This window comes from Telluria sp. B2, from assembly GCF_051789535.1.
Lineage (GTDB): Bacteria > Pseudomonadota > Gammaproteobacteria > Burkholderiales > Burkholderiaceae_D > Telluria.
Genome location: NZ_CP196525.1, coordinates 737,131 through 848,790 on the forward strand (window position 1 = coordinate 737,131; position 111,660 = coordinate 848,790).

103 protein-coding genes, 1 tRNA gene and 1 pseudogene (1 of these 105 only partly in view) are annotated in these 111,660 nt (G+C 66.4%); 52 read left to right on the plus strand and 53 right to left on the minus strand.

Features of this window, described 5'->3' with window-relative positions; genetic code table 11:
* Positions 1–102 precede the first annotated feature (102 nt).
* Positions 103–606, minus strand: coding sequence for a cyclic pyranopterin monophosphate synthase MoaC (gene moaC / locus ACSUZJ_RS03345; RefSeq protein WP_499413314.1), 504 nt, complete (start codon positions 604–606; stop codon positions 103–105).
* 86 nt (positions 607–692) lie between these two features.
* Here moaC and ACSUZJ_RS03350 point away from each other — a divergent pair, with 86 nt between their 5' ends.
* From ACSUZJ_RS03350 to ACSUZJ_RS03360, 3 genes are all read left to right on the plus strand, one after another.
* Positions 693–2,276 (plus strand): M48 family metalloprotease, encoded by a 1,584-nt coding sequence (locus tag ACSUZJ_RS03350; protein ID WP_499413316.1) that lies wholly within the window; start codon positions 693–695, stop codon positions 2,274–2,276.
* Between the two features lie 25 nt (positions 2,277–2,301).
* Positions 2,302–3,066, plus strand: coding sequence for an alpha/beta fold hydrolase (locus ACSUZJ_RS03355; RefSeq protein WP_499413318.1), 765 nt, complete (start codon positions 2,302–2,304; stop codon positions 3,064–3,066).
* Between the two features lie 89 nt (positions 3,067–3,155).
* On the plus strand, positions 3,156–3,458 hold the full coding sequence (locus ACSUZJ_RS03360) for a hypothetical protein (RefSeq protein ID WP_499413320.1): 303 nt from the start codon (positions 3,156–3,158) through the stop codon (positions 3,456–3,458).
* 47 nt (positions 3,459–3,505) lie between these two features.
* On the opposite strand, the gene ACSUZJ_RS03365 is transcribed toward ACSUZJ_RS03360, so the two are convergent.
* The 3 genes from ACSUZJ_RS03365 to ACSUZJ_RS03375 are packed head-to-tail and all read right to left on the minus strand — an operon-like array spanning position 3,506 to position 5,331.
* Complete coding sequence (locus ACSUZJ_RS03365) at positions 3,506–4,105, minus strand: DUF2946 family protein (RefSeq protein WP_499413322.1); 600 nt, start codon at positions 4,103–4,105, stop codon at positions 3,506–3,508.
* On the minus strand, positions 4,098–5,102 hold the full coding sequence (locus ACSUZJ_RS03370) for a YheT family hydrolase (protein WP_499413324.1): 1,005 nt from the start codon (positions 5,100–5,102) through the stop codon (positions 4,098–4,100). Before ACSUZJ_RS03370 ends, ACSUZJ_RS03365 begins: the two co-directional genes overlap by 8 nt.
* Before the next feature lie 34 nt (positions 5,103–5,136).
* Positions 5,137–5,331: a zinc-finger domain-containing protein gene (locus ACSUZJ_RS03375; RefSeq protein ID WP_312548618.1), complete on the minus strand. Its 195-nt coding sequence runs from the start codon at positions 5,329–5,331 to the stop codon at positions 5,137–5,139.
* A 270-nt stretch (positions 5,332–5,601) separates the two neighbouring features.
* On the opposite strand from ACSUZJ_RS03375, the gene ACSUZJ_RS03380 reads away from it, so the two are divergent.
* The 11 genes from ACSUZJ_RS03380 (at position 5,602) to ACSUZJ_RS03430 (ending at position 16,966) form a co-directional block, all read left to right on the plus strand.
* Complete coding sequence (locus ACSUZJ_RS03380; protein WP_499413326.1) at positions 5,602–6,351, plus strand: AzlC family ABC transporter permease; 750 nt, start codon at positions 5,602–5,604, stop codon at positions 6,349–6,351.
* Positions 6,344–6,688 carry an AzlD domain-containing protein gene (locus tag ACSUZJ_RS03385; RefSeq protein ID WP_499413328.1) on the plus strand — a complete coding sequence of 115 codons (345 nt, stop codon included), beginning with the start codon at positions 6,344–6,346 and terminating at the stop codon, positions 6,686–6,688. Before ACSUZJ_RS03380 ends, ACSUZJ_RS03385 begins: the two co-directional genes overlap by 8 nt.
* 41 nt (positions 6,689–6,729) lie before the next feature.
* Positions 6,730–7,935, plus strand: coding sequence for a phosphoglycerate kinase (locus ACSUZJ_RS03390; RefSeq protein WP_499413330.1), 1,206 nt, complete (start codon positions 6,730–6,732; stop codon positions 7,933–7,935).
* Positions 7,936–8,012: 77 nt separating this feature from the next.
* Positions 8,013–9,467, plus strand: a complete 1,455-nt coding sequence (gene pyk / locus ACSUZJ_RS03395; protein ID WP_499416422.1) for a pyruvate kinase — start codon at positions 8,013–8,015, stop codon at positions 9,465–9,467.
* 60 nt (positions 9,468–9,527) lie between these two features.
* The gene (fba, locus tag ACSUZJ_RS03400; protein WP_499413332.1) at positions 9,528–10,592 is read left to right on the plus strand and encodes a class II fructose-bisphosphate aldolase; all 1,065 of its coding nucleotides are present in this window, start codon (positions 9,528–9,530) and stop codon (positions 10,590–10,592) included.
* 97 nt (positions 10,593–10,689) lie between these two features.
* A complete protein-coding gene (locus tag ACSUZJ_RS03405) occupies positions 10,690–11,586 on the plus strand; it encodes a phosphoribosylaminoimidazolesuccinocarboxamide synthase (protein ID WP_499413334.1) in 897 nt (298 codons plus the stop codon).
* A gap of 1 nt (position 11,587) precedes the next feature.
* Positions 11,588–12,091 carry a 5-(carboxyamino)imidazole ribonucleotide mutase gene (gene purE, locus ACSUZJ_RS03410; protein WP_499413336.1) on the plus strand — a complete coding sequence of 168 codons (504 nt, stop codon included), beginning with the start codon at positions 11,588–11,590 and terminating at the stop codon, positions 12,089–12,091.
* Positions 12,092–12,110: 19 nt separating this feature from the next.
* On the plus strand, positions 12,111–13,301 hold the full coding sequence (locus ACSUZJ_RS03415; protein ID WP_499413338.1) for a 5-(carboxyamino)imidazole ribonucleotide synthase: 1,191 nt from the start codon (positions 12,111–12,113) through the stop codon (positions 13,299–13,301).
* A gap of 2 nt (positions 13,302–13,303) precedes the next feature.
* Positions 13,304–14,335 carry an L-threonylcarbamoyladenylate synthase gene (locus ACSUZJ_RS03420; RefSeq protein ID WP_499413340.1) on the plus strand — a complete coding sequence of 344 codons (1,032 nt, stop codon included), beginning with the start codon at positions 13,304–13,306 and terminating at the stop codon, positions 14,333–14,335.
* 528 nt (positions 14,336–14,863) lie between these two features.
* Positions 14,864–16,201 (plus strand): SGNH/GDSL hydrolase family protein, encoded by a 1,338-nt coding sequence (locus ACSUZJ_RS03425; protein WP_499413342.1) that lies wholly within the window; start codon positions 14,864–14,866, stop codon positions 16,199–16,201.
* Positions 16,202–16,285: 84 nt separating this feature from the next.
* Entirely contained in the window at positions 16,286–16,966 is a 681-nt protein-coding gene (locus tag ACSUZJ_RS03430) for an OmpW/AlkL family protein (RefSeq protein ID WP_499413344.1), read from the plus strand.
* Between the two features lie 117 nt (positions 16,967–17,083).
* Here ACSUZJ_RS03430 and ACSUZJ_RS03435 read toward each other — a convergent pair whose 3' ends face one another.
* A complete protein-coding gene (locus tag ACSUZJ_RS03435; protein ID WP_499413346.1) occupies positions 17,084–19,123 on the minus strand; it encodes a putative bifunctional diguanylate cyclase/phosphodiesterase in 2,040 nt (679 codons plus the stop codon).
* 230 nt (positions 19,124–19,353) lie between these two features.
* Between ACSUZJ_RS03435 and ACSUZJ_RS03440 the strand changes: the two genes are divergently transcribed.
* Positions 19,354–19,599, plus strand: a complete 246-nt coding sequence (locus ACSUZJ_RS03440) for a hypothetical protein (protein WP_499413348.1) — start codon at positions 19,354–19,356, stop codon at positions 19,597–19,599.
* 263 nt (positions 19,600–19,862) lie between these two features.
* Here the strand turns inward: ACSUZJ_RS03440 and ACSUZJ_RS03445 are convergent, their stop codons facing one another.
* The 4 genes from ACSUZJ_RS03445 to ACSUZJ_RS03460 form a co-directional block, all read right to left on the minus strand.
* Positions 19,863–21,056 (minus strand): acyl-CoA dehydrogenase, encoded by a 1,194-nt coding sequence (locus tag ACSUZJ_RS03445; protein ID WP_499413350.1) that lies wholly within the window; start codon positions 21,054–21,056, stop codon positions 19,863–19,865.
* A 151-nt stretch (positions 21,057–21,207) separates the two neighbouring features.
* On the minus strand, positions 21,208–21,543 hold the full coding sequence (locus tag ACSUZJ_RS03450) for a helix-turn-helix domain-containing protein (RefSeq protein ID WP_499413351.1): 336 nt from the start codon (positions 21,541–21,543) through the stop codon (positions 21,208–21,210).
* The gene (locus tag ACSUZJ_RS03455; RefSeq protein WP_499413352.1) at positions 21,537–21,905 is read right to left on the minus strand and encodes an SDR family NAD(P)-dependent oxidoreductase; all 369 of its coding nucleotides are present in this window, start codon (positions 21,903–21,905) and stop codon (positions 21,537–21,539) included. The genes ACSUZJ_RS03450 and ACSUZJ_RS03455 overlap by 7 nt, the downstream gene beginning before the upstream one ends.
* 138 nt (positions 21,906–22,043) lie before the next feature.
* On the minus strand, positions 22,044–22,547 hold the full coding sequence (locus tag ACSUZJ_RS03460) for a flavin reductase family protein (RefSeq protein WP_499413353.1): 504 nt from the start codon (positions 22,545–22,547) through the stop codon (positions 22,044–22,046).
* Between the two features lie 132 nt (positions 22,548–22,679).
* Here ACSUZJ_RS03460 and msrA point away from each other — a divergent pair, with 132 nt between their 5' ends.
* Positions 22,680–23,219 (plus strand): peptide-methionine (S)-S-oxide reductase MsrA, encoded by a 540-nt coding sequence (gene msrA / locus ACSUZJ_RS03465; RefSeq protein WP_499413355.1) that lies wholly within the window; start codon positions 22,680–22,682, stop codon positions 23,217–23,219.
* 157 nt (positions 23,220–23,376) lie between these two features.
* On the opposite strand, the gene ACSUZJ_RS03470 is transcribed toward msrA, so the two are convergent.
* Positions 23,377–24,582, minus strand: coding sequence for a class I SAM-dependent methyltransferase (locus ACSUZJ_RS03470; RefSeq protein WP_499413356.1), 1,206 nt, complete (start codon positions 24,580–24,582; stop codon positions 23,377–23,379).
* Positions 24,583–24,717: 135 nt separating this feature from the next.
* The gene (gene pdxH, locus ACSUZJ_RS03475) at positions 24,718–25,905 is read right to left on the minus strand and encodes a pyridoxamine 5'-phosphate oxidase (protein ID WP_499413357.1); all 1,188 of its coding nucleotides are present in this window, start codon (positions 25,903–25,905) and stop codon (positions 24,718–24,720) included.
* 91 nt (positions 25,906–25,996) lie between these two features.
* On the opposite strand from pdxH, the gene tcdA reads away from it, so the two are divergent.
* From tcdA to cysK, 3 genes are all read left to right on the plus strand, one after another.
* Positions 25,997–26,875 (plus strand): tRNA cyclic N6-threonylcarbamoyladenosine(37) synthase TcdA, encoded by an 879-nt coding sequence (tcdA, locus tag ACSUZJ_RS03480; protein WP_499413358.1) that lies wholly within the window; start codon positions 25,997–25,999, stop codon positions 26,873–26,875.
* 86 nt (positions 26,876–26,961) lie between these two features.
* Positions 26,962–27,627, plus strand: a complete 666-nt coding sequence (locus ACSUZJ_RS03485) for an FKBP-type peptidyl-prolyl cis-trans isomerase (protein WP_499413360.1) — start codon at positions 26,962–26,964, stop codon at positions 27,625–27,627.
* Positions 27,628–27,661: 34 nt separating this feature from the next.
* Positions 27,662–28,600 carry a cysteine synthase A gene (cysK, locus tag ACSUZJ_RS03490; RefSeq protein WP_499413361.1) on the plus strand — a complete coding sequence of 313 codons (939 nt, stop codon included), beginning with the start codon at positions 27,662–27,664 and terminating at the stop codon, positions 28,598–28,600.
* 291 nt (positions 28,601–28,891) lie between these two features.
* Here the strand turns inward: cysK and ACSUZJ_RS03495 are convergent, their stop codons facing one another.
* From ACSUZJ_RS03495 to ACSUZJ_RS03530, 8 genes are all read right to left on the minus strand, one after another.
* Positions 28,892–29,857 (minus strand): cation diffusion facilitator family transporter, encoded by a 966-nt coding sequence (locus ACSUZJ_RS03495; protein ID WP_499413362.1) that lies wholly within the window; start codon positions 29,855–29,857, stop codon positions 28,892–28,894.
* The gene (locus ACSUZJ_RS03500) at positions 29,854–30,171 is read right to left on the minus strand and encodes an ArsR/SmtB family transcription factor (RefSeq protein WP_499416424.1); all 318 of its coding nucleotides are present in this window, start codon (positions 30,169–30,171) and stop codon (positions 29,854–29,856) included. The genes ACSUZJ_RS03495 and ACSUZJ_RS03500 overlap by 4 nt, the downstream gene beginning before the upstream one ends.
* 69 nt (positions 30,172–30,240) lie before the next feature.
* On the minus strand, positions 30,241–30,651 hold the full coding sequence (locus ACSUZJ_RS03505) for a winged helix DNA-binding protein (protein WP_499413364.1): 411 nt from the start codon (positions 30,649–30,651) through the stop codon (positions 30,241–30,243).
* The gene (locus tag ACSUZJ_RS03510) at positions 30,648–31,010 is read right to left on the minus strand and encodes a GIY-YIG nuclease family protein (protein ID WP_499413365.1); all 363 of its coding nucleotides are present in this window, start codon (positions 31,008–31,010) and stop codon (positions 30,648–30,650) included. The genes ACSUZJ_RS03505 and ACSUZJ_RS03510 overlap by 4 nt, the downstream gene beginning before the upstream one ends.
* Before the next feature lie 382 nt (positions 31,011–31,392).
* Positions 31,393–32,451 (minus strand): AI-2E family transporter, encoded by a 1,059-nt coding sequence (locus ACSUZJ_RS03515; RefSeq protein ID WP_499413366.1) that lies wholly within the window; start codon positions 32,449–32,451, stop codon positions 31,393–31,395.
* A gap of 89 nt (positions 32,452–32,540) precedes the next feature.
* The gene (locus tag ACSUZJ_RS03520) at positions 32,541–35,354 is read right to left on the minus strand and encodes a M16 family metallopeptidase (protein ID WP_499413368.1); all 2,814 of its coding nucleotides are present in this window, start codon (positions 35,352–35,354) and stop codon (positions 32,541–32,543) included.
* A 25-nt stretch (positions 35,355–35,379) separates the two neighbouring features.
* Positions 35,380–36,315: a metallophosphoesterase family protein gene (locus ACSUZJ_RS03525; protein WP_499413369.1), complete on the minus strand. Its 936-nt coding sequence runs from the start codon at positions 36,313–36,315 to the stop codon at positions 35,380–35,382.
* A gap of 10 nt (positions 36,316–36,325) precedes the next feature.
* Entirely contained in the window at positions 36,326–36,808 is a 483-nt protein-coding gene (locus ACSUZJ_RS03530) for a CinA family protein (protein ID WP_499413370.1), read from the minus strand.
* A gap of 425 nt (positions 36,809–37,233) precedes the next feature.
* Between ACSUZJ_RS03530 and ACSUZJ_RS03535 the strand changes: the two genes are divergently transcribed.
* Together ACSUZJ_RS03535 and ACSUZJ_RS03540 are read left to right on the plus strand one after the other, a co-directional pair.
* Positions 37,234–39,249, plus strand: a complete 2,016-nt coding sequence (locus ACSUZJ_RS03535) for a sensor histidine kinase, YfiR-like protein-associated (protein WP_499413371.1) — start codon at positions 37,234–37,236, stop codon at positions 39,247–39,249.
* Positions 39,246–41,810, plus strand: a complete 2,565-nt coding sequence (locus ACSUZJ_RS03540; RefSeq protein WP_499413372.1) for an EAL domain-containing protein — start codon at positions 39,246–39,248, stop codon at positions 41,808–41,810. The genes ACSUZJ_RS03535 and ACSUZJ_RS03540 overlap by 4 nt, the downstream gene beginning before the upstream one ends.
* Positions 41,811–42,013: 203 nt before the next feature.
* On the opposite strand, the gene thiL is transcribed toward ACSUZJ_RS03540, so the two are convergent.
* Entirely contained in the window at positions 42,014–42,982 is a 969-nt protein-coding gene (gene thiL / locus ACSUZJ_RS03545) for a thiamine-phosphate kinase (protein ID WP_499413374.1), read from the minus strand.
* Between the two features lie 232 nt (positions 42,983–43,214).
* Between thiL and ACSUZJ_RS03550 the strand changes: the two genes are divergently transcribed.
* The 4 genes from ACSUZJ_RS03550 (at position 43,215) to ACSUZJ_RS03565 (ending at position 49,091) form a co-directional block, all read left to right on the plus strand.
* Positions 43,215–45,524, plus strand: a complete 2,310-nt coding sequence (locus tag ACSUZJ_RS03550; protein WP_499413375.1) for an NADP-dependent malic enzyme — start codon at positions 43,215–43,217, stop codon at positions 45,522–45,524.
* Positions 45,525–45,820: 296 nt separating this feature from the next.
* Entirely contained in the window at positions 45,821–46,867 is a 1,047-nt protein-coding gene (gmd, locus tag ACSUZJ_RS03555; protein WP_499413376.1) for a GDP-mannose 4,6-dehydratase, read from the plus strand.
* A gap of 1 nt (position 46,868) precedes the next feature.
* Positions 46,869–47,804: a GDP-mannose 4,6-dehydratase gene (locus tag ACSUZJ_RS03560; protein ID WP_499413377.1), complete on the plus strand. Its 936-nt coding sequence runs from the start codon at positions 46,869–46,871 to the stop codon at positions 47,802–47,804.
* A gap of 105 nt (positions 47,805–47,909) precedes the next feature.
* A complete protein-coding gene (locus ACSUZJ_RS03565) occupies positions 47,910–49,091 on the plus strand; it encodes a glycosyltransferase family 4 protein (protein ID WP_499413378.1) in 1,182 nt (393 codons plus the stop codon).
* 65 nt (positions 49,092–49,156) lie between these two features.
* Here the strand turns inward: ACSUZJ_RS03565 and ACSUZJ_RS03570 are convergent, their stop codons facing one another.
* Together ACSUZJ_RS03570 and ACSUZJ_RS03575 are read right to left on the minus strand one after the other, a co-directional pair.
* Entirely contained in the window at positions 49,157–50,167 is a 1,011-nt protein-coding gene (locus ACSUZJ_RS03570; protein ID WP_499413380.1) for an HD-GYP domain-containing protein, read from the minus strand.
* Entirely contained in the window at positions 50,164–53,532 is a 3,369-nt protein-coding gene (locus tag ACSUZJ_RS03575) for an MHYT domain-containing protein (RefSeq protein ID WP_499413381.1), read from the minus strand. Before ACSUZJ_RS03575 ends, ACSUZJ_RS03570 begins: the two co-directional genes overlap by 4 nt.
* A gap of 224 nt (positions 53,533–53,756) precedes the next feature.
* Here ACSUZJ_RS03575 and ACSUZJ_RS03580 point away from each other — a divergent pair, with 224 nt between their 5' ends.
* Positions 53,757–54,551 (plus strand): substrate-binding periplasmic protein, encoded by a 795-nt coding sequence (locus tag ACSUZJ_RS03580; protein WP_499413382.1) that lies wholly within the window; start codon positions 53,757–53,759, stop codon positions 54,549–54,551.
* A gap of 58 nt (positions 54,552–54,609) precedes the next feature.
* Here ACSUZJ_RS03580 and ACSUZJ_RS03585 read toward each other — a convergent pair.
* Both ACSUZJ_RS03585 and ACSUZJ_RS03590 read right to left on the minus strand, forming a co-directional pair.
* Positions 54,610–54,694 (minus strand) — tRNA-Leu (locus tag ACSUZJ_RS03585).
* 115 nt (positions 54,695–54,809) lie between these two features.
* The gene (locus tag ACSUZJ_RS03590; RefSeq protein ID WP_499413383.1) at positions 54,810–55,271 is read right to left on the minus strand and encodes a hypothetical protein; all 462 of its coding nucleotides are present in this window, start codon (positions 55,269–55,271) and stop codon (positions 54,810–54,812) included.
* A gap of 268 nt (positions 55,272–55,539) precedes the next feature.
* On the opposite strand from ACSUZJ_RS03590, the gene ACSUZJ_RS03595 reads away from it, so the two are divergent.
* Complete coding sequence (locus tag ACSUZJ_RS03595; protein WP_499413384.1) at positions 55,540–56,139, plus strand: FxDxF family PEP-CTERM protein; 600 nt, start codon at positions 55,540–55,542, stop codon at positions 56,137–56,139.
* Positions 56,140–56,204: 65 nt separating this feature from the next.
* On the opposite strand, the gene ACSUZJ_RS03600 is transcribed toward ACSUZJ_RS03595, so the two are convergent.
* The 6 genes from ACSUZJ_RS03600 to hutC form a co-directional block, all read right to left on the minus strand.
* Positions 56,205–57,929 carry an ArnT family glycosyltransferase gene (locus ACSUZJ_RS03600; protein WP_499413385.1) on the minus strand — a complete coding sequence of 575 codons (1,725 nt, stop codon included), beginning with the start codon at positions 57,927–57,929 and terminating at the stop codon, positions 56,205–56,207.
* Between the two features lie 140 nt (positions 57,930–58,069).
* Entirely contained in the window at positions 58,070–58,339 is a 270-nt protein-coding gene (locus ACSUZJ_RS03605) for a type B 50S ribosomal protein L31 (protein ID WP_499413386.1), read from the minus strand.
* 370 nt (positions 58,340–58,709) lie between these two features.
* Entirely contained in the window at positions 58,710–59,972 is a 1,263-nt protein-coding gene (gene rho / locus ACSUZJ_RS03610; RefSeq protein WP_313705526.1) for a transcription termination factor Rho, read from the minus strand.
* 161 nt (positions 59,973–60,133) lie between these two features.
* Positions 60,134–60,460 (minus strand): thioredoxin TrxA, encoded by a 327-nt coding sequence (gene trxA / locus ACSUZJ_RS03615; protein WP_312548549.1) that lies wholly within the window; start codon positions 60,458–60,460, stop codon positions 60,134–60,136.
* Positions 60,461–60,675: 215 nt separating this feature from the next.
* Complete coding sequence (locus ACSUZJ_RS03620) at positions 60,676–61,074, minus strand: response regulator (RefSeq protein ID WP_499413387.1); 399 nt, start codon at positions 61,072–61,074, stop codon at positions 60,676–60,678.
* Between the two features lie 112 nt (positions 61,075–61,186).
* The gene (hutC, locus tag ACSUZJ_RS03625; RefSeq protein WP_499413389.1) at positions 61,187–61,906 is read right to left on the minus strand and encodes a histidine utilization transcriptional repressor HutC; all 720 of its coding nucleotides are present in this window, start codon (positions 61,904–61,906) and stop codon (positions 61,187–61,189) included.
* A gap of 136 nt (positions 61,907–62,042) precedes the next feature.
* Here hutC and ada point away from each other — a divergent pair, with 136 nt between their 5' ends.
* From ada to hutI, 8 genes are all read left to right on the plus strand, one after another.
* Positions 62,043–63,119, plus strand: a complete 1,077-nt coding sequence (gene ada / locus ACSUZJ_RS03630) for a bifunctional DNA-binding transcriptional regulator/O6-methylguanine-DNA methyltransferase Ada (RefSeq protein WP_499413390.1) — start codon at positions 62,043–62,045, stop codon at positions 63,117–63,119.
* 96 nt (positions 63,120–63,215) lie between these two features.
* Positions 63,216–64,886: an amidohydrolase gene (locus ACSUZJ_RS03635; RefSeq protein WP_499413392.1), complete on the plus strand. Its 1,671-nt coding sequence runs from the start codon at positions 63,216–63,218 to the stop codon at positions 64,884–64,886.
* Between the two features lie 360 nt (positions 64,887–65,246).
* Positions 65,247–66,959: a urocanate hydratase gene (hutU, locus tag ACSUZJ_RS03640; protein ID WP_499413393.1), complete on the plus strand. Its 1,713-nt coding sequence runs from the start codon at positions 65,247–65,249 to the stop codon at positions 66,957–66,959.
* A 20-nt stretch (positions 66,960–66,979) separates the two neighbouring features.
* Positions 66,980–68,542, plus strand: a complete 1,563-nt coding sequence (gene hutH / locus ACSUZJ_RS03645) for a histidine ammonia-lyase (RefSeq protein WP_499413394.1) — start codon at positions 66,980–66,982, stop codon at positions 68,540–68,542.
* 21 nt (positions 68,543–68,563) lie between these two features.
* The gene (gene hutG / locus ACSUZJ_RS03650; RefSeq protein ID WP_499413395.1) at positions 68,564–69,364 is read left to right on the plus strand and encodes an N-formylglutamate deformylase; all 801 of its coding nucleotides are present in this window, start codon (positions 68,564–68,566) and stop codon (positions 69,362–69,364) included.
* A complete protein-coding gene (locus tag ACSUZJ_RS03655; protein WP_499413397.1) occupies positions 69,361–70,728 on the plus strand; it encodes a formimidoylglutamate deiminase in 1,368 nt (455 codons plus the stop codon). The genes hutG and ACSUZJ_RS03655 overlap by 4 nt, the downstream gene beginning before the upstream one ends.
* Entirely contained in the window at positions 70,725–71,321 is a 597-nt protein-coding gene (locus tag ACSUZJ_RS03660) for a HutD/Ves family protein (protein WP_499413398.1), read from the plus strand. The genes ACSUZJ_RS03655 and ACSUZJ_RS03660 overlap by 4 nt, the downstream gene beginning before the upstream one ends.
* Positions 71,314–72,558 (plus strand): imidazolonepropionase, encoded by a 1,245-nt coding sequence (gene hutI, locus ACSUZJ_RS03665; RefSeq protein WP_499413399.1) that lies wholly within the window; start codon positions 71,314–71,316, stop codon positions 72,556–72,558. The genes ACSUZJ_RS03660 and hutI overlap by 8 nt, the downstream gene beginning before the upstream one ends.
* 116 nt (positions 72,559–72,674) lie before the next feature.
* Here the strand turns inward: hutI and ACSUZJ_RS03670 are convergent, their stop codons facing one another.
* The 7 genes from ACSUZJ_RS03670 to ACSUZJ_RS03700 all read right to left on the minus strand — a co-directional run bounded on the left by ACSUZJ_RS03670 (position 72,675) and on the right by ACSUZJ_RS03700 (position 78,069).
* On the minus strand, positions 72,675–72,854 hold the full coding sequence (locus tag ACSUZJ_RS03670; RefSeq protein ID WP_499413401.1) for a hypothetical protein: 180 nt from the start codon (positions 72,852–72,854) through the stop codon (positions 72,675–72,677).
* Positions 72,855–73,161: 307 nt separating this feature from the next.
* Complete coding sequence (locus tag ACSUZJ_RS03675) at positions 73,162–73,659, minus strand: GNAT family N-acetyltransferase (protein ID WP_499413402.1); 498 nt, start codon at positions 73,657–73,659, stop codon at positions 73,162–73,164.
* Positions 73,656–74,594, minus strand: coding sequence for a DMT family transporter (locus tag ACSUZJ_RS03680; protein WP_499413403.1), 939 nt, complete (start codon positions 74,592–74,594; stop codon positions 73,656–73,658). Before ACSUZJ_RS03680 ends, ACSUZJ_RS03675 begins: the two co-directional genes overlap by 4 nt.
* A 110-nt stretch (positions 74,595–74,704) precedes the next feature.
* Positions 74,705–75,802, minus strand: a complete 1,098-nt coding sequence (locus ACSUZJ_RS03685; RefSeq protein ID WP_499413405.1) for an MBL fold metallo-hydrolase — start codon at positions 75,800–75,802, stop codon at positions 74,705–74,707.
* Between the two features lie 285 nt (positions 75,803–76,087).
* On the minus strand, positions 76,088–76,543 hold the full coding sequence (locus ACSUZJ_RS03690) for an outer membrane lipoprotein (RefSeq protein ID WP_499413406.1): 456 nt from the start codon (positions 76,541–76,543) through the stop codon (positions 76,088–76,090).
* Positions 76,544–76,625: 82 nt separating this feature from the next.
* The gene (locus tag ACSUZJ_RS03695; protein ID WP_499413407.1) at positions 76,626–77,063 is read right to left on the minus strand and encodes an Mpo1 family 2-hydroxy fatty acid dioxygenase; all 438 of its coding nucleotides are present in this window, start codon (positions 77,061–77,063) and stop codon (positions 76,626–76,628) included.
* A gap of 58 nt (positions 77,064–77,121) precedes the next feature.
* A complete protein-coding gene (locus tag ACSUZJ_RS03700; RefSeq protein ID WP_499413408.1) occupies positions 77,122–78,069 on the minus strand; it encodes a LysR family transcriptional regulator in 948 nt (315 codons plus the stop codon).
* A gap of 152 nt (positions 78,070–78,221) precedes the next feature.
* Between ACSUZJ_RS03700 and ACSUZJ_RS03705 the strand changes: the two genes are divergently transcribed.
* From ACSUZJ_RS03705 to infA, 7 genes are all read left to right on the plus strand, one after another.
* A complete protein-coding gene (locus ACSUZJ_RS03705) occupies positions 78,222–78,443 on the plus strand; it encodes a hypothetical protein (RefSeq protein WP_499413410.1) in 222 nt (73 codons plus the stop codon).
* Positions 78,440–79,300 (plus strand): alpha/beta hydrolase, encoded by an 861-nt coding sequence (locus ACSUZJ_RS03710; protein WP_499413411.1) that lies wholly within the window; start codon positions 78,440–78,442, stop codon positions 79,298–79,300. The genes ACSUZJ_RS03705 and ACSUZJ_RS03710 overlap by 4 nt, the downstream gene beginning before the upstream one ends.
* Positions 79,301–79,460: 160 nt before the next feature.
* The gene (locus ACSUZJ_RS03715; protein WP_499413412.1) at positions 79,461–80,675 is read left to right on the plus strand and encodes an efflux RND transporter periplasmic adaptor subunit; all 1,215 of its coding nucleotides are present in this window, start codon (positions 79,461–79,463) and stop codon (positions 80,673–80,675) included.
* A 4-nt stretch (positions 80,676–80,679) separates the two neighbouring features.
* Positions 80,680–83,862 (plus strand): efflux RND transporter permease subunit, encoded by a 3,183-nt coding sequence (locus tag ACSUZJ_RS03720; RefSeq protein ID WP_499413413.1) that lies wholly within the window; start codon positions 80,680–80,682, stop codon positions 83,860–83,862.
* A complete protein-coding gene (locus ACSUZJ_RS03725) occupies positions 83,859–85,343 on the plus strand; it encodes an efflux transporter outer membrane subunit (RefSeq protein WP_499413414.1) in 1,485 nt (494 codons plus the stop codon). Before ACSUZJ_RS03720 ends, ACSUZJ_RS03725 begins: the two co-directional genes overlap by 4 nt.
* Positions 85,344–85,461: 118 nt before the next feature.
* A complete protein-coding gene (locus ACSUZJ_RS03730) occupies positions 85,462–86,010 on the plus strand; it encodes a DNA-deoxyinosine glycosylase (protein WP_499413416.1) in 549 nt (182 codons plus the stop codon).
* Between the two features lie 549 nt (positions 86,011–86,559).
* Positions 86,560–86,826, plus strand: a complete 267-nt coding sequence (gene infA, locus ACSUZJ_RS03735) for a translation initiation factor IF-1 (protein WP_499413417.1) — start codon at positions 86,560–86,562, stop codon at positions 86,824–86,826.
* A gap of 2 nt (positions 86,827–86,828) precedes the next feature.
* On the opposite strand, the gene ACSUZJ_RS03740 is transcribed toward infA, so the two are convergent.
* Both ACSUZJ_RS03740 and ACSUZJ_RS03745 read right to left on the minus strand, forming a co-directional pair.
* Entirely contained in the window at positions 86,829–88,004 is a 1,176-nt protein-coding gene (locus tag ACSUZJ_RS03740) for a tetratricopeptide repeat protein (protein WP_499413418.1), read from the minus strand.
* Positions 88,005–88,075: 71 nt separating this feature from the next.
* The gene (locus ACSUZJ_RS03745; protein WP_499413419.1) at positions 88,076–88,981 is read right to left on the minus strand and encodes an HDOD domain-containing protein; all 906 of its coding nucleotides are present in this window, start codon (positions 88,979–88,981) and stop codon (positions 88,076–88,078) included.
* Between the two features lie 143 nt (positions 88,982–89,124).
* Between ACSUZJ_RS03745 and ACSUZJ_RS03750 the strand changes: the two genes are divergently transcribed.
* On the plus strand, positions 89,125–89,694 hold the full coding sequence (locus ACSUZJ_RS03750; protein WP_499413421.1) for a DNA-3-methyladenine glycosylase: 570 nt from the start codon (positions 89,125–89,127) through the stop codon (positions 89,692–89,694).
* Here the strand turns inward: ACSUZJ_RS03750 and ACSUZJ_RS03755 are convergent.
* Both ACSUZJ_RS03755 and ACSUZJ_RS03760 read right to left on the minus strand, forming a co-directional pair.
* Positions 89,675–91,411 (minus strand): methyl-accepting chemotaxis protein, encoded by a 1,737-nt coding sequence (locus ACSUZJ_RS03755; RefSeq protein WP_499413422.1) that lies wholly within the window; start codon positions 91,409–91,411, stop codon positions 89,675–89,677. The two genes, ACSUZJ_RS03750 and ACSUZJ_RS03755, sit on opposite strands and share 20 nt — an antisense overlap.
* 57 nt (positions 91,412–91,468) lie before the next feature.
* Entirely contained in the window at positions 91,469–91,924 is a 456-nt protein-coding gene (locus ACSUZJ_RS03760) for a cache domain-containing protein (protein WP_499413424.1), read from the minus strand.
* A gap of 295 nt (positions 91,925–92,219) precedes the next feature.
* Here ACSUZJ_RS03760 and ACSUZJ_RS03765 point away from each other — a divergent pair, with 295 nt between their 5' ends.
* The 3 genes from ACSUZJ_RS03765 to ACSUZJ_RS03775 all read left to right on the plus strand — a co-directional run bounded on the left by ACSUZJ_RS03765 (position 92,220) and on the right by ACSUZJ_RS03775 (position 96,341).
* Positions 92,220–93,626, plus strand: a complete 1,407-nt coding sequence (locus tag ACSUZJ_RS03765; RefSeq protein WP_499413426.1) for a KamA family radical SAM protein — start codon at positions 92,220–92,222, stop codon at positions 93,624–93,626.
* 12 nt (positions 93,627–93,638) lie between these two features.
* Entirely contained in the window at positions 93,639–94,922 is a 1,284-nt protein-coding gene (locus ACSUZJ_RS03770; protein WP_499413428.1) for an MFS transporter, read from the plus strand.
* Positions 94,923–95,021: 99 nt separating this feature from the next.
* Positions 95,022–96,341, plus strand: a complete 1,320-nt coding sequence (locus ACSUZJ_RS03775; protein ID WP_499413430.1) for a PQQ-dependent sugar dehydrogenase — start codon at positions 95,022–95,024, stop codon at positions 96,339–96,341.
* A 198-nt stretch (positions 96,342–96,539) separates the two neighbouring features.
* Here the strand turns inward: ACSUZJ_RS03775 and ACSUZJ_RS03780 are convergent, their stop codons facing one another.
* From ACSUZJ_RS03780 to ACSUZJ_RS03795, 4 genes are read right to left on the minus strand one after another with little or no spacing between them, the layout of a single operon-like run.
* Entirely contained in the window at positions 96,540–96,872 is a 333-nt protein-coding gene (locus tag ACSUZJ_RS03780) for a hypothetical protein (RefSeq protein ID WP_499413432.1), read from the minus strand.
* Positions 96,873–96,874: 2 nt separating this feature from the next.
* Positions 96,875–99,397, minus strand: coding sequence for a cytochrome c oxidase subunit I (ctaD, locus tag ACSUZJ_RS03785; RefSeq protein WP_499413434.1), 2,523 nt, complete (start codon positions 99,395–99,397; stop codon positions 96,875–96,877).
* Positions 99,394–100,323 (minus strand): cytochrome c oxidase subunit II, encoded by a 930-nt coding sequence (gene coxB, locus ACSUZJ_RS03790; protein ID WP_499413436.1) that lies wholly within the window; start codon positions 100,321–100,323, stop codon positions 99,394–99,396. Before coxB ends, ctaD begins: the two co-directional genes overlap by 4 nt.
* Entirely contained in the window at positions 100,320–100,709 is a 390-nt protein-coding gene (locus ACSUZJ_RS03795; RefSeq protein ID WP_499413437.1) for a c-type cytochrome, read from the minus strand. Before ACSUZJ_RS03795 ends, coxB begins: the two co-directional genes overlap by 4 nt.
* 97 nt (positions 100,710–100,806) lie before the next feature.
* Here ACSUZJ_RS03795 and ACSUZJ_RS03800 point away from each other — a divergent pair, with 97 nt between their 5' ends.
* From ACSUZJ_RS03800 to ACSUZJ_RS03810, 3 genes are all read left to right on the plus strand, one after another.
* On the plus strand, positions 100,807–101,361 hold the full coding sequence (locus tag ACSUZJ_RS03800; protein WP_499413439.1) for a c-type cytochrome: 555 nt from the start codon (positions 100,807–100,809) through the stop codon (positions 101,359–101,361).
* Entirely contained in the window at positions 101,358–101,741 is a 384-nt protein-coding gene (locus ACSUZJ_RS03805; protein WP_499413441.1) for a c-type cytochrome, read from the plus strand. Before ACSUZJ_RS03800 ends, ACSUZJ_RS03805 begins: the two co-directional genes overlap by 4 nt.
* 65 nt (positions 101,742–101,806) lie before the next feature.
* Positions 101,807–102,655 (plus strand): fumarylacetoacetate hydrolase family protein, encoded by an 849-nt coding sequence (locus ACSUZJ_RS03810; protein WP_499413443.1) that lies wholly within the window; start codon positions 101,807–101,809, stop codon positions 102,653–102,655.
* Between the two features lie 194 nt (positions 102,656–102,849).
* Here ACSUZJ_RS03810 and ACSUZJ_RS03815 read toward each other — a convergent pair whose 3' ends face one another.
* Positions 102,850–104,175 (minus strand): aspartate aminotransferase family protein, encoded by a 1,326-nt coding sequence (locus tag ACSUZJ_RS03815; RefSeq protein ID WP_499413445.1) that lies wholly within the window; start codon positions 104,173–104,175, stop codon positions 102,850–102,852.
* A 120-nt stretch (positions 104,176–104,295) separates the two neighbouring features.
* On the opposite strand from ACSUZJ_RS03815, the gene ACSUZJ_RS03820 reads away from it, so the two are divergent.
* On the plus strand, positions 104,296–104,850 hold the full coding sequence (locus tag ACSUZJ_RS03820; RefSeq protein ID WP_499413447.1) for a carboxymuconolactone decarboxylase family protein: 555 nt from the start codon (positions 104,296–104,298) through the stop codon (positions 104,848–104,850).
* A gap of 7 nt (positions 104,851–104,857) precedes the next feature.
* Here ACSUZJ_RS03820 and ACSUZJ_RS03825 read toward each other — a convergent pair whose 3' ends face one another.
* From ACSUZJ_RS03825 to yjgA, 5 genes are all read right to left on the minus strand, one after another.
* Complete coding sequence (locus tag ACSUZJ_RS03825) at positions 104,858–105,466, minus strand: PEP-CTERM sorting domain-containing protein (RefSeq protein WP_499413449.1); 609 nt, start codon at positions 105,464–105,466, stop codon at positions 104,858–104,860.
* 182 nt (positions 105,467–105,648) lie between these two features.
* Positions 105,649–105,846, minus strand: coding sequence for a hypothetical protein (locus ACSUZJ_RS03830; protein WP_499413451.1), 198 nt, complete (start codon positions 105,844–105,846; stop codon positions 105,649–105,651).
* A 50-nt stretch (positions 105,847–105,896) separates the two neighbouring features.
* The gene (locus ACSUZJ_RS03835) at positions 105,897–106,565 is read right to left on the minus strand and encodes an alpha/beta hydrolase (RefSeq protein ID WP_499413453.1); all 669 of its coding nucleotides are present in this window, start codon (positions 106,563–106,565) and stop codon (positions 105,897–105,899) included.
* Positions 106,562–107,206 carry a molybdopterin adenylyltransferase gene (mog, locus tag ACSUZJ_RS03840; RefSeq protein WP_499413455.1) on the minus strand — a complete coding sequence of 215 codons (645 nt, stop codon included), beginning with the start codon at positions 107,204–107,206 and terminating at the stop codon, positions 106,562–106,564. Before mog ends, ACSUZJ_RS03835 begins: the two co-directional genes overlap by 4 nt.
* Positions 107,181–107,777, minus strand: coding sequence for a ribosome biogenesis factor YjgA (gene yjgA / locus ACSUZJ_RS03845; protein WP_499413457.1), 597 nt, complete (start codon positions 107,775–107,777; stop codon positions 107,181–107,183). Before yjgA ends, mog begins: the two co-directional genes overlap by 26 nt.
* 94 nt (positions 107,778–107,871) lie before the next feature.
* Here yjgA and pmbA point away from each other — a divergent pair, with 94 nt between their 5' ends.
* Positions 107,872–109,224 (plus strand): metalloprotease PmbA, encoded by a 1,353-nt coding sequence (pmbA, locus tag ACSUZJ_RS03850; RefSeq protein WP_499413459.1) that lies wholly within the window; start codon positions 107,872–107,874, stop codon positions 109,222–109,224.
* A 20-nt stretch (positions 109,225–109,244) separates the two neighbouring features.
* Positions 109,245–109,484, plus strand: coding sequence for a hypothetical protein (locus ACSUZJ_RS03855; RefSeq protein ID WP_499413461.1), 240 nt, complete (start codon positions 109,245–109,247; stop codon positions 109,482–109,484).
* 41 nt (positions 109,485–109,525) lie between these two features.
* On the opposite strand, the gene ACSUZJ_RS03860 is transcribed toward ACSUZJ_RS03855, so the two are convergent.
* Complete coding sequence (locus ACSUZJ_RS03860; protein WP_499413463.1) at positions 109,526–111,256, minus strand: response regulator; 1,731 nt, start codon at positions 111,254–111,256, stop codon at positions 109,526–109,528.
* Positions 111,243–111,660, minus strand: a pseudogene (locus ACSUZJ_RS03865) (ATPase domain-containing protein) (it continues 1,099 nt past the right edge of the window). The gene ACSUZJ_RS03860 and the pseudogene ACSUZJ_RS03865 overlap by 14 nt, the downstream one beginning before the upstream one ends.

Below are 111,660 nucleotides of genomic sequence, written 5' to 3' on the forward strand. Positions count from 1 at the left end.
GTATGGCTGTATAGTAACTTTTACTCAACAATTGTATTGTTACTAAATATGTGTACTTGTATGTAGCGAGTTGCCGCCCCGGAATCCGAAAGAATCAAGGGCTTATACCGCCGCCGTCCAGTCCCCGCTCTTGCCACCGTGCTTTTCCAGCACGCGCACATTGGTCATCACCATGCCGCGGTCGGCCGCCTTGCACATGTCATAAATGGTCAATAAACCCACCTGCACCGCGGTCAGCGCTTCCATCTCGACCCCGGTCTTGCCATGGGTTTCGACCTGGGCACGGCAGTGCACGCTGTTGGCTACTGCGTCGACTTCGAAATCGACCGCGACACGGGTAATGGCCAGCGGATGGCACAGGGGCACCAGGTCGCTCGTGCGCTTGGCGCCCATGATGGCGGCGATGCGGGCAATGCCGAGCACGTCGCCTTTTTTGGCGTTGCCCGATTGAATGAGCGCCAGGGTTTCCGGCTTCATGCGGATGGTGCCGGCGGCCACGGCGATGCGGTGGGTCTCGTTCTTGGCGCCGACGTCGACCATGTGGGCTTGCCCGCTGGCGTCGAAGTGGGTAAGCGGAGAGGCGGCGGTCGGGTTCTGGTCGGTCATTGTCGTGTCGGTATGCTTGGGTAATAAAGTGTTTCGGCCCGCGGCAAGGCGCGCGCGGATGGGGTTATCATAGCACCGTGAAACCGATGACCCATCCTGCGTTGCCGCCCGCATCCGCCCGCTGGCGCCGTTCGCTGGCCGCCCTGTTCGTGTCGGCCGCGACCGGTTTCGCCTGCGCCTCGGCGGCTGGACAATCCCTGAACGTCGCCTCCTCGTCACGCCTGCCCACCCTGGGCGATACCGCGCGCGAAGACTTGTCGCCGATCGTCGAGCGCAAGCTCGGCGAGGAGATCATGCGCCAGATCCGGCGCGACCGCGACTACCTCGACGACGACCAGATCCTCGATTACCTGAACCATTTCGGCGGCGCCCTGGTCGATGCCGTGCCCGGCGCGCGCGGCGAGACCGGCGCCGACTTCGGCTTTTTCGCCGTGCGCGATCCCGTGCTCAACGCCTTCGCGCTGCCCGGCGGCTTCATCGGCATCCACTCGGGACTGTTGATTGCGGCCCAGACCGAGTCGGAGCTGGCCTCGGTGATGTCGCACGAAATCGGTCACGTGTCGCAGCGCCACATCGCGCGCATGATCGGCCAGCAAAAGCAGGATGCGCTGCTGCCGATCGCCTCGATGATCCTGGCGGCGCTGGCCGCGAAAGCCAGTCCCGACGCGGCCATGGGCGTGCTGATGGGCGGGCAGGGCCTGATGGCGGACCGCCAGCTCAGCTTCAGCCGCGATGCCGAGCGCGAGGCCGACCGCATCGGCTTCCAGATCATGGGCGCGGGCGGCTACGACACCTCGGGCATGGTGGCCTTTTTCAAGCGCCTGCAAAGCGCGAACAAGGTGTATGGGGAAATGCCGGCCTTCCTCAGCAGCCACCCGCTGACGAGCGAGCGCATTGCCGACATCCAGTCGCGCATCCGCGAGACGCCTTACCGCCCGCGTGCCGACACGATCGAATTTCATCTTGCCAAGGCGCGTGCCCGCGTGCTGCAGGACGGCAGCACGACCGGCCTGCGCGACACCCGCACGATCTTCGAAACCCAGATGAAGCAGCCGCAACGCCAGCAGCAGGCGGCGGCCCAGTACGGCCTGTCCTTCCTGGCGCTCAAGCAGGGCGACCTGGCGGCCGCGCGCAGCTGGCTCGACAAGGCGCGCGCGTCGCTGCAGCCGAAGGAAGGCGTGTTCTCCGCCGCCCCGGCCAGCGATGGCGGCGCCATGTTCGCCGGGCTCGATCTCGAGATCAAGCTGGCGCCGGGCCAGCCCAGGGAGGTGGCGCAGCAGGCCTTGAAGGACGCCGAGCGCTACGTCAACCAGTATCCGCTGTCGCGCGCGCTGGCGCGCCAGTACGCGGATGCGATGATCGCGGCCGGCAAATATGACGACGCGACGCGCTACCTGCGCGACCAGGTGCGCCAGTACCGCGAGGATCCGAAACTCTACGACCTGATGGCGAAGGCCTATTCGCAGCAGGGCAAGATCGCGCTGCAGCACATGGCGCTGGCCGAATCCTATGTGCTGGCCGGCGCCCTGCCGGCGGCGGTGGACCAGCTCAACTTCGCGCGCAAGGCGGGCGACGCAAGCTTCTACGAGCAGTCCGTGATCGACGCGCGCGAACGCGAAATCAAGGAGCGCCAGCGCCAGGACAAGGAACTCGAAGAGAAGGTGAAGTAGCCTCGTGCGTCCGGTCGTTCTGCCCATGAAGATGAGAATCGACGTCTCCGGCGAGACCGTCGAGTACATCTTCGCCGGCAGCGGCGGCCCCGGCATCGTGCTGGTGAACGGCACGGGCGGCCCGGTCGAGGCCTGGTTCAAGATCTTCGCCGCGCTCGCCAGCGAACACGCTGCCTTCGGCTACAACCGCCCCGGCATCGGCGCCAGCAGCAAGCCCGTGCGCGCGCAGACGCTCGACGAGATGGTCGAGGCGCTGCGCGACGTGCTGGAGGCGCTCGACGTGCCGCGTCCCTACGTGCTGGTCGGCCATTCCTTCGGCGGGCTCATCGTCAACCTGTTCGCGCGCCTGTATCCGGAAGAAGTCGGCGCCGTCGTACTGCTGGAAGCGACCAGTCCAGAGGATGTGCGCGTGCTGCCGAAGTACGAGAATGCGCTGCAGCGCGGGGTCAGGTTCCTGGGCCAGCGCCTGGCGCCGCCACATCCCCTGGCCGAGACGCGCCACGTCGACGAGAGCCTGGCCCAGCTCGAGGCTGCGCCGCCATTTCCCCCGATTCCCCTGTACGTCGTCACCGGCGAACAGCATCCGCTACGCTGGGCCACGCCGGACGCGCAACGCGAGGCGCGGGCGCGCCACCAGCGCGATCTGGTCAAATTGTCTCCGCTGGGCAGGCAGGTGATGGCGAAGAAGAGCGGGCATTTTCCGCAGTTTTCCGAGCCGGAGCTGGTGCGGTCGGTGATCAGTGAGGCGGCGAAGATGGCTTGGCGGGATGATCGTACTGGGCAGGCATGACACTAAAGAAGCTGACCCTATCATCAACGGGCTGGGAACCGATGAAGCACTGGAACTGGGTGATGTCAGCCGACATGCGCGGATGATGGATGACGACAGGCGGTTATGCCGAGGTCGAACTCGACGACGCAGGCTTCCGGGCGACACTGCGCTATCACGCGGAAAGCGGCGGCATTTATCACTGGATCGAGGCGACCGTTAATGGCGATGATGACGTGGAAGCGGTAGTCCGTTCACCCAACCCTGAAACTGCCGCATTCCGGTTGGGTGGAACGATTTTCAAAGGCGCGCCGGACAACGGGGTCGACCCCATGATGATCCTGCTGACCGATGGCACGACAGTGCTCAGCCTGGCGCACGGGCCTTGTTCGCACGAGGGCAATTACACCTGAGTGGCCAGGCACGCGGTTTCGATCGAAAACGGGAAAATCGCGCCTGTCTAGACCTGCTGGGCCGGGACTGGCGTGCGCACGAAGCCGAAGCGCTGCGCCAGTTCCTCGCGCCGGATACGTTCGACCGGCACCTGCGCGCCGCGGTAGCGCAGCGTCATTGCTCCGCTTCCACCTTCGATCCAGGCCATCAAGGCCTCGTCCCCGGCCGGCTTGCCGTCCAGTTCCAGACCTTCAAACAACTGCGCCACATCGCGGTCGTCAACCTGCGCCACGATCTCGCCCGCCTGCACGATCGCCTCGCCGGCTTCGGTGAGATACAGGCGTTCGATGATTGACACCGCCGCACCGGTCTGCACCACCATGCCCTGCGCCGGATCGGTGCGCGCAATGAAAGGCGTCGCTTCGAGATTGACGTACACGCGCTGCGGCCCGTTCTGGAAATACCAGCGGCCCTGCTCGTCGTGCAGGTAGTTGCGGTTGATGAAGCCGACCAGCGCTGCATTGGTCAGCCGGTCGCCCGGAGCGTTCGCCTGTTGCGCCGCCTCGTCGCGCATGCGCCAGCCGCCGCGCGCGTCGAGGGCGAGCCAGCCGTAGCAGTGGGGCACGTTCGGCCACTTGGCCATTGCCTGAATTACGATGTCATCCATGATGGGCTCCAGCATTGCATAACTCGGGCTCTATCGGCGCGCGCGTCGTGTTTCCGTCGAAGAAGGACAGGATGCGCGCCGGCAACCAGTCGATGCGTCCGGGGAAGCGGCCGGCCGGGAAGCCGACATGGCCGCCTTCTTCCGGGTATTCCAGCGTCACCGCCTTCGATGCCCGGGATGGCAGGTGCACGCCCGGCAGGAAGGGATCGTTGCGGGCGTTCAGGACCAGGGTCGGCACGGTGATGTCGTGCAGGACATGGCGCGCGCTGGCGCGGTGCCAGTAGTCGTCGGTGTCGCGGTAGCCGTGCAGCGGCGCGGTGACGACGTTGTCGAAGGCGTAGAGGTCGCGCGCGGCGAGCAGGGCCTCGCGGTCGAACAGGCCGGGGAATTGTTCGAGTTTGGCCAGGCACTTCGGCTTCAGGGTCTGCAGGAACATGCGCGTGTAGAGCATGTTGAAGCCTGAGGACAGGGCTTCGCCGCCGCGCGCCAAATCGAGCGGGGCGGAAATGGCGGCAGTGGCGGTGACGAAGTCGGCGCCGTGGCCGGATTCGCCGAGCCAGCGCAGCAGGGCATTGCCGCCGAGCGAGACGCCGGCGGCGTACAGTGGACCCGGCGCGCGCTCGCGCAGGCGCGCCATGATCCAGGCGATCTCGGCGGCGTCGCCGGAGTGGTAGAAGCGGGCGGTGCGGTTCGGTTCGCCCGAGCAGCCGCGGAAATGCGGCACCGCGCCGGACCAGCCGCGGCTGGCCAGCGCCGCCATCAGGCCGCGTGCGTAATGGCTGTTCGACGAGCCTTCCAGCCCGTGGAACAGCACGACCAGCGGCTTGCCCGGCTCGCCGTCGACGAAATCGACGTCGACGAAATCGTCGCCCAGCAGGGGATCAGCTACCGTCCAGCGCTCGCGCCGGTACGCGACCGGCGGCTTGGCGATGCAGGTCGCCGGATAGATGGTCTGCAGGTGGCCGCCGGGCAGCCACCGGGGGGCGCGATAGTCCATGACAAGGGGCCGGGCAGCTCAGCCGGCTGGCGGCTTAGTGATGCTTGAACTCGACGCCAGGGGCCAGCCGGTAGTGGGTGCCGCAGTAGGGGCACTTGGCGGTGCCTTCATGGTCGAAATCCAGGAAGACGCGCGGGTGCGACGACCACAGCGGCATGGCCGGATTCGGGCAGTGCGCCGGCAGGTCCTTGGCCTCGAGTTCCACCACAGGCATCGTCTTTACGTTCATTGAAGTTCTCCGTCGAGCAAAGTTGGGCAAAGATGGGATTTTAACGGATTCGAGCGGGGTAACGGGATGATCGGTAGAATGGTGAATTGATCACATTGCCTGGGGCTGGCGGTTGCGTTGCGAGCGATATGCTTGCGCACGTAACCGGGGCTTGCGTGCGTACCGCGTGGGCACGAAGTGCCCACCCTACATTTCTCCGCTGGGTTTCATGCTTTTCATCTCCCGTTTTACCACCGTATTCCCTCGTTCAGGCTGTTGCAGGAAGGCGACATGAGCGCGCCGCCCGCCACGCACACGCCGCCGCAAGTCATCGAAGAGCACGATCCGGCACTCTGGCGCGAAGGCCTCAAGACCGGCATCCCGACCTTGTTCGGCATCGCCGCCTGGGGCATGGTGGTCGGCATCGCGATGGTCAAGACGGGGCTCACCGTCCTGCAGGCCAGCGGTATGACCTTGCTGGTGTTCGCAGGTTCCGCCCAGCTCGCGGCGCTGCCGCTGATCCTCGCGCATGCACCGATCTGGGTCATCTTCGCCACCGCCCTGGTGGTCAATCTGCGCTTCGTGATCTTCTCGGCCCTGCTGGCGCCGCACTTCTCGCATCTGCCCTGGAGGCAGCGCCTGTTCTACGGCTATATCTCCGGCGATTTGACGATTGCCCTGTTCCTGCAGCGCTTCCCGACCGCCGTGCCGGTCAAGGGCAAGCTGTCTTACCTGAAGGGCCTGATGTTCCCGAACTGGTGTGCCTGGCAGACCGGTTCGCTCATCGGCATCTTCCTCGGCAGCGCCATTCCTACCGAATGGGGCCTGGGCTTTGCCGGCACCCTGGCCATCCTCTGCATCACGGTGCCGCTCATCATCAACAGTGCCGCGCTGTGCGGCGTGCTGGTCGCGGGCGCCGTGGCGGTGCTGGCCAACGGCTTCCCCTACAAACTGGGCCTGCTGGTGGCGGTGCTCGCCGGCATGCTGACCGCGCTGGCGGCGGAAAACATTCTTCAAAAACGAAAGGGCCGTCATGGCTGAGTGGGAAATCTGGGCCGTGATCGTGGTGCTGGCGCTGGCGACTGCCATCACCCGCAGCGGCTTCTGGCTGGTCGGCCACAAGGTGAGCATCCCGCCGCGCATCCAGGACATGCTGCGCTATGCGCCGGCCTGCGCGCTGGCGGCGATCATCGGCCCCGACCTGCTGCTCGATGGCGGCGGCAAGGTGCACCTGGAGCTGGGCAATCCGAAGCTGCTGGCGGGCATCGCCGCGCTCGGCTTCTACCTCTGGCGCCGCAACATGCTGCAGACCATCGTGTTCGGCATGCTTGCCTTCACACTGTTGCGGGTCTTACACGTTTTCGGGGGCACCTCCTAGGGTAGAATAACGTTTTTTCACTATTTCACTGTTGAGTCGCCATGGACGCCGTTCTCAGTTTCACCCGCTTGCAAGACCTGATCGACCGCGATGCGCTGAAAAACAAGCGTGTCTTCATCCGCGCCGACCTGAACGTGCCGCAGGATGACGCCGGCAACATTACCGAAGACACGCGCATCCGCGCTTCGGTGCCGGCGATCCAGGCCGCGCTGAAGGCCGGCGCCGCCGTCATGGTGACCTCGCACCTGGGCCGTCCGACCGAAGGCGAGTTCAAGCAGGAAGACAGCCTGGCCCCGGTCGGCAAGCGCCTGTCCGAGCTGCTCGGCCAACCGGTCGAACTGAAGCAGGACTGGGTCGATGGCGTCGATGTCGCCCCGGGCCAGGTCGTGCTGCTGGAAAACTGCCGCGTCAACAAGGGCGAGAAGAAGAACTCGGACGAGCTGGCCCAGAAGATGGCCAAGCTGTGCGACGTCTACGTGAACGACGCCTTCGGCACCGCCCACCGCGCCGAAGCGACCACCCACGGCATCGCAAAGTTTGCCCCAGTCGTCGCGGCAGGTCCGCTGCTGGCCGCCGAACTCGACGCGCTGGGCAAGGCCCTTGGCCAGCCGCAGCGCCCGCTGCTGGCGATCGTCGCCGGCTCCAAGGTCTCGACCAAGCTGTCGATCCTGCAGAGCCTGGCCGGCAAGGTCGACAACCTGATCGTCGGCGGCGGCATCGCCAACACCTTCATGAAGGCCGTCGGCCTGAACATCGGCAAGTCGCTGGCCGAGAACGATCTCGTCAATGAGGCGAAGTCCATCATCGACATGATGAGCGCGCGCGGCGCCTCGGTGCCGATTCCGGTCGACGTGGTCTGTGCCAAGGAGTTCAGCCCGACCGCGGCTGCCACGGTGAAAGATGTGGCCGACGTGGCGGACGACGACATGATCCTCGACATCGGCCCGAAGACCGCCGCCATGCTGGCCGAGCAGGTGGCCAAGGCCGGCACCATCGTCTGGAACGGCCCGGTCGGCGTGTTCGAGTTCGACCAGTTTGCCGAAGGCACCAGGACGCTCGCCATGGCGATTGCCGACTCGAAGGGCTTCTCGATCGCCGGCGGTGGCGACACCCTGGCGGCGATTGCCAAGTACGACATCGGCGACAAGATCGGCTACATCTCCACCGGCGGCGGCGCCTTCCTCGAATTCCTCGAAGGGAAGACCCTGCCGGCAGTCGAGATCCTGCTCCAGCGTAACGTCAAGTAAGCAGTGCCAGCGCAGCCCCGGGGCTGCGCTTCTCTTTTCAGAACCAAGGATTCCAACTCATGCAAGCTGAGCGTCCCCTGCACAACGCCACCAAGATCGTTGCCACCATCGGCCCTGCCTCGACCGACTTCGACATCCTCGTCAGGATGATCCGCGCCGGCGTCGACGTCGTGCGCCTGAACTTCTCGCACGGTAAAGCCCAGGACCACATCGACCGCGCCGCGCTGGTGCGCCGCGCTGCCGCCGAATGCGGCGTCGAAGTGGCGATCATGGCCGACATGCAGGGGCCGAAGATCCGTGTCGGCAAGTTTGAAGAGGGTAAGATCTTCCTGAACAATGGCGACAAGTTCATCCTCGACGCCAAGTGGGGCGAGAACGGCGAGCTGGGCAACCAGGAACGCGTCGGCCTCGACTACAAGGCGCTGCCGCGCGACGTCAAGCCGGGCGACAAGCTGCTGCTCAACGACGGCCTGATCGTGCTGGTCGTCGACAAGGTCGTCGGCCACGAGATCTGCACCACGGTGAAGGTCGGCGGCGAACTGTCGAACAACAAGGGCATCAACCGCATGGGCGGCGGCCTGACCGCGCCGGCCCTGACCTCGAAGGACATGGAAGACATCAAGACCGCGATGAGCTTCCAGGCCGATTACCTGGCGATCTCCTTCCCGAAGAGCGCGACCGACATGGAAATGGCGCGCCAGCTGGCCAACATCGCCGGCGAGCCCTACCAGCACAAGCCGATGATGATCGCCAAGATCGAGCGCGCCGAAGCCATCCCGGTGCTGCAGGAAATCCTCGACGCTTCCGACGGCATCATGGTCGCGCGCGGCGACCTGGCGGTGGAAGTGGGCAACGCGGCCGTGCCGGCGCTGCAAAAACGCATGATCCGCATGGCGCGTGCCTCCAACAAGCTGGCCATCACCGCGACCCAGATGATGGAATCGATGATCGTCAACGCGGTCCCGACCCGCGCCGAAGTGTCGGACGTGGCCAACGCCGTGCTGGACGGCACCGACGCCGTCATGACCTCGGCCGAGACCGCATCGGGCAAGTACCCGGTCGAAACGGTCGAGATGATGGCCGCGATCTGCCTCGAGGCGGAACAATCCGAATACAACAAGCTCGACGCGGACTTCCTGAACGTGGAGTTCACCCGCATCGACCAGTCGATTGCCTACGGCACCCTGTTCACCGCCCACCACCTGGCTGTGAAGGCGATCGTGGCCCTGACCGAATCGGGCTCGACCGCGCTGTGGATGAGCCGACATAACATCGACACCCCGATCTTCGCCCTGACCCCGTCACAAACGACGCAGCGCAAGGCCTCGCTGTACCGGAACGTGCGAGCATTCCACCTGCTGCAGGAAGGCGGCAGCCACGCGGTGCTGCGCAAGGCGGAAGAGCTCCTGATCAAGGAGGGCATGGTCAGCCCCGGCGACACCATCGTCGTGACCTGGGGCTCGCCGATGGGCGAGGCCGGCGGCACCAACGCCCTCAAGATCGTGCGCGTGGGCGAGACCTATAAGGATTAAATGGCTGCTTCGCGTTGTCGAAGCCCTTGAACAGGTTTTTTTATTGTTTGGAGTACTACCATGGCACTCGTATCACTGCGTCAATTGCTGGACCACGCCGCCGAAAACGGCTACGGCCTGCCGGCGTTTAACGTCAACAACCTGGAGCAGGTGCAGGCCATCATGGCCGCGGCCGATGCCACCGGTTCCCCGGTGATCATGCAGGCCTCCGCAGGCGCGCGCAAGTACGCCGGCGAAGCCTTCCTGCGCCACCTGATCGACGCCGCCGTCGAAGCCTACCCGCACATCCCGGTCGTCATGCACCAGGACCACGGCCAGTCGCCGGCGGTCTGCATGGCCGCGATCCGTTCGGGCTTCTCGTCCGTGATGATGGACGGTTCGCTGGAAGCCGACGGCAAGTCGGTCGCTTCCTACGAATACAACGTCGAAGTGTCGAAAGAGGTCGTGAAGTTCGCGCACTCGATCGGCGTGACCGTCGAGGCTGAACTGGGCGTGCTCGGTTCGCTGGAAACGATGAAGGGCGACAAGGAAGACGGCCACGGCGCCGACGGCACCATGACCCGCGAGCAGCTGCTGACCGACGTCGACCAGGCTGCGGACTTTGTTGCGCGCACCCAGTGCGATGCGCTGGCCATCGCCATCGGCACCTCGCACGGCGCCTACAAGTTCACCCGCAAGCCGACCGGCGACATCCTGGCGATCGATCGCATCAAGGAAATCCACGCCCGCATCCCGAACACCCACCTGGTGATGCACGGCTCCTCGTCGGTGCCGCAGGAACTGCTGGCCATCATCCGCGAATTCGGCGGCGACATGAAGGAAACCTACGGCGTGCCGGTCGAAGAGATCCAGGAAGGCATCAAGCACGGTGTCCGCAAGATCAACATCGACACCGACATCCGCCTGGCCATGACCGCTGCGATCCGCAAGTACATGTTCCAGAACCCGTCGAAGTTCGACCCGCGCGACTACCTCAAGCCCGCGCGCGAAGCCGCCACCGAGATCTGCAAGGCGCGCTACCTGTCCTTCGGCTGCGAAGGCATGGCTGCGAAGATCAAGCCGATCCCGCTGGAAAAGATGGCCGAGCGTTATAAGGCCGGCGAACTGGCGCAAGTAGTCAAGTAATATAGCGTTTGGAACGGGCTGCTGCGGCAGCCCGCGTTTCTTTCCGGCGGGCCGGTTTTTCCCGGGCTGCCGGTTTCGTTTTCCTGATATCCCTTCTATGAACAGCCTCTACCAATCCACGATCCAGTCCCTGCCACTGCTCGGCCGCGGCAAAGTGCGCGACAACTACGCCGTCGGCGACGACAAGATCCTGATCGTCACCACCGACCGCCTGTCGGCCTTCGACGTCGTCATGAACGAACCGATTCCCGGCAAGGGCATGGTGCTGAACCAGATGAGCGACTTCTGGTTCGAAAAACTCGGCCACATCGTGCCGAACCACCTGACCGGCGTGGCGCCGGAAAGCGTCGTGGCCCCTGAGGAAGTCGAGCAGGTGCGCGGCCGCGCCGTCGTGGCCAAGCGCCTGAAACCCATCCTGGTCGAAGCCGTGGTGCGCGGCTACATCATCGGCTCCGGCTGGAAGGACTATCAGCAAAGCGGCAAGATCTGCGGCATCGAACTGCCCGCCGGCCTGCGCCAGGCGGACAAGCTGCCGGAACCGCTGTTCACCCCGGCCGCGAAAGCCGACATCGGCGAGCACGACGAGAACATCTCGTTCGCCGACATGGAGCAGCGCATCGGTTCGGAACTCGCGAATAAGATCCGCGACGTGTCGATTCAGCTCTACAAGACCGCCGCCGACTACGCGGCGACCCGGGGCATCATCATCGCCGACACCAAGTTCGAGTTCGGCCTGGACGACAACGGCGTGCTGCATCTGATGGACGAAGTCCTGACCGCCGACTCCTCGCGCTTCTGGCCGGCCGACTCGTACGCGCCGGGCATGTCGCCGCCGTCCTTCGACAAGCAGTTCGTGCGCGACTACCTGGAAACCCTGAGCGACTGGAACAAGACCGCACCCGCCCCGGCCCTGCCGCAGGACGTGATCGAGAAAACCCAGGCCAAGTATTTCGAAGCCATCGAACGCCTGACCGGCGAGAAGCTGAAGGCCTGAGATGACTGATCAAGCAGTGAACACGCCGCTGGTCGGCGTCATCATGGGTTCCTCGTCGGACTGGGACGTGATGAAGAACGCGGTCGACGTACTGAAGCAGTTCGGCGTACCGTTCGAGGCGCAGGTAATCTCGGCGCACCGCATGCCGGACGAGATGTTCGCGTATGCCGAAACGGCGCGCGCACGCGGCCTGCGCGCCATCATCGCCGGCGCCGGCGGCGCGGCCCACCTGCCGGGCATGGTGGCCGCGAAAACCATCGTGCCGGTGCTCGGCGTGCCGGTGCCGTCGAAGTACCTGCGCGGCGAGGATTCGCTGCTGTCGATCGTGCAGATGCCGAAAGGCGTGCCGGTCTCGACCTTCGCCATCGGCGAAGCCGGCGCTGCGAATGCCGCGCTGACGGCCGTCGCGATGATCGCCGCACAAGACGACGCCCTGGCCGCGAAGCTGGAACAGTTCCGCAAGGACCAGACCGCCGCCGCCCAGGCGATGACCCTGCCTGTCTGAAAGCTCAGTTCGAAATACTATGAGTAACACGCAGTACTCTCCCTTTCTCCCGCACGCCAATCCGCCGACCTGGCTGGGCGTGATGGGAGGCGGCCAGCTTGGCCGCATGTTCGCCCACGCCGCCCAGGCGATGGGCTACAAGGTCGCCGTGCTGGAGCCGGCCGCCGACTGTCCCGCGGGGCAGGTGGCCGAGCGCCTGATCGAGGCCGGCTACACCGACAACGTCGCACTCGGCCAGCTGGCCGCGCTGTGCAGCGCCGTCACCACCGAGTTCGAGAACGTGCCGGCCGACAGCATGAACCTGCTGGCCCAGGGCAGTTTCGTGGCGCCCGCCGGCGCCTGCGTCGCGATTGCCCAGGACCGCGTGCTGGAAAAGCGCTTCTTTGTCGACTGCGCCCCGCAGTCCGGCGTGATGCCGGCGCCGCACAAGGTGATCGCTTCGATGGAAGACATCGATGCCATCGGCGACGAGCTGCTGCCCGGTATCCTGAAGACCGTGCGCATGGGCTACGACGGCAAGGGCCAGGTGCGCGTGAAGAGCCGCGAGGATGTGCGCGCCGCCTTCGAGGCGATGGGCCAGGTGACCTGTCTGCTGGAAAAAATGCTGCCGCTGGCCTACGAGGTCTCGGTGCTGACCGCGCGCGGCGCGGATGGCGCATCGGTGGTCTATCCGATCGCCGAAAACGTGCACCGCGACGGCATCCTGTTCACCACGACCGTGCCGGGGCCGAACGTCTCCGAGGAATGCGCACGCCGCGCCCAGGATGCAGCGCGCGCCATCGTTGCCCAGCTCGGCTATGTGGGCGTCCTCTGCATCGAATTCTTCGTGCTGGAAGACGGCTCGCTGGTCGTCAACGAGATGGCGCCGCGTCCGCACAACAGCGGCCACTACACGATCGACGCCTGCGTCACCAGCCAGTTCGCCCAGCAGGTGCGGGCGATGGCGCGCCTGCCGCTGGGCGATGTGCGCCAGCATTCGCCGGCTGTCATGCTCAACATCCTGGGCGATGTCTGGTTCGACGGCGATACAGTGCGTGAACCGGCCTGGGACCGCGTGCTGGCGCTGCCGGGGGCCTTCCTGCACCTGTACGGCAAGGACGATCCGCGCCGCGGGCGCAAGATGGGCCACGTGACGTTTGTCGCGTCGACCCTGGCTGAAGCACAGCAGCAGTTGCAGGCGGCCTGCGCCATCCTGGGGATCGCGCCGTGAGCATGAACGAGCAAGCCATCGACCAGGCCGCCATTCTTGCCGCGGCGCGCGCGCTCGAAGCCGGCCAATTGGTCGGCTTCCCGACCGAGACCGTCTACGGCCTGGGAGCGGACGCCGAGAACCCGGCGGCGGTCGCCGCGATCTACGCCGCCAAGGGCCGTCCCCAGGATCACCCGGTGATCGTGCACCTGGCGCCGGAAGCGGACATCGCGCACTGGGCCTGCGAAATCCCGCCGCAGGCGCATGCGCTGGCCGAGGCCTTCTGGCCCGGTCCGCTGACCATGATCCTGAAACGCGCACCGAACATTCCCGATGCCGTCAGCGGCGGCCAGGACACCGTCGGCCTGCGCTGCCCCGCGCACCCGGTGGCCATTGCCCTGCTGCGCGCCTTCAGGGGCGGGCAGGGTGGGGTGGCTGCGCCTTCGGCCAACAAGTTCGGACACGTCAGCCCGACGCTGGCCCAGCACGTGCGCGATGAATTCGGCGCCGACGGCTCGGTGGCCATGGTGCTCGACGGCGGCGCCGCCCGGGTCGGGATCGAGTCGACCATCGTCGATTTGTCGCGCCTGGCCACCCACGGCCCGGTGCTGCTGCGTCCGGGCCATGTGAGCGCGGAAGCGATCGCGGCGGTCATCGATCAGCTCCCGAGCGCACCCGATGCCGCAGCGCCACGCGCCTCCGGCACGCTCGAATCGCACTATGCGCCGCACACACCGGTGGCGATGCAGGACACGGCCACGCTGGCGCAGACCCTGGCCCGCCTGCACGAGGCCGGGCGCAAGGTCGCGCTGATCCATTATTCGGACCTGCCGGCCAGCCACGCCAGCGAGCGCCTGCCGGGCACGCCCGAAGGCTTTGCCCATGCGCTGTACGCGGCGCTGCGCGCCATGGACGGCAAGGGCGCCGACCTCATCCTGGTCGAGGCCCCGCCGCAGGGTGGCGCCTGGCTGGGCGTGAACGACCGCCTGCGCCGCGCCGCACACGGCTCGACCGGGATCGTGCACGGCCTGCTCAACCGCGACGCGGGCGTCTGAGCATGGTGGGGTGGGTACGCGTACCCACCTGTGAAACCCCGGTATCGCCGTAGGGTGGGCACTCGTGCCCACGCGGTCTCACCATTCGCATTCCAGCACAGTCGTCAGGCCAGCGCCCGGATTTCCGTAGGGTGGACACCTGTGTCCACGCGGTCTCACCATTCGCGTTCCTGCGGCGGCTGTACGACTGTTCGAACGATGCACCGCGTGGGTGCAAGAACCCACCCTACGCACACCCATCCTCGGACCTGCTCACTCTTGCTCGAGAATAAATATTCTCGCCTCTCGACCGTCCTGGTCATTACCATCTACGCACCGTTACCTTTTGACATATAACAGGCATTAATGCTTGTTATAATCAGGAATGTTGCTAGTAGTTTATCGCTCGAGACTGTGGTCTGCGGCTGACGCCGCGACAATTCATTCATATACAAGCGTACGGAACACTGGCATATTAGTTAGGACACGAATAGCACGAGCGTTCGTTTCGTTTCAAAGAAAAAACATCCTTTCCCCTTAGGAGACACAATGCTTCAAAAGAATTTTGCGCTCGCGCTGCTGACCGCGGCTGCGCTCGCCGCATGCGGCGGCACCGGTAGCAGCGGTGGCGACCAGTCGCACCCGATCACTTTCAGCCAGCAAGTCACGTTCGGCGACAGCCTGTCGGACGTCGGTACCTACAACGTCGGCGCGGTCAAGGCTGCCGGCGGCGGCCGCTTCACCATCAATGGCTCCGAGACCGCGAAGGATCCGGCGCTGACCGGCCTGAACTGGACCGAGGTGCTGGCCGCCGAGCTCCGCCTGCCGGCCCCGTGCGCCGCGCAGACCGGCCTGGAGGGCACTGCCGAGGGCTTCAACGTCCCCATTACGAACAACGTCAACTGCTTCAACTACGCCCAGGGCGGCGCCCGCGTGACCAATCCTATCGGCCCGGGCAACAAGGCAGTCAAGCCGGACATGGGTGAAATGACCCTGCCGGTATCGGCCCAGGTCCAGAACCACCTGGCCAAGGTCGGCGGCAAGTTCAGCGGCACCGAACTGGTCACCATCATGGCTGGCGGCAACGATGTCCTGATGCAGCTGGGCGCGGTCAGCGCTGCGGGCACGGCCGCCGGCCAGCGCGCCTTCCCGAGCCTGCTCATCAGCGGCCTGGCGGCGACCACGCCGAATCCCGCAACCGCGGCGCCGATCATCACTGCGGCAGTCCAGAACAATGCCGCAGGTGGCCAGACCGCGATCACCAACGCCGCCGTGATGGCCGCCATCTCGCAAGGCGCCACCCAGGCCGCGGCAGTCGCGGCCGCGACCAAGGCCGGCGCCGATGCGCAAGCCGCCGGCGCCAAGGCAGCCGCCGAGTATGCTGCCGCCAATGCACAGACCCTGGTTGCGGAACTGGGCAAGGCCGGCGCCGAGAAAGCCGCCATCGTCAAGAACGAGATCGTCGCCAAGGGCGCCAAGTACGTCATCGTGAACAACCTGCCGGACGTGGCGAATACCCCGTCGGGCCGCGCACAGCCTGCGCTGCAGCCGCTGATCGACACCATGGTCAACGCCTTCAACAGCCAGCTGAAGGCCGGCCTGGGCAACGATCCGCGCATCCTGTACGTCGACCTGTACAGCGTCAGCAAGGACCAGATGACGAACCCGCGCACCACCGAGATCTATGGCCTGACCAACGTCACGACGCCGGCCTGCGACCTGCCGAAGGTCAAGGACACCTCGCTGCTGTGCACGACCCGCACCCTGGTCGCCGGCGGTGACACTGCCCGCTATATGTACGCCGACAGCATCCACCCGACTCCGTACGAGTACTGGCTGGTGGCGCGTTATATCTTGAAGGATATGGCCGTCAAGGGCTGGCTGTAATCCGGGAATAAAGACGAAAAAGCTTGCCTGCGCCCGCCTGTAGACAGGCGGGCCTTGCGGCTCTAATAAGAATCAGGAGAAATAATGAAAGTACGTTTCAATAGCGTCGTGAAAATGGCCGTGGCTGCCGTCGCGCTCGCATGCGCAGGCGGCGCCTCGGCCCAGTCGGCCGGCCAGTGGACCGCGAAGTTCGGCTTCAACCAGCTGACCCCGAAAGTCGAAAGTGGCGACCTCACCGGTCCGGCCCTGCCGTTCACCAAGGCATCGGTCGACCGCGACATCCAGCCCGTGCTGATCTTCGCCTACGGCTTCACCGACCATATCTCGGTCGAAGTCCCGCTGGGCACCCCGTACAAGCACAAGATCAGGGGCGCCGGCTCGATCCAGGGCACCGGCGAACTGGCGACCGTCGAGGCGCTGCCGGCGGCCACCTTCCTGCAGTACCGCTTCTTCGAACCGAGCGCGACCTTCCGTCCCTATGTGGGCCTGGGCGCGACCTACGCCTATTTCATGAAGGAACGCGGTTCGGGCAAGCTGACCGCGCTGACCAACCCGGGCGGCCCGGCAACGACCCTGAGCATCGACAACAAGTTCACCTACACCGCCCAGGTCGGGGTGGCGATGAACTTCAGCGAGCGCTGGTTCGTTGACGCGACCGTCAACAAGACCCGCCTGCGCACGGTCGCCAATTTCTCGACCGGCCAGACCCAGCGCATGAAGCTCGATCCGGTGGCGGTGGTGCTGGCTGTCGGCTACAAGTTCTAAGAGTATCGCGCGGCGTTCGCTGCGAACAGCCGGCACGGTTTTGGCCCTGCCGGCTTTTTTACATCTGTGCACCCAGGATCCGCGCACGCACCCTACGGTTGTGTGCCGGCTTCGGTGTCAATGCACGCCGGTCGCGTACTGCGCGAAGCGCTCGCCGCTCAGCGCGCGCTCGTAGAGGTAGCCCTGGAAGCCGTGGCAGCCGGCTTCGGACAGGAATTCGTGCTGGCCCGGGGTCTCGACGCCCTCTGCGATGACCTGCAGGCCGAGGCTGCCGCCCAGGGCGATGATCGAGCGCACGATCGAAGCGTCGTTGCCGTTGGTGAGGACGTCGCGCATGAAGGAGTAATCGATCTTCAGCTGGTCGAGCGGGAGCTTGCGCAGGTAGGCCAGCGAGGAGTAGCCGGTGCCGAAGTCGTCCAGCGAGAAAGTGATGCCGAGCCGGCGCAGGGTGTCCATGGTCTGCACCGTGTGCGCGAAATCGGTGACGACGAGGGTTTCGGTGAGCTCGAATTTGAGGCCGTGCGGATCGACGCCGGTCGCCGCCAGGATCTCCTGGGTCATCGCGACGAAGTCGGGTTCGACGAACTGGCGTGCGCTGACATTGACCGATAGCGACAGGTGTTTGGTGGCCGGGTTGCGCTGCCAGCTGGCCAGCTCGGCGCAGGCGGTGGCCAGCACCCAGCGCCCGATATCGACGATCAGGCTGGTTTCCTCGGCCGCCTTGATGAACTCGGTCGGATAGAGCATCTCGCCGCCGGGCAGGCGCCAGCGCAGCAGGGCCTCGGCGCCGATCACGCGGCTCTGGCCGTCGAGCTGGGGCTGGTAGTAGAGCATGAATTCATGGTTGCGCAGGGCGCGCCGCAGGCCGCTCTCGAGTTCCGAGCGCGCACTCCAGGCCGCCTGCATGTCGGGGTCGAAGAAGCGGAAGGTGTTGCGCCCGGCCGCCTTGGCCTGGTACATCGCGGTGTCGGCCTGCTTCAGCGCCGATTCGACCGTGTCGGTCATGCCGCTGATGATGGTCACGCCCACGCTGGTCGAGACCGAATACATGAAGTCGGCCAACTGGAAGGGCGTGCCCATGGCCGCGACGATCTTCGCCGCCACCGTCTCGGCCTGGTGCACGGCCGCTTCGACCGAGTCTTCCTCGGGCGGCACCAGGATCACGAATTCGTCGCCGCCCAGGCGCGCGACCATGTCGGCCTCGCGCACGCTGTGCTCGAGCCGGCGCGCCACCGCCTGCAGCAGCACGTCGCCGGCGGCGTGGCCGTGGGTGTCGTTCAGGGTCTTGAAGTTGTCGAGGTCGCAGAACATCAGCGCCCCGAACTTGCGCGTGCGCGCGCTGCCGATCAGGGCGCGGCGCAGGTGGTCGAGCAGGCTGGCGCGGTTCGGCAGTTCGGTCAGCGCGTCGTAATAGGCCAGCCGGTGGATGCGCGCCTCGTTGCTCTTGCGCTCGCTGATGTCGGTGCTGATGACCAGGATCTTCTGCGGCACGCCGGCGGCGGGATTGGCCGGCACCACGGTCCAGCGCGTGTCAGCCTGCATGAAGCAGCCGTCGCGCCGGTGCTGGGACAGTTCGCCCGACCATTCGCCTTCTTCCAGCGCGTGGCGCCAGGCCTCGCTGTAGGCGGCGTCGTCGTCGCACAGCAGGTCGGGCATGTGCTGGCCGCGCGCTTCCTCGGCGCTCCAGCCGTACAGCCGCTCGGCGCCCTTGTTCCAGTAGGTGATGCGGGCGCTCATGTCCATCACGAAGATGGCGTCGTGCGCCTTGTCCAGCAGCGACGCCTGTTCGAGGGCCAGCATGTCGGCGCGGCGCAGCACGGTGATGTCGGCAATAAAACCTTCGAGAGCCACTACGGCGCCGCGCTCATCGTAGACGGCAGCGCCTTGCTCCCAGGCCCAGCGTACCTGGCCGGCGGCGTTGGTGATGCGGTAGCTCAGCTGGTAGGAACGGCGGTCGCGGATCGCGGCATTGGTGTCGTCCGCCACCTGGCCGCGGTCGTCAGGATGGATCAGGCTCGCGAACGATACCGCATGCGCGCCGACGAAAGCCGCCGCCGGGTAGCCGGTCAGCTTCTCGACGCCGGCGCTGATGAACTCCATGGTCCACTCGGGATCGTTCAGGCAACGGTAGACCGCCCCGGGCAGGTTACTGAGCAAGAGATCCAGCGACAAGGCTGCCGCGCCGTGTGACCGAGAGTTTGTCGACGCCGAAGTGTCAGTGAGATGCATGTTCCGCGCGCTTGAGGTAGGTGGAACACTAGAAGAGGATTAATTGATTGTACACATGGTAACGCACAACCTTATGTGCTGCCTTATTGTGCGCAGATTTAGTTGACGCCGTTGTCAATACGATACGGAAAAAGTCGATCGGCAATGAAACTCGTACTATGCGTAAAGGCAGCGAAATGGCCAGCGCATTCCACGCTATTCCAGAATGCCGGTCTGAACCTGACGGCAAAGAAACGCCATTGCTGCGTCCCGTGACGAGGTGGTGTTCCATGCAGGGGGATCAGGCTGCAGGCCTCATCGGCGCTGGCTTCGCCGATATTGTGGGAAGCTCCAGTAAAAACTGGCATACGCTGCGGCGCACTTTTTATTCATCCCTATTCATTTATTTCAACATCGGGAAATAAATATTTTACGCCTGAGGTATTACGAGGAATAGGAGAATGGCGGCGTGCAGAGTTGGAGATGTCTTTCTCTTATTCGCCCGATCCCTGGTTCTCCGGGAATAATGCCGAAATACAGAAGGGGCGGCGATTATCGGGCGCATGCGCATACCTGGCGAATAAAGACCGCCATGGCAAGGCACTGATAAGTGCAGGGCGCATTCGCCCAGGGCGCGAAACGCGCGCGCGGCGAACCATGTCTGGAAAACCTGGTTGCCGCGTGCCGGTCAGAACGCGGCGATGCCGGTCTGTGCACGGCCCAGGATCAGGGCGTGGATGTCGTGCGTGCCCTCATAGGTGTTGACCACCTCGAGGTTGACCATGTGGCGGATGATGCCGAATTCGTCGGAGATGCCGTTCCCGCCCAGCATGTCGCGCGCGACGCGCGCCACGTCCAGCGCCTTGCCGCAGGAATTGCGCTTCATGATCGAGGTGATTTCCACGGCCGCCGTGCCTTCGTCCTTCATGCGGCCCAGGCGCAGGCAGCCCTGCAGGCCCAGTGTGATCTCGGTCTGCATGTCGGCCAGCTTCTTCTGCACCAGCTGGTTGGCCGCCAGCGGCTTGCCGAACTGGTTGCGGTCCATGGTGTACTGGCGCGCGGTATGCCAGCAGGCTTCGGCGGCGCCCAGTGCGCCCCAGGCGATGCCGTAGCGCGCCGAGTTCAGGCAGGTGAACGGACCCTTCAGGCCGCGCACTTCCGGGAAGGCGTTTTCTTCCGGGCAGAACACGTTGTCCATCACGATCTCGCCGGTGACCGACGAGCGCAGGCCGAACTTGCCGTGAATCGCCGGCGCGCTCAAGCCTTCCCAGCCCTTCTCCAGGACAAAACCGCGGATCGCGCCTTCGTCGTCCTTGGCCCAGACCACGAACACGTCCGCCACCGGGGAGTTCGTGATCCACATCTTCGAGCCGGTGAGCGCATAGCCGCCATCGACTTTACGGGCGCGGGTGACCATCGAGCCGGGGTCGGAACCGTGGTTCGGCTCGGTCAAACCGAAGCAGCCGATCCATTCGCCGGTGGCCAGCTTCGGCAGGTATTTCTGTTTGGTGGCTTCGTTGCCGAACTCGTAGATCGGGACCATGACCAGCGAGGACTGCACGCTCATCATCGAGCGGTAGCCCGAGTCGACGCGCTCGACTTCGCGCGCGATCAGGCCGTAGGCGACGTAGTTCATGCCCGGGCCGCCGTACTGCTCGGGAATGGTCGGGCCCAGCAGGCCGAGCTCTCCCATTTCGCGGAAGATCGAGGTGTCCATGGTCTCGTGGCGGAAGGCCTCGAGGATGCGCGGCTGCAGCTTGTCCTGGCAGTAGGCGGCGGCCGCGTCGCGCACCATGCGCTCTTCGTCGGTGAGCTGGCTGTTCAGCAACAGCGGATCATCCCAGTGGAAAGCGGTCTTGCGCGGCGAATCGGATGGCTTCATGGATCGGTCCTGGTCTCTTTAGGTCTTGTAGGCGAAAGGCGCGCTCGGCGCCTCCGGGGTCAAGGCATTATAGGAAGGGCGTACTGATGCATCTTTTCTAACTGCGACAGGCATTTTCATTTTCCCGCGTGTCGACTCGGAACGCGCGTCGCTACTGCAAGAACGAGACGTCGCCGGTCAGCCCGGCCTCGCGCAGGCGTGCCATGTCGCGCGTTGGAGCGCTGCCGAAGTGGCGTGCGTATTCGCGGCTGAACTGCGACGCGCTCACGTAACCGACGCGCTGGCAGGCCAGGCTTGCATCCATGCCGGTGGACAGCATCAGCCTGCGCGCCTCCTGTAGACGCAGGGTCTTCTGGAACTGTAGCGGGCTCATCGAGGTGAGCGACTTGAAATGCCCGTGCAGCGAGGAAGGACTCATGTGCGCAAGGTCCGCCATCTCATCGATGCGCATCGGCTGGTCGTAATTGGCGCGGATCCAGGCTACCACCTTGCCGACCCGGGTCGACTCGACGCATCCCAGTTGGGCCAGGCGCGCGCCGAACGGGCCGGCAGCAGGCGCAGTACGATTTCCAGGCGTCCCAACAGGCCATAGGCGGCGTTATTCACCAGCACGTCGATGCGGCCGAAGCGTTCGACGGCTGCGTCGATCGCCGGCGCCGCCTGCGCCTTACTTGCCACGTCGAGCTGGACCAGCGCCAGGCGTTGCGGATCGGCCGCGTGGAAGGTCTCCTGCAGTTGCGCCAGCTTGCGGCCCGTTGCGACCACCTTGTCGCCGGCGGCCAGGGCTGCGCGGGCAATGTCCGCGCCGATGCCGCGGCCGGTGCCCGTGATGAACCAGACTTTACTCATGATTTCTCTCCATGTTGTGCCACATGGCGTGGCGTTGAAGGTGGAGAGAATGGTAGGGCGCGGGTTCGGCTTCGACTTGCCTGAAACTCCAGGAAGCTGGCGCATTCCTGGCCAGGTGGCGGCAGCGGCCGCCCGGGCTCAGGGGGTGACGCCGAAGCGTCCGCCGTGGAACAGCAGCGCGGGCTGCGGATCGACTGCGCATTCCTCGACTTCGCCCACGAAGATCACGTGGTCGCCCTCGGGATAGCGGCTGCGGTTATGGCATTCGAACCAGGCGGCTGCGCCCTTGAGGATGGGCTGGCCGGTGCGCGACAGCATGTAGTCGACCCCGGCGAAAGGATCCTCGCTGCGGCGCGAAAAGCGCAGCGCCAGTTCTTCCTGGCCGGCCGCGAGCACGTTGATGACGTAGTGCGAGTTGCCGCTGAAGATGGGCAGGCTGTTGGCGCGCTCGCCCAGGCTCCACAGCACCAGCGGCGGATCGAGCGAGACGGAATTGAACGAACTGGCGGTCAGGCCGCGGAAGCTGCCGTCGGCCAGGCGCGTCGTGATGACGGTGACCCCGGTCGCGAACTGCGACAGCGCCTGGCGGAAATGCGCCGAGTCGAAACCGCGCTCGGTGGCGCGGGGAGAGCGTGTGTTCATCGGTACCTTGGAAAGTTGCATGCTCATTATGCCATTGGGAGGCCACCGACGCCGCCAAGCTCGGTGTTGCGGCTGCACGAAGCGCCGCTTTACGTTAGAGTTAGGTCATAACTAACAGTATCGAGGTATGCAATGAGCGAGCAAAGAGCGACCGAAGTGGCGATCCTCGGTGGCGGGTGCTTCTGGTGCGTCGAGGCCGTCTACCTGGAGGTGCGCGGCGTCACGCGCGTGGAATCGGGCTATATGGGCGGGCAGGTCGTCAACCCGAGCTATGAACAGGTGTGTGGCGGCGCCACCGGCCACGCCGAAGTGGTGTGGCTGGAGTTCGATCCCTCGGTCATCAGCTACCGCGACATCCTGCAGATCTTCTTCACGATCCACGATCCGACCACGCCTGACCGCCAGGGCAACGACGTCGGGCCGCAATACCGTTCGGTGATCTTTACCCAGGATGCGCAGCAGGAAGCGACCGCGCGCCAGGTGATGGCGGAAATGGCGGCCGTCTGGGACGCGCCGATCGTGACGCAGGTGCTGCCGGCCGAGACCTGGTACAAGGCCGAGGAATATCACCAGAACTATTACGCCCAGCATCCGATGCAGGGCTATTGCGCTTTCGTGGTGGCGCCGAAGGTGGCGAAGTTCAGGAAGACTTTCCAGCAGTTCATGAAGTAGCGGGGCCGTCCCGGTCTCTGTCGCCGTAGGGTGGGCGCCCCGTGCCCACCTGGACGCATGCATCGTGTTGCACCATCTGCGCCCGGGCATGATGCACGTGCCGCCAACGGTGTGCATGTTTTTGGTGGGCACGGGGCGCCCACCCTACATTCCCTCGTCACTCGTACATGTATTTCCTCGACCACGGGATCTGCGCCGGGTCTTCGCCCGCCTTGCCGCACACGATCTGGTACAGGCTGATCCAGTCCTGGGCAAACGCATAGGCGCAGCCGGCCAGGTAGACGTGCCAGATGCGAAAGCGCTTGCCGTCCGTGAGCTTGGCGATCTCGTCGGCCCGGTTCTCGAAATTCTCGGTCCAGGTGGCGCAGGTTTTGGCGTAATGGCGGCGCAGGTTTTCGACATCGCGCACTTCCAGCCCGCCTTGCTGCATGGTCTGGATAACGGTCGACAGATGGGCCAGCTCGCCGTGCGGGAACACGTACTGGTCGATGAATTCGCCGCCGCCATAGGGAGAGGAGCGGCCTTCGACGTCGGTGCTGGTAATGCCGTGGTTCATCACCACGCCGCCCGGGGCCAGCAGGGCGTTGATGCGCGTGAAGTACTCGGCCAGGTGCTGCACGCCAACGTGCTCGAACATGCCGACGCTGGTGATGCGGTCGAACTGGCCGCTGACGTCGCGGTAATCCTGCAGGCGGATCTCGACGCGTCCGTCGAGCCCGGCTGCCCGCACGCGTTCGCGCGCGAGCAGGGCCTGGTTTTCCGACAGCGTTACCCCGATCACGCGCGCGCCGAACTGCTGCGCCGCGCGGATCGCCAGCGCACCCCAGCCGCAGCCGATGTCGAGCAGGGTGTGCCCGGGGCGCACGCCGATCTTGGTGAGGATGTGGTCGATCTTGCGCACCTGGGCCGTGGCGAGGTCCTCGGTGCCGGTCTCGAAATAGGCGCAGGAATACACCATGTTCGGGTCGAGCCAGGCCTGGTAGAAGTCGTTGGAAACGTCGTAGTGGTAGCGGATCGCCTCGGCGTCCTTCTTGCGCGTGTGCGGTGAAAACAGGCGCAGCCGATGCATCAGGTGGCGCTCATGCTTGCCGGTCGAGGCGGCCAGTTCGCTGCCGATCCGGATCATGTCGGCGGCGCGGCCCTTGACGTCGATTGCGCCCTCGACATAGGCACGCCCGAGGTTGTACAGCGAGGGCGAGAGCAGGTAACGCAGCGACGAAGCCTGCGGGATGCGGATGGTCACGCGCGGCGTTTCGGACGACAGGTCGACATGTTCCCCGTTCCAGAGTTCCACCCGCAGGGGCAGGGACAGCTTGTTGCGCATGCCCGAGGTCCAGGCGGTCAGCTTCATTTCGTTGAACACGTATTCCTCCGGCTGTGAGCGAGCTGGCCAGTAACGCGCCGGCCTGAAGAACCTGGCCCGGCAGGGGACGCGCCCTGCTGGTCAGGTTTTAAGTAACCCTCGCCTGGCGCCGCAGGGCGCTATGTCGAGGCCTGTTTACGGTTGCAAACGCTGCCGAGTCCAGCTTCCGTCTTCCTGCCGCTCGTACACGATGCGGTCATGGAAACGCGAGCGGCGCCCCTGCCAGAACTCGATGCGCTCGGGCACCAGCCGGAAACCGCCCCAGTTGGCGGGGCGCGGCGGCGCGTCGCCGGCTTGCGCGGCGACCGCTTCGTAGTTCTGCTCCAGGGCCGCGCGGTTTGCGATCGGCGCGCTCTGCTGGGAGGCAATCGCCGACAGGCGGCTCTTTAACGGCCTGCTGTGGAAATACTTGTCGCTTTCTTCGGGTGAGGTCATCTCGACCTTACCTTCGATGCGAACCTGCCGTTCAAGTTCGCTCCAGAAGAATAGCAGGGCGCCATACGGGTTGGCGCACAGCTCCTGCGCCTTGCGGCTGTCGTAGTTGGTGTACCAGGTAAAGCCGCGTTCGTCGAACTGCTTGACCAGCACGATGCGCGAGCTCGGGCGCCCCCTGGCGTCGACCGTCGCCACGTTCATGGCGTTCGGCTCGTTGACCTCGGCTTTCAGGGCCTGCTCGAACCAGCGCGTGAACTGCCCGATCGGGTCGTCCAGCACATCGTCCTCGTTCAGGCTGGCCTGGCCGTAATCCTTGCGCAGGCCGGCCACGGCTTCGCCGATCGACGGCGCCGGCGCGTCGATGCCGCGGCGCTGCTGCATCGCCTTACCCAGGCGGGCCATCTGTTCGCCCGAGAACAGGCGCAGCGCCATCGGCGCCAGCGTGCTTTCTTCGCGCTCCATATGGGACAGGTAGCGCTGGCAGAAACGCTGCACGTTTGTCGTCGACAGCGTGCTGGCGCTGCCATCGGCAATGGCGCTGAGCTGCTCGTGCAGGTCTTGCCAAAGCGCATCCATGTCCTTGTGGTCCTGCAGGATCACCGGCGCCAGCGCCTGCAGGGTGGCGGCGTCTTCGCCTTGCGCCACGGCGCGCAGCATCGGGATCAGGTCTTGCTCCTCGTCGTCGTGGTGCAGGTGCGCCGCCTTCTCGAAATACTTCAGCATCGCGCCGGCCGCCTGGCGCGCCTGCTCGTCGGCGCCGTGTTCGGGCAGGTGCGAGAGCAGGCGTTCGAGGGTGCCGAGCTGCTTGCGGATGCGACCATGGCAGTGCTTGAGTACGGCGATCGGCTGGTCGAATCCGGGTGCAGTGTCGGGAAGGAAATCATTCATTTGCGTTTTTGCGACAAGGAAAATTTTTTTGATTGACTGACTTGCATTTTAGTGCAAGTTGAGGCAGCCGGGTCCGGTAAAATGCTGGGCTATGAATACGATCAACCACCCCATCCCGGCAGGAACTTTGGACGATGAAGTCGACTTCGCGCGCCGTTTCGGCGGCATTGCCCGCTTGTATGGCGAGCGTGCACTGGAACGCTTCCGTGCGGCGCACGTTTGCGTGATCGGCGTCGGCGGCGTTGGCTCCTGGGTGGTCGAGGCGCTGGCGCGCAGCGCGGTCGGCCACCTCACCCTGATCGACCTCGACAACGTGGCCGAGTCGAACATCAACCGCCAGATCCAGGCCTTGACCTCGACCGTCGGCATGCCGAAGATCGAGGCGCTGCGCGAGCGTATCGCGCAGATCAATCCCTTCTGCAAGGTCACCCTGGTCGAGGATTTCATCGAACCGGGCAACATCGAGCAGATGATCGCCGGCAAGGGTTTCGATTACGTGGTCGACGCCATCGACAGCGTCAAGGCCAAGGCCGCCCTGATCGCGTACTGCCGCGACCAGCAACTGCCGCTGGTCACCATTGGCGGCGCCGGCGGCCAGCTCGATCCGACGAAGATCGAGGTGCGCGACCTGGCCCGCACCGAGCAGGAGCCGCTCCTGAAAAAGGTGCGCAAGCTGCTGCGCGCCCAGTACGGTTTCTCGCGCGGCGAAAAGCAGAAGTACCACATCGACGCCGTGTTCTCGATGGAGCCGCTGCGCTATCCGGAAGAGGGCGATGCTTGCGAGCTTGGTTCGAGCGTCACCGGCCTGAACTGCGCGGGCTTCGGCTCGAGCATGGTGGTGACGGCCAGCTTCGGCATGATCGCCGCCGGCCACATCCTGCGCCGCATGGCGGAAGCGGCAAACGCCGCGCCTGCCGTGGCGCCGGCTGCAGCGGAGCCGGAAACGGCCGAGCTGCCCGAGGCCGCCTGAGGTTGCATAAGCGCGGCTGTCCATCCTCCGGAGGCCTTTGCTATCATAGGATTATCGAATGAAATCCTGTCATTGAAAGAGCCTCCATGATGCGTCGTACTTCCTTCCTCGCCCTGTTGCTCGCGGCCGCCGCCGCCCATGCCCAGCAGGGTACGCCGACCTCCACCCCGGCCACCCCGGCCAACGTGCCGCAGAATGCGCCGGCCGCCGACCAGGCAGCAAGCACCGTGCGCCAGCAGGGCGTGCAGAGCGCCGCCGAGCAGGCTGCCGTGGGTTCGCAGCAGGCTGCCGGCGCCGCCGGCCAGGCCGCGCAGAGCGGTGCCGAAGCCGCCAGCGGCGCAGCCCAGGATGCCGCCGCCGCGGCCCAGGCGCCGCAGCCGGTGGCGCCGGCACCGACCGGACCCCAGCTCGAGATCGTCGACCAGGTGGTCGGCAAGGGCAAGACGGCCGAGCTCGGCCACAAGGTCACCGTCAACTACACCGGCTGGTTCTACAAGCCGATGGCGCGCAACGGGCGCGGCCGCAAATTCGATTCCTCGCTCGATGCCGGCCGCACGCCGCTCGACTTCCAGCTTGGCGCGGGCCAGGTCATCAAGGGCTGGGAGCAGGGCGTGGCCGGCATGAAGGTGGGCGGCAAGCGCACCCTGATCATCCCGAGCCACCTGGCCTACGGCAAGCGCGGCGCGCCGGGCGGCAGCATTCCGCCCGATACGGACCTGATCTTCGATGTGGAACTGCTCGGCGTAAAATAACGTCAACGATTGTCAACTGATGCGGAGGGATGGAATGCGAGTCGCAAACGATGTCACTGAGCTGATCGGCAATACACCATTGGTCAGGATCCGCAGGCTGGGCAAGGGCCCCGGCCAGGGCGCCGAGATCCTCGCCAAGCTCGAGTTCCACAACCCCGCGCACAGCGTCAAGGACCGCATCGGCCTGGCGATGATCGAGGCGGCCGAGCAGGCCGGCAAGATCGGCCCGGACACTGTCATCGTCGAGCCGACCAGCGGCAACACCGGCATCGCGCTGGCCATGGTCTGCGCCGCGCGCGGCTACCGCTGCAAGCTGGTGATGCCCGAAACCATGAGCAACGAGCGGCGCATGCTGCTGCGCGCCTACGGCGCCGAGCTGGTGCTCACGCCGGGTGCCGAGGGCATGCTGGGCGCGATCCGCCGCGCCGAGGAAATCGTCGCCAGCGATCCGCGCGCCTTCATGCCCCAGCAGTTCAACAATCCGGCCAACCCGGAAGTGCACCGCCGCACCACGGCCGAGGAAATCTGGCGCGATACCGACGGCAAGGTCGATATCCTGGTCGCCGGCATCGGCACCGGCGGCACCATCACCGGCGTCGGCGAAGTGATCAAGGAACGCAAGCCCGGCTTCCAGGCCATCGCGGTCGAGCCGGAAGCCTCGCCCATGCTCTCGAAAGGCACCAAGGGGCCGCACCCGATCCAGGGCATCGGCGCCGGCTTCGTGCCGCAGGTTTTGAACACGCACATCTACGACGAAGTCATCGCAGTGCGCAACGAGGACGCCTTCGAGACCGCCCGCGCCGCCGCGCGCGAGGAGGGCCTGCTGGTTGGCATCTCGTCCGGCGCCGCGCTGTGGGCCGCGATCCAGGTCGCCCAGCGGCCGGAGAATGCGGGCAAGACGATCGTCGTCATCATCCCGTCGTTCGGCGAGCGTTACCTGAGTACGGCGCTGTTCGCCAATCTGGCTGGCTGACCGAGGTCGGCGGCCTTCGTCGTAGGGTGGGCACGCCGTGCCCACGCGTTACGCGCGTTGCCGCAGTCAGCGGCAGCCGGGTATTGCTCTTAAAACAAGCAACGCACGACAACGCATGATGGCATGACACTCCGCTCATTGTTGGCGGGCGGAGTTTCACGGCAAGCGCGAAAAGTGATGCACGCATCACGTTGGCGCAATCGGGCGCCGCGTCCGCTCAACGTTCACGCGTGGGCACGGGGCGCCCACCCTACTGTCAAAATTCACGGCAAGCGCATGGTGCGGCGGCCCTCACGCGCCGTGTACCCCGAGCGCGCAATTGTGCGCGGTCGTCCCTTCCTCCACCTGCAGCGTGCAATGGTGGATCCCGTGTTTCTCGCGCAGCTCGGCCACGATGGCGTCGATCGCACGGTCGCCCGGATAACCGCCGGGCATGACCAGGTGGGCGGTGAGCGCGGTCTCGGTCGTGCTCATGGCCCAGATGTGCAGGTCGTGCACTTCGGCCACGCCCGGACGCGCCGCCAGGAAGCGCTCGATCTCGCTGGCGTCGACGCTGTCCGGCACCGCCGCCATCACCATCTGCAGCGATTCGCGCAGCAGCGACCAGGTGCCCCACACGATCACCAGCACGATCACGAGACTCACCGCCGGGTCGAGCCAGGTCCAGCCGGTACCCATGATGACCAGGCCCGACACCACCACGCCCAGTGAGATCGCCGCGTCCGCCGCCATGTGCAGGTAGGCGCCGCGGATGTTCAGGTCGCCCTTGCTGCCGGCCATGAAGAGCCAGGCCGAGAAGCCGTTGATCGCCACCCCGATCGCCGCCACGATCGACACCGTCATGCCTGCCACCGGATGCGGGGCCGCGATCCGCTGCGCCGCTTCCAGGGCAATCGCCCCGCAGGCCAGCAGCAGCAGGATCGCATTGGCCAGCGCCGCCAGGATCGAGGAGCTGCGCAGTCCGTAGGTATAGCGCGCGCTCGGCGCCCGTTTGGCCAGCAGGGCCGCGCCCCAGGCGAGCACCAGGCCCAGCACATCGGACAGGTTGTGGCCGGCATCGGCCATCAGCGCCGTGGAGTTGGCCAGGAAGCCGTAGATGAATTCGATCGCCACAAAAGCCGTGTTCAGGCCGATCGCCAGCGCGAAGGCCCGGCCGTGCCCGGCCACCGGCGCATGATGGTGGTGATGACCATGCCCGTGCCCGTGCCCGTGATGATGGCCGTGGCGATGGTCGTGATCGTGGTGGTCGTGGCTCATGGGTCGGTTCCGTTGGCGGGTTCGGCGATGTGCTCGAACATGTTGGACAGCAGGGTGCTGATGTGGGCGTCGGCGGCGGCGTAGAACACCTGCTTGCCCTGGCGCTCGGCCTTGACGATGCGGGCCGCGCGCAGCAGGCGCAGGTGATGGCTGACCAGGGAACTGGACAGGTTCAGGGCCGTGGCGATGTCGCCCACCGCAGTCGGCTGCGCAAGGCAGGCCAGCACGATGCGCAGGCGGGTCGGGTCGCCGAGCAGGTGGAACAGGTCCGCCACCTGGTCGACGGCGTGGTCGAGTTCGTCGAGTGTAGTCATCATTAACATGTGAATAGGTGTTCACATGTTAGATGAAAACATTGGGCCCGGCAAGCGCGACGAGGTTGACTAGTCGCACACTCCGGGCTCGTGCAGGGCGGGGCCGAGCTTTTCCAGCCCCCCGCTGAGGGATGGCCTGGCGCAAACGCGCTCTATCGTGTCACGCGCCGTCTTGATCAGGGACAGGCCTGGCCTGCGCAGCGCGATACGGCGACCCCTGATGCCGCTGCTGTAGGCAAGCAGCCCGGTCTTCTCGAGTGGCCGCAAACGCCGCAAAAGGGCCGAGCATGACGTGCCGAGATCCGCGGCAATGCTTTCGAGCCCGGCCGTGTCGTCTTCCCTGCCTGCGAGCGAATGCAGCAACGCGAAATCGTCGAGATCGATGCCGTGGTAGGTCCCCAATTCTTCGTCGAGCTGGATGCGCAGCCTGGCATAGGCACGATAAAACGACAGGCACAGATGGGTGTGCGATTGGCTCACGACGGACTCCCGGAAAATTCGTAATTTCTTTCACCTTCACATGGCAGCTCCTGGCGCCACAAGGCAAGCAGCTCTTCCAGGTCGCGCGCCGTATCCGACGCGGTATCCGCGTGTGGCTCGACCATGCCGAGTACGTCGAAGGTGAAGCTCGATTCGCCGTGCAGGGACCAGTCCTGGCTCAGGAGCCGGTTGCGATGGGTGCCCTGGCGAAGTTCGAAGCGATGCCGGTTCAGCGCGCCCTGGACGTCGTTGCTGCTGGCCACAAGCACACGGCCTGTGACCAGATTGTTGATGGCGTAGACGCCAGCACGGGACGTCGTCGCAAGGTATTGCTGCTTCAGCATTCGTTTGTTGGTCATCTTTTATTCCCTTCCAATTCAGCCTCACCGTTTTACAAGGCAAGCATCCGGCAATCGCTGTGCTGAGCATCATTCAGGCGAGCGGCACATCGATGGCCCATGTACAGCCGTACACCGGCCGGTCGATGCAATTTACATCCGGGTAAAATCCAAATCAATAATACCCGGGTAAAAATATCGAGGGGCGGCAAAGATGAGACACCGGCGCACTAGGCTCCGTGCCGCGACAGTGGAATACTGGAAATGGAGTCGGCAAGTGCCGGGCGGGGAAGGCGGCACGCGGGGAGTGTGCCCGGAGGGGCGCCAGGCTGTGCAATGGATCGCCTGCGGCAGCGGCGGCGCGGTCTTTGGCGTCAGGTGATGCCGGCCAGGCTGGCGGCCCTCACTGCGGATGAAACTCCTCGGCCGAGGCGAACAAATCCCAGGCCGCGATGAACAAGGCTGCGATCACCGGGCCGATGACGAAGCCGTTCAGGCCGAACAGCGCCATGCCGCCCAGGGTCGACAGCAGCACCAGGTAGTCCGGCATCTTGGTGTCCTTGCCGACCAGGATCGGGCGCAGGATGTTGTCGACCAGGCCGATGACGAGCACGCCGAAGGCGATCAGGACCACGCCTTGCCAGATCGCGCCCGTCACCAGGAAGTAAATCGCGACCGGCGCCCAGACGATGGCCGCGCCGACCGCCGGCAGCAGCGACAGGAAGGCCATCACCACGCCCCACAGCAGGGCGGCCTGGACATCGAGGAACCAGAAGATCAGGCCGCCAAGCGTGCCCTGGACGATCGCCACCAGCACGTTGCCCTTGACGGTGGCGCGGATCACGGTGATGAAATTATCGAACAGGCGCTGCTTGTACATGCGGCTGAGCGGCACCGCGCGCTTGATCCGGTTGGCCAGGGACTGGCCGTCGCGCAGCAGGAAGAACAACAGGTACAGCATGATGGTCAGGCTGACCAGGAAATCGAAGGTATTGCGTCCGACGTTGATGGCATGGCGCGCGAAGAACTGGCTGACCTGGGCCGCGCCATCGGCCAGTTTCTGTTGGAGCGAATCCAGGTCGGTCAACTGGAAACGTTCCAGCAACCCGACCAGCCAGTCCGGCAGCACGTGGATGACCTGCTGGAAGTAGGCGCCGAAATTGATCTGGCCCGATCCGACGTTCGCGTAGATGCCCACCGCCTGCTGCACCAGCGAGGCGGTGATCAGCGACAGCGGCAGGATCACCATCACGACGATGGACAGCAGCGTCAGCAGGGCGGCGGCGGTGGGACGCTGCCCCGTTGCGCGCAGCAGGCGCCGGTACAGGGGCGCGAACAGGATGGCCAGCACCATGCCCCAGAACACCGCACCCGAATAGGGCAGCAGGATCCAGCCGAATCCGATGCTGACGACGGTGAGGAGGAGAAGGAAGAACTTCTGCTGAATCGTGAATTGGTTCATGGGCCGTTATGTGTACACAGTCGGTGAATACAGTCCGGCCCATGATAGACGATTCGACATCTTGTCGTCCGGGAAATGCGTGTACTCGTTCAGGGGCGCAATTGTCCCTCACTGTCGCGCACCTCGATCGGCCCCAGCTTGAGCTTTTCCAGTTGCGGCAGGATGCGCTTGCGGTCGCCCACCGCGACCACGATCAGGCGCTGCGGGTCGAGGTAGCGGCGCGCCGCTTCCTGTACCTGCTCGGCGCTGACCGTCGCCAGCTTGGCCGGCAGCTGGCGGTAGTAGTCGAGCGGGAGATCGAAGACGAAGGACTCGGCCAGGCTGGCGCCGATGTCGGCATTGGTGGCAAAGCCGTTCGGCAGCGACAGCAGTTCGGCGTTGCGCGCGTCCAGCAGTTCGGCCGGACGCAGCGGCTTGTCGAGCATCGCCTGGGCTTCGCGCAGCAGTTCGGCGACCGACGCGCCGGTGGCGTCGGCGCGCACGCTGCCGGCGATGCTGAAGGGGCCAGGCGTGCGGTTGTAGCGAAAGCCCGAGAACACGCCGTAACTGTAGCCCTTGTCCTCGCGCAGGTTCTGGTTGATGCGGCTGGTGAACAGGCCGCCGAAGGCGGCATTCATGACTTCCAGCGCCGGATACTGCGGGGTCTTGCGCTCGGCGCCGAGCGCGACCAGTCGCAGCGCCGTCTGCGGCGCGCCCGGCTTGTCGACCACCACGATGCGCGCGCGGGTCGGCGCCGGCGCGCCCAGCGCGAAGGGCGGCGCCTCGGCCTTCTGCCAGGCGCCGAAGCGCTCCTGCGCCAGCGTCGCCAGTTCGGCGCGCGAGATGTCGCCCGCAACCACCAGCGCCGCATTGCCCGGCACGTAGTGGCGGCGCCAGAAATCCTGCAGGTCCTCGCGCGTGACGGCGCGGATCGCCGGCTCGGTCCCCAGCTGGCCATAGCCGTAGGGGTGGCGCGGGCCGTACAGGGAAGCGACGGCCGCGACCGAGGCCACGGCCTCGGCTTCGTCGCGCTGCTGCATCAGTTCGCCCAGCCGGCTGGCGCGCTGGCGCTCGACTTCGGCGGTCGGGAAGGCGGGGTGCAAGGCCACGTCGGCCAGCACCTCGAAGGCCTGGGCGAAGGTCGAGCGCAGCGACAGCAGCGACACCGCCGAGGCGTTGGTGCCGCTGTCGGCTTCGAGGAAGGCGCCGAGCTGGGCGATCTCGTCGGCGATCTGCGGCGCGCTGCGTGTGCGCGTGCCTTCGGTCAGCATCTGCGCGGTGAAGCCGGCCAGGCCCGGCAGTTCGGGCGGGTTGCCGTCGGCGCCGCTCTTGATGACGAGTTCCGCCGAGACCAGCGGCAGCGCGGGATTATAGTGGTGGATTACCGTCAGGCCGTTGGGCAGCGTGAAGGCCTCGCCCTGCGGCAGTTTGAGTTCCGGCGTGGGGCCGGCTTTCGGCGCCCTGGCGCGCCAGGCTTCGGCTTCGTTGATGCCGGCCTTGTCCCCCTTGGCCGCTTTCGGCGGCTTGGGCGCCGGCGGGTCGTGCGGCAGCTTCGGTTCACCCGGCACGCCGGCCACGACGACCCGGTTCTTTGGCTGCAGCCAGGTGCGCACGGCGCGCTGCACGTCGGCCGGGGTGATGCGGCGCAGCTGGGCGATGTCCTTGGCCAGGTAGCCCGGGTCGCCGGTGAACTGGTTGTAGTGGTTCAGCTGGTCGGCCAGGCCGTCGCCGCCGAGCTGCTCGAGCGACGTGAGCATCGCGGTCTCGAGCTGGCGCCTGGCGCGTTCGACTTCCTGTTCCGAAGGACCATGCTCGCGCAGCGCGGCCAGTTCGGCGTCGATCGCCTTTTCCAGTTCCGCCGGGGTGTGGCCGGCGCGCGCCGTCACCTCGACCTGGAAGGTCGAGACCAGGGCGCGCGCGTCCTGGTCGGCGTCGACGTCCTGGGCGATCTGGCGTTCGTACACCAGCGATTTGTACAGCCGGCTCGACTTGCCGCCGGCGAGGATCTGGGCCGCCACCGCCAGCTCGGCGTCGCCGTCCTGGAAGGCCGGCGGCGTGAGCCAGCCCATGTAGACGCGCGCCAGCTCGACCCGGTCCGGCACCGTCAGGCGGCGCTCGGCCGTGATCGGCGGCGTCACCACTTTCGGCCGCGCGACCGCCGGGCCGCGCTTCAGGCTGCCGAAATACTTCGCCACCAGGGCGCGGGTTTTCACCTTGTCGATGTCGCCGGCGATCACGATGCTGGCGTTGTTCGGGCCGTAGTAGCGCGTGAAGAATTCGCGCACGTCGGCCAGCTTGGCGTTCTGGATGTCGGCGTGCGAGCCGATCACCGAGGCGTAGTAGGGATGCTCGGGCGGGAACAGCGCGTGGTTCAGCGCTTCCTCGACGATCCCGTAGGGTTCGTTCTCCACCGTTTCGCGGCGCTCGTTGCGCACCACGTCCTGCTGGTTGGTCAGGGCTTTCTGGTCCAGCACGTCGAGCAGGTAGCCCATGCGGTCGGCATGGACCCACAGGGCCAGTTCGAGCTGGTTCGAAGGCACGGTGTCGTAGTAGCTGGTGCTGTCGTAGCCGGTGCCGCCGTTGCTGTCGGTGGCGCCGGCGCCTTCGAGCAGGCGGTCGGCCAGGCCGCGCGGCAGGTGCTTGCTGCCGGCGAACATCATGTGTTCGAACAGGTGGGCGAAGCCCGCCAGCCCGGGCGCCTCGTTGGCCGGGCCGACGTGGTACCAGACGTTCACGGCCACCAGCGGCAGGCGCTTGTCTTCGACCAGGATCACCTGCAGGCCGTTCGGCAGCGTGTATTTGTCGAAGGCGATGTGCGGCACGTTGGCCGGAACGGCGGGAGACGCGGCGCCGCCGGTCTGCGCGCCAGCGCTATTCAAAGCGGCCAGCAGCAGCGATGCGGCGAACAGCGGTCGGGTTTTCATGCAGATACTCCAGGGGTGTGATGGTTCAGTGGCAGGCGGCGCTGCCATGGTCGGGCGGCGATGCGTTCGGCAGCGAAGGTGGGGTCGCTTCCAGGAATTCCCAGTCGTAGCCGTCCGCGCGCAGGCGCAGGCGCAGCACGCCGTTGCGGCTGGCGTCGCGCGCTTCGCTGTGTTTTACCGTGAGCAGGAAGGGCGTGGCGTAGGCGCCGCCGGTGCCGACCACGAACTGGCGCATGCCGTGCGCGCGGTCCAGGTTGCCGTCGGCGTCCTGCGGCGCGAAACGTTCGTAGTCGTGGTCATGCCCCGACAATACCAGCTCGGCGCCGGCCGCGTACAGCAGGGCCCAGGCATCCTTCATCTTCGCCACGCTGCCGTGCCCGCCCGAACTGTACAGCGGATGGTGCCAGAATGCGAGCGTGCAGCGGCTCGGATTGTCCTTCAGTTCCGCGCGCAGCCAGTCGAGCTGGGCCGCATGCGCGCTCGGGGCCAGGTTGCTGTCGAGGGAAATCAGGCGCCAGTGGCCAAGGGTGAGGCTGTAGTAGCCGCGTCCGGCGCGCGCGCCGAAGTAGGCGAAATACGGCACGGCGCCCCTGGTGTAGTACTCGTGGTTGCCCGGCGCGGGCCAGGTACGGTCCTTGAAGCGGCCCCAGGTCGGGCCGTAGCAGTCGGCGAACTCCCGCGCCGTGCCGCGCGGGTAGGTATGGTCGCCCAGGGTCAGCACCGCGGCGGCGGGATCGGCGGCCAGGCCGGCGGCCACCACGGCGGCGGTGTCGGCGGCGCCCGACCAGCGCGGGTCGGGATGGCGGCAGCGCGCGATGTCGCCGGCGGCATAGACGGTCTGCACCCCGGCCTGCGGCGGTGCCGGTGGAACCGGCTCGGAAGAAGCCAGCGTGCTGGCGAGCAGCAGCGCCACGCCAGCGAGAGCGCGGTAAGCGAGAAGACGCGCGGGGCGGGACCCCACTACACGCGCACTACTCAATGAAGCGCAGCAGTCCGCGCAGCGCGTGGATGACGGTCTGCTCGCGCACCGCGTGGCGGTCGCCCTGGAATACGAGACGCTCGGTAAGGGTGGTGCCGCCGCGCGACCAGCCGAAGCAGACCGTGCCGACCGGCTTGCCGGGCACCGCGCCGGTGGGGCCGGCGATGCCGGTGGTCGACAGGGCGACGTCGGCAACGCTGTTCGACAGCGCGCCTTCGGCCATGGCACCGGCAACTTCCTCGCTTACCGAGCCGAACTGCGCGATCAGCGCGGCCGGCACGTCGAGCAGTTCGGTCTTCGAGTTGTTCGAGTAGGTGACGAAGCCGCAGTCGAACCAGCCGGTGGAGCCGGCGATCTCGGTAACGGCTTGCGACACGCCGCCGCCGGTGCAGGATTCGGCGGTGGCCAGCACCAGGCCCTTGGCTTGCAGCGCTGCGCCGACTTTGCTTGCAAGTTCGATAATCTCGTTGCTCATGCGGCTCCTCCAGGTTAATAAGGATGCTGCCTTGCACGACGCACAGACGCCCCATGCACGGCAGCGCGACAGCGTTGGCCGCGCAGGAACCATTCTAGCGCGCGTCAGCCGCTATCGGTGTGGCAAACTTGCATGAAAATCACATCGCAGCTACCCAAACGCCGTGCAAGCGGTTAGAGTGGCAGCCGTCTAGGATTATGGAAATGTCCCGTGCGACACGTTGACATTCCCAACTGCTATCCTGCATCGCGGCGGTATCCGCCACGTTTCTCTTACTCAATAGAATTCCATGTTGCTTCATCAATACGCGTGCTGCCGGGCCAGGCCGGCGCGGTCGTGATGGTTTTCGCCATCCGGGCCGCGTGGTGCACGCGCGTCGGCGGCAGCTTCGCGTGTCCCGGCCGCCGGGCTGCACCGGAGGCGGCATGATTCGCCTGCCGTCGATCCGCAAGAAACTCGTCGCCGTGGTCATGGCCACCACGCTGGCGGCGCTCGTGGTGTCGGTCGGGCTGGTGATCGGCTACGACCTGCGCAGCTATCACCGCTCGCTGGTGAACGACCTGTCGACCCAGGCCGAGCTGGTCGGCCACATGAGCTCGGCCGCGCTGGCCTTCGACGACGCCCGTCTGGCCGGCGAGAACCTGGCCCTCCTGCGGACCCGCCCGATGGTCGCCGCCGCCGCCATTTTCGATGAACGCGGGCGCCTGTTCGCGTCCTACGCCGCCGCCGGCGCGCGGGCGGTGTTCCCGGCCAGGGCGGAAGCGGCCGCCACCCGCGTCGAGGGCGACTACCTGGTCGTGTTCCGGCCCATCGTCGAGAACGGCGAGAAGGTCGGCACGGTCTGGCTGCGCGCCGAGAACCGGCTGCTCGCGCGCACCCTCGACTACCTGGCGATCGCGCTGGCCGTGACCCTGCTGGCGATGGCGATCGCCTATCTCGTGATGCGGCGGCTGGGCCGCGTCATTACCGCGCCGATCGTGGCGATCACCGAGATCGCGCGCGACGTGGTCGCCAGGCGCGACTATTCGCGCCGCGCGCCGCGCATCAGCAACGACGAGGCGGCCGAGCTGGTCGATTCCTTCAACGCCATGCTGATCGAGATCGAGCAGCGCACGCGCGAGCTCGAGGATTCGAACGGGGAGATCGTGCGCGAGGCGCAGGAGCGTTCGCGCGCGCAGCAGGAAGTGATGCGCCTGAACGAGCAGCTCGAACACCGCGTCGATGAACGTACCCTGCAACTGGCGCTGGCCAACGCCGAACTGGCGAACGCGATCGACGAAGCGCGCAACGCCAACCAGGCGAAATCGGCCTTCCTGTCCTCGATGAGCCACGAGCTGCGCACCCCGCTCAACGCCATCCTCGGCTTCGCCCAGATCCTCACCTCGGAGGCCCTGCCGACGTCGGATGCGCAGAAGAAGGAATTCGCCAACCATATCCTGAAGTCGGGACGCCACCTGCTCACCCTGATCAACGAGATCCTCGACCTGGCCAAGGTGGAGTCGGGCACGATCGCGCTGTCGATGGAGCCGGTGCCGCTCGGCGAGGTGCTCGACGAGTGCCGCGCGATGGTCGCGCCGCTGGCGGCCGGACGCGGCATCCGCATGCTGTTTCCGCAGGCGGTCGATGCGGTGCTGCTGGCCGACCGCACGCGCCTGAAGCAGGTCCTGCTCAACCTGCTGTCGAACGCGATCAAGTACAACCGCGACGCCGGCGCCGTGGTGCTCGACTGCGTGCAGCTCACGCCCGAGCGCATGCGCATTGCCATCCAGGACACCGGCATGGGCCTGCGCGCCGACCAGCTCGAGAGCCTGTTCCAGCCCTTCAACCGCCTCGGCCAGGAGGCCGGCGCCCAGGAAGGCACCGGCATCGGCCTGGTGGTGACGCGCCGCCTCGTCGAGCTGATGGGGGGAGCGATCACCGTCAGCAGCAGTCCCGGCGTGGGCAGCGTGTTTGCGATCGAGCTCGGCACCACCACGCCGCTGGCGTCGATGGAGGACCGCGCGGCCCGCCCGCCGGAGGATCCCGCCGAATGGTCCGACAATGCGCCGCATCTCCTGCTCTACGTCGAAGACAACCCGGCCAACCTCAGGCTGGTCGAGGAAATCGTGCGCTTCCGGCCCGACCTGCGCCTGGTCGCCGCCGCTGACGGACCAGCCGGCCTGGCGCTGGCGCGCGAGCGGCGCCCCGACATCATCCTGGTGGACATCAACCTGCGCGGCATGAGCGGCTACGAGGTGCTTGCCGACCTGCGGCGCGATGCGCGCACGGCCGGCATCCCGGTGATCGCGCTCACGGCCAATGCGATGGCGAACGACATCGAGCGCGGCCTGGCTGCAGGATTTTTCCGCTACCTGACGAAACCGGTCGATATCGACAGGTTCAACGAAGCGATCGACGGCACGCTGGCTGAGCTGCGTGCCGGGAAAGGAATCGAAACATGATCACGCCCGCCGAAGTGCGGCGTGCACGCGTGCTGGTCGTCGACGACCAGCCGGTCAACGTGCAGCTGCTCGAATACCTGCTCAAGACGACAGGCTACGAGAACGTGCACAGCACCACAGACCCGCGCCAGGTGGTGGCGCTGCACCTGAAGTACCGGTTCGACCTGATCATCCTCGACCTGCACATGCCGGGCATGGATGGCTTCCAGGTGATGGAGGCCCTGAAGCCCCTGGAAAGCGAGTCCTGGCTGCCGGTGCTGGTGGTGACGGCCGAGCCGGACAAGAAGCTGGCCGCGCTGGAGGCGGGCGCGCGCGACTTCATCGGCAAGCCGCTCGACACGGTCGAGGTGATGACGCGCATCCGCAACCTGCTGGAAGTGCGCCTGATGCACAGTGCGTCGCGCGAGCATGGGACCAACCTGGAGCGCACCGTGCGCGAGCGCACCGCGGCGCTGGAGCGCTTCCGGCGCGCGATGGACGCCACCACCGACGGCATCTTCCTGATCGACGCCGCCAGCCTGGCCCTGGTCGACGTCAGCGACGGCGCCTGCCGCATGCTCGGCTTTTCGCGCGAGGCCCTGCTGCGCATCGACCCGGTGGCGCTCGGCCTGACCACCGCCGACCAGCTGCGGCGCCACCTCGCCACCAACGGCGCCGCGCACGAGTCCGACATCGCCGAGACCGAATTGCTGCGCGCCGGCGGGGAGGGCGCGGTGCCGGTCGAGATCAGCTGGCAGTGGCAGGAGGCCGGCAACAGCAAACTCCTGATCGCGGTCGCGCGCGACATCAGCGAGCGCCTCCAGGCGCAGCAGCGCCTGAAGCACCTGGCCAGCTACGACGGGCTCACCGGCCTGCCGAACCGCACGCTGTTCTTCCAGAACCTGCGCGAGGCGATCGAGCTGGCCCAGGACAAGGCCTGGCGCGTGGCGGTGCTGTTCATCACGCTCGACCGCTTCAAGATCGTCAACGATTCGCTCGGGCCGGCGCTGGGCGACGAACTGCTGCGCCAGTTCAGCAACCGCCTGGTGCGCGTGATCGGCCTGCGCGATTCGGTCGGGCGCCTGGGCGGCGACGAGTTCGCGCTGATCCTGAACATGACGCGCGAGCAGGAGCAGGAACCGGTGCGGGTGGCCAACGAGATCCGCGAGTCGCTGCGCACGCCGTTCGACCTGAACGGGCAGCAGGCGGTGCTCACGGCCAGCATCGGCATCGCCATGTACCCGAACGATGCGCTCGAGCCGAGCACCCTGGTCAAGTATGCCGACACCGCCATGGTGCGCGCGAAAGAGGCCGGACGCGACGGCTACCGCTTTTTCACGGCCGGCATGAACGTGCAGGTGCTGGCGCGCCTGGACCTGGAGCTGGCCCTGCGCGGCGCGCTCGAGGGCGGCCAGTTCGTGCTGCACTACCAGCCCAAGCTCGAGCTGAACACCGGGCGCGTGTCCGGCGTCGAGGCGCTGCTGCGCTGGAACCGTCCCGGCCACGGCCTGGTCTATCCGGCCGAATTCGTGCCGGTGCTGGAAGAGACCGGGATGGTGGTGCGCGTCGGCGACTGGATCGTCGACGAGGCCTGCCGCCAGATCGCCGAGTGGAACGAACAGGGCGTGCGCGAGCTGCGCGTGGCGGTGAACGTGTCGAGCCGCCAGTTCGTCGAGGGCGACCTGGAGGGCGTGGTGCGCGCCGCCATCGCGCGCCACGGCATCGAACCGGGCATGCTGGAGCTGGAGCTGACCGAAAGCGCCCTGATGAGCAACGCGGAGCGCACCATCGAGGTGCTGCAGCGGCTGAAGGCCCTGGGCATCCGCATCGCGATCGACGACTTCGGCACCGGCTACTCGAGCCTGGCCTACCTGAAGCGCTTTCCGATCGACAAGCTGAAGATCGACATCGCCTTTGTCCGGGACATCGTCAACAATCCGGACGACGCGGCGATCGCGCTGGCGATCATCAGCATGGCGCGCAGCCTGCACATGCAGGTGATCGCCGAGGGCGTGGAGACGCGCGCCCAGATGGCGTACTTGCGGCGCAATCACTGCGACGAGATCCAGGGCTTCCACTTCTCGCGCGCGCTCCCGGCGGCGCAACTGGCCCAGCTGGTGCGCAAGAACCACGCCGCGCCCGACCGTCCGGCGGCCGACGACAGCAGCGTGCAGACCATCCTGGTGGTGGACGACGACGTCGACACCCTCTCCGCGCTGCACCGCCTGTTCAGGCGCGACAACTACCGGGTGCTGACGGCGTCCTCGCCGATCGAAGCCTTCGAATTGCTGGCGCTGTACCGCGTGCAGGTGGTGATGTGCGACCAGCGCATGCCGGTGATGAGCGGCACCGAGTTCCTGAGCAAGGTGAAGGAAATGTATCCGGACACCATGCGGATCATTCTGTCCGGTTATACCGGCGTCAACATCGTGCTCGACTCGATCAACCGCGGCTCGATCTACAAGTTCTACACCAAGCCCTGGGACGACGCCGAACTGCGCGACAACGTGCGCCTGGCGTTCCGGCAGTACTGGATGGAGCACGGGCCATATGACGACCGCAAGGTGCCGCGCACGGGGTGAGTGTTTTGCGGTGCGGTGCGCACGGGTAGGACCGCGTGGACACAGGTGTCCACCCTACGGGAACGCGGGTGTCGTAGGGTGGACTCCCGAGTCCACGCGGTACGGCATTCGAGAACACGCGGCGTTTGGCAGTCACCCGCAGCTGTCATGATCCGGGTTTCGTAGGGTGGGTTCTTGAGCCCACGCCGTAGGGCATCAGATCATCAAGCGCCGCTGAAGTGATCCCACCCGCTGACCTGCAGGTCGAGCGGCGCACCCGAAGCATCTACAAAACGCAGCCCCGCCTGCGCATCGATGGTCCCGACCCGCGTGACCGGGGTAACGCTGGCCGCGCCGGCCGCCAGCACCGCTTCCCGGTCCGCGCGCCGCGCCGCGAAGCAAAGTTCGTAATCGTCGCCGCCGGCCGCCGTGAAGCGCCGCCGCAGGGACGCCGGCTGGCGCGCCAGCGCCGGCCCGGCCGGCAGCGTATCGACGTCCAGCGTGGCGCCGACCCGGGAGGCCGCCAGGATGTGCTTGATGTCGCCCACCAGCCCGTCCGAGATGTCGAGCGCGGCCGGCGGGGAGGCGAGCCGCGCCAGCGCCTGCCCGAGCGCGACGCGCGGCGTCGGCATGTGCATGCGGGTGGCCGCCAGCGCATGGGTTTCCTGGTCGAGCGTGACCTCGTTCCAGTAGCCGGCCAGCGCCAGGCGCGCGTCGCCCAGCGTGCCCGAGATCCAGATGTCGTCGCCGGCCCGCGCCGCGTCGCGCCGCAAGGCCTGGCCCGGAGCGATCTCGCCGAAGACCGTGATGCAGATGTTGAGCGGCCCGCGCGTGGTGTCGCCGCCGATCAGCTCGCAGTCATGCAGGTCGGCCAGCGCGAACAGGCCGCCGGAAAACCCCTCCAGCCAGGCCGGGTCGGCCTCGGGCAGCGACAGCGCCAGCGTGAAGCCGAGCGGCCGTGCGCCCATGGCCGCCAGGTCGGACAGATTCACGGCCAGGCACTTGTGGCCCAGCATGCGCGGGTCGGCGCCTGGGAAGAAGTGGCGGCCCTCGACCAGCATGTCGGACGAGATCGCCATCTGCATGCCCGGGGGCGGGGCCAGCAGGGCGCAGTCGTCGCCGATGCCGAGCACGGCGCGGCCCGGGCGCGTACGGCGGAAGTAGTGTTTGATGAGATCGAATTCGGAAAGCATGCGCGAATTCTACCGTTGCCGGCGGCGCAAGCGCAGCGCCACGCTGGCCGCGCATGCACTGGCGCTATCTAGAAGGCTGGGGCCGCGGCATTCCATAGGCTAGGCTTATGCAGCGAGGCCTTGCATAAGGTCGGCTTCTAAAAGAGTCCGGGCGTGGAAAATACGTAGCCGGTTGCAAGAGTCATTCTGATAAAATTGGAGGTTCCCCTCTAGTTCAGGAAGGCTGCATAGCATGGATTCATCGGATAAAAAAGAAGAATTGCGCCAACAACTGCGTGCTGCAGCGCTCGAATACCACCAGTTCCCTCGTCCGGGCAAGATCGCCGTCACCCCGACCAAGGGCCTGCTGAACCAGCGCGACCTGGCACTGGCCTATTCTCCCGGCGTGGCCGCGCCCTGCGAGGAAATCGTCAAGGATCCCGCAGCGTCGTACAAGTACACCGCACGCGGCAACCTGGTTGCCGTGATCTCGAACGGCACCGCCGTGCTCGGCCTGGGCAACATCGGTCCGCTGGCGTCCAAGCCTGTCATGGAAGGCAAGGGCGTGCTGTTCAAGAAGTTCGCCGCGATCGACGTCTTCGACATCGAGATCAACGAAAGCGATCCCGACAAGCTGGTCGACATCATCGCCTCGCTCGAACCGACCTTCGGCGGCGTGAACCTGGAAGACATCAAGGCGCCCGAGTGCTTCTACATCGAGCGCAAGCTGCGCGAGCGGATGAAGATCCCGGTCTTCCACGACGACCAGCACGGCACCGCCATCATCGTTGGCGCCGCCATCCTGAACGGCCTGAAGGTCGTGGGCAAGGACATCAAGCAGTGCAAGCTCGTCGTCTCCGGCGCGGGCGCGGCGGCGCTGGCCTGCCTCGACCTGATCGTCGACCTCGGCTTCCCTGTGGAGAACATCTATGTCACCGACCTGGCCGGCGTGGTCTACAAGGGCCGCACCGAACTGATGGACCCGGACAAGGAACGTTTCGCCCAGGACACGCCGCACCGCACCCTGTCCGACGTCATTCCCGACGCCGACATCTTCCTCGGCCTGTCGGCCGGCGGCGTACTGAAGCCGGAAATGGTCGCGAAGATGGCGCCGAACCCGCTGATCCTGGCGCTGGCCAACCCGAACCCGGAAATCCTGCCGGAAGACGCGAAGGCCGTGCGCAGCGACGCAATCATCGCGACCGGCCGTTCGGACTACCCGAACCAGGTCAACAACGTCCTGTGCTTCCCCTACATGTTCCGCGGCGCGCTCGACTGCGGAGCGACGACGATCACCCGCGACATGGAAATCGCAGTGGTGCACGCGATCGCCGACCTGGCCCACGCCGAGCAGTCGGACATCGTGGCCTCGGCCTACGGTATCGCCAACCTGTCCTTCGGCCCGGAATACCTGATCCCGATGCCGTTCGACCCGCGCCTGCTGACCCACATCGCCCCTGCCGTGGCCAAGGCCGCGCAGGATGGCGGCGTGGCCACGCGTCCGATCGAGGATCTCGCTGCCTACGCCGAGAGCCTGCAGCAGTTCGTCTACCGCAGCGGCACCTTCATGAAGCCGCTGTTCTCGGTGGCGAAAGCCGCCCAGGCCGACATCAAGCGCATCGTGTATGCCGAAGGCGAAGACGAGCGCGTGCTGCGCGCGGTGCAGGTGGTGGCCGACGAAGGGCTGGCGCGCCCGATCCTGGTCGGCCGCCCGGAGGTGCTGGAAAAACGCATCGAGAAATTCGGCCTGCGCCTGAAGCAGGGCGTGCATTTCGACGTGATCAACCCCGATTTCGACGAGCGCTACCGCGACTACTGGCAGACCTACCACCAGATGGTGATGCGCAAGGGCGTGACCGCGGACATGGCCAAGCTGGCGATGCGCCGCCGCCATACCCTGATCGGCGCCATGATGGTGCACAAGGGCGATGCCGACGGCATGATCTGCGGCACCTACGGCACCACCTGGACCCACCTGGAGTTCATCGACAAGGTGCTGGGCAAGCGCGAGGGCGCCAAGGTGTACGCGGCGATGAACATCATCATTACCCCCGAGCGCCAACTGGCGATGCTCGACACCCACGTCAACGACAACCCGAGCGCCGAGGAAGTCGCCGAAATGACGATCATGGCGGCCGAGGAGCTCGAGCGTTTCGGCATTACCCCGCGCGTGGCGCTGCTGTCGCATTCGAACTTCGGCTCGTCGAACAGCGAGTCGGCGCAAAAGATGCGCGCCGCGCTGGCGCTGGTGCAGCAGAAGGCGCCGAAACTGGAGATCGACGGCGAGATGCACGGCGACGCGGCGCTCGACGCCAAGCTGCGCGCCAAGATCATGCCGCAGTCGACGCTGAAGGGCGATGCCAACATGGTGGTGATGCCGAACATCGAGTCGGCCAACATCGCCTACAACCTGCTGAAGACGGCTGCCGGCAACGGCATCGCGGTCGGCCCGATCCTGCTCGGCTGCGCGCGTCCGGTGCACATCCTGACCCCGTCGGCGACGGTGCGCCGTATCGTCAACATGACGGCGCTGTGCGTGGTCGATGCGGTGGCAAATCGCTGATCGACCGGTATCGAGAGCGCCGGGTTTTGTGCCGGCTGAACCTTGAAAAGTTCGGTCCGCACAAACCAGGTTTGCGGTCACTCACAGGCGGGCGTGCCCGCCTGTTTTTTTTGGCTTGAACAAGTAACAATCCGTAAGCGGGGCCGTGCGGACTCCTGTTTCGGGCAATAATGCTTGCGGTTGTCGTCCTTGCCACAGTGTTACGGACCCAGCCGTGCCGGGATACAGCTCTGTTACAATATGGGGTTGTCATAAAAGTATTCGATTCACCGAGCACTCATCCGGAATTTCATGCCATGCAAAGAACAACCAAAAGGGCCGTCGTTACCGGCATCACCGGCCAGGACGGCGCCTACCTGGCGCAGCTGCTGCTGGAAAAGGGTTACCACGTCACCGGTACCTTCCGCCGCGCCAGCTCGACCAATTTCTGGCGCATCGAGGAACTGGGCATTTCCGCGCACCCGAACCTGTCGCTGGTCGAGTACGACCTGACCGACCTGGCATCGAGCCTGCGCCTGATCCAGAGTGCCGAACCGGATGAGGTGTACAACCTGGCGGCGCAGAGTTTCGTCGGCGTCTCCTTCGACCAGCCGCTGACCACCGCCTCGATCACCGGCTTGGGCGCGGTCAACCTGCTCGAAGCGATCCGCATGGTCAATCCGAAGATCCGCTTCTACCAGGCGTCGACCTCGGAAATGTTCGGCAAGGTGCAGGCCATCCCCCAGGTCGAGGACACCCCGTTCTATCCGCGCAGCCCCTATGGCGTGGCCAAGCTGTACGCGCACTGGATGACGATCAACTACCGCGAGAGCTACGACATCTTCGGCACCTCGGGCATCCTGTTCAACCACGAGTCGCCGCTGCGCGGCCGCGAATTCGTCACCCGCAAGATCACCGACTCGGTCGCCAAGATCGTCCTGGGCAAGCTCGACGTGCTCGAGCTGGGCAACCTCGACGCCAAGCGCGACTGGGGCTATGCCAAGGAATACGTCGAGGGCATGTGGCGCATGCTGCAGGCCGAGCGTCCGGACACCTATGTGCTGGCGACCAACCGCACCGAGACCGTGCGCGATTTCGTCACCATGGCCTTCAAGGGCGCCGGCGTGGCGCTCGAGTGGAGCGGCAGCGGCGAGACCGAAACCGGCCACTGCACCCGCAGCGGCAAGGCCCTGGTGCGCGTGTCGCCGGAGTTCTACCGTCCGGCCGAGGTCGATCTCCTGATCGGCAACCCGGAAAAGGCCAGGCGCGAGCTGGGTTGGGAACCGAAGACCACGCTCGAAGAGCTGTGCCAGATGATGGTCGACGCCGACCTGCGCCGCAACGAACAGGGCGCCTCGTTCTGACATGAGCACCTCAGGCACGCAGCAGCTGGCGACCGGCGCGCGCGAGGGCGAGGGCCGGCGCGCCCTCATCACCGGACTGCGCGGCTTCACCGGCCATTACATGGAACGCGAGCTGCTCGATGCCGGTTATCGCGTCTTCGGCACCGCCATGCCGGGCGAAGAAACCGCGCCAGACGTGTTCGCGGTCGACCTGTGCGACCGCGCGGCGGTGGCCTCGATGGTCGAGCAGGTCCAGCCCGACGTGGTCGTGCACCTGGCCGGCATCGCCTTCGTCGGCCACGGCGACGCCGAGCAGATCTACCGCGTCAACGTGGCCGGCACCCGCAACCTGCTCGAAGCGCTGGCGGCATCGCGCCACCAGCCCGGGGCCGTGCTGCTGGCCTCGTCGGCCAACATCTACGGCAATGCCAGCGTTCCCTTCATCGACGAGAACGTGGCGCCGGCGCCGGCCAACGACTACGCCGTCAGCAAGCTGGCGATGGAATACATGGCGCGCCTGTGGATGGACCGGCTACCGATCATCGTCGCGCGTCCGTTCAACTACACCGGCCGCGGCCAGAGCGAGAACTTCCTGCTGCCGAAGATCGTCTCGCATTTCCGCCGCCGGGCGCCGCAGATCGAACTGGGCAACCTGGCGATCGCGCGCGATTTTTCCGACGTGCGCATGGTCGCGCACAGCTACCGCCGCCTGCTGGCGGCCGCGCCGGCCGGCGAGGCCTTCAACATCTGCTCCGGCCGCAGCCATTCGCTCTCGGGCGTGATCGACATGATGTCCGAGATCGCCGGCTACCGCATCGAGGTCCGGGTCAATCCGGCCTTCGTGCGCGCCAACGACGTGCTGACGCTCACCGGCGACAATGCGAAGCTGGCACGTGTCATCGGCCCGGTCCAGACCCGGCCGCTGTCCGAGACGCTGCGCTGGATGTACGAGGATTGACCATGGAAAGGCGTAGCGCAGGGCCGGACATTGCCACCGCCGTGCGCTGCGTCGCCGTCCGCCCCAAGGGTTTCGCGCATTAAGTTTTTATTTTTCGTCACCATCATGCGCGTCCTTCATTTCTACAAGACTTATTACCCGGACAGCCTGGGCGGGATCGAACAGGTCATCCGCCAGATGTGCGTCGGGACCGGCCGCCTGGGCGTGACCAACACCGTGCTGTCGCTGTCGCGCGAAAAGAACCTGCAACCGATCGAGTTCCAGGGCCACACCGTGCACCGCGTGCCGCTCGACTTCGAGCTGGCCTCGAACGCCTGCTCGGTGGCTGCGCTCGGCGCGCTGGCGCGCCTGGCGCGCGAAGCCGACGTGGTGCACTACCACTTCCCCTGGCCCTTCATGGACATGGCGCACTTCATCTCGCGCGTGCGCAAGCCGACCGTCGTGAGCTACCACTCCGACATCGTCCGCCAGAAGAACCTGCTGCGCCTGTACCAGCCGCTGAAGCACCGCTTCCTGCGCAGCGTCGACGCCATCGTCGCGGCCTCGCCCAACTACCTGGCATCCTCGCCGGTGCTGGCGCGCTACCGCGACAAGACCCACGTCATTCCCTATGGCCTGGACCAGGGCAGCTATCCGCAGCCGGACCCGGCGCGGCTGGCCTACTGGCGCGAACGCGTCGGCCCGAAGTTCTTCCTGTTCGTGGGCGTGCTGCGCTACTACAAGGGCCTGCACGTGCTGCTCGACGCGGTGGCGGGGACCGATTATCCGGTGGTGATCGTCGGCGCCGGCCCGGAAGAGGCGGCGCTCAAGGCCCAGGCCGCGCGCCTGGGCCTGAAGCACGTGCAGTTCGTCGGCGCTGTCGACGACGAGGACAAGGTGGCGCTGCTGACGCTGGCCTATGCGCTGTCCTTCCCCTCGCATTTGCGCTCGGAAGCCTTCGGCGTATCGCTGCTGGAAGGGGCGATGTACGGCAAACCGATGATCTCCTGCGAGATCGGCACCGGCACCACCTTCATCAACATCGCCGGCGAGACCGGTCTCGTGGTGCCGCCGGAAGACGCTCCTGCGCTGCGCGCCGCGCTGCGCACGCTGTGGGACAACCCCGAACTGGCGCGCGCGATGGGCGCGCGAGCGGCGCGCCGTTTCGAGCAGGTGTTCACTTCGACGCAGATGGCGGCCGGCTATATGGCGCTGTACCGGGACGTACTGGCCCGGCGGGTGGGCGAACCGCAGGCAAGCGCCGCGGCGATCGTGCCGCCGGTGCGGTCCGGGACGCACGGCGAATAGCAAAAGGGGCGCAACAGCGCCCCTTTGGTTTTGCAGGGTGGGCTCGAGAGCCCACCCGACGAAGATCAGGCCGCCTTGGCCTCGGCCGCCTCGGCCCAGCGCAGGCCCACGGTGCGGATCGCCGGCAGCTGGGCGATGAACAGGTCGACCAGCGCCGGGTCGAAATGCCTGCCCTTCTGCTGCACCAGGTAATCCACCGCTTCCTCTTCGCTCCAGGCGCGCTTGTAGGGGCGTACCGAGGTCAGGGCGTCGAACACGTCGGCGATCGCGACGATGCGCCCGGTGAGCGGAATCTGCTCGCCGGAGAGTCCCTTCGGGTAGCCGCTGCCGTCGTATTTCTCGTGGTGGGTCAGGGCGATGTCGTGCGCCAGCCTGAGCATGCCGCCTTCGTGCTGGCCGATGATCTCGGCGCCGATGACGGCGTGGCTCTGCATGATCTTCCACTCGTCGGCGTCGAGCGGGCCGGCCTTCTGCAGGATGCGGTCGGGGATGCCGATCTTGCCGACGTCGTGCATCGGCGCCGCATGCAGCAGGTCTTCCGCTTCCTCTTCGGTCATGCCGGCCGCCAGGCCCAGGATGCGCGAGAAGTGGCTCATGCGGATCACGTGCAGGCCGGTCTCGTTGTCCTTGTACTCGGCCGCCAGGCCCAGGCGCTGGACGATCGCCAGGCGTGTCGCCTTCAGCTCTTCCGTGCGGACCAGGGACAGGTGGGTGCGCACGCGCGCGCGCACCAGCGGCGGGCTGACCGGCTTGGTGATGTAGTCGACCGCGCCGGCCTCGAAGCCTTCGAGTTCGTCGGCGGTGTCGGTCAGGGCGGTGACGAAGATGACGGGAATCGGCGCGGTCAGCGGGTTGGCCTTCAGCGCGGCGCAGACTTCGTAGCCGCTCATCCCCGGCATCATCACGTCGAGCAGCACCAGGTCGGGGCGTTCCCTGACCGCCAGTTCCAGCGCGCGCGCGCCGTCCTTGGCGAACAGCAGGCGGTAGTGGTCCTGCAGGATCTGGCGCAGCAACTGCAGGTTGCTCGCTTCGTCGTCGACCGCCAGGATCAGCGGGCGGTTGGTGGGGTTACTCATTGCATCGTTTCCTGTGGCGTTGGGTCGTCAAGCATGTCGAGCGCGGCCAGCACGGCGTCGAGCTGTTGCTGGGCGAGGTCGAAGTCGAAATCGGCAAGCGCGGCCTGGACCTGGGTGACGCGCGCGGCGGCCGGATGGTCCGCCAGGGCAGCCGCGAGGCCGGCCAGCGCCGCATCGTCGAGGGCGCCGCGGCCCAGGGCTTCGCGCAGCAGGCCGCCGGCACGGCGCGCGCGTTCCAGGTCGATGGCGTCGCCGGCGGCCCCCTGCGCTGCCGGCGCAGCGGCTCGCCGCTGGTCGCGGATCAGCGCCAGCGCGGTCTCGTGCGCCTCGGCCACGCCCACCAGGGCCTGCGGCAGCAGCGACACGCCCGCCAGGTGCTGGCCCTTGTCGCCATCGGCCAGCTGTTCCAGCTCGGCCAGCGCATCGGCCAGCAGTTCCAGGCCGAGGTTGGCGGCGATGCCGCGCGCCTTGTGCGCCAGCATGCGCAGCGAAGGATAGTCGGCGGCATCGGCGAAGCCGCGCAGGAACTGCGGCAGCATGGCGTGCTGGGTATGGAAGTGGGCCAGCGCTTCCAGGTAGGCGTCTTCCTTGCCGCCCCAGCGGTGCACGCCGCCGTGGCGGTTCCAGGCCTGGCGTTCGAGCGCCGGCGCATCGGGCGCCTGGCTCGAGCCGATGCCGAGCACGCGCGCGATCTCGTGCGACAGCGTGAACCAGTCGACCGGCTTGGAGGCGAAGCCGTCCATGCCGACCTCGAGGCTGGCGCGGCGGTGCTCGGCCAGCACGCTGGCCGTCATCGCGATCACCGGCACGCGCGGCCGGCCCTCGCTTGCCGCCTGTTCGCGGATCAGGCGGGTGGCGCGCAGGCCGTCGATGGTCGGCATCTGGAAGTCCATCAGGATCAGGTCGAAGTCCTGTCGCGCGGCCAGCTCGACCACCTGGGCGCCGTCCGCCACGCCGGTCATGGTGTGGCCGCGGCGCGCCATCAGCAGCTGCAGCAGCTCGAGGTTCTGCGGCACGTCGTCGGCAACCAGCACGCGCAGCGGCGGCAGCACGGCGGCAGTACGCACGCGCGCCTGCTGGGGCGCAAAGCGCGCCACCACCAGCGGCAGCAGCACGTGGAAGGTGGTGCCTTCGCCGACCGTGCTCTCGGCCCAGATCTTCCCGCCCATCAGCTCGACCAGCTGCTTGCTGATCGTGGTGCCGAGACCCGTGCCGCCGAAGCGCCGCGTCATCGAGGCGTCGGCCTGGGTGAACGGGTCGAAGATCGCCTGCAGGCGCTCGGGCGCGATGCCGATGCCGGTGTCTTTCACGGAGAAGTGCAACTGGTCGCCCCGTGGCTCGGCGCGCAGGGTGACGCTGCCGGCGGCGGTGAATTTGATCGCGTTGTCGAGCAGGTTAGTGAGGACTTGGCGGATGCGCAGCTCGTCGCCGCGCAAATTGGTAGGCAGCGCCGGGTCGTAGTGGATGTCGACGTGCAGGCCCTTGGCGCGCGCGTTGGCCGCCAGCGTCGAGGACAATTCGTCGATCAGCGAAAGCAGGTTGAAGTCGTTGATCTCCAGTTCGACCGCGCCCTTTTCCAGCTTGGCGGTGTCGAGGATCTCGTTGAGCAGGCGAAGGAGCGAGCGGCCGGCGCTGCGCACGGTGTCGAGGTGGCGGCGCTGGTCGGGCGCCAGTTCGCCGTCGAGCAGCACGTCGGTGAAGCCGAGGATGGAGTTCATCGGCGTGCGGATCTCGTGGCTCATGTTGGCGACAAAGGTGGCGCGCGCGGCGGCGGCCTGCTCGGCGTGTTCCTTGGCCTCGCGCAGCGCCTCTTCCATGCGGCGGCGCTCGCTGATGTCGAGGATCACGCCGTCGAGCCATACGAGCCTGCCTTCGTCGTCGCGCACGCCGGTGCCGTTCTCCCACAGCCAGCGGGTGCTGCCGTCGGCGTGCAGCAGGCGGTACTCGACCAGCCAGGGGCGGTCTTCGCGCAGCGCGGCCTCGATCGCCTGCGACACGCGCACGCGGTCGGCTGCGTGGATCAGGGCGCCGAAGCTGCGGCGCGGCGGGGTGTCCGGCAATGCGCCGGTGAAGTCGCGCGCCGGATAGCCGGCCACGCGCTCGACCGCGTCGCTGATGAACACCATCGGGTGCGCGCCCTCGATGCGGCTGCGGTAGGAGATGCCGGGGATGGTGCCGATCAGGCAGCGGAACTGCTGCTCGCTGGCGCGCAGCGCCTGCACCATCTCGCGCCGCTCGGTGATGTCGGTGACGAAGCAGACGAACAGTTCCTCGTCGCGCAGGCGCGCGTGGCCGACGGCGAAGCGGATCGGCACCAGGCTGCCGTCGCGGCGCAGCGCGTCGACCTCGGCATTGTTCGGCGCCGCATGGGCGCCGCTGTCGCGCAGGTAGCCAAGCAGGCCGGCTTCGTTGTTGCGGTCCTGTTCGGTCATCAGGAGGCGCACGTTGCCGCCGACGATTTCGTCGCGGCGCCAGCCGAAGATGTTCTCGGCCGAGGCATTGAATTCGAGGATGGTGCCGTCGCGGTCGACCGTGATGACGCCGTCGATGGTGGTGGTGAGCAGGGCGCGCATCCAGGCTTCGCTGCGCGACAGTTCGGCGTACAGGCGGCGGTAGCGCAGCAGGCCGTTGGCAGCCAGCACGACGACGGTGAACAGGACGGTGATCAGGGAGATCGCCAGCGCCAGGGTCGTGGTATCGGACGAAGCCGGGGCATTCGGATCGACCGTGCCTACGAAACGCGCCGCGGCCATGCCGGTGTAGTGCATGCCGGCGATCGCGCAGCCCATCACGACGGCCGCCAGCAGCAGGCGCTTGCCTTCGCTCATGCTGCGGAAGCGGGTCAGGCCGAAGCGCACCCACAGTGCCAGCGTCGCCAGCACCACGGCGACGACGATCGACAGCGCGAAGGTCAGTGGGTCGTAGCGCAGGTCCAGGCTCATGCGCATGCCGGCCATGCCGGCATAGTGCATCGCACCGATGCCGGCGCCGACCAGCAGGCCGCCCGCCAGCAGGCCAGCAGCGCCCAGGCGCTCGCGCGCGATCAAGCTCAGCGCGACGAAGGAAGCGCCGATGCTCGGCAGGCTCGAGCCGATGGTGGTCATCGGGTCGTAGCTGACGCGCGTGCAGAGGTTAAAGGCGAGCATGCCGACAAAATGCATGGCCCAGACGCCGGCGCCCAGCGCCAGGCTGCCGGTCAGCAGGAAGATCAGGCGCTGGCTGTCGCGCTGGCGTGCCTGGCCTGCGATCTGCAAGCCCATCCATGATGAGAAGATCGCCACGAGCAGCGACAGCAGCACGAGCCTGGAATCGTAGATGCCATAGCTGAGTAGCGATGGGTCATCTGGCAACATGAAAAGCGACATGGGGTTGTTCCGGAGTGGTCCATCGAGAGGACAAAAGCACCTGCGAGTATGACATTTTCCTATTGGAAAGTCTTGATTTTATTAGGGAAACGTAGCGACATGGCGTGGCAACTGTCGCGTTGCCGCTACCCTGCATTGCAATGTATTGACGACAATGGCAGGCCTTGGGGTATGCTGAATGGATAGATGCTGCGATCCATCTTTCTGGGAATGCGGGAGCCTCGATGTTGATAGACCGAATCACGATGGGCGCGGTATGCGCGGCCCTGGCCGTCCTGTCGAATGCGCTGTCCGTTTCTGCCCGGGCCGCCAGCCGGGACGCGGCAGCGGACACCGATGCGGCCTTGTACATCACGACCGAGACGGCGGCGCCGTCGAGCATGCTTGACGGGCGGGGCCGGGTGGTGGGGATCGCCACCGACAAGGTGCGCGCCGCCCTGGACCGCGCCAGGCTTGCGTACACGATCGAATTGCTGCCGTGGAAGCGCGCCTATGCCGCCGCACGCGGGCGCCCCGATGCCTGCGTCTACTCGACCACCCGCACGCCCGAGCGCGAGGCCCTGTTCAAGTGGGTCGGTCCGCTCGATACTGCGCACTGGGTGCTGATGGCGCGCGCCGACCGCCAGTTCGCGCTGCGCAACCTGGAAGACGCGCGGCCTTACCGGATCGGCACCTACAACGGCGATGCGCGCGACCATTACCTGCGCAGCCGCGGCTTCAAGGTCGACGCCGCGCCGCACGACCTGATCAATCCGCGCAAGTTGTTGCTCGGACGCATCGACCTGTGGGCAGCGGCGCTGCGTCCCGGCAGCCCCGTACTTGCACAGAATGGCTGGGCCGGCAAGATCGTCCCGGTGCTCGCGTTCAACCAGCGCGATGTCTTCCTTGCCTGCAACCGCGGTGTATCCGATGCCATCGTCAGCCGTCTCAACGACGCCTTTGCCGCGCTCGAACGCGACGGCTCGCTGCGGCGGATCGAGCGGGCGTATGATAACTGGGCGGAAGCGGAGGGCAGGTGACAAACAAAAAACCGCGTCCTTCAATGAAGAAACGCGGGTCTTGTCTGTATTCGTGTCGTGGTGCCGGGAACCGGAATCGAACCGGTACGCCTTGCGGCGCGGGATTTTGAGTCCCGTGCGTCTACCTATTCCGCCATCCCGGCAACGCGCTGTGCATTATCGCTGATTTGGATTGCACCGGCAACAGTTTACGAGCCCGGCCGCGGGCTGCGAACGCCGCCTGTGGCGGCCGCATGCCGGGTCGCAGCAACAGTGCAGCTAGCTCGCCAATGCCTTCTGCAGCGAGCGCAGGACCGGGATGGGGCCGACCACTTCCAGGGCATGCGCATGCACCCTGACGTTGACGGTCTGGGTCCGGGCGCGCCACGACGGGCGCGCGGTCCTGACGTAGCGCAGCAGGCCGGGGCCGGCCTCGCAGCGCGCATAGCCGAGCGAGGAGAGGGTGCTGTCCAGGGTCATGCTCATGTGGCTGGCGTCGAAGCGGGTGTTGACGTCGAGCCGGCCCGGTGTGCTGGCACACAGGGGCAGAGCCAGGCCGGCCAGCACCGGCAGGACGATCAGGGCCAGCGGGGCGGTGGGGTCGAACAGGTGCAGCGCCAGCACCAGCAAGGGCATGCCGATGGCCACCGTCAACCCGTAGGCGGCCAGCGGGGGCAGGCTGCGCAGCCAGCCGCCGCCCTGGTTCGAACGCACGACTTCCGAGAACATGACGCTTTTCATGTTGTTTCCTCCATGGGCAGACGTGGGACGGCGCTGTCTGCCATTGTGTTTCCTGTATATGCTCCCGGATTGAGCTGACTCAAGGAGGGAACGATCAGGAACAAACGTCTGCCAGCGCCGCCGGATCAAAGCATGAGGTGGCGGCGTGGCTGCGCGTATGGATATGCCGCGTGCGTAAAAGGCGCGCGGAGCTGGCACGTCCACTCTTGCCGATGCGGCGTCCATCCGGACAACGCCGGCATTGCCAACACCTTGCCATGGAGTTCACATGAAAAGCACATCCCTGGTCCTGGGCGCGCTGCTGGCGGGCGCTGTCTGCGCCGGCCCATATGCCAGCGCACAGGCAATCGAGCGCAGCGTACCGATTTCCACGATCGACGACGGGGTGGGCGGCTTCAATGCCCATTTCGGCGACGGCTTCAGCGCCCCCGAATCGGGCAGCACCTTCACCGATCTCTTCATCTTCGACGTCGGCGGCCTTCCTTTCGACGCGGCGGCCTCGGTCACCTCGTCCTACCTGAATTCGCCGCTGGAAAAAGACCTGAGTATCACCGCCCTGAGCCTGTACCGCTACGATCCCGCGACGATGAATGTCATCGGCCCCGTGATCGCCGGCATCGACCAAACCGGCTTTGGCAACAACCCGACCGACTCCTGGGCACTGACGGCCTTCGGCCTGCCGACCGGGGCGTATGCGGTGCGTGTCGATGGTGTGGTCACGGGTGCGGCCGGGGGCAGTTTCGGCGCCGACCTGACGGTGTCGCCAGTGCCGGAAGCGCCAGGATTTGCGCTGCTGCTGGGCGGGCTGGCCTTCGGCGCGCTCCTGCGGCGCAGCAGCCTGCCCGGCAAGCGCACGGCGCCGGCATAGAAAAACCGCCCTGCGGATGGTTCCGGCAGGGCGGTTCGGCAACGGGCGGCGGCGCGGGGCGGGCCTCAGGGCGCGCGGCGGTACAGGCGGAAGCGTTCGTCGCGGTCGGATGCGCGGCGGCCTTCCCACAGCAGCGTCGCGCCGCGCGTACTCCAGCGGCGCGCCAGGTTGCGGTCGTCGCGCGTCCTGACGCTGTCCTGAAGCAGAACATAATCGCACCGGCCTGCTCCCTGTACGCCGGCAAACGGCAGGCGGCCGAAGTAGGCGAACGAGGCGCGTTGCGCCGAGGTCACGTTCGTGTCGATGCAGTTCGCGTCCGGCGGCAGCTTGGCGGCGATCGCCTGGGCCACGCCGGCGTAGCTCTTGCTGTAGTTCAGGTCCGGCAGGAACAGCGTCATCAGGAGCACCCACAACAGGATCAGCCCGCTCGAGGACAGCACCACCGCGCGCCACAGCACCGCGGGCTGGCGCGACACGCGCCAGCGCACCAGCCAGATCCAGCCGATCGATACGCTCGCTGCCACGACGAAGGCGACGATGCCGAATTCCGGCTTGAAACCGGGCACCAGCTTGAGCGCATTGTGCGACAGCTTGGCGGGCCAGCCGGTCAGCTTGGCGATCCAGAACAGCCAGAGCAGGGCGGCCAGCGTGGTCAGCGCCATCACCGAGAACCAGTCGATGGCATTGATCGCGCCGCGCTTCATGGTCGGCAGGCCGAAGGCGGCCATCAGGGCCAGCAGCGGCAGGAGTTTCAGCAGATCGCCATTTTCCGGCGAGGGATCGCACAGGGTGAGCAGGGTCAAGGCGCCGAGGAAGGTCAGCGGCAGCACGATGTGCAGCATGTTCTGCTGGCGCCGCCAGGCCCAGATCGCCCAGCCGGCGAAAGGCCAGGCCGGCCAGAAGAACCAGACGCCGACGCGGAAGAAGGCCTTGATCGAGGTCCAGCTCGGCACGCTCAGCTGCTCGGCGTTCCAGGCCAGCCAGGCCGGCACCGGCGAGTCGCCATGCGGCTGGACGATGCTGGCGGGCAGGATCCAGATCAGGGTCAACAGCGCCGCCACAGCGCTGGCCAGCGCCAGGTGACGCAGGGAGTTGCCGGTCGGCATACGGAAGAAGCGCGTGCCCAGGAACAGCGCCACTACCAGCGCCAGCGGCGACAGCGGGCCGCGCGTCAGGGTCAGGGCGCCCAGCGCCAGGCCGACCAGGGCAGCATTGCGCAGGCTGGCGCTCTCGATGTAGCGCACCGCGCGGTAGAGGAAATAGGCGAGCAGCGAACCCTGCAGGGTCACGGCCAGGGTTTCGTGGCTGTACAACAGCAGGCCGAGCGAGCCGAGGTAGACCAACACCGCCGTGTCGGCCAGCGTGCGGCCGTAGTCGTCCGGCTCCGGCTGGCCACCGAAGGCCAGGCGCAGCGGCTGCGCTTCCGGCCGCCGTCCCAGGTGGAAGGCGGTGTACCAGAGCGACATGGTGCCGAGGACAAAAATGCCGATGTTGGAGACGCGCGCGGCCAGCACGTCGCCCAGCAGCCAGCCGAACAGCTTGATGCAGATGGCGCCCAGCCAGAAGGCAAGCGGGCCCTCGTCGGTGACGGCCAGGCCGGCGATGTTCGGGTAGAGCCAGTCGTGCAGGCCGCCACGGGCCATCGTCCACATGACGCCGAAGCTGCCGGCGTCATCCTTCCACGGGTCGCGGCCGATCAGTCCCGGCAGGATATACAGCATGCCGAGCGCGTACAGCGCCCAGCGCGGCAGGGCCAGCGTGGCGGCGGCGGGGAGGCGGACTGGTTTCATCGATAGGTCTTGATGAGAGGAATGAATGTCGCGCTAGTATAGCGGCGAATGAAAGATGAAAAAAAAGAAGCCGGAAACCGGCTTCTTCTTTGGCCCTGCATGGGCTGGGGAAGCCGCGTGGGCTCCCTTGAATTGCTTGCTTAGCCGTTGGCGACGGTGGTCTTCGAACCAACCGAACCGAACTTCTGGCGGAACTTCTCGACGCGGCCAGCGGTGTCGACGATCTTGTGCTTGCCGGTGTAGAACGGGTGCGATTCAGCCGAGACTTCGATCTTGATCAGCGGGTATTCTTTACCTTCGTAGGTACCGGTTTCGCGGGTGGCGATGGTCGAACGGGTGATGAATTTGAAGTCGCACGACACGTCGTGGAACAGCACTTCGCGGTAATCTGGATGGATATCGGTCTTCATGGTTTTGCCTTGGTTAGTTTGGTAGCCAAACAGCACTTCGTCGGTCTTGTTGCTTCTTGACCCGATTGCCGATCACTTGCCAGGGGTTGATGTACTGAACCCACGATTATAAAACGGCTTCAGAATCCAGGCAACTATGCCAGAGCCGATACGTAGGGTGGGCACCCCGTGCCCACGCGGAAGCATGCCTCGTGGCTGTTCATTTTGACACGGATCACATGATCATCCGTCAACGTTGTCCAGGCGTCGCGTTGACTCCACGTTTCGCGTGGGCACGGAGTGCCCACCCTGCGGTGCCACGTCCTGCTGCACGCAGCCGTGAATGAAAAAGGGCGGCACAGGCCGCCCTTGTCGATGCTTTTGGCGAGAATCAGCCGCCGCGGCGCATCATGTCGAAGAACTCCACGTTGTTCTTCGTTGCACGCATCTTGTCGAGGATGAACTCCATCGCCTCGATCTCGTCCATCGAGTACAGCAGCTTGCGCAGGATCCAGATCTTTTGCAGCTGGTCCGGCTTGATCAGCAGTTCCTCGCGGCGCGTGCCCGACTTGTTCAGGTTGATCGCCGGGTAGACGCGCTTCTCGGCCAGGCGGCGCTCGAGGTGCACTTCCATGTTGCCGGTGCCCTTGAATTCTTCGTAGATCACGTCGTCCATGCGCGAGCCGGTTTCGATCAGGGCGGTGGCGACGATGGTCAGCGAGCCGCCTTCTTCGACGTTACGGGCGGCGCCGAAGAAGCGCTTCGGACGCTGCAGCGCGTTGGCATCGACACCGCCGGTCAGGACCTTGCCCGAGGCCGGGATCACGGTGTTGTAGGCGCGTGCCAGGCGGGTGATCGAGTCGAGCAGGATCACGACGTCCTTCTTCATCTCGACCAGGCGCTTGGCCTTTTCCAGCACCATTTCGGCGACCTGCACGTGGCGGGTGGCCGGTTCGTCGAAGGTCGAAGCGACCACTTCGCCGCGCACCGAACGCTGCATCTCTGTCACTTCTTCCGGACGTTCGTCGATCAGGAGGACGATCAGGGTGACGTCCGGGTGGTTCGCGGTGATCGCGTGGGCGATGTGCTGCAGCATGACCGACTTGCCCGACTTCGGCGAGGCGACCAGCAGGCCGCGCTGGCCTTTGCCGATCGGCGAGATCAGGTCGACGATACGGCCGGTGATGTTCTCGGCGCCGTTCATGTCGCGCTCGAGGCGCAGCGGCTCGTTCGGGTGCAGCGGGGTCAGGTTTTCGAACAGGATGCGGTGCTTCGACGCTTCCGGCGACTCGCCGTTGACCTTGTCCACCTTGACCAGTGCGAAATAGCGCTCGCCGTCCTTCGGGGTGCGCACTTCGCCTTCGATCGAGTCACCCGTATGCAGGTTGAAGCGGCGGATCTGCGACGGCGAGATGTAGATGTCGTCGGTCGAGGCCATGTAGCTCGCATCGGGCGAACGCAGGAAGCCGAAGCCGTCCGGCAGCACCTCGAGCGCGCCGTCGCCGAAGATCTGTTCGCCCTGCTTTGCGCGCTTCTTCAGGATGGCGAACATCAGTTCTTGTTTGCGCAGGCGCGCTGCGTTGTCGATATCGAGGCTGATCGCCATCTCCAGAAGGGCGGAGACGTGCATTGCCTTCAGTTCAGATAAGTGCATGTTGTGTGGGTGTCCCGTGACGGGAAATCAAGGTAGGGGAGGGAACTGCGTGGGTTAGTCAATTGGGATGCGACCGGAATCGATCGGTCTCCCGTCCAGACAATGGCGGCAGTGCGGGCGCGCTGCCGCCGCTCAACGAACGCTCAGTGAACGCCCGATTATTAAATGTTGCTGTCGATGAAGGCGGTCAGCTGGCCCTTGGCCATGGCGCCGACTTTCTGCGCGGCCGGGACGCCGTCCTTGAACAGGATCAGGGTCGGGATGCCACGGATGCCGAACTTGGCCGGTACGGCCTGGTTGGCGTCGACGTCCATCTTCGCGATCGTGATCTTGCCATCGTATTCCTTGGCGACTTCTTCCAGGATCGGGGCGATCATCTTGCACGGACCGCACCACTCGGCCCAGAAATCGACCAGGACCGGACGCTCGGACTTGATCACGTCGGTTTCGAAAGAAGCATCGCTGATGTGTTTAATGTTTTCGCTCATGTTTTCCTCAAAGAGAGGTAAGGATCAATGTACGCCTGGAGACTGCACAGCAGCTCGTCCGGCTTCCGAATGTTAATGAAACTGGTTGCAACACAATGGTGGAGACAATGTGCGCAAACTCAATATTGGAAGGGCGTCAAGAGGACGTCAGGCGGGGGATTTAGGTCGAATAATACCTTATTTTCCCCAAAAGTGTTCGGACGTTTGTTCAAATTTTAACACGCCACGGCCGAGCGCAATTGGTCGAGCGCGATCGGCTTGCGAAAGGTCCCGGTCACGTGCAATCCGAGCACCCGCGCCAGCTCGCTGGCGGCGTCGCGCACCCCCGCATCCATGCCCGACAGCAGGATCACGCGGCCGCCGAAACCACGCGCCGCGGCGGCCTGCAGGAACTCGATGCCATCCATGTCGGGCAGAGCCAGGTCGCAGATCAGGGTGTCCGGCCCCTGTTCTTCCAGGGTCGAGAGGGCGTGGCGGGTCGTGGCCTCGGCAAAGACCTCGCGCACGCCCACCTGTTCCAGCATGTCGGTGAGCACTTCCAGCATGAAATGGTCGTCGTCGAGCACCAGCACGCGCGGCGGCTGGGCAGGCTTGGCGATGACGGGCTCATCCATACAAATGGTTCCGGCGAAGTTTTGACTGGAAGGGAATTATCGGCGAGAACAGGCATGCCGTACGCATGCCCGCCAAAAAAAAACTGCGCGGCACGTCTCATTCAATCCACGTTCAGCCCACGCTGCCGGTGAACTGGTACAGGCGGCCCGGGTGCCACATGGTCACGCTGGAGGCCACCCGGCCGCCGGAAGTGGTCTTGCGCTTGAGCACGAGACAGGGGGCGCGCGCATCGATGGCGAGCAGCTCGGCCACTTCGCGCGGTGCGCCCAGGGCCTCGATGGCGTAGGTCGCGCCCTGCAGCGGGGCGACGGCCATCAGGTGTTCGTTCGGGGTGATGGCATTGAAATCCTGGGCCAGGTAGTCCGGCGCGCAGGCCGGGTTGACCCAGCGGTCTTCGAGCTGGATCGGCACCTCGTTCTCGAAATGCACGATCAGCGAATGGAACAGCGGCGTCTCCGGCGCCAGCTCGAACTGCAGGGCCAGCGCTTCGCTCGCCGGCGCTGCTTCCAGCAGGTGCAACTGGCTGCGGTGGCGGTGGCCGCGCGCCCGCACTTCGTCGGCGATATTGCGGATCTCGACCAGGGTCGCCTGGTATTTCTGCGGCGCCACATAGGTGCCCGAACCCTGGCGCCGCGTGAGCACCTGTTCGGCCGTCAGTTCGCGCACTGCGCGGTTGACGGTCATGCGCGACACGCCGAACTGGCGCACCAGCGCCTGCTCGGAGGGCACGAGGTCGCCTTCCTTCCAACGGCCGGAGGCGATCTCGCCGACCAGGTAATCCTTGATACGCTGGAAGATAGGGGTGCTCGCTTGCGCGCTCTGTTCGTTCAAACTGCTCTCCGGTGGGGCGATAATGATGACTGTCGACAGTGCGGATTCTAGCATCGCCGATTCGAAAGCAAGACCCGGAGTGCGCACCCGGCGCACGCGTGCCACGATACGCGCCATCGACCTTGCAGGAGCCGCCATGAAAACCGAGACCATCCTTCATGCCTATGCCAGCGACGAGGCGCGCTGGGAAGCCGTGCAGCGGCGCGAGCGCGCCGCCGACGGCGTCTTCTATTACTCGGTGCGCACGACCGGCGTCTACTGCCGGCCCTCCTGTGGCGCCCGGCTGGCGCGGCGCGCGAACGTCGCCTTTCACGCCAGTTGCGATGCCGCGGAAAGCGCGGGTTTCCGGCCCTGCCTGCCCTGCCTGCGCTGCCGGCCGGACCTGCCGCCGCTGGCCGAGCGCCAGGCGCAAGCGGTGGCCGCGGCCTGCCGCCTGATCGAGACGAGCGAAGAGGAGCCGGACCTGGATGCGCTGGCGGCAGCCGCCGGCATGAGCCGCTTCCATTTCCACCGCCTGTTCAGGCAGCATGCCGGCGTCACCCCCAAGGCCTATGCGGCGGCGCTGCGCGCGGCGCGCGTGCGCGACGAGCTGGCGCAAGGCGCGCCGGTCACCGATGCGCTGTACGCCGCCGGCTTCAACTCCAGCTCGCGCTTCTATGCCGGCGCGGACGCGATGCTGGGCATGGCGCCGGCGCGCTTCCGGGCCGGCGGGGCGGGAGAGGAGATCCGGTTCGCGGTGGGCGCCTGTTCGCTGGGCGCGATTTTGGTGGCGGCAACCGGCCACGGCATCTGCGCGATCCTGATGGGCGACGACCCGGAGCAACTGGTGCGCGACCTGCAGGACCGCTTTCCGAAGGCGCAGCTGCTTGGCGGCGACGCGGACTTCGAACGCACCGTGGCGCAGGTGGTCGGCTTCGTCGAGGCGCCGCGCATCGGCCTGGACCTGCCGCTCGACGTGCGCGGCACCGCCTTCCAACAGCGCGTGTGGGAAGCGCTGCGCGCCATTCCGGCCGGCGCGACCGTCAGCTATACCGAGCTCGCGCAGCGCATCGGTTCGCCGGCCGCCGTGCGTGCGGTGGCGGGCGCCTGCGCGGCCAATCCGGTGGCGGTGGCGATTCCCTGCCACCGGGTGGTGCGCAGCGACGGCGGCCTGTCGGGCTACCGCTGGGGGATCGAACGCAAGCGGGCGCTGATCGAGCGCGAGAAAGCATAAGGAAAAAATGCAGGGCGGAAGAGGGGCGGCGGTGCCCAAGTTGCAAGGACTTCGCTACACTCATGTTTTGCATTTATTTAATAAAACGGAGAGTCCATGCGCCCCACCCTCAAGCAGTGTTCCATGTTCGTCCTTGCCGCGCTCGCCGGGCTGTCGGCCGCGCATGCCGACACGGTGATCGACAATGCCAATGGATACACGCTCAACAGCAAGGGTGATCTGGTGCAGTTCACGGCGCTGGCGTTCGATGACAAGGGCCGCGTCATCGCCGTCGGCAGCGCCGCCGAGGTGAACGCCAAAGCGCCGGGCGCGCGCCGTGTCGACGTGCAGGGCCGCACCGTGCTGCCGGGCCTGATCGATGCCCACGGCCACGTGTTCGGCCTGGGCCAGATGCTGACCCAGCTCGACCTGTCGCAGACCACCTCGCTGGAAGGCGCCCTGAAGGCCATCGCGGACTACGCCCGCGCCAATCCGGGCCAGGGCTGGCTGCGCGGACGTGGCTGGAACCAGGAAAACTGGAAGCTGGGGCGTTTCCCGACCGCGCTCGATGTCGACGCGGTCGTCAGCGACCGCCCGGTCTGGTTCGAGCGCGTCGACGGCCATGCCGGCTGGGCCAACAGCCGCGCGCTGGCGGCGGCCGGCATCACCGACAAGACCCCGGACCCGGCCGGCGGCAAGATCGTGCGCGACGCCAACGGCAAGGCGACCGGCGTGCTGGTCGACGCGGCGCAGGAATTGATCACCAAGGTATTGCCGGCCCAGACCGAAGCGGAAGGGCGCGTGGCGCTCGACCGCGCACTGGGCGCGCTGGCGAAGGTCGGCGTCACCAGCACCCACGATGCGGGCCTGGGCGTGTTCGAGGACCGTCTCTACCGCGTCTACGCGGATCAAGGAAAACTGACCGCGCGCATCTACGGCATGATCGGCGGCACCGAGGGCGACTTCGATGCGCTGTCGAAGAACGGTCCCCTGAAAACCTACGGCAACGACATGTATGCGCTGCGCGCGGTGAAGCTGTATTCGGACGGCGCACTGGGCAGCCGCGGCGCGGCCCTGATCAAGCCCTACAGCGACGAGCCGCATTCGCACGGCCTGCTGTTCTACAAGCTCGACCAGATGGACGCCATGATGAAGAAGGCGATGCTGCGCGGCTACCAGGTCAACGTGCACGCGATCGGCGACGCCGGCAACCACCAGATCCTCGACATCTACCAGAAGGAACTCCCGGCCACGAAGAGCGCGGCGCAGCGCCACCGCATCGAGCACGCCCAGGTGGTGGCGCCGGCCGACGTCAAGCGCTTCAAGACGCTGGGCATCATCCCGTCGATGCAGCCGACCCACGCAACCTCGGACAAGAACATGGCGGAAACCCGCGTCGGCCCGGAACGCATCAAGGGCGCCTACGCCTGGCGCAGCTTCCTGCACCAGGGTTCGCGCATCGCCTGCGGTTCGGATTTCCCGGTCGAGTCGCCGAATCCCTTCTTCGGCATCCACGCCGCGGTGACGCGCATGGACCACGCCGGCCAGCCGGTCGCCGGCTGGCATCCGGAGCAGGCGATGTCGCTGAAGGAAGCCTTCCGCTGCTTCACGCTTGACGCAGCCTACGCCGGCCACGCCGAAAACAGCTTAGGCTCGCTGGAACCGGGCAAGTGGGCCGACTTCATCGTGATCGACCAGGACCTGTTCAAGATGCCGACCTACGATATCCACAAGGTGGGCGTGCTGCAGACCTGGGTGGGAGGGAAGGCGGTGTACCAGAAACAATAAACCTGCCGGCGAAGGCAAGCGTAGGGTGGGGTTATTGAGGCCAATGGCCTCAATAACGAACGTGCCCACGCGGAAGCATGGTCAGTGGTAGCGCGTGCCAGGGCAATGCAAGTGGTCCAGTTGCGGCGCTTCCAAAGCGCATGGTTAGCTCCGCATCCATTGCATGCTCAGCGAGCGACACCTTGCCGCAGCGGAATACTGATCGGTACGTAACGCGTGGGCACGGAGTGCCCACCCTACGAGAAGCGACGCAGGTCATCGCAACAAACGGATTGACGGGCTTGTATAGACAACTTAGACTCTGAGCATTCCGGTGCGATCGGTTCCATCGTTCGCCCTTCCTCAACCCCAGGAGCTGCCATGACCCAAGAATCGCCCCGAGTTGATGTCGATCCGCGTTTCGATCCGACGCGCACCATCCGCGCCCCGCGCGGCACCGAACTTTCCTGCAAGAGCTGGCTGACCGAAGCGGCCTATCGCATGCTGCAGAACAACCTCGACGCCGAGGTGGCCGAGGACCCGCAGCGTCTCGTCGTCTATGGCGGCATCGGCCGCGCCGCCCGCAACTGGGAGTGCTTCGACCAGATCCTCGCTTCGCTGCGCGAGCTGGAAGACGACCAGACCCTCCTGATTCAATCCGGCAAGCCGGTCGGCGTCTTCCAGACCCACGAGAACGCGCCGCGCGTGCTGCTGGCCAACTCGAACCTGGTGCCGAAGTGGGCCAACTGGGAGCATTTCAACGAGCTCGACCGCAAAGGCCTGTTCATGTACGGCCAGATGACGGCCGGCAGCTGGATCTACATCGGCACCCAGGGCATCGTGCAGGGGACCTACGAAACCTTCGCCGAAGCCGGCCGCCAGCACTTCGGCGGCGACATGGCGGGGCGCTGGATCCTCACCGCGGGCCTGGGCGGCATGGGCGGCGCCCAGCCGCTGGCCGCCACCTTCGCCGGCGCGGTCTCGCTGACGGTCGAATGCCAGCAGAGCAGCATCGACTTCCGCCTGCGCACCCGCTACCTCGACAAGCAGGCGCGCGATATCGACGAAGCGCTGGCCCTGGTCAAGGAGTACACGGACAAGCGCGAAGCGGTCTCGATCGGCCTGCTCGGCAACGCCGCCGAGGTGCTGCCGGAACTGGTGCGCCGCGCCAAGCTTGGGAGCCTGGTGCCGGACCTGGTCACCGACCAGACCTCGGCCCATGACCTGATCAACGGCTACCTGCCGAGCGGCTGGAGCGTGGAGGAGTGGAAGGCCGCGCAGCGCGACCCATCGCAGCACGCGCGCCTGAAGGCGGCGGCCGCCGCATCGTGCGCGAAGCACGTCCAGGCCATCCTCGATTTCAAGGCGCTCGGCGCCTACGCGGTCGACTACGGCAACAACATCCGCCAGGTGGCCAAGGACGAAGGCGTCGCCAACGCCTTCGATTTCCCGGGCTTCGTGCCGGCCTACATCCGCCCGCAGTTCTGCGAAGGACGGGGACCGTTCCGCTGGGTGGCGCTGTCCGGCGACCCCGAGGACATCTATAAAACCGACGCCAAGATCAAGGAGCTGTTCCCGCAGCATAAGCAGGTGCACCGCTGGCTCGACATGGCGCGCGAGCGCATCGCCTTCCAGGGCCTGCCGGCGCGCATCTGCTGGCTGGGACTGGGCGAGCGCCACCTGGCCGGCCTGGCCTTCAACGAGATGGTGCGCACGGGCGAACTCAAGGCCCCGATCGTGATCGGCCGCGACCACCTCGACACCGGCTCGGTGGCCAGCCCGAACCGCGAGACCGAGGCGATGCGCGACGGCACCGACGCGGTGTCGGACTGGCCGCTCCTGAACGCGATGCTGAACACGGCCGGCGGCGCGACCTGGGTCTCGCTGCACCATGGCGGCGGCGTCGGCATGGGCTACTCGCAGCATTCCGGCGTGGTCATCGTTGCCGACGGCACCGACGCCGCCGCCAAGCGCCTGGCGCGCGTGCTGGTCAACGACAGCGGCTCGGGCGTGATGCGTCACGCCGACGCCGGCTATGAAAGCGCCATCGCCGCGGCCAAGCGCAATGGCCTGAACCTCCCGATGATCAAGTAAGCCTGAAAGCAAGACAGAACATGAAACACGAATCGCAACACGATGCTCACCAAGGCTGGACCCTGCAACCCGGCGCCCTGACCCTGGCAGACCTGCGCGCCGCCTGGGCCGCGCACCGCCCGATCGCCCTGTCGCCCGACGCCGCCGGCCCCATCGCGGCATCGAGCGCGCTGGTCGACACCATCGTCGCCAAGGGCGACCCCGCCTACGGCATCAACACCGGCTTCGGCATCCTGGCCAAGGCCCATATCCCGAACGACCAGCTGGCGCAATTGCAGCGCAACCTGATCCTGTCGCACGCGGTCGGCACCGGCGAGCTGCTGTCCGACGCGGTGGTGCGCCTGATCCTGCTGACCAAGATCGGCAGCCTGGCGCGCGGCTACTCGGGCGTGCGTCCCCTGATCATCGACACCCTGATCGCGCTCTACAACGCGGGCATCATGCCGGCCATTCCCTCGCAGGGTTCGGTCGGCGCCTCGGGCGACCTGGCGCCGCTGGCGCACATGACCCTGGCCATCCTCGGCGTCGGCCAGGTGCGCGTGGGCGGCCGCCTGATGGAGGCAAGCGAGGCCCTGCGTGATGCCGGCATCGCGCCGGTCACCCTGGCCGCGAAAGAGGGCCTGGCCCTGATCAACGGCACGCAAGTCTCGACCGCGCTGGCCCTGCACGGCCTGTTCATGGCCGAGCGACTGGTCGAAGCGGCGATGGTCACCGGCGCACTGTCGGTCGACGCCGCCCGCGGCAGCGACGCCCCGTTTGACCCGCGCATCCACGCCGTGCGCGGCCAGCCGGGCCAGATCGCCGCCGCCGCCATCTACCGCGAACTGGTGGCCGGCAGCGCGATCCGCGCCTCGCACCTGGTCGGCGACGAACGCGTGCAGGACCCCTACAGCCTGCGCTGCCAGCCGCAGGTGATGGGCGCCGTCATGGACCTGGTGGCGAATGCCGGCCGCACCTTGCTGATCGAAGCGAACGCGGTCACCGACAACCCGCTGCTGTTCCCCGACGATGGCGCGATCGTTTCGGGCGGTAACTTCCACGCCGAGCCGGTGGCCTTTGCCGCCGACACCCTGGCCCTCGCCATCGCCGAGATCGGTGCCCTGGCCGAGCGCCGCATCGCCCTGCTGATCGACGCCAATTTGTCCGGCCTGCCGGCCTTCCTGGTGCGCGAACCGGGCCTGAACTCGGGCTTCATGATTGCCCACGTGACGGCGGCTGCGCTGGCCTCGGAAAACAAGTCGCTGGCCCATCCGGCCAGCGTCGACAGCCTGCCGACTTCGGCCAACCAGGAAGACCACGTCAGCATGGCAACCTTCGCTGCGCGCCGTCTCGACCAGATGGCGCACAATACGTCGGTTATTGTCGGGATCGAACTGCTGGCGGCAGGGCAGGGCATCGAGTTCCACCGTCCGCTGACCAGTTCGGGCTACCTGGAGTATGTACATGCCCAGTTGCGCCAGCAGGTCCCGCCTTACGACGAGGACCGCTTCTTCGCGCCCGATATCGAAGCCGCACGGCGCATGGTGGTCGAGGGCGAGTTGTCAGCGTCGTGCAAGGACTTGTTCTCAGTATTACACTCGTAATTCAACCCCACAGGAGAGGTAATGGATTTCCGGTTCAAGGCAGGTGACGCACCGATGCTGCTGTCGATGCCCCACGTGGGTACCGATATTCCCGACGAAGTCGCGGCCACGATGGCGCCCTGCGCCCTCGCGAAAGCGGATACCGACTGGCACCTGGCCGAGCTCTACGAAGCCGCCGGCCGCCTCGGCATCTCGACCCTGGCGGCGCGCTGGTCGCGCTACGTCATCGACCTGAACCGGCCGCCGGAAAACACCAACCTGTATCCGGGGATGGACACGACCGGCCTGTGCCCGGTCGACACCTTCGGGCGCGAAAGCCTGTACCAGGAGGGTAAAGTTCCGGACGAGGCGGAAGTGAAGCGCCGCCTGGAGCGCTACTGGCAGCCCTACCACAACCAGCTGCGCGCGGAACTGGCGCGCCTGCTGGCGCTGCACGGCAAGGTGGTGCTGTGGGACGCGCACTCGATCGCTTCGCGCGTGCCGCGCTTCTTCGAGGGCCGCCTGCCGGACCTGAACTTCGGCACCGCCGAAGGAAAATCCTGCGATCCCGGCCTGGAAAACGCGGTGGTGGGCGTGGCGCGCGCCCAGGACCGCTTCAGCATCGCCGTCAACGGCCGCTTCAAGGGCGGCCATATCACCCGCTTCTACGGCCAGCCGAAGGAGGGCGTGCACACGATCCAGCTCGAAATGTGCCAGTGCCTGTACATGAACGAGGCGCCGCCTTTTGAATACCGTCCGGAGGTAGCGGCCGAGGTGCAGCCGCTCCTTGGCGACATGCTGCAGGCCGCGCTCGACTGGGTGCGAGCAAGGGGGAGCAGATGAACGCCCTGTTTGCCCGTCACGCCCTGCTGCCGGAAGGCTGGCGCGGCGACGTGCTGGTCGAGTGGGATGCGCGCGGCGCGCTGACCCGGGTCCAGCCCCAGGCCAAGGCGCCGATCGGCGTGCCGCGCGCCGATTACGTGGTGCCGGGCATGGTCAACCTGCATTCGCACGCCTTCCAGCGCGCGCTCGGCGGACTGACCGAGCGGGCCGGCGATGGGCCGGACAGTTTCTGGACCTGGCGCGACCTGATGTACCGCTTCGCGGCCAATATCACGCCCGAGCAGGTCGAGGCCATCGCGGCCCAGCTGTTCTCGGAATGCCTGCGCCACGGCTATACCTCGCTGTGCGAATTCCATTACATCCAGCGCGACCCGGCGGGCGAGCTGTACAAGCGGCCGGCCGAGATGGCCGAGCGCGTCGCGGCGGCCGGGCAGCAATCCGGCATCGGTCTGACCCTGCTGCCGGTGCTGTACAGCCACAGCGGTTTCGGCGAGCAGGACTTGAGGCCGGAACAGCGCCGCTTCCGCACCGATGCCGAGACCGTGCTGCGCATCGTCGAGGCGCTTGAACCGCTGCGTTCCGGCCAGCTCGAGGTCGGCGCGGCCCCGCATTCGCTGCGCGCGGCCGGCATCGAGCAGGTGCGCGAACTGGCGGCGGCGCTGCCGAAGGAGCGGCCGCTGCACATCCACATCGCCGAGCAGCAGGGCGAGGTGCAGCAGAGCCTGGATTTCAGCGGCCGGCGCCCGGTCGAATACCTGCTGGAGCACATCGGCGTCGACGCGCGCTGGTGCCTGGTGCATGCGACCCACCTGAACGACGAGGAGGTCAGGGCGCTGGCGGCATCGGGCGCGGTGGCCGGGCTGTGTCCGACGACCGAGGCCAACCTGGGCGACGGCGTGTTCCCGCTCGGGGACTACCTGGCGGCGGGCGGGCGCTGGGGCATCGGCAGCGACAGCCATGTCTCGCAGAGCCCGGTCGAAGAATTGCGCTGGCTCGAGTATGGCCAGCGCCTGGTGCACCAGCGCCGCAACGTCGCGGCCACGCCAGCGCGGCGCGACGTGGCGCTGAACTTGTGGCAGGATGCGCTGGCCGGCGGTGCGCTGGCGGCCGGACGCCCGGTCGGGCTGCTTGCGGCGGGGCGGCGCGCCGACCTGCTGGTGCTCGACAGTGCGCATCCGAACCTGGAAGGCGCGCTGGAGGCCGACGTGATGGGCCGCCTGGTCTTCTGCGGCAACGACAACCTGGTGCGCGACGTGCTGGCCGGCGGACGCTGGGTGGTGCAGGGCGGGCGCCACATGGCCCAGGAAACCATCGCGCGCCGCTACCGGCAGGCGATCAACCAGTTGCGCGAGGTGCGAGCATGAATATCCTGATTCCGTTTGCGGGGCTGTCGGCGGTGCCATGGAAGAATGGCGGCGGCAGCACCACCACCATCGCGGTCGGCCCGCCCGACGCGACTTTCGACAATTTCGACTGGCGCGTGAGCCTGGCCACCATTGCCGAGGATGGCCCGTTCTCGAGTTTTCCGGGTGTGGACCGCACGCTGGCGCTGGTCGACGGCCACGGCATGACGCTCGACATCGACGGCATCGAGCGCGTGATCCTGTGCGAGTCGGGGCCGGTGCTGGCCTTCGACGGCGAGTCCGCGGTCGTCGCCAAGCTCAACCGCGGGCCGACCACCGACTTCAACGTCATGACGCGCAGCGAGCGCTGCTATCACCAGTTCGGCCGCCGCCGCCTTTCCGGCAAGTCGACTTTCGTGGCGCGCGCCGACCTGACCATCCTGTTCCTGGCCGAGGGCGAAAGCCTGGAAATCGCCAACGATGCCGAACGCATCGGTCTGGTACGCTATGACGCGGTGATGTTCGATCCGGGCACCATGTGGTCGCTCGAGACCACCCAGGCGACGATCTTCATCGTCGACATTTTCTACTACAGCGAGGACGAAGATGAGTGAGCGCAGCGGGCCGCGTTATGACGCGGTGTTTGCGAACGTGAACCTGGCCACCATGGTCGACGGCTATGGCGAGGTGATGGACGGCGCGATCGCCGTGCACCATGGCCGCATCGCCTGGCTCGGGCCGCGCCGCGAAGCGCCGCGCGCGGCCGTCATCCACGACTGCGACGGCGCCTGGCTCACGCCCGGCCTGATCGACTGCCACACCCACGTCGTCCACGCGGGCAACCGCAGCGAGGAATGGGAAGCGCGCCTGGAAGGGGCGAGCTACGAGGACATCGCGCGCAAGGGCGGCGGCATCATGTCGACCGTGCGCGCCACCCGCGCCGCCTCGGTGGAAGACCTGATGCGCGTGAGCGCCCCGCGCATCTCGCAACTGCTGGCCGAGGGCGTGACCACGCTCGAGATCAAGTCCGGCTACGGCCTGAACCTGCAGGGCGAAGCGAACCTGCTGCGCGCCGCGCGCCGCCTGGGAGAATTGCTGCCGGTGTGTGTGAAGACCACCTTCCTGGGCGCACACGCGCTGCCGCCGGAATTCGCCGGCCGCGCCGACGACTACATCGCCGAAGTGGCCGAACGCATGCTGCCGCTCTTGGTCAAGGAAGGGCTGGTCGACGCGGTCGACGCCTTCTGCGAGCACATCGGCTTTACCTACGACCAGACCGAGCGCGTGTTCGCGGCGGCCAAACGCCTGGGCCTGCCGGTGAAACTGCATGCCGAGCAGCTGTCCGAACAGCGCGGCGCTGAACTGGTGGCGCGCTACCGCGGCCTGTCGGCCGACCACCTGGAACACCTGACCCCGGCCGGCATTGCCGCCATGGCGGCCGCCGGCACCGTGGCCGTGCTGCTGCCGGGCGCCTGGTACTTCCTGCGCGAGAGCAAAGCGCCGCCGATCGCGGAGCTGCGCGCGGCCGGCGTGCCGCTGGCGGTGGCGACCGACTGCAACCCCGGCACCTCGCCCCTGAGCTCGATCCTGCTGGCGATGAACATGGCCTGCACCCTGTGGCGCCTGACCCCGCGCGAAGCGCTGCAGGGCGCCACCGTGCACGCGGCGCGTGCGCTCGGCATGCAGGACCGCATCGGCACGCTCGAAGTCGGCAAGCGCGCCGATTTCGCGCTGTGGGACATTGCTCGCCCGGCGGAGCTGGCCTATGCGATCGGCTTCAATCCCTGCCAGGCCGTCGTCAACGGCGGTGTGATGCGCGAGCGCGACGCCGGGTTGCCCGCGGGGTTTTAAGCGGTTATCGAGCAGGAAGCGTGTAAATCGCAGCGGTGACCCGCGCGGTTTCGTATCAGGACGCTTCGGAATGGTGGGCGCCCCTGTGCCCACCAATTAAACGTCACCCACAAACCTCAAAGCGACTGCAACTTCGCCTTCGTCGCCGACACCGCCCGGTGCAGCATGCGCTCGGCGTGGAAATCGTTTTCGCGCTGCGCCGCGATGGCGTGCAGGCTGCGTGTGTAATTATCGAGACGGCTACGCAGCCATGCCTTGTATAGCCGCGTCTTGACCGGTTTGAGGCTCAATTTCATGGTGTGTGCTCTCCTGGGAAGAGCACATTGTCGGCGTCACCCATCAATTGCTTTTGTGATAACTCAATCGTGCCACACCACGGCATGAGGCTTGAGAATCCTCAAGTCCTCTGATTCCAGCTGGGTAATTATTAGCTTCAATGGAATCCGTAAGAGAGGTAAGCAATTGTAAGAACTACCACACTCAGCGACTTCACCCAGCTATATTGAAGTCGTTGATATCCACTCTCCCCTCCCCATCCTAAAAAATGGGTTCGCCCACGGCGCCAAACGGTCCCGTGGGTTTTTCTTTGTGGGCCTGGCGCCTTTACATCGCGCGGCGGGCAAGGTATTCGAGCGTTTCGCCGGTCACGCGGCAGATGCGCCAGTCCGGCAGGATCTCGGCGCCCATGGTCTTGTAGAAGTTGATCGCAGGCTCGTTCCAGTCGAGCACGGACCATTCGAAGCGGCCGCAGTTGCGTTCCATGGCCAGCTGGGCCAGGCGCGCCAGCAGCTGGGTGCCGTAGCCCTTGCCGCGGTGCGACTGGCGCACGTACAGGTCTTCCAGGTAGAGGCCCTTCTTGGTCAGGAAGGTCGAGAAGTTATGGAAGAACAGCGCAAAGGCGACCACTTCGCCGTTTTCCTCGCCGACGATGGCTTCGCACGAGGGCTTCGTGCCGAACAGGCCTTCGTGCAGCAGCTCCTCGGTGGCCACCACCATGTGCTCGAGTTTTTCGAACACGGCCAGCTCGACGATCATCGAGTGGATGTGGGTGATGTCGGACGGCTCGGCCGGGCGGATGGAAAAATGTGTGGCAGAAGTCATGGGGTTTCGATAGCGTTGTTCAAAAGATCATTTTGCACCGGTTTGGCTGCGGGTGCGCGCAGGGCCCAGGCCACGCTGGCCAGGCACAGCACCATGCCCAGGAACTCGACGGGACCCGGGCGGTAGTGTTCGAGCTTGACCGACAGCAGCACCGACAGCACCGGCGTGATGACGCCGATGTAGACCGCTTTCTGCGGCCCGATGCGGGCGATCAGCGTGAAATAGGCAAGGAAGGCGATCACCGAGCCGAACAGGGCGAGATACAGCAGGCCCAGCGTGTACGAGAGGGTCGGCGGCGCCACGAAGCGCTGGCCGGTCGCCAGCACGTAGAGCACCACCAGCAGGGTGCCCCAGAGCATCGACCAGGCCGTGGTCAGCATGACATTGCTCGACTCGGCGCGCACCTTGCCGACCACGATGCTGCCGGCCGAGCTGGCGATCGTCGCGGCCAGGGCCAGCACCACGCCCAGCAGGAAGTGGCCGCTGCCACCCATTTGCAGGTCGCGCCAGGCCTGGGCGATCGAATGGTAGAACAGCAGCGCCACGCCGGCAGTGGCCACCGCGCCGGCGCCCCAGGTGCGCGGCGCAATCGGCGTGCCATGGAAGATGCGCCCGAGAACCGGCGTCCAGAACACCATCAGCGCGAACAGCACGGCCACCAGGCCCGAGACCACGACTTCCTCGGCCTGGTAGGTGCAGATATAGGACAGGCCGAAAGTGGCGGCGCCTTGCAGCATCATCCATTTCTGGGTGCGCCAGGGCAGTTGCAGCTTGTGGCCGCGGAGCATGCAGATGAAGAACAGCGTGGCCGAGGCCAGTGCGAAACGGTAGACCACGGAGACTGCCGGGGGCACTTCGCCCAGCTGCAAGGTAATGGCCCAGAAAGTCGAACCCCAGATCAGGGATGCGATGACGAAGAGGACGGAAGAAGGCATCGCGAAAGTATACGTGCTTTCGCTATTGCCTGTCGTCTATAGATTGGAAATAAGAGCCCGCGCGGCGCAAGTTTTTCGGACCGCTACAACACGCCGCCGGGCCCGGCCGTTTACTTGAGCCCCTTCCACCAGGGCGCGAACGATTGTTCCGGATCGCCCAGGCGGATCGGCTCGCCGATGCGCGGCGTCAGCAGCCGGTAGCGCTTGCCTTCGCTGGCAGTCAGCGCGCGTTCGAAAGGTTCGTCCCAGGCATGGCGGGCCAGGGTGAAGCGGCCGGCATGGCCATTCAGCAGGGTGCGCGCGTCGAGCAGCTCGGCCGCACGGGATGCCTCTTCCGGCGTCATGTGGATGTCGGCCCACTTGACGTTGTACTGCCCGCCGTCGAGCGCGACGAAGTCGAAACGCTCGAAGCGCTTGCCGATGTCTGCGAAGTGGGGACCGAAACCCGTGTCGCCGCTGAAGTAGAGGCGCCGCTGCGGCGTCTCCAGCGCAAAGCTTGCCCACAAACTTTGGTTGCGCTTCATGAAACGTCCCGAGTAATGCTGGGCAGGCAGGACGTGCACCTGCAGGCCCGGCTCGAGCGCCACGCTGCTGTGCCAGTTCATCTCGCGGATCTTGGCGGGCGCATAGCCCCAGTGCCGCAGATGGGCGCCGTTGCCGAGGCCCGTGACGACCAGCCCGGTCCTGGGCTCGAGGGCTTTCATGGTCGCATGGTCGAGATGATCGTAATGGTCGTGCGTGATCAGGACGGCGTCGACCACAGGCAGATCCTCCAGCGTGTAGGGGCTGGACCCCTCGAAGGCGCGCACCATCCAGGGCAGGGGCGCCGCGTACTTGCTGAAGACCGGATCGATCAGCAGGCGCTTGCCGCCGAGCTGCACGAAATAGGAAGAGTGGCCGAGCCAGACCACGATGTCCTGTTCGCGCGGCAGGGCCGCCAGGTCCGTTTTCACCGAAGGCAGCGGTACGGGCGGCGCCGGCCGCTCGCGCGGTTCGGAGCGGCCGCGGATCATGGCGAGAATGAAGGCAAAGCCTTCCGGACGCGGCGGCGACGCGACTTCGTTGCGGAAGCCGCCATCGCGGTATTGCGGGGCTCCCTGTAACTGCTGGGGATCCGGCAGCTGTCCGACTGTCGGATAGATGTAGGCACAGGCGCTGACGCCTGCTGCACAGAGTACAACCAGGCTCGATACGAGAAATCGTTTCACGTTTGTTCCATTAGAAGTGCTGAGCGGATACTGCGCCCAGTACTTTACATGCGTATAAGAAAGTGCGTGCGCCGGCTGACTCAGGCGGCGTGCCGCGCTTGCGCATGGGCGGTCGCCCAGGCCGGAGTGTTGCGAGCAAGAGCAAGGCTGCGCTCGTCATGAAGGCCACGCAATCACCGCGCCGTCGACAGCATGCCGCTGGTGGTGGGGCCGGGCCGCTGCGGCCGCCGGCGCATGACCGCATCCGCTTCCAGGGCGAAGCGAATCAAGCCGGCAGGCAGGCGCTCAGTGCGTTACGCGTGTCTGGTAGCCATTGCTCAGCAGGCGCACCCGCTCGCCCGGGCGGAACATCTCGTCCGCCGCCTGGGTGACGGCGCGCAATTCTCCGCTGTCGAGCCGCACGGTGATCTCGAAGCCCGGGCGCTGGTTGGCATTGGCTTCGACCCGGTTGCCGAGCAGGCCGCCGGCGATGGCGCCGACGATGCCGGCGGCCGCCGAGCCGCTGCCATGCCCGACCTGCGAGCCGGCCAGGCCGCCGAGGGCCGCGCCGCCCATGGTGCCGACGCCCGATTCCGGGTTGACGATGGTGACGTTACGGACCGACTCGACCACGCCGGTGCGCACGACCTGTTCGTTCTGCGTCTGGTAGGCGGTGTAGACGCTGCCCGAGGGCGGCGTGGTGGCGCAGCCGGCCAGCAGGGCGGCGGCAAGGAGGGAAACGAGGGGCAGGGTGGTTTTCATGACGATCTCCGGTGCGTGTTGCTCTGTCCGAAAATCGTACTCCTCGTCGGAAAGCGGCGGCGCGCGCCGCTCCGCAGGCTGTTCAATAAGCCAGATTGAAACGGCGGTACAGGAAGCCCAGCACGAACAGGGGCCCGACCAGGAGAAAGCGCATATCGTCGAAGAACGAGGGTTTCTTGCCTTCGATCTTGTGGCCGATGAACTGGCCGATCCAGGCCACCACGAATACCGCGATCGACAGCGGCAGCACCGTCATCGGCGGCATCGCCGCGAGCAGGGCCAGCATCACGGCGGACATGACCAGCATGCCCCAGGCGAAGGGGCGAGAGAGCTGGAAGTAGTACCACATGGCGCCCAGCACGGCGAGCAGGGCCAGCACCGGATGGATCGCCCACAGGATGCCCAGCAGCGAGAACACGATCACCGGCACGCACACGAAATGGATCAGCTCGTTGGTCGGGTTGCGGTGGCTTTCGCTGTAGATCTCGAGCAGGGCGTGGATGTTGCGGGGTTGGCTCATGGGTGTCTCCCTTTGATGGTTTTATGGGCAGATTCTACACCCGAGCCGGCCCGGAATTTCATGCCGCCTGCGCATCCTGCACGAGCGCCGGGCGGGCGCCCAGGCGCATCTGCGGGTGGTTCGCGAACAGCTCGGACACCCATTCGACGAACACCCTCACCTTGGCCGACAGGTGGCGGTTCTGCGGATAGACCACATGGATGGGCAGCGGGTCGCTGCTCCAGTCGGGCAGCAGCTGCACCATGCGGCCCTCCTGCATGTGGCGCAGCAGCAGGTAATCCGTCATCTGGATGATGCCCAGGCCCGCCAGCCCCGCCTGCACATAGGCGTTCGAGTCGTTCAGGGCGATCACACCGGGCAGCGGCACCTCGATGCGCTCGCCGTCGCGATTGAAATCCCAGTCGTAGACCTTGCCGTTCTTGGCCGAGAAGTAATTCACGCAGCGGTGCTGCAGCAGGTCGTTCGGATGCCGCGGCGTGCCGAAGCGGGCCAGGTAGTCGGGCGAGGCCGCGGTGACGAAATTGATCACGCCGACCCGGCGCGCGATCAGGCTGGTGTCGAACAGCGGCCCGCCGCGCACCGCGCAGTCGACGCCTTCCTCGATCAGGTCGACCGGGCGGTCGGTGCTGCCCAGTTCCAGCTTGATGTCGGGATAGCGCTCGAAGAAGCCGGGCAGGGCCGGCACCAGGATCTCGCTCGAGAAACCGGTCGGCGTGTCCACCCGCAGGCGCCCGCTCGGGTTCAGGCGGGTGCGCGAGAGCGATTCCTCGGCGTCGCGCACGTCCGACAGGATGCGGATGCAGCGCTCGTAGTAGGCGGCGCCGTCGGAGGTCACGGTAACGAGCCGTGTGGTGCGGTGCAGCAGCTTGGCTGCCAGCGCCGTTTCGAGCGCCTGCACCATGGTCGAGACACTGGCCTTGGGCATGTTCAGCATCTCGGCCGCGCGCGTGAAGCTGCCCGTGTCGACAACCTGCACGAAGACTTCCATGGCCTGCAGCTTATTCATATTTTCCTCGCTCGATCAGGATTCTTCCTATTTTTATGCGTATTGTTCGCTTAATCCGAACAATCAATTCGACATTGCGATCTTTATCAGATTGTAGATGATGTCTATAGTGTGCGTACTGACAGCTGGAATAGCGATAACGGGAGCAAGACATGAAACGTAGGACACATCGAGACGACATCGTGGCAACGATTGCGTTGGTGCTGAGCACGCTGGCGATGGCAGTCGTGGTCGGCAGCGGTGCCTATGGACAGGCTGCCGGCCGCGAGGCGCATGGCATCCGGGCGCTTGCCGATACCGTGGCCCAGACCGCCAGCCTTGAAAATGCTGCGAGTGCACAATTGCTCGCCGCCGCATCGCGGGTGCAGCCATGAACGCGCCGCTCGACCTCGCCACGGCCAACGCCGCCGCCGACGACGTGCGTGTGCGCGAACTCGAGGTGGCCGGTGAACAGGGCCCGCTGAAGGCGCGCCTGTACGCCGCCGGTCCCGCGAGCAAGCGCGATACCCTGATCGTCTTCTTCCACGGCGGCGGTTTCGTCACCGGCGATGTCGAGGACGCGGACCTCTTCGCGCGCCACCTGGCCGATTCCAGCCGTGCGCAAGTGGTTCTGGCCTCGAACTACACCCTGGCGACCGTGCGTCCCTTCCCGGCGGCGGTCGAGGACGCGCACGCGGTGCTGCTGTGGGCAAAGAAGAACAAGACCAAACTGGGCTGGAACGGCAAGCGCATGCTGGTGGCCGGCATCGAGGCCGGCGCCAACCTGGCGGCGGTGTGCGCGCTGATGTCGCGCGACCGCGGCGCGCCCAAACTGGCCGGCCAGATCCTCCTGATGCCGATGCTCGATCCGGGCCTGTCGACCTGCTCGATGCGCGAAATGCCGCAATGCGTGGACAGGGAAAAACTGATGGACGAATGCGCTGCCGGTTACCGCGGCTACCTGCCGCATCCGGCCGACCGCACCCACCCCTACGCATCGCCCCTGCAGTCGAGCCGGCTGCGCAACCTGCCGCCGGCCCTGATCCTCTCCGCCGAGGACGACCCGCTGCGCGACGAGGCCGAGGCCTATGGCGCAAAGCTGGCCAGCTTCGGCGTGCAAGCCACGGTCCGGCGCCTGCTGCCGGCCCCGCTGCAAGCCGATGACCGCAACGTCTGTGCCTGCGAAAGGCACGCGCTGACCGAGATCGCCGACTTCATCGCCGGCCTGGACGGGGAGGCGCCGCCCGGATGATTTCCCCCACCTGATTTTTTCCACAACTAGCTGAATTGGGCCAACGCACCCGTGGGGTGCGGCGGGACCCGCTTTCCTTCGCGCTTTTCACGATGCGTCGCCGGGAGGGACAGGTGTCGCCTGATTATTTACATTTTCTCAAGAATAAGGGGCAATAAACATGAGAGCCACTCATCAATTGACCGCCGTCGTGCGCACTACCCTTCGTCCGGCCGTGCTGGCGCTGGCCGGTGCCGGCTTGGCCGCCATGCTGTCCGGCTGCGGCGACGCAACTGGCAAAACCGCTGGCAAGGCCGCCGAAACGCAGGCGCCCGCCGCGCCGCCGGTATCGGCCGCGCTGGTACTGGAACGCCCGGTGGCCGAGACCCAGGAATTCTCGGGCCGCCTGGAAGCGATCGAGTGCGTCGAGATCCGCTCGCGCGTCAGCGGCTTCATCACGGCCGTGAACTTCAAGCCGGGCAGCGAAGTGAAGAAGGGCGACGTGCTGTTCGTGATCGACCCGCGTCCCTACCAGGCGGAAGCGGCGCGCGCTGAAGCAAATGCCGCATCGAGCCGTGCGAAGCTGGAACTGGCCCGGCGCGAACTGGCCCGCGCCGAGAGCCTGCTGGCCGACAAGGCCATCGCGAAACGCGAATACGACGAAGCGGTGGCCGCGCAGAAGGAGCTGGAAGCGAATGCCGCCGCGGCCCAGGCCGCGTATGAAGCGGCGCGCCTGAACCTGGCCTATACCCGCGTGACCTCGCCGATCGACGGCCGTGTCTCGAAAGCCGAGATCACGCTCGGCAACCTGGTCGACGCCTCGGCGGTGCTCACGTCCGTGGTCTCGCTGGACCGCATCTACGCCAGTTTCGACGGCGACGAAGAGACCTACCTGCGCGTCGGCGCCCGGGCCCAGCAGGGCGCGCCGGTGGCGGTGCGCGTGGGCCTGGCCAACGAGGAAGGCTTCCCGCACGAGGGCAGGCTCGAATTCGTCGACAACCAGCTCGATGCGCGCACCGGCAGCGTGAGCATGCGCGCCGCGTTCGACAATGCCGACCGTACGCTTGCTCCCGGCCTGTTCGCACGCGTCCAACTGGGCGCGGCCGACAGCCGCAAGGCCGTCCTGATCAGCGATCGCGCCGTCGCCACCGACCAGAGCCGCAAGTACGTGTTCGTCGTTGGCGCCGACAACAAGGCCGAGTACCGTCCGGTGAAACTGGGCCCGACGGTCGACGGCCTGCGCGTGGTGCGCGAAGGCCTGAAGGGCGGCGAGAAGATCGTCGTCAACGGCCTGCAGCGTGTACGCCCGGGCGCGCCGATCGCGCCGCAGATGGTGGCGATGGACGCCGCTGCATCCGCGCCACTGGCCCTCGCGGCAAACAGCGCCAAGGAGTAAGACCATGAACTTCTCCCGCTTCTTTGTCGACAAGCCGATCTTCGCGGCCGTGCTGTCGGTGCTGGTCTTCGTGGGCGGCCTGATCGCGATCTTCCGGTTGCCCGTGTCCGAGTACCCGGACGTGGTGCCGCCCTCGGTCGTGGTGCGCGCCCAGTACCCGGGCGCGAATCCGAAGGTGATCGCCGAAACGTTGGCCGCGCCGCTGGAAGAGCAGATCAACGGCGTCGAGAACATGCTTTATATGTCCTCGCAAAACACCTCGGACGGCGCCCTGATGCTGACGATTACCTTCGCCATCGGCACCGACGTCGAGCAGGCCGAGACGCAAGTGCAGAACCGCGTCCAGCGCGCGCTGCCGCGCCTGCCCGAGGAGGTGCGCCAGATCGGCGTCACCACGGTGAAGAGTTCGCCCAATCTCACCATGGTGGTCCACCTGAAGTCACCAAGCGGCCGCTATGACGACCTCTACCTGCGCAACTACGCGACCCTGAACATCAAGGACCGCCTGGCGCGCATCCATGGCATGGGCGAAGTGCAGCTGTTCGGCTCGGGCGACTACGCGATGCGGGTCTGGCTCGATCCGCAGAAGGTGGCTGCGCGCAATCTCACCGCCGGCGACGTGGTCGACGCGATCCGCGAACAGAACGTGCAGGTGGCGGCCGGCGTCATCGGCCAAGGTCCCAGCAAGGATGCCGACTTCCAGCTGACCGTGAATACGCAGGGCCGCCTGTCGAGCGTCGAGGAGTTCGGCGACATCGTCGTCAAGACGAACAGCGACGGCGCGACGACCCTGCTGAAGGACGTGGCGCGCCTGGAGATGGGCTCGAACTCCTATGCCCTGCGCGCCCTGCTGGACAACAAGTCGGCGGTGGCGATCCCCATTTTCGAGGCGCCGAATGCCAACGCGCTGCAGCTGTCCACCGATGTGCGCGCCACCATGGCCGAGCTGTCGAAAGATTTCCCGGAAGGCGTCGAATACAGCATTGTGTACGACCCGACCCAATTCGTGCGCGAGTCGATCGACTCCGTCATCCACACCCTGCTGGAGGCCGTGGTGCTGGTCGCCCTGGTGGTGATCGTGTTCCTGCAAAGCTGGCGTGCGTCGATCATTCCGCTGCTGGCCGTACCCGTGTCGGTGGTCGGCACCTTCGCCGTGATGCTGATGTTCGGCTTCTCGATCAACACCCTGTCCCTGTTCGGCCTGGTGCTGGCGATCGGCATCGTGGTCGACGATGCCATCGTGGTCGTCGAGAACGTCGAGCGCAACATCACGAACGGCCTGTCGCCGCATGACGCGACGATCCAGGCGATGAAGGAAGTGAGCGGCCCGATCGTGGCGATCGCCCTGGTGCTGTGCGCGGTCTTCGTGCCGATCGCCTTTGTGGCGGGCCTGACCGGCCAGTTCTACCGCCAGTTCGCGCTGACGATTGCGATCTCCACCGTGATCTCGGCCTTCGTGTCGCTGACCCTGGCGCCCGCGCTCTCGGCCGCGCTCCTGCAGGCGCACGACGCGCCGAAGGACCGCCTGACGCGCATGATGGACAGCGTCTTCGGCCGCTTCTTCGCCGCCTTCAACCGCTTCTTCGGGCGCGCTTCGCACCGTTACGAGGGCGGCGTGAAGGGCGTCCTGCGCCGCAAGAGCGTGGCGCTCGGCGTGTACGCGGTGCTGGGCATCGCCGCCGCCTTCATGTTCAAGGTGGTGCCGCCGGGCTTCGTGCCGCAGCAGGACAAGGCCTACCTGATCGGCTTCGCCCAGCTGCCGGATGCAGCTTCGCTCGACCGCACCGACGCCGTGATCCGCAAGATGTCGGCCATCGCCGCCGAGATCCCGGGTGTCGAATCCTCGGTCGCCTTCCCCGGCCTGTCGATCAACGGCTTCACCAATGCGCCGAACTCGGGCATCGTGTTCACGACCCTGAAACCGTTCAGTGAACGCAAGGGCAAGGAACAGTCGGCCGAGGCCATCGCCGCGGAGATCAACAAGCGCATGGGCGCCGTGGAAGACGCCTTCGTGATGGTGCTGCCGCCGCCTCCGGTGAACGGCCTGGGCACCACCGGAGGCTTCAAGATGATGCTGGAAGACCGCGGCAACCTGGGCTACGACGCGCTGTACAAGGCGACCCAGGCGATGCAGGCGAAAGCCTGGGCCGATCCACGGTTGCAGGGCGTGTTCTCGAGCTACCAGATCAACGTGCCCCAGCTGTTCGCCGACGTCGACCGGGTAAAGGCCAAGCAGCTCGGCGTGCCGCTGCAGACCATTTACCAGACCTTGCAGGTGAACCTCGGCTCGCTGTACGTGAACGACTTCAACCAGTTCGGCAGGACTTACCAGGTGCGCGTGCAGGCCGACGCCCAGTTCCGCTCGCAGCCCGAGCAGATCGCCCAGCTCAAGGTGAGGAGCAACAGCGGCGAGATGATCCCGCTGTCCTCGCTGATGCAGGTAAAGGACAGCTATGGCCCGGACCGCGTGCAGCGCTATAACAACTACGTCTCGGCCGACATGAACGGCGGCCCGGCGCCGGGCGTGTCCTCGGGCCAGGCCCAGGCCATCTTCGAGCAGATCGCGAAAGAGACGCTGCCGAAGGGGATCGCGTATGAATGGACCGATCTCACCTACCAGGACATCCTGTCGGGGAACACCATGATCTACGTCTTCCCGCTGTGCGTGCTGCTGGTCTTCCTGGTGCTGGCCGCCCAGTACGAGAGCTGGACCCTGCCGCTGGCCGTGATCCTGATCGTGCCGATGTCGATCCTGTGCGCACTGCTGGGCGTGAAGCTGACCGGCGGCGACAACAACATCTTCACCCAGATCGCCCTGTTCGTGCTGGTCGGGCTGGCGTCGAAGAACGCAATCCTGATCGTGGAGTTCGCCCGCGAGCTCGAACACCACGGCCGCAGCGTGGTCGAGGCCGCGCTGGAAGCCAGCCGCCTGCGCCTGCGCCCGATCCTGATGACCTCGATCGCCTTCATCATGGGCGTGGTGCCCCTGGTGTTCTCCAGCGGCGCCGGCGCCGAGATGCGCCATGCGATGGGCGTCGCCGTGTTCGCCGGCATGCTGGGCGTGACCTTCTTCGGCCTGTTCCTGACGCCGCTGTTCTACGTCCTGCTGCGCACGCTGGCCAAACGTTTCGAAAAGCCTGCCGCGGTCCGTGCTCCGGCTGCGCAAGTGGAAGGAGTCGCACAATGAAGACCATGATCGCACGTGGCGTCGCACCGCTGCTGGCTGCCTTGCTGCTGAGCGCCTGCGCGGCGCCGACTTTCAAGCAGCCGGGAGTGACCGTGCCGGTCGCCTTCAAGGAAGCCGGCGTTATCCGGACTGCCGCCGATGGCAGCCGCTGGCAGCCGGCCCGCCCGGCCGAGCAGCAGCCGCGCGGCGAATGGTGGCTGGCCTTCCAGGATGCGCGCCTGACCGAACTGATGGATGAGGCGACGCGCAACAACCCCAGCCTGACGGTGGCCGCGGCGCGCGTGAAACAGGCGCGCGCCATTGCCGGCATCGCCGAGGCCGACCGCGTCCCGCAGGTAGGCGTCGGCGTCGGCGCCCAGCGCGGCCGGTTATCGCCGCTGGAGGCGAACCTGCCACAGGGCAGCCCGGTGGCGCCGCGCACGACCTACACGGCCAGCCTCTCGGCCAGCTACGAAGTCGATCTGTTCGGCCGCGTGGCGGCCAACGTCGAGGCGGCGCGCCAGGATGCCGGCGCGGTCGAAGCGAGCTACCGTTCGGTGCTGCTGTCGCTGCAGGCCGACGTGGCGCAAGCCTACTTCCGGCTGCGCGCCCTGGACGCCGAACTGGCAACCGTCGAGCGCGCCGTGCGCCTGCGCGAGGAAAGCGTGGCGGTGAACCAGCGCCGCTTCGACCTCGGCGACATCGGCGAATTCGACCTGACGCGTGCCAGAACCGAACTCTCGGCCACGCGCGCCGAGGCGATCGGCCTGCAGCGCCAGAGAACGAATGCCGAGCATGCGCTGGCGGTGCTACTGGGCCGTCCGGTGGCGAACTTCACGGCGGGGGCGAGCCCGCTGCCGGATGACGCCTCACTGCCGGTGATTCCCGCCGGGCTGCCTTCGACCCTGCTCGAGCGCCGCCCGGACATCGCCGCGGCCCAGCGCAGCATGGAAGCGGCCAATGCCCGCATCGGCGTCGCCCGTTCGGCCATGTTCCCGGCCCTGAACATCGATGCCACGGGCGGCGGCGTCGGCGGCACCATGGCCGAGGTGTTCAAGTGGAGCAGCCGCTCTTGGGTGCTGGGCGCGATGCTGGCGCTGCCGGTCATCGACGGCGGCCGCAACCGGGCCAACGTGACGCGCAGCGAAGCCGCGCTGGAAGAGGCGGTGGGCGCCTACCGCGAGCGCGTGCTGGTCGCCTTTGCCGAGGTCGAGGACAACCTGGCGGGCCTGCGCATCCTCGATGCGCAAGGAGAACAGATCCAGGACGCGGTGGTGTCGGCGCGCCGCTCGGTGGAACTGGCGCGCAAGCTCTACGATGCGGGACGTTCGAGCTACCTCGAGCTGCTCGACGCCCAGCGCAACCTGGCAGCGGTCGAGCGCAGCGCGGTGCAGTTGCGGGGCGATCGGGCGCTGACCACCGTGGCGCTGATCCGCGCACTGGGCGGCGGCTGGGATGCGCCGGCGGCGCAAGAGACGCAGGACACGCTGGCGCATCGTTGACAGACCCGTGAACCTCTCCTGAGTGCCCCTTGCGGCGGCCCGCGCATGCGGCCCGCCGCTTTTTTTTCGTGCACGGGCCGTGCGCATGCGCAGCCGGGCAGGGCGCTACAATCGGTGCATGCCGAACACCGTTTCCCAAGACAGCTCGCTACTGACTGGCCTCGCGCCCGTGATCGCGCCCGACACGCGCATCCTGCTGCTGGGCAGCTTCCCCGGCGCCGCCTCGCTCGCCGCCCAGCAGTACTACGCCCATCCGCGCAACCAGTTCTGGAAGCTCGTCGGCGCCCTGGTCGGTGAAGACCTGTATGGCTTGCCCTACGACGAACGCCTGCCGCGCCTGCTGGCGCACCGCTTCGGCCTGTGGGACGTGCTGGCTGCCTGCGAACGCGAAGGCAGCCTGGACTCAAGCATCCGCAAGCCGGCCGCGAACGACTTCGAGCGCTTGCACAAGCTCTGCCCGCAACTGGAAACGGTCGGCTTCAACGGCCAGGCCTCGGGCAAATTCGCGCCGCAGTTCGCCCAGGTCGGCTACCGCACCGTGGTGCTGCCTTCGAGCTCGCCGGCGCACATGGCGATGAGTTTTGAAGAGAAGCTGGCGGTGTGGCGCCAGCTCATCGACACGGGTGCGGCCGACAGTCCCGTGCCGGCACAGGCGCCCTTGTTCTAGTAGTGGGCATGCCGGCTCCGGGTCGTTGTCAAACCAGGATGTTACGGCAGGGCGCGGTTCGCGGCCATTCGCATCCTGATAGCTGACAGCGAAGCTGCGCTCATCCATACGCCGTTTCGCCATCCGTGCTACACTGCATGCAGTCGACGAAGTTCATGTGAGCTTCCCGGCCGCCTCGAGAGGCCCGCAGTGCGAGACGTGTAACGCCGCATGCGAGCGATGCCGGACGAGGTTGTCAATCGAGATACGTTGGTCGAGTTACACGATGGAGCACCATGCAGATAGCATGGGCGTCCGGAGCTCCGCACTGTGCAGATAGCATGGGCTGGAGCGCGATTCAATCTTCGGCGATACATTGAACGAAGCCCGCAGCAAGCGGGCTTTTTTTCCTTCTTGCGCAGCCGGCTTCATGGCGTGCGCCGCATCCCGACCCGCCGCGACGGCGGTTTATTCACCTCACCTCGGAACCGGTCCCTGCGAGCACTGGCTACCGACAGCATCGTTCATGGCGGCGTGGTATGCCGGCTCGTAGCTTATAAGGAAACCATCATGGCAAAAGAAGACCTCATCGAAATGCAAGGCCTCGTGACCGACGTCCTGCCCGAAATGCGCTTTCGCGTCGACCTCGAGAATGGCCACAAGCTCGTCGCCTATACCTCCGGACGCATGAAGAAGAACCACATCCGCATCCTGGCAGGCGACAAGGTGACGCTTGAAATGTCGCCGTATGACCTCAACAAGGCGCGCATCGTGTTCCGCCACATCGAGCAGCGCGGCGCGCCTGCTCCCCGCAGCGGCTACCAGCGCCGCCGCTGATCTCATCGTCCAGCCGGGCTGGCCACCGCCGAGCGCAGGTGGCCCAGCTTGGCTGCATACCTGTCGCGCATCTCGGCGCGGGTGCTGGTGTCGCGTGCCAGCGCCAATTCCTCCACCGCCGTATTCAGCTCCCCCAGCTGCAGGTGCGTGATCCCTAGCCAGAAATGAAACTCGTCGTTGTAGGGCGCACGCGCGACCTCGCGCGCGAACAGCGTCCTGGCGCGCCTGAAATCCCCGGCCCGGTAGGCGCTCATCGCCTGGTTGAAATAGTGGAAGGGCGGCGCCGGATGGCGGCGCTCGATGCGGCGCTGCAGCGCCTGCGCTTCCGCGAACTTGCCGTTGACGTTGAGGGCCTGCTCCAGGTTCTGCATCACCACCAGGCTGTCGGGCTGCCTGCGCAGGGCTGCGCGGTAGACCTGCTCGGCCAGCACCGGGCGCCCGCTGCGCGCGTAGATCACGGCCAGCGTGTTGTAGGCCTCGACCAGGGACGGGCGCTGGACGATCGCGGCGCGCGCCCACCAGTAGGCATCGGCGACGTGGCCCTGGACCAGTTCCTCGGCGGCGCGGTTGTTCATGTACAGCGCGACGATGTCCGCTTCCTGCAGCTCGGTCGTGGGCAGGCGCGCCGCGTCCGGCGGCGGCAGGAAATCGACCACCAATGGATCGGCCTGGGTGGCGAAGCCGTTCAGCGCCGCCGTGCGCGGCGCCAGGCTGATGTTGACGTGGGAGCTGACCAGGTAGAGCGAGCCGTTGCGGCTCCAGGTCTCCTCGGTCTCCACGTTCTGGAAGCGCACCTCCATCCCGAGTTCGCGCGCGAACGCCGCCGTCATGATGACCAGGGACAGGCAGTTGCCCGAGCGCTCCGCATAGGTCTGGGCCGCGGTGCGGGTTACGGTGGCGTCGTAGTCGAGCTGCAGGTCGCTCTTGCTGTAGAGGGCGGCGAGCAGCCCGCGTGCACTGCCCTTGTCGCGCAGGTTCTTCTTGAAGGCCGGACTGTGCAGGTGGGCGCGCATCGGTGCGCTGAGCGCGAACAGGTCGTTCGCGCCGATCGGCCTGGCCGGCGCCGGGAAGGCGGTGTCGTCGAACAGGGAGGCAAGTTCGGCCGGTGGCCGGGAGGGCGTGCCGGCGCAGCCGGACAGCAGGGCAGACAGCACGAGGAACAGGAACCAGGCTTTCATCGCGTCTCCGGTACGGTGCGGTAGTCGCACCAGTATCCGCCCGCCGCGCCAGGCTGTCAAAGCACGGCTGTTCAGTGATCGTCGTGCAGCGCTTCTTCGAGTTCGTCGAGCAGTTCGGCGGTTTCGTCCTCGTCCAGCGACAGGTAGGCGCAGGCGCGTTCGCCGCCCTTGTCCCATTCGACCGAACCGGCGTGGCCCTGGTAGCGGCGGATCGCGCGTTCGGCCAGCAGCGACAGCGCCACCAGCGAGCGGATCGCGTCGGCGGTGTTCTCGTCCTCCAGCACCGGGTAGTCGTGGTGGTGCAGGATGGCCCAGGCCACCTCGGACGACAGGCCCCAGTTGCGCGCCAGGAGCGAGCCGATCGCGGCGTGGCTGGTGCTGTGGCGCTCGTCCTCGACCGCGGTAAAGGGGCGTCCGGTTTCCGCGGCGGCGTCGAGCAAGGTCGCTTCATAGCCCGGGAAGCGCTCCATCAGCAGCGGCACGCCGGTGTCGCAGAACAGGCCGAAGGTATGGGCGATGTCAGGCGCGCCGATGCGCAGGCGGCGCGACAGGAACATCATCGCGTACGAGCGCTTGGTGGAGACGTCCCAGAAGCTGGCCAGGGCGCCGCTGTTGGCGGGAATCGCCTGGCGCGCCAGCAGCCCGGTCATCAGGGAAGCGACCTGGTTGATGCCGAGGAAGAGAATGGCCTGCTCGATCGACTTGGCGCGGCGTCCGCCGAACAGCGAGGAGTTGGCCAGCTTCAGCAGGGCGCCGGCCATGCCGACGTCGCGCGCGACGATGCGGCCGATCGCTTCCGGCGATGGATCGCTCGAGGCCAGTTCGGCCTGCATGTCGGCCAGCAAGCTGGGGCGGGGAGGAATACGGATCGACTTGATCAGCGCGTCGACGCGGTCGGCCGCCGCCGGGTCCGCGGGGGCTGGCGCCGCAGCGGCCGCAGCGCGCACCGGCATTGCTTTTGCTGCAACTGTGCTCATGGGGAGATGATGCTCTTGGGAAATACTGCAAAGCCTGTCACTATAAACCAGGTTGGGTTTCGTTGCAGCAACAGTATGCGCCTGGGACGCGTTGTGTGGCAAAACGGACAGATCGGTCTTGCAGCAAGGCCTAGAATCGGGGCATGAATCCATCGAATCTTGCCGGGATTGATTTTTATGCACCAGCAGAAGTGGTGGCGCGCCAGCTGATCGGCGTGACCGTGCTGGTGGACGGCGTCGGCGGCCGTATCGTCGAGACCGAAGCCTACGACCGCGAGGACCCGGCCTCGCACGCGTATTCCGGTCCCACCGCGCGCAACTTCGCGATGTTCGGGCCGCCCGCCCATGCCTATGTCTATCGCTCCTACGGCATCCATTGGTGCCTGAACTTCGTGTGCCGCGAGGAGGGCCATGGCGCGGGCGTCCTGATCCGTGCGATCGAGCCGCTCGCGGGCCTGGACATCATGCGCGCGCGGCGCGACGCCGAGGACGTGCAGTTGCTGTGCTCGGGGCCGGGCAAGCTGTGCCAGGCCCTGAACGTCACGCGCGACTTCAACGGCGCCTCGCTGGCCGTGCCACCCTTCCAGCTCGAGGCCGCGCCGCCAGGGCTGGAGGTGGTCACCGGTCCGCGCATCGGCATCTCGAAGGCGATGGACGTGCCTTGGCGCTTCGGTCTGGCCGGCTCGCGCTTCGTCAGCCGTCCGTTCCGCTGACCCGGGCGCCGCGCTCGCGCTGAGGCGCGCGGCTGGCGTCGGGCAGGGCCGGGTTGCGCAGACGTTGCGCGCGGCCGCGCATCGGACTGTCCGGTGAACGCCGGTCCAGCGGATCATGGAAGTCGCCGGGTTCTTCGCCGATCCCGGTCTCGGTCTCGGCCAGCGGCGCGATGCCCTCGATCTTGAAGATCGAGACTGCGCGCGCCAGGTTGACAGTCTGCTCGTGCAGGCTTTCGGCCGCTGCGGCTGCTTCCTCGACCAGGGCCGCGTTCTGCTGGGTCATGTCATCCATCTGCCCGACCGCGCGGTTGACCTCGGCGATGCCCTCGGCCTGCTCGGTGCTGGCCACGCTGATGCGTCCGATGATGTCGTTCACCTGCTGCACCGAGGCGACGATGTGGCCCATGCTGCTGCCGGCTTCGTTCACCGAGGCCGCGCCGCCGTCGATGATCGACACCGAGTCCGCGATCAGGGCCTTGATTTCCTTCGCTGCCGCGGCCGAGCGCTGCGCCAGCGTACGCACTTCCGACGCCACCACCGCGAAGCCGCGCCCCTGTTCGCCGGCGCGCGCCGCTTCCACCGCCGCGTTCAGGGCCAGGATATTCGTCTGGAAGGAAATGCCGTCGATGACGCCGATGATCTCGACGATCTTGCGCGAGCTGGCCTTGATCGATTCCATCGTCGTCACCGCGCGCTCTACGGCCTGGCCGCCGTCGCTGGCCAGGCGCGCCGCCTCGGCCGCGAGGTCGGTGGCCAGGCGCGCGTTGTTGGCGTTGTCCTTCACGGCCACTGTCAGGGTTTCCATCGCGCTGGCGGTCTGCTCGAGCGAGCCGGCCTGCATCTCGGTGCGGGTCGACAGGTCGAGGTTGCCGGTGGCGATTTCTTTTGATGCGGTGTCGATCGAACGGACCGAGGTCAGGATCGCGTGCAGGGTCGTGTTCAGGTTGGCGATGGTGTGGTCGAGGGCGCGCGAGGTGTCGGCGATCTCGTCGCGGCCAACGCTGCCGACCGGAGGCGCCAGGCGGCCTTCGGCCAGCTCGGCGACCACGTCGGAGATCTTGCGGATGTCGGCCAGCATGGCGCGCCGCACCAGCATGGTCACCATCAGCGACAGCGCGATCGAGAGCACCACCAGCACCGCCATGGTGATCCCGAGCGAGCGGAATTCGGCGCCGGCGGCGGCGTAGGCGCGCTCGCTCAGCGTCGTTTCCAGCGCCGCCAGCTGGGCCAGCTGGGAGTTGAGGACATTGAATTCCTTTTCCGCCTTCTGCATCGAGTTGGTGGCGATCGACTGGTCGACCTGGGCCATCTCGATCGTCTCCAGCACTGCCTTGCGGTAGGCCTTCAGGGCGGCGCTCGAGGTATCGATCAGCTTGCGCTCTTCGGGATCGGCGACTTTCGCCAGGGCCGTGAGCTGGGTGCCGATTGTCGCGTGTTTTTTATTGATCTCGCCGATCAGGGCGTCGAGCCGCTCCTTGGCGAAGCTGCCGCTGACCCAGGCCAGCAGCTGGTAGATGTTCGCGTGCGCGTACTTGGCTTCGCCGGCGACGTCGGCCGCCTCCTGCAGGCGCGCCGCGCGCACCTGCACCATGTTCTCGAGCGAAGCGTGCTGGCGCACCATACCGTAATAGGCAGCGCCCGAGAGCAGCGTCAGCAGCACCAGCACCAATCCCGGCGCCAGCAGCAGCTTCGGGCCGATCCGCAGTTTCTTCAACATGCTTCACCTCCTGGACAAAAGAAAAGGGCGGCCGCGGCCGCCCTGTCGTGCATGGTCTTACTTCTTGTAGATACCCGCCTCCAGCACCACGTCATCCACGCGCAGGATATAGGTGGTCTTCGGCTCGATCTTGCCCGAGGTTGGGTTCTTGTACTGGTAATCGACCCAACCCTTGCCCTTGGCGGCCGCCAGCTCGATGATCTCGCGGCGGTATTTCTTGCCGTTCGCATCCGGCACGTCGGTCAGGTCCTTGCCGACGATCGACGGGTTGTACGGGTGGGCCAGCACGATGCCGGTCTTGATGTCGCGCATGTCGACATACAGTTCACCCTGGACGAAGTCCGGATCCTTGGCGTTGATCTTTTTCATCATCTCGTCCTTGCCCTTGGCCTTGATCAGGGCAGCCCCGCGTTCGGCCATCGCGATCGCGTCTTTCTCGGTCGGTTCGAAAGCCAGAGCGCTGGAAGAAGCCAGGGCGAGGCACAGGGCAGTGGCGGTAGCGAGCAGCTTCATCTTGCAGTCCTTTCAGAGTAGTGCGATCGGTAAATCTTTCTTAAGTGCATTAAGAAATGTACGCGCCACGCTCAAAAATGGATTTGCGAATGCGCAAAGGGTGAAAGCGACTGTCGCGTTGCCATCAGTTGTGTTGCCTCATGGAATTTGTTCTTCAGAGAAATTTTCTTTTGCCGTAATTGATATCCGGCAATTCTTCTTGCATAGACGAATCCTAAGATAGTTTTCCGCCGGCAATTTCTTACTTCAAGAATTGACCGTCGTCCCCACCATCTTTCCTCTTCAGGAGCATGCCGTGACCATCACCGAATCGACGCCCGCCAAATTCAAGCCCTACACGCGCCAGACCATCGCGCTTGCGCGCCAGTGGCAATGGATGAGCCCTGACCTGCAGGAAGCCGTGCAGGTGGTCTCGCACGTGCTGCCGTTTCGCGTCAACGAATATGTGCTCGACCAGCTGATCGACTGGGACCGCATCCCGGACGACCCGATCTTCCGCCTGACCTTCCCGCACCGCGACATGCTGCCCGCGCGCGAGTACGAGCAGCTGCGCGACCTGGTGCTGTACAAGAAGGACGAGGCCGCGATCGCGAAGCTGGTGCACCAGATCCGCATGCGCATGAACCCGCACCCGGCCGGGCAGATGACCCACAACGTGCCGCGTGTGAACGACGCGCCGCTCAAGGGCCTGCAGCACAAGTACAAGGAAACCGTGCTGTTCTTCCCCAGCTCGGGCCAGACCTGCCACGCCTATTGCACCTTCTGCTTCCGCTGGCCGCAGTTCGTCGGCATGGACGACATGAAGTTCGATGCGCGCGAATGCACCGAGCTGGTGTCCTACCTGGCCACCCATCCGGACGTGACCGACGTATTGATCACCGGCGGCGACCCGATGATCATGAACACGCGCTCCCTGACCGAATTCCTGGAGCCGCTGCTGGCGCCCGAGCTGGCCCACATCCAGAACATCCGCATCGGCACCAAGTCGGTGGCCTACTGGCCGCAGCGCTATGTGTCGGACAAGGATTCGGACGACCTGATGCGCCTGTTCGAGCGCGTGGTCAAGGCCGGCAAGAACCTGGCCATCATGGGCCACTACAACCACGCGGTCGAACTGCGCCATCCGATTGCACAGGCCGCGGTCAAGCGCATCGTCGGCACCGGCGCCACGCTGCGCATGCAGGGCCCCCTGATCCGCCACATCAACGAAGACCCGAAGAGCTGGGCCGAGCTGTGGACCACCGGCGTGCGCCTGGGCGCGATTCCCTACTATATGTTCGTCGAGCGCGACACCGGCCCGCGCGACTACTTCTCGCTGCCGCTCGCGCGCGCCCACGAGATTTTCCAGTCGGCCTATTCGATGGTCTCGGGACTGTCGCGCACCGTGCGCGGTCCTTCGATGAGCGCCTTCCCGGGCAAGGTCGTGATCGACGGCGTGGTGACGATCAACGGCGAAAAGCTGTTTGCGCTGCAGTTCCTGCAGGCGCGCAATCCCGAGTGGGTAAGGAAGCCCTTCTTCGCCAAGTACGATCCGGACGCCACCTGGCTCGACCACCTGAAACCGGCCTTCGGACGCAAGAAGTTCTTCTTCGAAGACGAAGCCGGCGATGCCGGTTACCACGGCCCGGCCGGCCGCGTGATCCCGATCGCGCCAGCCCAGCACGACCGCCGCGCCAGCGACAGCCAGCCGAACGCCGCATAAATCCCTGCCGCCATGGGAGTCCATCCGAACTCGCCACGCCTGTCCGGCGTGGCGGTTTTTTTCTACGTGTTCCTGCCGTTCGCGCTCGGACACTACCTGTCCTCGCTGCTGCGCAACGTGAACGCGGTGCTGGCGCCGGACCTGCTCAAGGCGCTGGCCCTGTCGCCAGGCCAGCTCGGCCTGCTCACCAGCGCCTTCTTTTTCGCCTTCGCGCTGGTGCAGCTGCCGGTCGGGATAGCGCTCGACCGCTACGGGCCGCGCAAGGTGCAGCTGGCCCTGATGCTGTTCGCGGCCTTCGGGGCGCTGCTGTTCGCGCGCGGCCAGACCTTCGCCCAGCTGGTGCTGGCGCGCGCCATCCTCGGCTGCGGCCTGGGCGGCTGCTTCATGTCGGCGGTGAAGGCGATTTCGACCTGGATCGCGCCGACCAGGCTGCCTTCGGTGCACGGCTACCTGATCGCAGTCGGCGGCCTGGGCGCGGCGTCCTCCACCATGCCGGTGCGCATGGCGCTCGAGTACACGGACTGGCGCGGGCTCTTCCTCATCCTCGGCGCCCTGGTCGCCGTCAGCGGCGCGGCGATCTGGCTGCTGGCGCCGCCCAGCGGCAAGCCCGCCGGCGAGCGTCCGCCGGTGCTGGCGTCGCTGCGCGAGGTGGTGCGCACACCGACCTTCCGCACCACGATCTCGCTGGTGCTCATTCCCCACGCGGTGTTCTTCGGCATCCAGGGCCTGTGGATCGGGCGCTGGCTGTCGGACGTGGCGCAGTTCCCCGACGATGCCGTGGCCTACCTGCTGTACATGGGAATGGCGGCGGTGATCTTCGGGGCGATCGCGGTCGGCATGATCACCGAGTGGGCAGGGCGGCGCGGCATCACGCCACTCGACGTGGCCGGCGCCGGCATCGCGCTGTTCGTGCTGGTCCAGGCGGCCTTCGTGGTCAGCTACGCGCCCAGCTTCCAGCTGCTGTCCGTGCTGTTCACGCTGGTGGGCACGATCACCGGGATCGAATACGCGATCGTTGCCCAGAGCATGCCGCGCGAACTGACCGGGCGCGCAGCCACCTGCCTGAACCTCCTGATCTTTGTCGGCGCCTTCCTGGTGCAGGCCGGCTTCGGGTTGCTGATCGGCCTCTGGACGCCGGACGCGGCCGGCCACTATCCGGCGCTGGCCTACCGCGTCGCCTTCGGCACGCTGGTGCTGCTGCAGTTGCCGGGCCTGCTGGCCCACCTGCGGCGCTGGCGCACGCGCAGGGAGACGCAGGCCACGCTGGCGGTCGAGGAGGCGCGCGGTCCGGCCTGAGGCGGGCGGCGAGAATTTTTTCATGGTAAGGAGCGGAACGGTATTGTCTTTTTCGCTACAATCGGTCGCAGCCGTTCCGCTCGATTCCAGGAGAACTTCATGCGCCGCCCACCCTTCAGCCTTTTCGCCGCCGCCGCGTTGCTCGGACTTGCCGGCTGCGGCGACAAGTCCATCCTGCCGGTCAACGCCGACGTCGGTCCTTCGCCGCAACTGCCGGCGCCGAAGAAAAGCCTGATCCCGACTGTCGATATCGCGCCTGCCAGGGGCTGGCCGGAAGGCGGCAAGCCGCAGGCGGTGCAGGGACTGGAAGTGAGCGCCCTGGCCACTGGCCTGGACCACCCGCGCTGGCTCCACGTGCTGCCCAACGGCGACGTGCTGGTGGCGGAGTCGAACAAGCCGCAAACGCCGGAGACGAAGAAATCCGGCGTGCGCGCCTGGGTCATGGGCAAGGTGATGGAAAAGGCGGGGGCGGGCGTGCCGAGCGCCGACCGCATCACCCTGTTGCGCGACGGTGACGGCGACGGCGTGGCCGAAACCCGCAGCGTATTCCTGAAAGGCCTGCATTCGCCTTTCGGCATGGCGCTGGTGGGCGACACGCTGTACGTGGCGAACGCCGACAGCATCGTGCGCTTCCCCTACAAGGAGGGCGTCACCGAGATCACGGAGGCGCCGCAGAAGCTGGCCTCGCTGCCGGCCGGATTGAACCACCACTGGACCAAGAACATCATCGCCAGCCACGACGGCAGCAAGCTGTATGCGACCGTCGGCTCGAACAGCAATATCGGCGAGAACGGCATGGCGAACGAGGTCAACCGCGCCGCCATCCTCGAGGTGGACACCAGGACCGGCGCCACGCGCCTGTTCGCCTCGGGGCTGCGCAACCCGAACGGCATGGCCTGGGAGCCGCAGACCGGCGTGCTGTGGACCGTCGTGAACGAGCGCGACGAGATCGGCAGCGACCTGGTGCCAGACTATCTCACCTCGGTGAAGGACGGCGGCTTCTATGGCTGGCCCTACAGCTACTACGGCCAGCACGTCGACGAGCGCGTCAAGCCGCAGCGCCCGGAACTGGTGGCGAAAGCCATCGTGCCCGATTACGCGCTCGGCGCCCACGTCGCCGCGCTCGGCCTGACGTTTGCCGAAGGCGCGCAGCTGGGACCGATGTACGCCAGCGGCGCCTTCATCGGCCAGCACGGCTCCTGGAACCGCACCCCGCTGTCGGGCTACAACGTGGTCTACGTGCCTTTCGCGAACGGCAAGCCGAACGGCAAGCCGCTCGAGATCCTGGGCGGCTTCGTCGATCAGGACGGCAACGCCATGGGCCGCCCGGTGGGCGTGGCGATCGACAGGAAGGGCGCCTTGCTGGTGGCGGACGACGTCGGCAACGTGGTGTGGCGCGTGCGGCCAGCGGCTAAATAACTGTAGGGTGGGCACTCCGTGCCCACGCGAACGCGTGAGCGGTGTTGACCACATTGCTTGCCGCGCTGATCGAATATTGTTGGCGCTATCGAATGATCATTCGACACCGTTTGCAACGGTACGTGTGCTTCGACTGGAACACCGCTGACACTATGCTGGCTTCCGCGTGGGCACAGGGTGCCCACCCTACGGGTTCCGTTACCGACATCCTTGAATAAACCAGACCGGCACCGAGGTCCACACGATCACGACGAAGGCCAGGACGGCCGTCCCGGACGCCGCCCAGTCGAGCAGCGCGGTGCGCTCGTCGGCGTGGCGCAGGGTGCCGCGCCACTTCCACGCCAGCGCACCGCACACGGCCAGCGCCAGCGCCGTGATCAGCGCCAGCGGCAGCCGCTGCGGATAGCCCTGCACGTAGCCCGCCGGGCTGCACTGCATGGCGACGAACACGTAGCAGGCGCCGAAGTGCGCCGCCCAGACCAGCAGCGGCAGGGTGCCGCGCAACAGCTTGCGTAGGAATCGTTCGCGCATCGTCAATCCATCAGCAGGGGCACGATGTGCACGATCAGCGCCGCGGCGATGCCCTGCAGCGTGGTGTAGTGCCAGATCAGCGCCGAGTTGTCCAGGGTGGCGCGGCTATTGGCCGTGAGGCGTCCGCTCCAGCCGCGCGCGGCGAGATACAGGCCGACGATCGCCAGCAGCACCGCGTGCAGGCCCTGGTAGGTCAGCATCGCCGCGATGGTCGCGCTCCAGGCCAGCCGGCGCGGCGCCAGGCCGGCGAGTTGATAACCGTGGAAGTCTGCCAGGAAGCTCGCCACCACGCAGGCGAGGGCCGCCAGCGCCAGCCAGGGCAGGCGCCGCTTGCCGAGCGAGCGCGTGGCCCAGAACATCAGCGCCGACCCGGCGAGCAGCAGGCCGCCGGACAGCATCTGCCAGAGCGGATCGGGCAGCCCGGCCGTGGGCGGCGGGCACACCACCAGGCGCATCGAGATGTGGATGTAGGCAAAAGCCAGCGAGGCGAAGATGATGGCGTCGACCACCAGCATGATGACGGTCGCCCACCACGAGTGCGAGCGCACGCCCTTGGCGCCCACCGGCAGGACCAGGTCGTCCGCGACGCGTGCTTCGGTGATCGGCGGCTTGCGGTCCGATTCCCACAGCCAGGCAATCGTCGCGCCGACCGCCGTGATGCCGCAGGCCCAGGCCAGCCACATCAGCTTCACGGTCATGAGCAGGAAGAAGCCGGCGGTGCCGGCGGCGGCGATCACCGGCAGCCAGCCGTCGCCGGGCAGGATCATCAGATAGGTCGGGCGCCCGGCAATCGGGCTGGTGGCGATGGTCTCGCGCAGGCCGCTGACGGTGCCCGGCAGGTAGTGCTGGCCGGCCTCGACTTCCCTGGCCAGCGTCGGCTGGTCCCACAGCGGATCGGCCGAATGGACCCGCGGGATGCTGCGCGTCGCGTAGTCGTCCGAGGGCAGCCATTCGAGCGTCGAGGCGTTCCAGGGATTGCCCGGCGGGCGCGAGGGACGGCGCTGGGTGCGCACCAGGTCAAGGAAGAACACCAGCACCCCGGCCGCGAAGACGAAGGCGCCGGCCGTGGAGACCATGTTCAGGGCGCCCCATTCCATCTCGGCGGGATAGGTGTAGACCCGGCGCGGCATGCCGAACAGGCCGGTGATGTGCATCGGGAAGAAGGCGAGATTGAAGCCACCGAACATCAGCCAGAAGGCCCAGCGTGCCACGCGCTCGGACATCTGCTGGCCCTTGATCAGCGGGATCCAGTAATACATGCCGGCGAACACCGGGAACACCATGCCGCCGATCAGCACGTAATGGAAGTGGGCGACGATGAAATAGGTGTCGTGCACCTGCCAGTCGAAAGGCAGCAGGGCTACCATCACGCCGGTCAGGCCGCCCAGCACGAAGATGAACATGAAACCGCCCAGGAACAGCGCCGGCGCCGTCATGGTCACCTTGCCGCGCCAGAGCGTGGCGATCCAGGCGAAGACCTGGATCGCGGTCGGCACCGCGACCGCCATGCTGGCCGCCGACACGAAGCTCATCGTCATGATGCCGAGGCCCGCCGTGAACATGTGGTGGGCCCACAGGGCAAAACTGAAGAAGCAGACCGCCACCAGCGCGACGATGATGGCGCGCCGGCCCACCAGCGGGCTGCCGGCGATGGTCGGGATCATGGTCGAGACCATGCCGGCCGCAGGCAGGAAGATGATGTAGACCTCGGGGTGGCCGAAGAACCAGAACAGGTGCTGCCAGAGGATCGGGTCGCCGCCGCGCTCGGCGTTGAAGAAGGGCCAGTCGAAGGCGCGCTCCATTTCCAGCAGGGCGGTGCCGGCGATCACGGCCGGGAAGGCGAACACGATCATGATGCCCACCACCAGCATCGCCCAGGCATACACCGGCATGCGCGACAGCGACATGCCCGGCGCGCGGGTGAACAGGATGCCGACGATCAGTTCGATCGCGCCGGCGATCGCCGAGATCTCGATGAAGCCGATCCCGAGCAGCCAGAAGTCGGCATTCAGGCCGGGCGAATACTGCTTGCCGGTGAGGGGCGGGTACATGAACCAGCCGCCGTCCGGCGCCAGGCCGACGAACAGGGTGCAGAAGAAGGCCAGGCCGCCGATCGCATAGGCCCAGTAGGCGTAGGCGGACAGGCGGGGAAACGGCAGGTCGCGCGCGCCCAGCATGTTGGGCAGCAGGTAGACGGCCAGCGCCTCGACGATCGGGATCGCGAACAGGAACATCATCACGCTGCCGTGCATGGTGAAGACCTGGTTGTAGGTCGACGGCGAAAGCAGATCGTTGTCGGGCACTGCGAGCTGGGTGCGCATCAGGAGGCCCAGCACCCCGGCGAGCAGGAAGAACAGCAGGGCGGTGCCGATGTAGAGCAGGCCGATGTTGGTGTTGTTGACGGTGGTGATGAAGCGCCAGCCCTTGGGCGTGACCCAGGCCTTTTCCAGCCGCGGGAATTCCTCGGCCGGACGGGGCAATGAGCTGGGCAATGCGCTGGACGGGGGCGCTGCGGTGTCGGTCATTTCAGCTGTTCCAGGTAGGCGGCGAGGGCATGCAGGGTCTCGCCGTCGAGGTCGGCGGCGGCGGGCATGCGCGCGCCGGGCTTGATCGCCTGCGGGTCGGCGACCCAGCCGGCCAGCGTGCCGCGATGGTTGCGCAGGGTGCCGGCGGCGATGTGCAGGCGGCTGCCGACGTGGGTCAGGTCGGGGCCGAGTCGCGCATTGCCCGCCACGCCGCGGATCGTGTGGCAGGCCTGGCAGCGCTGTTCGAGGAAGGCGGTGCGCCCGCGCTCGACCAGCGCGCTATCCGGCGGTACGGCCGGCTGGGCCTCGCGCGCCAGCCAGCGTTCGAACTCGGCCGGTTCCATCGCCACCACGTGCAGCGCCATGCGCGCGTGCTGCTCGCCGCAGTACTCGGCGCACTGGCCGCGGTAGACGCCCGGCTTGTCCGCGCGCAGGGTCAGTCCGGTGACGCGGCCCGGAACGGTGTCCATCTTGCCGTTCAGGGCCGGCACCCACAGGCTGTGGATCACGTCGGTCGAGGACAGGCCCAGGTAGACCGGGCGCCCGACCGGGATACGGATCTCGTTGGCGCTGATGATGTCGCGCCCGCTCGCCGGGTCGTGGTAGCGCACTTCCCACCACCACATCTTGGCGGTGACGCCGATCGTCAATGCGCCTTTCGAGGTCTGCGGCGTCAGTTCGGCGCTGCGCCAGGTGCTCCAGATCAGCAGGGTGCTGAGCACCACGACCGGAAAGGCGAAGCCGGCGCCGAAGATCCACCAGCGCGGCGTGACCGGGCGTGCGCTGCGGCGCAGGCTCAGGACCATCAGCGCCATCACCGCGACGAAAATGACGGCGCCGCCGATGAACAGCACCCAGGAAAACTGCGCAATGATGCCCGCGTCGGGACCGGCCGGGTGCAGGACCGATTGCAGCGGCGTACTCATTGCAGCGTGTACAGGTAGGCGGCCATGTGGCGCGCTTCGGCGGACGACACGCCCAGGTCCGGCATCGGGCTGCCGGGCTTCACGGCCTGGGGGTTGTCGAGCCAGCGTATCAGCTCGTCCGGCAGGTTCGGGATGCCGCCGGCGATATAGCTGCGGCGCCCGAAACCCTCCAGTGGAGGACCGGCATTGCCGTGTGCGCCCGGCACCTCGGGTATCTCGTGGCAGGCCGCGCACTGGTACTGCGCCATCAGGCGCTGGCCCTGCTTCGGGTCGCCTCCGGACACCCTCGGCACCTGCTCCTCGGCCTTGCCGCAACCGGCCAGCACCAGCGCGCACAGCAGTGCAGCGCAGGGACGCAAGGGCAGGAAAAGTCGAGGTAAATACATGCGCACGGTTCAATCCGACGGAAAACTGGTCTCTCTTTATAATACAAGAAAGGCAATATTCAATTTTCAACAGTGTGCGACCCCGACCACGGAACCGATGCCCTCTAACCGCCAGCGCCTGATCCTGAAAACCATCGCCGCGACCCTGGTCGTGGCCGGGCTCGCGGGCGCGGCCGGCGGGGCGATCGTGCTGCGTGCGGGCTGGTACGACATCAGCGCCACTTCCCTGCACCTGCAGCCGGTCTACACCCTGCTCGAATCGGGCATGCACTATTCGGTACGGCGGCACGCGCGCGAGATCGCGGTGCCGAAGCTGGGCGATGCCCGCCAGCTGGCGCTTGGTGCGGCCCTGTACCGCGACAACTGCGCGCAATGCCACGGCGGTCCGGGATTCGCCCAGGGGCCGATCGGGCAGAGCATGCAGCCGCTGCCCGGCCCCCTGGTCGACGCCAGCAGGCGCTGGAAACCGCAGGAGCTGTACTGGATCACCCGCCATGGCATCAAGATGAGCGGCATGCCGGCCTGGGAATTTCACATGAACGAGGATGAGCTGTGGTCCGTGGTCGCCTTCGTGCAGGCATTGCCGCGCATGTCGGCGCGCGACTATGCGCAAGCCACGGCAGCGGCGCCGCCGACGGAGGCCGCGCAATGAGCCGTCCTTTGCTCTCCTGCGCGCCGCTGGTGCCGCTGGTGCTGGCAGCGCTGCTGACCGGCTGCAGCCGCGGCGAATCGGCCCCGGCCGGTGTCCAGGGCAACCCCGCGCGCGGGCGCATCGCCCTTGCCCAGCATGCCTGCCGCGCCTGCCATATCATTCCCGGTGTAACCGGCTCCGACGTCCACGTCGGGCGTTCGCTCGCGGACCTGGGCGACCGCCAGTACATCGGCGGCAAGCTGCCCAACAACCAGGCCAACCTGGTGCGCTGGATCCGCGACCCGCAGGCGATCGACCCCGGCACCGCGATGCCTGCGATGGGCGTGAGCGAGCGCGATGCGCTGGACATGAGTGCCTACCTGCTGACCCTCAAGAAATAACTCAGGTATCATGCGCCGCTTTGGCGCGCCGAGGTGGCGCGCGCACGAACCACAGGAGAGTGAATATGAGATTGGTGCGCTATGGCCGCCCGGGCAAGGAAAAGCCGGGCCTGTTCGACGAAGAAGGGCGCCTGCGCGACCTGTCCGGCGTGATTGCCGATATCGATGCCTCCGTCCTGGGCGACAAGGCGCTGCGCAAGCTGGCCAAGGTCGACTGGAAGACCCTGCCCCTGGTACGCGGCAACCCGCGCCTCGGCGTGCCGGTGGCCGGCGTCGGCAAGTTCATCGGCATCGGCATGAACTACGCCGACCACGCGGCGGAAACCGGTGCGCCGGTGCCGACCGAACCGATTTTCTTCACCAAGGCGACCAGCTGCCTGAACGGTCCGGACGACCCGATCCAGCTGCCGAAAGGCTCGAAGAAGACCGACTGGGAAGTCGAGCTGGGCGTGGTGATCGGCGCCCGCGCGCAGTACGTGAGCGAAGAGGACGCGCTGAAGTTCGTGGCCGGCTACTGCGTGGTGAACGACGTCTCCGAGCGCGCCTACCAGTTCGAGATGGGCTCGCAGTGGGACAAGGGCAAGGGCTGCGACACCTTCGGCCCGGTCGGCCCCTTCCTGGTCACGCGCGACGAGATCTTCGACGTGCAGGACCTGGACCTCTACCTGGAACTGAACGGCAAGCGCATGCAGACCGGGAACACCTCGAACATGGTGTTCACGGTGGCGCAGATCGTCAGCTACGTGTCGCGCTTCATGACGCTCGAACCCGGCGACATCATCACCACCGGCACCCCGCCGGGCGTGGGCATGGGCCGCAAGCCGCAGCGCTTCCTCAAGAAGGGCGACAAGCTGCGCCTGGGGATTGCGGGCCTGGGCGAGCAGCAGGCGGAAGTGGTGGCGTTTCCGAAGTAAGGCAGGCGCTGGCATAGCGCCTGTTGCGGCTCGCGGCATCGACCGTAGGGTGGGCACTCCGTGCCCACGCGAAACGTCGAGCTAACGATACGCTCGTGCAAGCGTTGGCGGATGCTCATGTGATCCGTCTCGAATGGCGCAGCCGCAGTGCATGCTTCCGCGTGGGCACGGGGTGCCCACCCTACGACCCCGGATTACGCCACCAACGCCGCATCCACCGCCTCGGCCAGCCGCGCCACGATCTCCGACAGATCCGACGCGCTGACGATGAAGGGCGGCGCCAGCAGGATGTGGTCGCCGCGCTGGCCGTCGATGGTGCCGCCCATCGGGTACACCATCAGCCCGCGCGCCATCGCCTCGGTCTTGATCGCCGCATGCAGCCGGCGCTGCGGCGCGAACGGCTCCTTGGTCGCGCGGTCGCGCACCAGCTCGATCCCCACGAACAGCCCGCGCCCGCGGATATCGCCCACGTGCTCGTGCTGGCCGAAGACGTCGCCCAGCATGCGCCTGAGCGTGGCGCCGCGCCGCTGCACCTGCTGCAGCAGGCCGTCGCGCTCGATCACTTCCTGCACCGCCAGCGCCGCGGCGGCGGCCACGGGGTGGCCGATGTAGGTGTGCCCGTGCAGGAAGCTGCCGCTGCCCTGGCGCAGGCGCTCGACAATCGCGCCCTGGGCCAGTACCGCGCCGATCGGCTGGTAGCCGGCGCCCAGGCCCTTGGCCACGGCGATGATGTCCGGCGCCACCCCATCCTGCTCGATCGCGAACATGGTGCCGGTGCGGCCCATCCCGCACATCACCTCGTCGGCGATGAACAGGATACCGTGGCGGTCGCAGATCTCGCGCACGCCCTTGAAGTAGCCTGGCGTGGGCGGGATCGCGCCGCCGGTGGCGCCGACCACCGGTTCGGCGACGAAGGCGATCACCTTCTCCGGCCCGGCCTTCATGATCGCGGTCTCCAGTTCGTCGAGCAGGCTGGCGGTGTACTCGTCGACCGACTGGCGCTCGGCGCGGTCGCGGTATTCGTAGCAGGGCGCCACGCGCGGCACCTCCATCAGGAGCGGCGCGAAGGGCTTGCGGCGCCACTCGTTGCCGCCGACCGCCAGCGCCCCCAGCGTGTTGCCGTGATAGCTCTGGCGACGCGCGATGAACAGGCTGCGTTCGTCTTCGCCACCCTCGACGAAGTACTGGCGCGCCAGCTTCAGCGCGGTTTCCATCGCTTCCGAACCGCCCGAGACGAGGTAGACCGAAGTGATCCCGGCCGGCGCCTGCGCCACCAGCTTCGCCGCCAGCTCCTCGGCGGCCTCGGTGGTAAAGAAGGCGGTATGCGCGTAGGCGCACTGGTCGATCTGGCGGTGCAGCGCCGCGATCACGTGCGGATGGCCGTGCCCGAGCGAGGACACGGCCGCGCCCCCGCTGGCGTCGATATAGATTCTGCCGCTGCTGTCGCGGATGGTCACGCCACTGGCGCCGACCGCCACCGGCGGTGTCTGGCGCAGGCTGCGATGGATGATATGACTCATGGCTGCCCCCTTCGAGGAAAGATTGACGTTTGACAATAAGCGCGAAGGGGGCGGATTCCTTTGATCTTTGCCGTAAGCTGTGCGAATATTTTTCCACCTAGACATGTTTGCCACGCGACCATGAGCGACCGACTCCGCCCGATTCCGCCCGACCAGCTGACCGAAGCCCAGCGCCGCGCCGCGCAGGCCGTGATCGCGGGCCCGCGCGGCGCACTCTACGGCCCCTTCGTGCCGCTTTTGCGCAGTCCGGAACTGCTGGAGAACGCCCAGCGCATGGGCGAGTACCTGCGCTACCGCAGCGCCATCGGGATCCGCCTGTCGGAACTGGCGATCCTGGTCACGGCGCGCCAGTGGAACCAGCAGGTCGAGTGGGCGATCCACGCGCCGATCGCCGCCCAGGTCGGCATCCCGCCGGCCGTGATCAATGCGATTGCCCAGCGACGCCGGCCGGAGAACATGCTGGTGGACGAATCGGTGGTGCACGACTTCTGCATCGAGCTGCACCAGAACAAGCAGGTCTCGGACCGCACCTATGCCGACGCGCTGGCGCTGTTCGGCGAGCAGGGCGTGGTCGATTTGATGGGACTGAACGGTTACTACACCTTCCTGGCGATGGTAATGAATACCGCGCAGACCGAGGTGCCGGTCTCGAGCGCTGCGCGGCTGCCGGACTAGGTGGGAATTACGCCGTCTGGTTGCGGCGGCGCAGGCGGGTCGCGCCGAAGGCCGCGCCAATGCCCAGCAGGGCGAGGCTGCCCGGCTCGGGCATGCGGGTCGGGACAATGTGGACCATGCCGTCGACCGGGCCGTTCGCCAGCAGGGCGGCGAGTTCGGGATCGAGTTCGCCGGCAATGGCGGTGCCGCCGATGATGCTGCGGTAGGTCGGCTTGATCTCCCACCAGTCCTCGGCATAGTCCACCGGAACGGTGCGCAGCGAGCCGTAGGCGGCGATGCCCCCTTCCTCGCCGTAGCGGAAGCCCAGGTGCAGCATGCCGATCCAGGCATCGGTCTTGTCCTGCTCCAGGCGGAAGCTGGTCGGGCCGCCCCAGTAGAAGTTCACCTGCGCCTTGGTGATATAGTCCATGTAGTCGGTCGGCTGGAACCATGCGCTCGGATTGCGGCCGCCTTCGGCGCCCAGCCAGTAGTAGACAATGGAATTGTCCTCGGTGTCCTGCACGAAGAAGCCTTCGAGCGTGCCGCCGTCGCTGAAACGGACGTCCGACAGCGTGTATTGCACCAGGCCGGCCGAGGCGGTGGAGCAGAGCAGGGCAGTGGCAACTCCTGCGATCAATTTCCTCACATAATTTCTCCCTAGTATGGTTATTGAATGTGCCCGCATCGCACAAAGCAATCCCCATACCAGTCAGAAAAAAGCATCGAGAATCAAATGCTTGAAGGTATTGATACCAACAGTAGATATCTGATTGTTAAAATTTCCGACATGCACAACGCATACGGCGCGGCTGACGCGCCTCAGGCCAGCGCTTCCTTCGCCGCCTCTTCCGGCGTCAAACCGTCGTAGAACAGGTCCGTGAACCACTCGACCTGCTCCTCGATGTGGTCCTGCGCCTGCTGCTGGGTGGCGCCGCCGGCCACCAGGTGTTTCTCGACCTCGATGCACCAGTTAATCAGCGCCATCGTTTCTTCGTCGAGCTGTTCTTTCTTGGCCATGTTGGACCTCCAAAATGAAACGGGAGCCGCGGCTCCCGTGGGTGTGAGGCTTAAGCCAGTACTTTCCTGAGCCAGGCCGAGATGTCCTGGACTTCCTCGAAACACAGCGAATGCTGCATCTGGTACTCGTGCCACTCGACCTGGTAGCCCAGGCCTTTCAACACGTCGCGCGACTGTTCGGCGCGCAGGAAAGGCACCACGTGATCCTGGCGGCCGTGGGCCATGAAGATCGGGGTGTCGATGCTTTCCTCGGTGCGCTCGTGCGCCACGTGGGTGTGCAGCGGCAGGTAGCCCGACAGGCAGAGCATGCCGGCCAGCTTTTCCGGGTGGCGCAGGCCGGTCTGCAGCGTCATCGCGCAGCCTTGCGAGAAGCCGGCCAGGATGATCTTCGAGGCCGGGATGCCGCGTGCCTTTTCGCGCGCGATCAGGGCCTCGACGTCGCGCTGCGAGTTGCGCAGGCCCACCTCGTCCTCGCGGCGGGTCAGTTCGGCGCCGGTGATGTCGTACCAGGCGCGCATGATGTAGCCGCCGTTGATGGTGACGGGAATCGTCTTCGCATGCGGGAACACGAAGCGGATGCCGGGCAGGCCCTGCAAATCGAGTTCGCGCACCAGCGGCACGAAGTCGTTGCCGTCGGCGCCCAGGCCGTGCAGCCAGATGATCGCGACGGTGGGATTCGGCGCGGTTTCGATTTCGATGTTTTGCAGAAGTTCGTTCATGCCTTGTCCTGGGGTTGGGCGGTAGCGGGGCGCTGGGCGTTCTTCGGACGCCAGGCCTTGGTGACGGCCGGATCGGTTTCCATGTACGGCCCGCCGATCAGGTCGATGCAGTAGGGGACGGCGGCGAAGATGCCGCCAACGAGCGTCTTGCCGTCCGCGTCCTTCAGGCCTTCCAGGGTTTCCTTGATCGCCTTCGGCTGGCCGGGCAGGTTCATGACCAGGGCGGCGTGGTCCGCGGTTTCGCGGATCACGGCGACCTGGCGCGACAGGATCGCGGTCGGCACGAACTGCAGGCTGATCTGGCGCATCTGTTCGCCGAAACCGGGCATTTCCTTGGTGCCGATGGCCAGCGTCGCCTCGGGCGTGACGTCGCGCCGTGCGGGACCGGTACCGCCGGTGGTGAGCACCAGGTGGCAGCGCTGCGCGTCGACCAGATCGACCAGGGTCTGCTCGATCTGCGCGCGCTCGTCGGGGATCAGGCGCGACTCGATCCGGTAAGGGGTGGTGATGGCGGATGCCAGCCAGTCCTGCAGGGCCGGGATGCCCTTGTCCTCGTAGACGCCGCCGCTGGCGCGGTCCGAGACCGACACCAGGCCGATCACCAGCTCTTCCGGCTTACTCGTCTGCGGGCTCGTCGTCATCGGATTCCTCGTCGTCGCCGGCCTTCTTGCCCTGCTTGCCCAGCTCCTTCAGGATCTGGAACAGTTCGCGGTAGGCCTTCGGCGGCTTGTTCTCGGCCTGTTCCTTGCGCGCGTTGCGGATCAGGGTGCGCAGCTGCTGCACGTCCAGTTCCGGGTGCTCGGAGAGCAGCTCGGTCAGGGCCTTGTCGTCGGTGAGCAGCTTCTCGCGGCGGCGCTCCAGGGCGTGCAGGGCGGCCGTCTCGGCCTTCGAGGCGCCTTTCCAGCTGTCGATGGTGCGCTGGATGACGGCCACTTCCTCGTCCGAGAGGGTGCGCATCATCTTGCCGACGTACTGCAGCTGGCGCCGGCGGCCCTCGTGGTTGGTGATGGTCTGGCACATCAGGATGGCGTCCTTCACCTCGTCCGGCATCGGCACGCGCTTGACGCGGTCGCGCGGCTCGGCAACGAGTTGGGCGCCCAGCTTCTGTAACTCTTCCATCTGGCGCTTGAGTTCAGACTTGGAGGGACGTTCGTATTCTTGCTCGAACTCGTTGGACTGGAAGCCCACCGAACCGCGATTTGCATTAGGCATGATATGGATGATCCGATTGGCGCTGGGCCGATCAGTGAAAACAGTAAACGGCTGCTATGATAACTGTTTTAGGGCTCGCTACGAAAAACACGACATGAACGACTCCGTTTTTACCCACACCCAGGACCAGTTGAAGGAGCTGGCGCGCAATGTGCTCGCTTTTGCCCGCGAACAGGGCGCCACCGATGCCTCGGTGGAGATCAGCGAGGGTAGCGGGTTGTCGGTGTCTGTACGTCGGGGCAAGATCGAGACCATCGAACAGAACCGGGACAAGGGCATCGGCGTCACGGTCTACAGCGGCCAGCGCCGCGGCAACGCCAGCACCTCGGACTTTTCCGAAGCCTCGCTGAAGGCGACCGTGGAAGCGGCCTGGAACATCGCCCGTTTCACCGCCGAGGACGACTGCGCCGGCCTGCCCGACGCCGACATGCTCGAGATGAACCCGCGTGATTTGCGCCTGTGCTACCCGTGGCAGATCTCGACCGAAGAAGCGGTCGAACTGGCCCAGCGCTGCGAGAATGCGGCCTTCGAGGTCGACCCGCGCATCACCAACAGCGAAGGCGCCAGCGTCTACGTGCAGCAGTCGCATTTTGTTGCGGCCAACACCCGCGGCTTCATCGGCGGCTACCCGTTCTCGCGCCACACGATGTCGGTGGCGCCGATCGCCGGCAAGGGCAACAAGATGCAACGCGACGACTGGTACACCTCGGCGCGCGATCCCAAAAAGCTGGCGAAACCCGAAGCGGTCGGCCGCTATGCCGCCGAGCGCGCCCTGGCGCGCCTGAACGCGCGCAAGCTCGACACCCGCACCTGCCCGGTGCTGTTCGAGGCGCCGCTGGCCGCCGGCCTGCTCGGCGCGTTTGTCCAGGCGGTCTCGGGCGGCTCGCTCTACCGCAAGTCGTCCTTCCTGCTCGACACCCTGGGCAAACCGGTCTTCCCGGACCACATCCAGATCGTCGAAGACCCGCACCTGATCGGCGAAGTCGGCTCCTCGCCTTTTGACGAAGAGGGTGTGCGCACGGTGCGCCGCAAGGTCGTCAAGGACGGCGTGCTGCAGGGCTACTTCCTGTCTTCGTACTCGGCGCGCAAGCTGGGCATGCAAACCACCGGCAACGCCGGCGGCTCGCACAATCTCACCATCACGTCCGATGAAACGAAGCTGGCCGACACCTTCGAAGGCATGCTGCGCAAGATGGGCACGGGCCTGCTGGTGACGGAGCTGATGGGCCAGGGCGTGAACTACGTCACCGGCGACTATTCGCGCGGCGCCTCGGGCTACTGGGTCGAGAACGGCGTCATCCAGTATCCGGTCGAGGAAATCACGATTGCCGGCAACATGCGCGAAATGTTCCAGCAGATCGTCGGCGTCGGCAACGACGTGCTGCAACGTGGCAATAAATCGACCGGGTCGATCCTGATCGAGAAGATGGTCGTGGCGGGTAACTGATTCACTCAACAAGGAAAGCCATGAGCAAATTCATCCGCATCGACAAGGAAAACAATCCCAAGAAAGCCCAGCTGCTGAACCTGGACCTGGTGGCGTGCGTCGAGCTCTCGCCCCAGTCCGACCTGCTCAGCTCTGCCGACGAGAAGCGCGTCTACGCCAGCTGCCTGGCGCACGACAAGACGGTGATCGCCACCGTGCACTTCGATACCGTCGACGATGCCCGCGCCTGGGTGAAGCAGCACCTCGGCGTGCAGCTCTGACCGGGGCGTGCATCGCGCCTGAAGCCGGGAACTGAAGCCGGCTAGCCCCTGGTCGCCCCGCCGGCCGCTTTCCCATTTTTTCCCAGCGCCCGCTCCACGCTCGCCGCCAGTTCGGCCAGCTGGAAGGGCTTGCGCAGCACCATGTCTTCCGCAATCACCTCTTCGATGGCGCGCATGTCGGCATAGCCGGTGGCGATCATCATCGGCACCTCCGGAAAGCTGCGCCGCGCCCGCTGCACCAGCTCGGCGCCAGTAATGCCCGGCATCAGGTAGTCGGTGATGATCAGGTCGGGGCGCGCCCGCTGCAGTTCGCGCAGGCCCGCCTCGCCGTCCGCCGCCTGCGCCACCGTGTGGCCGAGCGCCTCGAGCGATTCCACCATCGACTGGCGCACGAAATCATCGTCCTCGACCACCAGGATATGGCCGCTGCGGCGTGGCGGCGGCAACATCGTTGCGGGCGCCGCTGCCGCGTCGTCTTTCCCTCCGGCCGCGCGCAGCCAGATCTCGACCGTCGTGCTGACGCCGGCCTCGCTCAGGATGCGCGCCGCGCCGCCCGACTGCTGCGCCATGCCGTAGACCTGGCTCAGCCCCAGCCCCGTTCCCTTGCCCACGCCCTTGGTCGTGAAGAAGGGCTCGAAGACACGCGCCGCGATCTCGGGCGGCATGCCTTCGCCGCCGTCGGTCACGGCGATGCGCACATAGTCGCCTTCCGGCAGCAGGCCCGCGGGCGGCGTGGCCGGTCCCGCCGAAAAGCGCAGCTCGCCGCCACCCGGCATCGCGTCGCGCGCGTTGATCGCCAGGTTCAGGAGCGCCATCTCCATCTGATTGGTATCGGCCATCACGCTCGTACCGGGCGCTTCGACCTCGAAATGCAGGCGGATGCTTGAACCGAGCGAGGTGGCGACCAGCTCGCGCACGCCTTCGAACAGGGCGCCGACGTCGAGCCGGCGCAGGTCCAGGCTCTGGTTGCGCGAGAAGGCCAGCAGCTGGCTGGTGAGCTTGCCGCCGCGCTGGCAGGCGCGGCGCGTGATGTCGGCGCGCTGCTTCGCCGCCTCGTCCTTCGAGGTCAGCAGGATCAGGTCCATGCTGCCCTGGACCACGTTGAGCAGGTTGTTGAAGTCGTGGGCGATGCCGCCGGTGAGGCGGCCGATCGCTTCCATCTTCTGGAACTGGACCATCGCCTGCTGGACGCGCTCGCGCTCGATCACCTCGTTCATCAACCGGTCGTTGGCCTGGGCCAGGGCGCGCGTGCGCTCCTCGATGCGCACTTCCAGCGTTTCGTTCAGGTTGACCAGGGCCTGCTGGCTTTGCAGCAGGCTGGCGGCGGTGCGCTCGCGGTCGGCCAGCACGTCGCGCGCCTGGTACTGGCGGCGCCGCGCACGCAGGGCCGAAGCGACGGCGCTGCGCAGGGTCTGGGTATTGATCGGGCGCTCGAGCAGGATCACGTTGCCGAGTTCGTGGATGCGGGCGCGCGCGCCCTCCGGCGCCGGGCCGATGGCCTTGCCCAGCAGGACCACGAAGGGGAAGTCCGACCAGGGCGGCTGCTGCCCGAGCCAGGCGCGCAGGCGGGCGAGGTCGACGCCGGCCAGCGCTTCCTCGGCGATGATGGCCGCGCCGGCACCGGCCTCGATGCGTTCGACGAAGGCCTCGAAGCCGGCCGCGGTGTCGCAACCGAAACCGTCGGCAGCGAGGACCGAGCACATGACTTCGGCGTCGCGCCCGCGCGGCGCGAAAATCAGGACGCGTTCGTCGACAATGCTAGCGGACGGCATCGGAATCGGTCGCCATCATCGGCGTCTTGCCGCGATAGGTCGGCAGGCCGGTCAACACGCCCTCGAAACCCTCGAGCGGCTCGCCGATGCGGATGCCGTCGGCCCCGAGCTGCAGTTCGTGGATGGTGAGCGCGTGGGTCGCGGTGCGGCTCTTGATGACGGTGAGCGCGCGGCGCAGGCGCCCGTCCGATTCGAAGAAGCGCATCAGCACGGTGGTGTCGGACAGGTAGCTCAGGTCGACGTCGCTGCGCACTTCGCCGATCAGGCCATGCTGGCCCAGCACCAGCACCGTGGTCACGCCCTGCTGGTTCAGGTAGGACAGCAGCTCGTGCATCTGCAGCGTCAGGTACTGCTCGCCCGGCATCGCCTGCAGGTAGGCGTTCAGGCTGTCGATGACGATGAAG

Bases quoted from the DNA above. Each gene is read 5' to 3' on its own strand.
- moaC (WP_499413314.1), bottom strand. From the start codon at position 606: ATGACCGACCAGAACCCGACCGCCGCCTCTCCGCTTACCCACTTCGAC.
- ACSUZJ_RS03350 (WP_499413316.1), top strand. From the start codon at position 693: ATGACCCATCCTGCGTTGCCGCCCGCATCCGCCCGCTGGCGCCGTTCG.
- ACSUZJ_RS03355 (WP_499413318.1), top strand. From the start codon at position 2,302: ATGAAGATGAGAATCGACGTCTCCGGCGAGACCGTCGAGTACATCTTC.
- ACSUZJ_RS03360 (WP_499413320.1), top strand. From the start codon at position 3,156: ATGACGACAGGCGGTTATGCCGAGGTCGAACTCGACGACGCAGGCTTC.
- ACSUZJ_RS03365 (WP_499413322.1), bottom strand. From the start codon at position 4,105: ATGGATGACATCGTAATTCAGGCAATGGCCAAGTGGCCGAACGTGCCC.
- ACSUZJ_RS03370 (WP_499413324.1), bottom strand. From the start codon at position 5,102: ATGGACTATCGCGCCCCCCGGTGGCTGCCCGGCGGCCACCTGCAGACC.
- ACSUZJ_RS03375 (WP_312548618.1), bottom strand. From the start codon at position 5,331: ATGAACGTAAAGACGATGCCTGTGGTGGAACTCGAGGCCAAGGACCTG.
- ACSUZJ_RS03380 (WP_499413326.1), top strand. From the start codon at position 5,602: ATGAGCGCGCCGCCCGCCACGCACACGCCGCCGCAAGTCATCGAAGAG.
- ACSUZJ_RS03385 (WP_499413328.1), top strand. From the start codon at position 6,344: ATGGCTGAGTGGGAAATCTGGGCCGTGATCGTGGTGCTGGCGCTGGCG.
- ACSUZJ_RS03390 (WP_499413330.1), top strand. From the start codon at position 6,730: ATGGACGCCGTTCTCAGTTTCACCCGCTTGCAAGACCTGATCGACCGC.
- fba (WP_499413332.1), top strand. From the start codon at position 9,528: ATGGCACTCGTATCACTGCGTCAATTGCTGGACCACGCCGCCGAAAAC.
- ACSUZJ_RS03405 (WP_499413334.1), top strand. From the start codon at position 10,690: ATGAACAGCCTCTACCAATCCACGATCCAGTCCCTGCCACTGCTCGGC.
- purE (WP_499413336.1), top strand. From the start codon at position 11,588: ATGACTGATCAAGCAGTGAACACGCCGCTGGTCGGCGTCATCATGGGT.
- ACSUZJ_RS03415 (WP_499413338.1), top strand. From the start codon at position 12,111: ATGAGTAACACGCAGTACTCTCCCTTTCTCCCGCACGCCAATCCGCCG.
- ACSUZJ_RS03420 (WP_499413340.1), top strand. From the start codon at position 13,304: ATGAACGAGCAAGCCATCGACCAGGCCGCCATTCTTGCCGCGGCGCGC.
- ACSUZJ_RS03425 (WP_499413342.1), top strand. From the start codon at position 14,864: ATGCTTCAAAAGAATTTTGCGCTCGCGCTGCTGACCGCGGCTGCGCTC.
- ACSUZJ_RS03430 (WP_499413344.1), top strand. From the start codon at position 16,286: ATGAAAGTACGTTTCAATAGCGTCGTGAAAATGGCCGTGGCTGCCGTC.
- ACSUZJ_RS03440 (WP_499413348.1), top strand. From the start codon at position 19,354: ATGCGTAAAGGCAGCGAAATGGCCAGCGCATTCCACGCTATTCCAGAA.
- ACSUZJ_RS03445 (WP_499413350.1), bottom strand. From the start codon at position 21,056: ATGAAGCCATCCGATTCGCCGCGCAAGACCGCTTTCCACTGGGATGAT.
- ACSUZJ_RS03455 (WP_499413352.1), bottom strand. From the start codon at position 21,905: ATGAGTAAAGTCTGGTTCATCACGGGCACCGGCCGCGGCATCGGCGCG.
- ACSUZJ_RS03460 (WP_499413353.1), bottom strand. From the start codon at position 22,547: ATGAACACACGCTCTCCCCGCGCCACCGAGCGCGGTTTCGACTCGGCG.
- msrA (WP_499413355.1), top strand. From the start codon at position 22,680: ATGAGCGAGCAAAGAGCGACCGAAGTGGCGATCCTCGGTGGCGGGTGC.
- pdxH (WP_499413357.1), bottom strand. From the start codon at position 25,905: ATGAATGATTTCCTTCCCGACACTGCACCCGGATTCGACCAGCCGATC.
- tcdA (WP_499413358.1), top strand. From the start codon at position 25,997: ATGAATACGATCAACCACCCCATCCCGGCAGGAACTTTGGACGATGAA.
- ACSUZJ_RS03485 (WP_499413360.1), top strand. From the start codon at position 26,962: ATGATGCGTCGTACTTCCTTCCTCGCCCTGTTGCTCGCGGCCGCCGCC.
- cysK (WP_499413361.1), top strand. From the start codon at position 27,662: ATGCGAGTCGCAAACGATGTCACTGAGCTGATCGGCAATACACCATTG.
- ACSUZJ_RS03495 (WP_499413362.1), bottom strand. From the start codon at position 29,857: ATGAGCCACGACCACCACGATCACGACCATCGCCACGGCCATCATCAC.
- ACSUZJ_RS03500 (WP_499416424.1), bottom strand. From the start codon at position 30,171: ATGACTACACTCGACGAACTCGACCACGCCGTCGACCAGGTGGCGGAC.
- ACSUZJ_RS03510 (WP_499413365.1), bottom strand. From the start codon at position 31,010: ATGACCAACAAACGAATGCTGAAGCAGCAATACCTTGCGACGACGTCC.
- ACSUZJ_RS03515 (WP_499413366.1), bottom strand. From the start codon at position 32,451: ATGAACCAATTCACGATTCAGCAGAAGTTCTTCCTTCTCCTCCTCACC.
- ACSUZJ_RS03520 (WP_499413368.1), bottom strand. From the start codon at position 35,354: ATGAAAACCCGACCGCTGTTCGCCGCATCGCTGCTGCTGGCCGCTTTG.
- ACSUZJ_RS03530 (WP_499413370.1), bottom strand. From the start codon at position 36,808: ATGAGCAACGAGATTATCGAACTTGCAAGCAAAGTCGGCGCAGCGCTG.
- ACSUZJ_RS03535 (WP_499413371.1), top strand. From the start codon at position 37,234: ATGATTCGCCTGCCGTCGATCCGCAAGAAACTCGTCGCCGTGGTCATG.
- ACSUZJ_RS03540 (WP_499413372.1), top strand. From the start codon at position 39,246: ATGATCACGCCCGCCGAAGTGCGGCGTGCACGCGTGCTGGTCGTCGAC.
- thiL (WP_499413374.1), bottom strand. From the start codon at position 42,982: ATGCTTTCCGAATTCGATCTCATCAAACACTACTTCCGCCGTACGCGC.
- ACSUZJ_RS03550 (WP_499413375.1), top strand. From the start codon at position 43,215: ATGGATTCATCGGATAAAAAAGAAGAATTGCGCCAACAACTGCGTGCT.
- gmd (WP_499413376.1), top strand. From the start codon at position 45,821: ATGCAAAGAACAACCAAAAGGGCCGTCGTTACCGGCATCACCGGCCAG.
- ACSUZJ_RS03560 (WP_499413377.1), top strand. From the start codon at position 46,869: ATGAGCACCTCAGGCACGCAGCAGCTGGCGACCGGCGCGCGCGAGGGC.
- ACSUZJ_RS03565 (WP_499413378.1), top strand. From the start codon at position 47,910: ATGCGCGTCCTTCATTTCTACAAGACTTATTACCCGGACAGCCTGGGC.
- ACSUZJ_RS03570 (WP_499413380.1), bottom strand. From the start codon at position 50,167: ATGAGTAACCCCACCAACCGCCCGCTGATCCTGGCGGTCGACGACGAA.
- ACSUZJ_RS03575 (WP_499413381.1), bottom strand. From the start codon at position 53,532: ATGTCGCTTTTCATGTTGCCAGATGACCCATCGCTACTCAGCTATGGC.
- ACSUZJ_RS03580 (WP_499413382.1), top strand. From the start codon at position 53,757: ATGTTGATAGACCGAATCACGATGGGCGCGGTATGCGCGGCCCTGGCC.
- ACSUZJ_RS03590 (WP_499413383.1), bottom strand. From the start codon at position 55,271: ATGAAAAGCGTCATGTTCTCGGAAGTCGTGCGTTCGAACCAGGGCGGC.
- ACSUZJ_RS03595 (WP_499413384.1), top strand. From the start codon at position 55,540: ATGAAAAGCACATCCCTGGTCCTGGGCGCGCTGCTGGCGGGCGCTGTC.
- ACSUZJ_RS03600 (WP_499413385.1), bottom strand. From the start codon at position 57,929: ATGAAACCAGTCCGCCTCCCCGCCGCCGCCACGCTGGCCCTGCCGCGC.
- ACSUZJ_RS03605 (WP_499413386.1), bottom strand. From the start codon at position 58,339: ATGAAGACCGATATCCATCCAGATTACCGCGAAGTGCTGTTCCACGAC.
- rho (WP_313705526.1), bottom strand. From the start codon at position 59,972: ATGCACTTATCTGAACTGAAGGCAATGCACGTCTCCGCCCTTCTGGAG.
- trxA (WP_312548549.1), bottom strand. From the start codon at position 60,460: ATGAGCGAAAACATTAAACACATCAGCGATGCTTCTTTCGAAACCGAC.
- ACSUZJ_RS03620 (WP_499413387.1), bottom strand. From the start codon at position 61,074: ATGGATGAGCCCGTCATCGCCAAGCCTGCCCAGCCGCCGCGCGTGCTG.
- ada (WP_499413390.1), top strand. From the start codon at position 62,043: ATGAAAACCGAGACCATCCTTCATGCCTATGCCAGCGACGAGGCGCGC.
- ACSUZJ_RS03635 (WP_499413392.1), top strand. From the start codon at position 63,216: ATGCGCCCCACCCTCAAGCAGTGTTCCATGTTCGTCCTTGCCGCGCTC.
- hutU (WP_499413393.1), top strand. From the start codon at position 65,247: ATGACCCAAGAATCGCCCCGAGTTGATGTCGATCCGCGTTTCGATCCG.
- hutH (WP_499413394.1), top strand. From the start codon at position 66,980: ATGAAACACGAATCGCAACACGATGCTCACCAAGGCTGGACCCTGCAA.
- hutG (WP_499413395.1), top strand. From the start codon at position 68,564: ATGGATTTCCGGTTCAAGGCAGGTGACGCACCGATGCTGCTGTCGATG.
- ACSUZJ_RS03655 (WP_499413397.1), top strand. From the start codon at position 69,361: ATGAACGCCCTGTTTGCCCGTCACGCCCTGCTGCCGGAAGGCTGGCGC.
- ACSUZJ_RS03660 (WP_499413398.1), top strand. From the start codon at position 70,725: ATGAATATCCTGATTCCGTTTGCGGGGCTGTCGGCGGTGCCATGGAAG.
- hutI (WP_499413399.1), top strand. From the start codon at position 71,314: ATGAGTGAGCGCAGCGGGCCGCGTTATGACGCGGTGTTTGCGAACGTG.
- ACSUZJ_RS03670 (WP_499413401.1), bottom strand. From the start codon at position 72,854: ATGAAATTGAGCCTCAAACCGGTCAAGACGCGGCTATACAAGGCATGG.
- ACSUZJ_RS03675 (WP_499413402.1), bottom strand. From the start codon at position 73,659: ATGACTTCTGCCACACATTTTTCCATCCGCCCGGCCGAGCCGTCCGAC.
- ACSUZJ_RS03680 (WP_499413403.1), bottom strand. From the start codon at position 74,594: ATGCCTTCTTCCGTCCTCTTCGTCATCGCATCCCTGATCTGGGGTTCG.
- ACSUZJ_RS03690 (WP_499413406.1), bottom strand. From the start codon at position 76,543: ATGAAAACCACCCTGCCCCTCGTTTCCCTCCTTGCCGCCGCCCTGCTG.
- ACSUZJ_RS03695 (WP_499413407.1), bottom strand. From the start codon at position 77,063: ATGAGCCAACCCCGCAACATCCACGCCCTGCTCGAGATCTACAGCGAA.
- ACSUZJ_RS03700 (WP_499413408.1), bottom strand. From the start codon at position 78,069: ATGAATAAGCTGCAGGCCATGGAAGTCTTCGTGCAGGTTGTCGACACG.
- ACSUZJ_RS03705 (WP_499413410.1), top strand. From the start codon at position 78,222: ATGAAACGTAGGACACATCGAGACGACATCGTGGCAACGATTGCGTTG.
- ACSUZJ_RS03710 (WP_499413411.1), top strand. From the start codon at position 78,440: ATGAACGCGCCGCTCGACCTCGCCACGGCCAACGCCGCCGCCGACGAC.
- ACSUZJ_RS03715 (WP_499413412.1), top strand. From the start codon at position 79,461: ATGAGAGCCACTCATCAATTGACCGCCGTCGTGCGCACTACCCTTCGT.
- ACSUZJ_RS03720 (WP_499413413.1), top strand. From the start codon at position 80,680: ATGAACTTCTCCCGCTTCTTTGTCGACAAGCCGATCTTCGCGGCCGTG.
- ACSUZJ_RS03725 (WP_499413414.1), top strand. From the start codon at position 83,859: ATGAAGACCATGATCGCACGTGGCGTCGCACCGCTGCTGGCTGCCTTG.
- ACSUZJ_RS03730 (WP_499413416.1), top strand. From the start codon at position 85,462: ATGCCGAACACCGTTTCCCAAGACAGCTCGCTACTGACTGGCCTCGCG.
- infA (WP_499413417.1), top strand. From the start codon at position 86,560: ATGGCAAAAGAAGACCTCATCGAAATGCAAGGCCTCGTGACCGACGTC.
- ACSUZJ_RS03740 (WP_499413418.1), bottom strand. From the start codon at position 88,004: ATGAAAGCCTGGTTCCTGTTCCTCGTGCTGTCTGCCCTGCTGTCCGGC.
- ACSUZJ_RS03745 (WP_499413419.1), bottom strand. From the start codon at position 88,981: ATGAGCACAGTTGCAGCAAAAGCAATGCCGGTGCGCGCTGCGGCCGCT.
- ACSUZJ_RS03750 (WP_499413421.1), top strand. From the start codon at position 89,125: ATGAATCCATCGAATCTTGCCGGGATTGATTTTTATGCACCAGCAGAA.
- ACSUZJ_RS03755 (WP_499413422.1), bottom strand. From the start codon at position 91,411: ATGTTGAAGAAACTGCGGATCGGCCCGAAGCTGCTGCTGGCGCCGGGA.
- ACSUZJ_RS03760 (WP_499413424.1), bottom strand. From the start codon at position 91,924: ATGAAGCTGCTCGCTACCGCCACTGCCCTGTGCCTCGCCCTGGCTTCT.
- ACSUZJ_RS03770 (WP_499413428.1), top strand. From the start codon at position 93,639: ATGGGAGTCCATCCGAACTCGCCACGCCTGTCCGGCGTGGCGGTTTTT.
- ACSUZJ_RS03775 (WP_499413430.1), top strand. From the start codon at position 95,022: ATGCGCCGCCCACCCTTCAGCCTTTTCGCCGCCGCCGCGTTGCTCGGA.
- ACSUZJ_RS03780 (WP_499413432.1), bottom strand. From the start codon at position 96,872: ATGCGCGAACGATTCCTACGCAAGCTGTTGCGCGGCACCCTGCCGCTG.
- ctaD (WP_499413434.1), bottom strand. From the start codon at position 99,397: ATGACCGACACCGCAGCGCCCCCGTCCAGCGCATTGCCCAGCTCATTG.
- coxB (WP_499413436.1), bottom strand. From the start codon at position 100,323: ATGAGTACGCCGCTGCAATCGGTCCTGCACCCGGCCGGTCCCGACGCG.
- ACSUZJ_RS03795 (WP_499413437.1), bottom strand. From the start codon at position 100,709: ATGTATTTACCTCGACTTTTCCTGCCCTTGCGTCCCTGCGCTGCACTG.
- ACSUZJ_RS03800 (WP_499413439.1), top strand. From the start codon at position 100,807: ATGCCCTCTAACCGCCAGCGCCTGATCCTGAAAACCATCGCCGCGACC.
- ACSUZJ_RS03805 (WP_499413441.1), top strand. From the start codon at position 101,358: ATGAGCCGTCCTTTGCTCTCCTGCGCGCCGCTGGTGCCGCTGGTGCTG.
- ACSUZJ_RS03810 (WP_499413443.1), top strand. From the start codon at position 101,807: ATGAGATTGGTGCGCTATGGCCGCCCGGGCAAGGAAAAGCCGGGCCTG.
- ACSUZJ_RS03815 (WP_499413445.1), bottom strand. From the start codon at position 104,175: ATGAGTCATATCATCCATCGCAGCCTGCGCCAGACACCGCCGGTGGCG.
- ACSUZJ_RS03820 (WP_499413447.1), top strand. From the start codon at position 104,296: ATGAGCGACCGACTCCGCCCGATTCCGCCCGACCAGCTGACCGAAGCC.
- ACSUZJ_RS03830 (WP_499413451.1), bottom strand. From the start codon at position 105,846: ATGGCCAAGAAAGAACAGCTCGACGAAGAAACGATGGCGCTGATTAAC.
- ACSUZJ_RS03835 (WP_499413453.1), bottom strand. From the start codon at position 106,565: ATGAACGAACTTCTGCAAAACATCGAAATCGAAACCGCGCCGAATCCC.
- mog (WP_499413455.1), bottom strand. From the start codon at position 107,206: ATGACGACGAGCCCGCAGACGAGTAAGCCGGAAGAGCTGGTGATCGGC.
- yjgA (WP_499413457.1), bottom strand. From the start codon at position 107,777: ATGCCTAATGCAAATCGCGGTTCGGTGGGCTTCCAGTCCAACGAGTTC.
- pmbA (WP_499413459.1), top strand. From the start codon at position 107,872: ATGAACGACTCCGTTTTTACCCACACCCAGGACCAGTTGAAGGAGCTG.
- ACSUZJ_RS03855 (WP_499413461.1), top strand. From the start codon at position 109,245: ATGAGCAAATTCATCCGCATCGACAAGGAAAACAATCCCAAGAAAGCC.
- ACSUZJ_RS03860 (WP_499413463.1), bottom strand. From the start codon at position 111,256: ATGCCGTCCGCTAGCATTGTCGACGAACGCGTCCTGATTTTCGCGCCG.